Genomic DNA, 115,343 nt, shown 5'->3' on the forward strand with positions numbered 1-115,343 from the left:
TTAGACTAGGGAAAAATTAAGGTGATGAAGTTGCTATGGTATTAACAAAACCAATCATTGCACCACCAACTACATCTGAATACGATCAAATCACACTCCCCGACCATACACAACTACCAGATTCAGATGGGACTTTTGTGAAAAATTTTCAGGAGCTACCCCAAAGTATAATTCTGACAACTTCTATAGAACCAGTTTTACAAAAAATACATCCCGACGGACGTTATTGTATTGGACAAGATAGCGGCATTTATTGGCGAATTACAGAACCACCAACAAAAGGAGCAGAAGCACCAGATTGGTTTTATGTACCCAATGTAGAACCCCTGCTATCTGGAGAATATCGCCGTTCTTATGTAATGTGGAAAGAAATTGTCGCCCCATTAATTGCCATAGAATTTGTTTCTGGTGATGGTTCAGAAGAAAGAGATACAACATCATTACATGATATTGATGAAAAAACTGGAGAACCAAAGAAAGCAGGAAAATTCTGGGTATATGAACAAGCAATTCGTATTCCTTTTTATGCAATTTATGAAGTTAAAAAAGCCTCAGTTGAAGTTTATCATTTGGTAGATGGGAAGTACGAAAAATTGCCAGCAAATGAGAGGGGGCATTATCCAATTCCGCCAATGGGGGTAGAGTTAGGCATCCAACAAGATACGGAAGTACCCTGGTTACGTTGGTGGAGTGCCGATGGTGAGATGTTGTTGACTGGTAATGAACGGGCTGATCTGGAACGTGTGGCTAAAGAACAAGCTGAGGCGATCGCTCTTCAGGAACGTGTGGCTAAAGAACAAGCAGAGGCGATCGCTCTCCAAGAACGACAACGGGCAGATCAAGAACATCAACAAAAGGAAAAACTCGCAGCATACCTGAGAAAATTAGGTATTAATTTTGAAGACATCCCATAGATACCGTTGCACGGGTAAGGATTTCTAGATCGAAATTTATTTTTGGGAAATATCATCCCCCCCTGCTTGCAATTTTTGTACTAAATCATTAAAAGGTTGCCAATTATCTGCTTGAGCTATGGATTCCCAAACCGACTCAATCACAGGTCTTAATAACGCTGTTTCAGGATTATATTTAGCCAAAGTTGCGGCAATTTGACCAATTTGATCAGGATCAAAATTATTGAGGATTTTGTGATAGAGTAAACACCAATTATCAAAAATTGCAGATCCACCTAAAGCCGGGACAATATCTGAAGTATTCATCACCAAAGCCGGATCATCTCGCCATTTGATCGAAAACGTGCGAGCCATTTCTGCAAAGAATTGATGATAACCAATTTGACTATCATGGAGGAAGGCGATCGCTAACTCCAAAAGTTCATCAGCTTCCGCAAATCCAGAATCTTCAAATCCCAACTTTTTCAACATTAAATCCCGATATTCAGCTTGATAATACTCCCCAAATCGGCTTAATCCAACTTCCATATCAGTAGAATCAATTACTGCCTTTAACGGTTCTTGCAGCATTTGTAAATTCAAATGACAAATGCTTGGTTGCTGTCCGTAACAATACCGTCTATAATAATCGAAGTATGCAGCAGTAAAATAAGGATCGTAACTTGGAATAAAAGCATAAGGCCCATAATCAAAGCTTTCACCCGTAATTGACATATTATCAGTATTCAGGACTGCATGACAAAAACCAGCCGCCATCCACTGCGCTACCAATTCTGCTACTCTCTTGACTAATTCTCCGTAAAATAGAGGATATCTATCTTTTTCACCACGTAAGTGTGGATAATATTGTTCAATTACGTGATCTAACAACTTTTTAGTTAAATCAGGACGCTGTAAATAATGTAATCGTTCAAAGGTGCCAAAGCGGATGTGAGATCTACTCATCCTGATCATCACAGATGAGCGTGTAGGCGAAGGTTCATCACCCCGCCAAAGAGACAAACCTGTTTCCACCATACTCAAACACCGGGAAGTTCTCACACCTAAACGCTGTAATGCTTCTGCTGCAAGCACTTCTCGCACGCCGCCTTTGAGTGTGAGCATACCGTCACCACCACGGGAATAAGGGGTTCTACCAGAACCTTTCGTCCCAAAATCGTATAATTCGCCATCAGTGGCGCGTACCTGTCCATAGAGAAAACCCCTACCATCACCCAACTGTGAGTTATATTCACCAAATTGATAACCGTGATAACGCAGAGCCAAAAAAGGTTTGCGACCCTCAAATTTACCAAAAGCTGTGATAAAATCTTCGTTTTTAACAACTTGAGGATCTAGTCCTAAACGGGGTAGCAGTGCGTCATTACGCCAACGCAAAATATGTTGGGGAAACTCTTCGGCTGCAACTTCGTCAAAGTAGTCACTTCCTAGAGATTCCAACGCACTTTCGTAGTTGAGGTTCAGAAAAGGATTGTTAGAATTTGTGTAATTGGAAATTTTAGCCTGAGTCATTACAAGCAAAGCTTAATTTATTTTATCTTAATACTATATCTGGCATTAGCCAAAGGATAGACAAAAAAGTGGTTTTTATTGATTAATAGTCTGGGTAGCGGTAATTTTGGAGCAAATAATGAATAAACTTTTACAATTAAAACAGAAGTTAAAGCAATTAGCAATTTTAGATGCTACTTTTGAAGTTTTTGGTTCAGAGTCCCATGAGTATCAACTTAACTCCTGTTTAAAGGATGTAGATATTCAAGCCTTTGAAACTCAATATCAGATCACCTTACCTAATGAATATCGCTGCTTTTTATTAGAAGTTGGTAATGGTGGTGCTGGACCTGGATACGGACTATACAAAATTTTAGAACCAATTTGCAAAAATGAAATGGTTGCTACACCATCTCAAAAAAAATATGATATAATTTCTCAGACTTTTTCTCTAACCCAAGCATGGAATAATTTAGATTTACCTAAAGATGCTTATTTAGATGATAAGTTTATTCAAGGTGCTTTTGTTATTGCTAATTATGGTTGTGGGATTTATGCGTTGTTGGTAATTACTGGCGAGCAAAAGGGGAAAATTTGGATAGATGACCGGACTAATGATAGTGGGATATATCCTGCTTCTAAAAATTTCTGTCATTATTTCCATGACCTAGAACCGGATGATTTCATGTCAGATGATGATGATGGAGAGCCATTAAGTTTTTATGATTGGTATGAAGATTGGCTCAATCGTAGTTTAGAGCAAGTTAGTCAAGTTTAGAGGGGATTGTTTTATTTTTTTTCTCCTATGAAAAATCTGGGTCTAGCAATTGCTGTACTTGGGTGGGGGTCATTTTTTCAATTTGGTCTATTAATGCTGCCAACCCTGCTGTATCATCAGTAACAGATGATTGATTTTCGATGATAATTTTGGCTATTCCGGCAATGGTAGGTGATTCAAATAAGAATTGTCTCATGGGTAATTCCACTTGAAATTCTTCCCTAAGTTGGGAAACTGCTTGAATGGCTAATAGGGAATGTCCACCCAATTCAAAGAAGTTATCATGAATCCCTATAGGTGAAATTCCCAATAAATTTTCCATTACTTGGGTAACTCTGACTTCAATTTCATTGCTAGGAGGAATGTAAGTAGCTGTAATTTGAGGACGGACATAATTAGCTGTGGATTGTTCTGGTAACTGGGATTGTTGACGAGATGCTAAATCTACGGGGGAAACGGTGATTTGTGGGGCGATAGGTTGGGCTAAAATACGTTGTGTGACTTGCCAAACTTCTGGGGGAGTCATGGACAAATCTACCAAGGCTGCACCTGTGGGAGTGGTAATTTCTGCTAAACTGACGGCATCCCAGTTAATACTAATCCAAGGAGTGTGACTGTTTTGATTGCGTTGATGAGATATAGCATCCATAAAGCAGTTCGCCCCAGCGTAAGCCGCAAAGCCGATACCACCGACGACAGCCGAGAGGGATGATTGTAATAGAAAGAAGTCTAGGTGTTGATTTTGGAGTGCTGTTTCTAATGCCAATAGACCGTGAATTTTGGTATGGAATTGTTTTTCACACTGTGGTATGGTAAGATTACGAATAAGACAACTAGCGCGATCGCCCATGGCACCTGCATGAATCACACCGTTGATTGTACCAAATTGGGTTAAAGAATGAGCGATCGCCTCCTCAACTTGTTTCATGTCTGCTAAGTCAACAGTGGTAAATAAAAATTCACATCCTTGAGCTTGTAAACCTTGCAGTTGTTGTATACAATAACTTACAGCGTCTTGACGACCGTGGGTAGCCAGCCAATTATCCCATTCTGTTGGTTGTGGTAAATCTGCGCGTCCCAGAAACACTAATTTTGCATTGACTGTGGTTGAGAGGAACTTGGCATAAATTAACCCTAAACCTTCCACCAAATCCCCAGCAATTACATACACACCTCCTGTAATTAGAGGTAGTTGGGTTGGTTCGGGGAGAGAAATTGGTTGAAATTCTTGTATCCAGCGAGTTTTCCCCCGATAAGCAACGGCTTTTTCTAAGGGATTGGTGATGATTTCCCTAACTATTTGCTGGAAGTTAATGTGAGAAATTGCCACATCAATATGTTGACAAGTCAAATTTGGGTATTCTTGGGGAATTACTTTCATTAAACCCAAAATCGTAGCATTATTAAGATTGATAGTTTCATTCCCTAAAACATTTTGTACTTGTTGAGTCAATACATAAATTGATAGGGTTGAGGAAGATAAAGCCTGAGTTAGCCAAAGTAAACTATAAAAACCCAGATTTTGCTGTTGTTGAAAATCTGTAGACTCTTGGAGAGTCCAGGAATGGATAATTACATCAGGTAACTTGTCATCTGTTTGTAATTGCAACCAAAGTGTTTTGTAATCTTCGGGATTTTCAGGTGCAATTCTATAATTATCAACTTCTTTAATAAATCCTGTTCCCGGTTTGACAGTGACTACTTCCTGTCCACTTTGCTGAAGATGGTGTACTAATGTTTCCCCCACATTTCCAGCATGACAAAATACCAAATATCGTTGTTTATTTAGGGGTGCAGGAGAACGCAATAGAGGTTTTTGTCTCCAAGAGGGTAAATAAAACCAATTTGAGATTTCTTCCTGCTTCTGGAGCGTTTTAGAAGGATTAGAAGTAGTTTTTGGTAAGGTATCCCGTTCTACCCAATAGCGTTGACGTTCAAAGGGGTAAGTTGGGAGGGGTAATCTTCGGCGTTGCTGTTGGGTGTAAAATTCTAACCAGTTGATAGTCACACCCCGCAGCCAAAGTTGTCCCAAGGTTTTGCAAATCAAAGCTACATCAGATTGACTGTCTTGGGGATGTTTTCCAGATGATAGAGTTAGGGGTGCGTCGGGAAACTGTCTGATAATGGTACTTAAAGTTTGACCAAAACCAACCTCTACAAAAATCTGATTGGGTGTTTGTTGGAGTTGGGTAATTCCTTCAGCAAACAGCACTGGTTGACGTAAATGGGTAGCCCAGTAATTGGGGTTCGTGGCTTGTTCTGGAGTGATCCAAGTTCCCGTAACGTTGGAAATAAAGGGAATTTGTGGCGGCTGGAGGGTAATTTTTTGTAATATTTGCGTTAAGGGAGCGATCGCATCTACCATCAAAGGTGAATGGAAAGCATGGGAAGTGTGTAACCGCCGATGAGCAATATTTTGATGTATTAGAACTTCTTCTAATAAAGTAATTGCGGCTTCTGTTCCCGACACGACACATAACTGGGGTGCATTATGGACAGCAATAACTAAATCATCTGTCAAAAATTGTTGCAATTTTTCAGGCGCGAGGGAAACCGAAAGCATCACTCCCGATGGACATTGTTGCATGAGTTCTGCACGCTGCGCCACTATTGCCAAAGCATCAGCCAAAGTGAAAACACCCGCCAAAGTTGCAGCCACATATTCCCCTATACTATGACCAATCATTGCCTGTGGCTGAATACCATAAGATAACCAGAGTTTAGCCAAGGCATATTCTACAACAAATAGAGCAGGTTGGGCGTAAGTGGTTTGGGTTAGTAATTCGTAATTCGTAATTCGTAATTCGTAATTGGGGATTGGGGGACTGGGTAAATTTTCGTTGTCCTGTTTAAATAGGATGGAACGTAAATCTAAGCCTAAATGTGATTGTAATATTTCGCTGCAATGGTCAATTTCTTTACGAAAAACTGGTTCGGTGTTGTAGAGTTCTTGTCCCATATTCACATATTGGCTACCCTGTCCAGGAAACATAAATACTAGACTGAGTTCGCTGTTTTCTGGGGAATAACTCAACAATTGGGAAGCATCAATTCCTGAGAGTATTTCAATTGCTTGCGCTGGGGTTTGACAAACTAAGCAGCGACGATGGCTAAATCCTCTTCTACCAATTTGTAGAGTATAAGCCACATCTGCAATATTTACATCTGGGGAATTTTGGAAGTATTCAGCGAGATTTTTGGTTGCTGTTTCTAAAGCAGATGGGGTTTTTGCTGATAATGTCAGTAAATGCCAAGGACGAGAAGTATTTTGAGATAATGGGGTTGGTGCTTCTTCTAATATTACATGAGCATTAGTTCCACCCATACCAAAGGAACTAACTCCAGCCCTTCTAGGGTGTTGATGATTTATCCAAGGTGTCAACTGAGTATTAACAAAAAATGGACTGTTAGCAAAATCAATTTGAGGATTTGCTGTAGTAAAATTTAAACTTGGGGGAATTTGTTTATGTTTAATAGCTAGGGCAGTTTTAATTAAACCACTAATACCCGCAGCCGCATCTAAATGACCAATATTAGTTTTCACTGAACCAATAGCACAGAATTGTTTTTGATTAGTATGTGGTGAAAATGCCTTAGTCAAAGCCGCAATTTCAATAGGATCACCTAAAGCTGTTCCAGTTCCGTGAGTTTCAATATATTGAATCGTCTCTGGATTTATTTTTGCTTTTGCTAAAGCAGTAGTTATAGCTTTTGATTGTCCTGTGACACTCGGTGCAGTCAAACCTACCTTTTGTGAACCATCATTATTAATTGCAGTCCCTTTAATAATAGCATAAATATGGTCGCCTTCTTGAATAGCATCGCGCAGTCTTTTCAAAACAACAATTCCCACACCATTACCGAATACTGTACCTTTAGCGTTAACATCAAAAGCCCGACAATAACCATCTGGTGAAAGTACACCATCTTCTTGATAAAGATAACCAGTTTTTTCACCAGAACCGATAGAAACACCACCAGCTAATGCCATATCGCATTCTTTATTTAATAAACTTTGACAGGCAATATGTACACTTACTAAAGAAGTAGAACAACCAGTTTGAATACCACAACTCGCTCCTGTCAAATTCAATTTATAGGATACGCGAGTAGGCATTAAACCCATAACATTGCTGATGACGACTTGCACAGTATCAGCAGAATCTCGATAATGAGAATTACTAGATAAATTCACCAAATAACTATTAAGTGCAGCCCCACCATAGACAGCAATATTACCCGAATACTGCTCCGAATCATAGCCGGCATTTTCTAAAGCTTCCCAAGCACATTCTAAAAACAACCGATGCTGAGGATCAAGAATTTCCGCTTCTCTAGGAGAATAACCAAAAAACGCAGCATCAAATTCATCAATTCCCGATAAACTTGCATAAGCCCGGACATAATTCGGTTTTTTTAAATCTTCTAACTTTACCCCATTTTCCAATAACTCCTCATCACTTAAAAACTCAATTGAACTAATACCATTCTTCAAATTATGCCAAAACTCATCAACATTTCCAGCGCCAGGAAAACGTCCAGCCATACCAACAATAGCAACTTGCTCAGACTTCTCTAACTCAACCGCTTCCAACTTAATTCGAGCCTCTTTAAGTGCCGCCAAAATACGTTGGGATGCTGGATAATTGGTAATATCATCAACAGAATAATTCATAATTTCCTTACCCTTAAAATAAACAAACTTATAAATCTCACTCTGCGCCTCCCTTCGGGTTCACCAGTCGCCTGCGGAGGGAAACCCTTCTACAGCGCTGGTTCACTGCGTCTCTGCGTGAGACATTCCTCCAAACTTTCAGGATTAATAAACTGACAGCGACTACGAGCAAAAGCATCTAAAATATCAACAGCACAACTACGCTCAAATCGCAAACTACCAGCTTCCTCCCCACCAAATTTTTGACAAACTGCTCGATGAGAAGAAGCAAGATAAAGATAAGCATCAACAAACCCTTGATGTTGATCTTTTAATTCTATTGGTAAATTAGCAAAATGGGGTCTTAACTGCTTCCAAACTTTGATAAGAACTGAATGTTCCCAAGACATTAACCCACTAAAATCATGAGATTTAACATGAGGAGGCATCATCGAAGGACGAATTTCTGCTTCATATAATTCAGGACTCATGCTACCAGCTAATTGCATTGCTGCACCAGAAGCTAACATTAATTGTGTAGCTGTTTCTAACTCTGTTCGCGCTTGTTGTAAGTTGCCGTCTTTTAATTCTAACTCAAAGCGACGCAAACAAATAATTAATCCTTGAATGTTAATAAAAAATGACCAGTGAAAGCCTTGCCAAATTTCCTGGGCTGCAATTTTTAACATGATTCTAAATTAAGTTGAAATACTCGTCCTAAGAGATAGACATAATTTTTGAATCCTTGCCTTTGTAAATTGATTTGGTTGATATCTAAATTTAAATTGCTTTGATTTAGACACAAGAAGTTTTTACAAGCTGATAGCAAGCCTTTGACTAGACATATTTCTGGTTCATTGGTTTGGACGTGCTGTAGATGGAAGTAAGTATCAAAGTCTTCTATCTCCCAGTATTTTAACGTTGTTTGTGTAGAGCTTGTTTCTAAAGGAAATACATCATATATTTCTAATTCACCAATCGCATCTTCAATGATATTGATACCTTGTTGAGGATCAATTTCGGCTAATGCTATTAATAGTTCTGTCAGCAGTTTTTTGAGTTTAAGATGGTTTGTTTTGCTCAATTCCTGTTTGACAGGTAATTCCCAAGGAGTTAAGAGTTCTAGTACCATGAGTTTTTTACGTTTTGCAGTATGTTTCTGCTTTTGAAGATCAAAATACTTTTTTACGAACCACAGAGGCACAGAGGACACAGAGAGAAGAATTTATTTTTTTAATTATTCATCAATTCCTCTTTTTGTAATTCGTTAATACTGTCGAGAAAAGCTTTTTTGATCAGATTAATATCTTCGTCGGTGTGCGCTGTGGAAAGAAATCCGCCTTTATCTCCTTGGCGCAGATGTATTCCTTTTTTTATGAGATGATAGGAGAGTAAATTCATCGCCATTGGTTGAATTGCGCTTTGGGAGGCTGCGATAGCAAAAAATGAACCAAAGCTAGTAAACTTAATTGGTATGCCCTGTTGTCTCATCTGAGCGTTTAAATCACTGACGAGTTGGGTAGTCCGTTGATTTAACTCTTCGTGTAATGCAATACCTTCTGTCTTCAGGTGTTGTAAGGTGGCGCGGGCGGCGGCGAGGGCGAGAGGATGTTTACAAAATGTCCCAGCAAAAAAGGTTGTGGGAACTTGGGGCGCGGAATCATCACCAAATTGCCATTGTCCACCGTCTATGTAGTTCATGTAACTAGCTTTGCCAGCAATTACGGAAATTGGCAACCCACCACCAACTATTTTGCTATAGGTAGCAATGTCAGCTTTTACACCGAAATGGGCTTGCGCTCCTCCGGGGTGAATGCGAAAACCTGTCACCATTTCATCGAAAATCAGGGCTATTCCTAGTTCTTGGGTGATTTGTCGTAGTTGTTGCAGAAATTCGCGGGGTTGGAGTTCGGGAAAACGGCTTTGTACAGGTTCGACTAAGACGGCGGCGAGTTCTCGGTGATGTTTGCGAATCAGGTTTAAGGAATGTTCGTTACCGTATTCTAAAATCAGCACGTCTGCAGCCGCACTCTTGGGTATTCCTGGGGCTGCGGGTACGGCTTTGGGGTTGAGGTTGGCTGAGAAAACGGCTTGGGCTAGTCTACCGAGTAAATTACCAGATTTGGCCGCAATGACGCGACGGGCTGCTTTTTTAGCATATTCTGTCATTGTTGCCCGTACAAGTGCAGAGTCAAAGTGTCCGTGATAGGAGTTGGTGAAAATCGCTATTTTTGGGCGTTTTGTGGCGGCGCGGGCGATACGCACGGCTGTCATGACTGCTTCTGTACCTGTGTTGCTGAAGGTGACTCGTTCTGCACCTGTTAATTCGCTGATGAGTTGGGCTACTTCGCCAGCTATTGTATTTTGGACACCAATGTGCATTCCCTGTTGTAGTTGTTCGATAATGGCTGTTTGAATGAATGGGGGGTTATGTCCAAATAGGTTGATTCCTAGTCCCATGAGGATGTCTATGTATTCGTTTCCATCAATATCCCATAGTCGAGAACCTTTGGATTTTTCTATAACAATGGGGTAGCAGAGTTCTTTGATTTCTGGTGCAAAGTTGAAGCCTATTGAGGTTTTATCTGCTAATATTGGACGATTTTGTTGGGCTAGGTTTTTGGAGGTTTGGGTGCGTTGGTTGTAGTTTTGGATGAAGTTTTTTAGGGGGGTTTTTTGAGTAGTTGTCATAATTTTTTTCTCACGCAAAGGCGCGAAGATGCAAAGGTGGAAAGGTTAGATGTTTACTGGTTTACGACATAGGAAGTAGGCTGAGTGTCTATCATCTATTGTGGGGTTTCCTTCTAGGGTGAGGATGTGAATGTCGGTGAAGCCGGTTTGTTGTAATGCGGTTTTTATTTCTTCGGGGATATGTCCTCTGATATAATATTTTTCATCCATTTTTTGCCAGTTTCTTTCTTGGTTTTGAAATGCAGTTAAGAGTTTTATTCTGAGTTTGTATAAAAGTCTGTGGTTTAATATTGGGGAAAATAAATGCCAAATTGTTTTTAGTATTGGTGCGGATGATGGTTTGGTTTTTTGTTGAAACATGGTGATTTGGAAGTAGCCCTTACGTTCATCTGGGTTGTAGGTTGGTGTTAGTGTCCAAGCGTATTTATTTTCGATTTCTCCTTCGACGATTTTACCTCTCCACCAGCGTTGCATTTGTTGATGATGGTTGATGTCAAAGAGAAACCAGCCGTTATTTTTGAGGGCTGAATATACTTTTTCAAAGACTTGTTGAAGTTCGGAAATTGTCATGATGTGGTTGAGGGCTGCGCTTGTGGAAAATGCAGCGTCGAAGGATGGGGTGAGTTCAAAGTGACGCGCGTCTGCTAGGATAAATTTGCCGGTGGGGGCATTTTGACGGGCATAATTTAACATTTCTGTGGAGTTATCTATGCCTGTTATTTGATATCCCTGATTAATTAATATTTGTACTATTTGTCCTGTTCCACAGCATAAGTCTAGGATTTGTGCATTTTGATTTAGTCGGGGTAGGAGGAGTTTTTCTAGGGGTTTTAGTTGCTTTTGGCAATATTCTGGTCCCATTGTTTGGTTATATAGCCAAGCCCAGGTGTCGTATTCTGTATTCATGATTTTTTCACGCAGAGGCGCAGAGAGGAGTTTTGTTGGATTAGGTGGGAGAGGTAGGTTTGTATTAGGTTTTCGTTGATGGTTGGTGGGGTGATGAGTTGATTGAGGATATTTTGGGTTTTTTTGTTGTCAATTTGCAATTTATTATTGGGTTGTGATTCATCGCTGGTTCTCTGTCTAGGTAGTAGGGGAAGTAGGGGATATAAGATATGTTCTGGGGAGTTTTGGGCTATTTCTAAGATTTTGTTTCTCCATTGTTGATAGGAGGTTTTTTCAATTTCAAAGCCGATTTTTTTTAGTTGTTCAAAAACAATCTCTGAGGAGACTGGTTTGGGTTGGATGATATGGAAGATTTGATTGTTGGGGGCTATTTTTGATAGTTCGATAATGGCATTACAGACGTAATCTACTGGTAAGATTTCTAAGGGCATGGCTGTATCTGGTACGCTGCCTAATTGGATGTAGCCTAAAAGCAGTTTGTAGAGGAAATCGTCTTGATTAAATGCTCCTGTTTTACTATCTCCTGAAACTGCTCCTAAGCGGTATATTTTAACTGGTATTCCTCTGTTTATAGCTGCTATGGCTAATTTTTCTGCTGCCCATTTACTTTGGGTATAACCACCAATAGGTAGGGGATAATTATCTAAGTTGGCATCTTCTGTTACCTGTGGGTTACTATTACTATTACTTGCAAAAATACTGATTGAGGAAATTAAATGTACTGATTTTAATTTGCTGTGGCTTGCTAGTCTGAAAATTTCTTGTGTTCCTAACACATTAGCTGGTTTTAATCGGTTATAAGGTTCTGTGTGATTTACTCTCGCTCCATTGTGATAAATTATGTCTATCTGTTTGGCTAGGTTTGCAAATTCTAGTGCAGATAGTCCTAATTTTGGTTTGGCTAGATCTCCGACTATGGGAATAATTCTTTCTGAGTATGAGTTATCCCAAATTTGATATTTTTTTAAGGTTGTAATTATTCTCTGTTTTGCTGTTTCAATATTTTCGGCTCTGATTAAACAATAAATTAAGGCTGTAGTTTTGTTTAGTAGTTCTCGCAATAGAAATGCGCCTACAAATCCTGTTGCACCTGTTAATAATAATGAGGAAGCTAAGGGAGGTAAGGAAGATGGGGGTGGAGGAATAATGGTAGGATCTAGGGTGGTTTCTTGTTCCCAATTTATTTCTACTTTTGTTTTTTCGGCATTTTGTAGAAATTCGATAATTCCGTTTTTGCGTTCTTGTAATTGTGCTTTTAAGTTAGGGGTTAAAATTCCTTTGGGAGTGTTACATCTTAGTTTGGGTATGCTGTCGGTATCTTCTAGCCAAATCCGAATATCTAAACGCTGCAATTCGGAGAGGAAAGTTTGGATGGTATTTTCTGTTGGATTTATCGGTTGTAATTGAGGGGAAATGCTTCCTAAAATTGATGAGGTTTTAGGGTTAGGTGTTAAGAAGATTTCTTCACAACCAAATAAGCGTTTGCTGTGAATTTCTTGACTATGACAATATGCGATTAGTTGGTTAGATTCAATTATTGCTTTCGATTCAGCAGTATAAATAATTGAGGTGATAAAGGTTAACCACGGTTCTTGTCCCATTGCGTAGACGTAAACTTGCTGGGGGTGGAGTTGTTGCACAAGTGCGATCGCTCTGCTACTATCAGAACCATCTAATCTTCTTGTCTGGGCGATTTTTCTCGATACTTGATTAGGTAATAATGCTCCGTAAGCCCATGTATAAGGCGCACCTTGGCATTCCATTCCAATAAACAGGATATCTATATCTCCAAAGATTTGCTGTAGGTGGTTGTACAGTTGAGGTTCAATATTATTAGAATCGGCTGCACATAAAATTGAACGTCCTTTGAGATTAATTAAATAGGCAGCTTTTGCCGCAATATTTAAGTCTCCATGTTCTCCTAAAAATGGTAATCCAGTTATATAACCATCTGTAATATTAATTATTTCTAATTCGTCAATTTCCCGGACATTTTCAAAGCCAATTTGTTGCAACATCAATTTCAATGAAGGGTCAATTAATATGCCTTTATTGCTTTTAGGAACGACCACAGTTTTAATTTTGTGACGTAACTGCAACAGCGTTTCTAACATTACATGATCTTGATGATTATGGGTGAGGAGAACGTAATCAATCACCGCAGGGAGATGTTCATAAGTGTAGCGATTATCTCCAGAATTATGAGGATAACTAATAATTGGATCACAGAGAATACTAATAGATTCGGTTTGAATTAAAACGCACGCATGACCAAAATAGCGAACTCGGACAGCTTCCCCGGTGTAATCTGGTTCTTGGTTGGGGGGTGTGGTGGTGAAAAAGTCTGCAAATAGGGTTTCTTGGTGGGGTTGAATTTTCAGACTGTCTCGAATGTCATTGTAGGGGTGGGGAGTGTGACGCATTTGGAAAAGTTGGTCAAGAGTGCGATCGCTAAAGGGCATTTTTAGATGTATACTCTGATTATCTGGTAAGCGTGGTGTACTCAAAACAAAAGCCCTTTTATCTCCATCACCTAAATATAAATTCACTGATTGATTGCTGGGATTGTAATATGAACTGCGATATAATAGCCCTTCAATAAAGCGAATTGACGGATAACTATTACTGTCCTGTACAAGTTCTACATATCCTTTTAATGCTGCTGGAATTTGAGCATATAAAGGTTCTAATGAATAACCATGACTATGTTTAGCCAAGAGTTTTTCTAAGTCTTCAATTGCTTGCGCTAGTTCTAATAATTGTGCTTGTTGTTTTTGGGTTGTTTCTAGTAATATCTGAATATCCTTAACTCGATTAAAATCATGATTGATAAAAGGTCCGCCAATCATCGCCGGATTTTTTAAAGTATCTTGATGTACTTGTGGTGCAGCCAAAAAAGATTGCATAATTGGTATATGGGAATTAGCAATATACATGGCGGCTGTGGCGGGAGAAATTAGGTATGACCAGGCATACCATTGATTGAAAAGTGGTTCTACAATGACATTGGGTTTGAGATATAGCGGTTGGTTTGCTGAGTGGAAATATGAATTTTGATCACGCAGAGGCGCAGAGTCGCAGAGAGTAAGAGTTGAGAAGGGTTGATTTTTGCATTTCATATTCAGATAGTCCTAAATTTCAAATTCCTCTCGTTCATGATTGGTGGTATCAGATATTATTGGAATTTGTGCGGTGAGTTGTCGTTGTAAAATTCGTTCTGCTAAACCCGCTACTGTGGGTGCATCAAACAAATCCATCACAGTTAATTCAATTTGAAACACTTGTAAAGCTTGGGCAATTAATTGAGTTGCAATTAAAGAATGTCCTCCTAATTCAAAAAAATCATCGTCAATACTCACTTTTTCTAATTTGAGTATTTGGGCGTAAATATCAGCTAATTGCGTTTCAATTTCTGTACGAGGGGCAATAAATTCAGTAGTTGATAAAACTTGTTCTGGTGCAGGAAGAGAATGAATATCTACTTTCCCGTTAGGTGTTAGAGGTAAATCTGTTAGCACTACAAACGTAGCAGGTACTAAATACTCTGGTAATTTCTCTCGCATAAAGCGACGCATTTCGGAAGAAGTGGGAGAAGAAGGGATAATTTTATTAGCAACAATATAAGCAACTAAACGTTTTTCTCCTGGTTGATCTTCGCGGACAATTACAACTCCAGCACGCACCGCAGGATGTTGACATAATACTGTTTCCACTTCTTGGAGTTCAATGCGAAAACCACGAATTTTGACTTGATTATCAATTCTTCCTAACAGTCTAATTCGACCATCTGGTAAGTAATAAGCTAAGTCACCGGTTTTATATAAACGAGATTCTTTGCTTACGTCTAAAACCCCACCCCTAGCCCCTCCCCGCAAGCGAGGAGGGGGACTGGATTGATTATTAAAGTGAGAAAACGGGTTTGATATAAATCTTTCTGCTGTTAAATCTGGACGATTTAAATAACCTCTTGCTAAACCTATTCCACCAATATGAAGTTCACCAATTACACCAATGGGAACTGGTTGTAAATAATGATCTAATATATATAGTTGTTTGTTGGCGCTGGGACGAATTGTAGGAAGCAAAGGATGAACATTACCACAAAGTACCATGCTGGCGTTAACTGTAACTTCTGTAGGTCCATAAGCGTTAATAAAACGTCTTCCTTTTGACCATTTGGTAATTAATTCAGGAGATGGTGCTTCTCCTCCTACGAGTATCATTCGCAAATGTGGTAAGTCTGCTGAAGGAAGTAGAGATAGGGCTGAGGGGGTGATAGTAATATGAGTAACTGCGTTTTCTTGTAATAGTTTTAGTAAGGTTTCTCCTGGTAGTAAAGATTCTGATTTGGCTAGACAAAGTTTAGCACCATTCCCCAAAGCCATGATGATTTCGGGAATGGAAGCATCAAAGCTAATAGAGAAAAATTGCAGTACACAATCACCAGGATGAACATCACAAACTTGGATTTTATGTTGGGTGAGATTTGTTAAACCGATGTGGGGAATTAACACTCCTTTTGGTTTACCAGTAGAACCAGAAGTGTAGATTAAATAAGCTAAATTTTCTGGTGTAACTTCACTTTCTGGGGTTTCTATACTGCATTGAGAAATTTTTTCCCAGTCCGCATCTAAATTGATTATTTCATAATTTTGAGAAGTAGGAAGTTTCAGATTTGCTTGTGTCAGTAAAATCGGAACTTGAGAATCAGCCAACATATATCCCAACCGTTCTGGGGGATAATTAGGGTCAAGAGGAAGATACGCACCACCAGCTTTGAGGATACCTAATAAAGCGATAATCATTAAAGGGGAACGATCTACACATAATCCCACAATTACTTCTGGTTTGACTCCTTTTTTTTGCAAATAATGGGCAATTTGATTACTTTTTTGATTGAGTTCTGTATAAGTAAGGGACTGATTTTCAAATATTACCGCTACTGCATCCGGTGTCTTTTCTACCTGCGCTGTAAATAAGTCCTGAAAGGTTAAATGGCTGAGAAATTCTACCTCAGTTTGATTCCAATCAATAAGAATAGTTTGCTTTTCACTTTCTGTCAGTAATGGTAATTCGGAAATCTGTTTTTCTGGATTCTCAACAATCGCCGTTAATAGCGTCTGAAAATGTCCTATCATGCGGTTAATTGTCTCTGGTGCAAACAAATCTCGGTTATACTCAAATGCACCAACAAAACCCTTTGATGTCTCATACATATCCAAACTTAAATCTAGTTTAGCACTGGCTTCTGTGCGATTTAGAGGTGTGAGAGTTAATCCCGGTAATTCTAATTTTTCTGTAGGGGCATTTTCTAACCGAAATTTCACCTGAAATAACGGATTAAAACTTAAATCTCTTTCTGGTTGTAGAACTTCTACTAATTTTTCAAAAGGTATATCTTGATGATCGTAAGCTTGCCAAGTTGTATTTTTTAACTGTTGCAATAAATCCTGAAAACTGGGATTATCTGCTAAACTTGTCCGCAATACTAATGTGTTGACAAAAAAGCCAATTAAACCTTCTATTTCCCGACGATGACGATTAGCTACGGGAGTCCCAACAATTATATCTGTTTGTCCAGTATAGCGGTGTAGGAGAATTTTATAAGCTGTTAGAAGGGTAACAAAGGGGGTGACACCTGCATTTTTTGCCAGTTTAATGATGTCTTGACTTAACTTTGAAGAAAGGGAAAAAGACTCAATTGCACCCCGAAATGTTTGCACTCTTCCACGGGGATAGTCGGCGGGTAATTGTAATACTGGCAGGATACCACCTAATTGTTGTCGCCAATAATCTAGTTGGGTTTCTAAAACTTCTCCTTGTAACCATTTTCTTTGCCAAATTGCAAAATCAACATACTGAATTTCTAACTCTGGTAAAGGGGATGGTTGATTAGCAATAAAGGCAGTATAAAGAATTTTCAATTCCTTAATTAATATTTCCATTGACCACCCATCAGCAACGATGTGGTGCATGGTAAATAACACTACGTTTTCATCTTCAGCTAGTTGGATAATTTTCACCCGCAATAATACATCCGTGGCTAAATTAAAGGGTGTCTGTGCTTCTTTTAAAGCCAAGTTGTGGACTTCTTCATCTTGTTCAATAAGATTGAAATTTTGTAAATCAATTGCAGCAATGGGAAGCGTTACACTCGGCTGAATATGTACAACTGGATTACCATCTACAGTTTTGAAGTTTGTGCGTAGTAGCTCATGACGTTGGATAATGGTATTTAGCGATCGCTCTAACACAACTATATCCAAAATCCCCTTCAATCGGACTGCTGTAGGTAAATTATAAGTATAACTATCGGGTTGTAATTGTTCTAAAAACCACAATCTTTGTTGAGCAAATGAAAGAGGAAGATGGCTGTTACGTTCTGCTGGGGTAATTGCTTGTGTATAATTTGTAGATAACTTAGCTTGACGTAAAAAATTGATGATTTCCGATTTACGCGATCGCAATTCTACACTAAGTTCATCTGTCAGCACATCGTCAGGAATACTACACCGCAAATTAGTATCTTCTACCCACAATTTCACATCTAGATTGTAAAGATGTGCCAAAAACTTTTCTATTGTCTTCATAGCGAAATCTCCTTACGACCTAATTTATTAGATGGGGTACTTGCCATTTGTTGGATACTTTGTTGCAAAATTTCAATCAATTCTGCAAGTCCAGCAATTGTGGGTTTTTCAAATACACTATGTAGGGGTAAATCTAATTGAAAAGCTTCTCTGATTCTTGATGTCACTCGAATTGCTGAAAGGGAATTTCCCCCCAATTCAAAGAAGTTTTCATCTACTCCCATGCGTTCTAGTCGCAAAACGTCCGTTAAAATGTTGGCAACAATCGTTTCTGTAGAATTGCGCGGTGCAAGATATAATTGATTAGCATCGCGTATAGTTTCAGGTAAAGCTTGACGATTGATTTTTCCGTTGGGTAACAAAGGCAATTCTGACAACACCACAAACACAGACGGCAGCATATAATCTGGTAATTGAGATATCAGAAATTTCTGTAATTCATTGGTGAAATTTTCTGATTCTTCGCTCTTGTTTTTCCTGACTACATAACCAACTAAACGTTTATTTTCAGGATGTTTTGAATCCAAAATCACCACCGCTTGCTGCACATCAGAATGTTGATTTAGTACCGCTTCAATTTCACCTAATTCAATCCTCAACCCCCGAATTTTAACTTGATTATCCAACCGTCCCAAATATTCCAAACTACCATCAGGCAAATAGCGGGCAAGGTCGCCTGTTTTATATAAAGTGCTGAGTTGGAATTTGGGAGTAGAGTTAGTATTTCCCCTCTGTCCTTCTGCCTCCTGCCTTCTGCCTTCTGCCTTCTGAATAAATTTTTCCGCAGTTAAATCTGGACGTTTCCAATAACCCCTAGCAACCCCTACACCACCGATGTAAATTTCACCAGGAACACCTAAAGGAACTGGTTGTAAATAATCATTTAAAAGGTAAATTTGTGTATTAGCAATAGGACGACCGATAGGAACTGTATGTAAATCATTGTTAGGTTGACATTGCCAATATGTTACGTCAATTGCGGCTTCTGTGGGTCCATATAAATTATGTAATTCTGCATACTTCAAATGCTGAAAAAAACGATTTTGAATTTCTATTGATAAAGCTTCACCACTACAAATTACCCGCTTTACACTGCGACAACGTTCACTTAAATTTGGTTCTTCTAAAAATACTCCCAACATTGCTGGGACAAAGTGTAATGTCGTGATTTGCTGTTGTTCAATTACTTCTAATAAATAACTTGGATCTTGATGTCTTCCCGGTTTAGCCATCACCAAACAACCACCGTTAAGTAATGTCCAGAAAAATTCCCACACCGAAACATCAAAACTAAAAGGTGTTTTTTGTAAAACGGTTTCTCCTATTTTTAAATCATACTCTTGCTGCATCCAATATAACCGATTACTAATACCGCGATGAGTATTAATTACCCCCTTTGGTGTGCCAGTAGAACCAGAAGTATAGATGATATAAATTGCATTATCAACATTAACAGATGTGGTAGGATTATCTTGATCTTGCTCGATTATTTCGTGCCAATCTGTATCCAAACATAAGCACAAAGTTTTACTTAAACCTTTGCTATTTGAGGCTTGGGGAGAGGTAAACCCTAGCAATTTTGCTAACAACTTCTCCTGAGTTAACACTACAGGGACTTGGGTTTCATCAATAATATATGTTAATCTAGAAGCAGGATAAGCGGGATCAAGGGGAACATAAATACCCCCAGCTTTAAGGATACCTAATATCCCAATCACCATTTCTAAGGAACGTTCAATATAAATCCCCACAGGTGTTTCTGGTTGCACTCCCCAGGTTTGTAAATAATGGGCTAATTGATTAGCACGTTGATTTAATTCTTGATAAGTAAGTTGTTTTTCTCCAAACACCACAGCAATATTATCTGGTGTTCGTTCCACCTGGGTTTCAAATTGCTGATGAATACATTCTATGGGGTAATATGCTTCTGTTTGATTCCATTTGTGGATGGTTTCATACTCTTGCTGAGTTAAAAAGGGTATGCTTTCTAAAGTTTGTTCTGGTTGACTTATTCCTAATAACAAATTACAAAAATGCTCTAATAATTGAGTAATGGCATAATCTGTAAATCTGTTGCTGTCGTATTTCACCTTCAATGACAATTGATTCGCGATAGAAACCAACATCGTTAAGGGAAAACTTGTCCATTCTAAAGATTGAATATCAGTAATATGTAAATCTTGATTTTCTGAAATTACAGATGTATCAATTGGATAATTTTCAAAGACTAAAATACTATCAAATAATGAAGTTCCTGGTGCAAGTTCACTCCATTCTTGAATTTCCAAAAGGGATGTATATTCATAGTCTAAAGCTTCTGCTTGTTGTGCTTGTAATTTTTGCAGCCACTCAACTAAATTATCTGTCGGTGACACCTGCACCCGCACCGGCAAGGTGTTGATAAATAACCCCACCATTGATTCTACACCAGCTAAGTTTGCCGGTCGTCCTGATGAGGTTGCACCAAATACTACATCTGTGGTATTGCAATAACGACTTAATAATAAAGCAAATGCACCCTGTAAAACAGTATTCAAGGTTAATTGTTGCTGTTTTGCCCACTGTTGTAAAAAAGTGGTTTGACTGGGTGTGAGATTGCGAGTTTGTTCTTGGGGTGTGAATTTTTTATTTTCTTTTCTGGAGAATTGGTCTATTAATGTGGGTGTGATGAATCCTTGGAGTTGCTGTTGCCAGAATGTTTTAGCAGCGATTTTGTCTTGTTGTTGTAACCAGGCGATATAGTCACCATAAGGACGGGAATTAGGATAGTAAAATGGGGAATTATAATAGTTCTGAAATACTTCTCTAATTACTAATGCTGCTGACCAACCATCAAGAATTAAATGGTGTTGTGTCCAGACAAGAATATACTTAATTTTTGATAATTGAATGAGACTAAAACGCATTAAGGGCGGTTGTTTTAGATCGAAAATAAAAATGCGATCGCTCTCTAAAAACTTCTCTAATTCTACTTTCTGTTTTGCATCTGATATTGTCTGCCAATCTAACAATTTCCAAGGAATTTCCACTTGGCGAAATACAACTTGAAAGGGTTTATCTCGCTGTTCCCAATAGAAGGCTGTGCGTAAGGCTGCATGGTTTTTCACAACTTGAACCCAAGCAGTTTGTAAGGTATTGATATCTAGTTTTCCTTCTAAATACAAACAAATTTGTGGTACATACACACCTGCTTGTGGTGTCAACAAGGTATGAAACAACATTCCCTGCTGCATGGGAGATAAGGGGTAGATATTTTCTATATTTTGGCGTTTATCCATAGATTGTATGATTTTTGGTTTTGTGATATAAGTATTAATTAGGCTCACGCAGAGGCGCAGAGGCGCAGAGAGTAAGAGGACTTTGCTTTTTATAACTCTGCTAACAATTTATCTAATTCGTCTTGGGTGAAATCCATTTGCGGGAAGTCAGACGGGGTAAACCCGCTAATGTCAGGGGTGACACAATGTTGAATTAGGGATATTAGTATTTTTTGATAGTTGTCTGCTAAGGTGGTGATGGTTTGGAGTTGATGCAGTTTTTGGCTGTACGTCCAATCACATCGCAGTTTTCCTCCTGTGATGATGCTGTTAATTTCAATGAGGGTGTTCCGATTTCCTTTGGGACTACGGCTGTTTCCGATAGATTCACGGGCTGGGGTAAATAGGGATTTTTCCGAAAAAATTTGGTCAGATTGTCCTAAATAGTTAAATCTGACTTGTGGTGATGGTATCGCTTTGAGTGTGGCTTGAATTGTTGGAGATGCTAAATAACGCAACAATCCATAGCTAATTCCACGGTCTGGTATTTGCCGCAGTTGCTCTTTGATGGCTTTGAGGGAAATCTCTAGATCGGCAGACGGATTTATATTTAATAATACCAGAAATAGGCTTGTAAACCAACCCATTGTTCTAGATAAATTTACACTTGGAAACAAATCTTCTCGGCCATGTCCTTCAAGTTCCACTAACAGCCGATTTTCACCTGTCCAGGTTTGGAAGGTTAGTACCAATGCTGTCAAAAAAACATCATTGATTTGGGTGCGGTAAGCATTAGGAACTTGTTGCAGTAGGGCTTGGGTGTCTGCCACACTGAGAAATGTAGAGTAGGTATCTACATCTGCCATTGTGTTAGCACCTTGGGCATAATCTACGGGTAAAGGTGGTATTTGCTGCCAAAGGGGAGATGTCCAGTAGTTAAATGCTGGTTGTAAATCCCTACTCCAGGTGTAATCTTGAAGTTTATTTGCCCACTGTTGATAGGATGTGGTTTTGGTTGGGAGTTGGATTTCCTGTTTTTGACTAAGTTGTTGGTATGCTAGTTGCAAATCTTCGAGAAAAATTCGCCAAGATATACCATCAATAATTAAGTGGTGGAAGATGATTAGTAGGCGATGATTTTGGGTTTCACCAAGGTTAATGTAGGCTACACGCAGCAATGGCGGTGTTTCTAGGTTGAAACTTGTTTGTAAATCATTGGCAATATTGGCAATAGTATCTGATACTTTTTCAGGGGTGAGAATCTCCAAAGACATATCAATATAATAAAACCCCACCCCTAACCCCTCCCCGCAAGCGAGGAGGGGGACTGGATTTGTTGCTGCAAATTGTCGCCAACCGTCGGGGGTTTGTTGGAAGTATGAACGCAAACTATCATGGTGTGCTATTAGTTGATCTAATGCTTGCCGTAGATAATCAGGGTTGAGAGATTGTTGTACTTCTAAAAGTATGGCTTGATTCCAATGATGTGCATCTACTAGATTTTGCTCAAAAAACCAGTGCTGAATGGGAGTTAAAGGAATTTCTCCTGTGACTGGTGCTTGGTCACTAGATAATGTTATTTGGGTGTCCACAATGGCTGCTAGTTCTGCCACTGTTTGATATTGGAACATCTGCCGGGGACGCAATCCCAGTCCTTGCTGATTGGCTTTGGCTACTACTTGAATTGCGAGAATGGAATCACCACCCAAGCTAAAAAAGTTATCGTGAATACCGAGAAATTCTATCCCTAAAACCTGACTCCAAATATTAACTAATTTTTGTTCTATGGCTGTTCTGGGTGCAGTTGCGGTGGTATTTACAGGGGAGATATCAGGTATGGGCAAAGCATGACGGTCTATTTTACCATTAGCTGTTAAAGGTAAAGTTTCCAGGATAACGAATGCCGTTGGTAGCATATACGCAGGGAGTTTGTCTGCTAAAAATTGCCTTAATTCTGCTGTTTCAATGTGAGATTTAGGAACAATATACGCCACTAAGCGACTATGTTCTGGGGTGTCGTTACGAACTATTGCTAAAGCCTGTGTTACCTGTGGATGTTGGTTAAGTACCGCTTCGATTTCTCCTAATTCAATGCGAAAACCGCGTAGTTTGACTTGATGATCTAAACGTCCCAGATATTCTATATTACCATCTGAGAGATAACGAGCGCGATCGCCTGTTTTATAAAGTTGACTATTCCCCATTCCCCAATTAATAAATCTCTCTTCCGTCAACTCTGGACGCTTCCAGTAACCTCTGGCTAACCCTGCACCACTGAGGTAAATTTCCCCAGGTACACCAACGGGAACGGGTTGGAGGTTTTGGTCTAGGATATAAACTTGAGTGTTGGCAATGGGTTTGCCGATTGTCGGGGCTTGTTGACTATTGCGGGGAATCAGGGCAAAGGTAGAATAGGTGGTATCTTCCGAAGGCCCGTAAAGATTATATAATCGTTCAATTGTAGATTGTTGATAAAGTGCGTCTACCAGGGATTTTGGTAAAGGTTCACCGGCTAAATTTACCGTCTGCACTGCTGCGGGAATGCCATTTAAACGTAGTAATTCTCTGGCGGCTGATGGAACCGTATTGATTAACGTTACTTGTGCTGCGGCTGGTAATTCCGGTAATTGTAGGGCATTATCAGCCAGGATGACACAACCTCCCCAACTCAGGGGAACGAAGATTTCAAAGACTGAAAGATCAAAACAAATGGAAGTGGAAGCTAAAACACCTGTTAATTCTGCTGGTGAGTAAATTTCTCGCGCCCAATACATTAGTGTAACTGGACTTTGGTGGGTAATGGCGACTCCTTTGGGAATGCCTGTAGTACCGGAGGTGTAGATGATGTAGGCTAGGTTGGATGTTGATGGTTGACTGTTGACTGTTGACTGTTGAGTGTTGAGTGGGGAATCTAGGGAAATTATGGGGATTTGGAGTTGGGGGAGTTTGGTTAATTGTTTTTGCTGGGTAAGTAAAACCTGCATTTGGGCATCTTCAATAATAAATGCTAATCTGGCTTGGGGATAGGTGGGGTCAAGGGGAACGTAAGCACCACCAGCTTTGAGAATAGCCAATAAACCGATGATCATATCTAGGGAACGGTCAACGCAAATTCCCACAGGCGTTTCTGGCTGTACACCTAAACTTTGCAGATAGTAAGCTAATTGATTGGCTTTGGTATTTAATTCTTGGTATGTTAGCTGTTCTTCACCCCAAATCACCGCTATACTTTCCGGGGTTTGTCTCACCTGTGCCTCAAATAACTCATGTAAACACTGCTGAGGATATTGACGCTGGGTGGCGTTCCATTGTAGGAGTTGTTGCTGTTCAAAAGTAGTCAATAACGGCAAATCATTAATATGTTGCTGGGGATTGATAACTACTGCTGCTAATAACGTTTCTAGATGTCCAGCCAAACGCTCAATTGTTGTGGCTGCGAATAAATCAGTATTATATTCCAACTTACAACTTAAACCATGGGCAGTTTCGCTCACAAACCAAGTCAGGTCAAACTTAGCTGTACCACTATCAGTTTCAATTACTTGCCATTCTATGCCCCCCATATCCAAATCTTGCAACGGTAAATTCTGCAACACCAACATTACTTGAAAAATCGGCGAATGACTGAGCGATCGCACTGGTTGTAGTATATCTACCAATTGTTCAAAAGGCAAATCCTGATGGGCATACGCACCCAAAGCCGTCGCCCGAACCTGTGACAATAAACCAGCAAAACTAGGATTTCCACTCAAATCAGTGCGTAAAGCCAGAGTGTTGGCAAAACAACCAATCAATTCTTCCGTTTCTACATGATTACGATTAGCTACAGGACTACCAACCACAATATCATCAGCACCACTGTAACGATACAACAGCACATTCCAAACAGCCAACAAAGTCATAAACAAAGTGCTGTGATAACGGCGACTCAACCCCCTCAACCCCTGAGTCAACTCCGCCGACAACCCAAACCCATACACAGCCCCCCGAAAAGACTGTACAGCCGGACGCGGGTAATCAGTAGGCAATTCCAACATCACCGGCGCAGATTCCAACCGTCCCCGCCAATATTCCAAATGTTCCTCCCAAACCCTCCCTTTCAACCACTCCCTCTGCCAAAAAGCAAAATCCACATACTGAATCCTGTCCTCCTCTCTGCGTCTCTGCGCCTCTGCGTGAAAAACATCCCGAACCAACAACCCCACAGACCAAGCATCAGCAATAATATGATGTAAAGTCAACAACAAAACCTGATTCCCCTCCCCCAATTTTACCAACCGCACCCGCCACAACAAACCAGCCAAATCAAAAGCCTGCTGTGCCTCACTACGCGCCAACTCCTGCACCTGCTGTTCAGACTCCGGTAATCCCTGTAAATCAATCACAGGTATATTAACATCAACATCAGCAATCCTCAAAACAGGCTGTCCATCAATATTCAAGAAATGCGATCGCAAAATTTCCTGTCGTTGTACTATTTCTGTAAAACTGCGCTGCAAACTCTCCAAATCAAGCTCGCCCCGAATTTGCACCGCCAAAGGAATATTATAAAAAGGACTATCTGGTTCTAACTGTGCCAAAATCCAAAAGCGTTGCTGGGCAAAGGATAGAGGTAAATTACCACTACGAGAAATCGGCAATATGGGCTTAATTTCCCTGTGACTTTCTGCAATCACCTTTGCTAAATCAGCAATTTTTGGACTTTCAAACAGATGACGCAAAGGTAAGTCTACACCAAATACCTGCCGCACTTGAGAAATTAACCGCGTCGCCAGTAGGGAATGTCCCCCCAAATCAAAGAAATTATCCTCAATACCCACTGACTCGACACCCAACACTGTCGCCCAAATATTCGCCAAGACTTCCTCTGTTGGGGTGCGCGGCGTTTCATGTACCAGTGCTTGAGTATTCGGTGTAGGTAAGGCTTTACGGTCAACTTTCCCATTGGGTGTGAGGGGTAATGTTTCCAAAATCATAAATACCCCAGGAATCATATATTTGGGTAGTTTGCTGGCTAGGAATGGTTGTAAATCAACCGTATTCTGAGAGTTGAGGATTATATAGGCTACTAAGCGAGGTTCTTCTTCTCTGACTGTCACTACTGCTTGTGATATTTGGGGATGTTGTGTTATTACCGCTTCTATTTCTCCTAATTCAATGCGAAAACCGCGAATTTTGACTTGATAATCTAGTCTTCCTAAGTATTCTAGTTTACCATCTTCTCGGTAGCGGACGCGATCGCCTGTTTTGTAGAGGGTGTATTCACGCAGAGGCGCAGAGGCGCAAAGGGAAGGAGTTTTGAGGAGGAATCTTTCTGCTGTTAGGTCTGGGCGTTGCCAATATCCTCTGGCGACTCCTGCACCACTAATATATAATTCTCCGGGTACGCCTATGGGAACGGGTTGTAAATGTTCGTCGAGGATGTAAAATTGGGTGTTGGCTATGGGATGACCGATGGTGACTGGTTCATCTATACTGAGTTTCTGGGCGGCTGACCAAATGGTTGTTTCTGTTGGTCCATAAAGATTCCAGACTTCTTGGGTGCAGGATAATAGTTGTTGGGCTAAGGTGTTATCTAATGCTTCTCCACCACAGAGAATTTTTAAGTCTTGTTTACCTTCCCAACCACTGGCTAAAAGTAATCGCCAAGTTGCGGGGGTGGCTTGCATGATGGTGATTTGATGTTGGGCGATCGCTTGTGCTAATCTCTCTCCATCTAGGGTAACGTCCCGTTCTACTAGGACTAAACACGCGCCGACAATTAAGGGTAGGAAAATCTCTAAGGCTGCAATATCAAAGGCTAGGGTGGTGACGGCTAGGAGGTTGTCTGCTGCTGTTAGTCCTGGTGTTTTGGACATTGCGATTAAGAAGTTGCTTAAACTTCTGTGCAAAATTTGCACGCCTTTGGGTGTTCCGGTTGAACCGGAGGTGTAGATTAGGTAGGCGAGTTTGTGGGGGGGTGAGAAATCACTGGTTTTGTCGCTGATGAGGGGAATGATTTTTATTTCACGCAGAGGCGCAGAGGCGCAGAGAGGAGTTTTGAGAGGTGTATTTAACGCTATTTCTTTGTTATTTAATAAAGCTGTTTGAGTTATTAAGATTGATATTTGTGAGTCTTCAATTATAAATTGTAACCGCTCTTGGGGATAGCTGGGATCGAGGGGAACGTAAGCACCGCCGACTTTGTGGACTGCTAATAGGGAGATTACCATTTCTGGGGAGCGATCGCAACAAATTCCTACTCTGGTTTCTGCTTGTACTCCTATGTTTTGTAAATAGGCGGCTAGTTCACAAGCTGCTTGTTCTAGTTGTTGGTAAGTTAGGGATTTATTACCAAAAATAATAGCAATTTTATCTGGAGTTTTTGCTACTTGTTGACTGAATAATTCATAAACTGTTAATTCGGGAATTTCTGTAAGTGTATCGTTCCATTTTGTGATTAATTTTTGCTCTTTTGCTGTTAGTAATGGTAACTCATTAATAAATTGATTTGGATTATTAACAATATTTGATAATAAAAGCTGAAAATGTTCACTAAACCTTTCAATAGTTGCTTTTTCAAATAGTTCTGTACTGTATTCCCATGTTCCCCTAAAACCATTTGGTGTTTCGTACATATCTAAGCTGAGATCAAACCTAGATGTAGAATGTTCTGTTTCTAAAGGTTCAATTTTTAAGCCTGGTAAATTTGTAGTTTGATTGGGTGTGTTATGCAAAATAAACATTACCTGAAATAAAGGATTTTGACTTAAATTTCGTTCTGGTTGTAGTTGTTCTACCAAATCTTCAAAGGGTAAATCTTGATGAGATAACGCGCCTAAAACTGTTTCTTTGACTTGGTTAAGGAGTGAGAGAAAACTGGGCTTTCCAGATAAATTGGTGCGAAATATGAGATTATTAACAAATAGCCCGATGAGGTTGACAATTTCTGAGCGATCGCGGCTAGTAACTGTAGACCCAACTAATATATCATCCTGTCCACTGTAGCGATATAATAAAATATTAAATGCTGTCAGCAGCGTCATAAATATTGTAGCGCCATTTTGTTGGCTCAATTGTCGCAATTCCTCAGATAATTCTGATGATAAATTGAAAAATAGTCTCGCTCCTTTAAAAGTTTGTATTGCTTTGCGTGAATGATCTGTAGGTAAAGACAATTCACAAAGACAATTTTTAAGTTGCTCTTGCCAATATGATAATTGAATTTTCCTAGTTTCACTTTGTAACCATTTTTGTTGCCAAGTTGCAAAATCTCCAAATTGGATTGGCAATTCTGCTAATATTTCTCCTTGATAAAGTGAGATTAATTCTCGCACCAAAACACGAAATGACCAGTAATCTGTAATAATGTGGTGCATCACCAAAACCAACACAAATTCAATATCACTTAATTGCAGTAATGCAACACGCAATAAAGGCAGTTCTGTAAGTTGAAACGGCTGTTCTGTGAGTAATCTAGCTTGCTTTATGACTTGTGATGCTTGGTTTTCTTGTGATAATTCTCGCAAATCAATTAAAGGTAGATTTAGTTTGATATTTGCTGCAATATTCTGTACAGGTTGATCATTAACTACAATAAAACTGGTGCGTAAAATCTCATGACGCAACACAATTGACTGTAAACTTTTCTCTAAACGAGTGACATCAAGATTACCAGTCAACCGCAAAGCCGCAGGTAAATTATAAACTGATAATCCTGGCTGTAATTTATCGAGAAACCACAATCTCTTTTGAGCAAATGAAAGGGGGAAATGTTGTTTAGCGGCTTTTTTTTGTAGTAGTTTCGCTAATAGTTCGCGTTTTTGTGATGGGGAAATATTCATAAGTTACTCAAGTAAAATAATATTTTTTGGCTCACGCAGAGGCGCAGAGACGCGGAGAATGAGAGTTTAGGAGATTAATTTTCATCCTCATGTCAAACTATCTCTCCTCTTTCCTCTCTGCGCCTCTGCGTCTCTGCGTGCAATAAATCAACCTCTTCTAACTGTATTTTTTGAAGTAATCTTTCTACTTCCTCATCTGAAAGTTTATCCAAATTCGCAAGTAATTTTTCAGGATTATTGCGTTCAATACGTTCAATTGTAATTTCTTGTTTTGCTTCCCACTGATGTTTGAGTAATTCAACTTGTGCAGTTAAGGTAGGGTTGAGAAAAAATTCACGTATGGATAAATTAAGTTGGAAAGTTTGCCGCATCTGAGTAATTATCTGAGTTGCTGATAATGAATTACCTCCCAATTCAAAGAAATTATTGTGAATACTTGAAATTTCTACATTTAAAATAGATTCCCATAGTTGAGCCAGTGCTATTTCTAATTCTGTGGAAGGAGGTATAATAGGAAATTCTGACTGGTTAAATTGATATTCTGGCTGAGGTAAAGCACGTCGGTCAATTTTGCCATTTGGTGTTAATGGCAGGGTTTCTAGGGGAATATAGAGGCTGGGTATCATATATTCTGGTAATGTTTGTTGGAGAAATTGTCGTAATTTTTGGGTAATTAATTCGGCTTTTGTTATCTTGGTTTGAGGAGTTTCTGGTGATAACCAACGGGTTGTCCAAAGGGGATCTATAATACCTCCTACAAACCCATGTAAGAATATTTGCTGTTCATTTAAAATAAAATGTTCACGGATAGCATCAAATTCTAAATCACCTATGGGACACAACCCTAAATTTTGATTGGGTGCGGTTTCCATTAATAGTTGACCAATATAACCTGCTTCTAGTAAACAGAAATCCCTGGATTTATCACCGTAAATGGGTGAAATTGCTTGTAAGTTACCAATTAAAAATATAGAAAATGCTGCTTGTGCAAAAATCTCTTGATTTATGCCGTAAATACTACTATCAATGTTCGCTATTTCGCTTAAATAGATAAATTGATGTTGTTGGGGATGATAGTAATAAAAACCAGCCGCTAAATTTTCCACTCGATGGGGTTTGATATAGATATATGTTTGAACTGGATATAAACTACCAGCCGAAGCATAGCGATATTTTGGTAGTGGAGAATTTTGTAATTGCTGCATTTGCAAACACTCAAAAAATTCACCCAAGGCAGTTAAGGGGACAATTTCTTCTAAAAACTGGCGATAACTTTGTCGTCTCAAGTTAACGTGATCAGTCTCAATTCTAGGTAAAGCCACAGAACGCACTCCAACATCAAACTTTCTTATTCCCTTTTGTTGCAATTTGAAATCAAGTTGCGAGAAAGAATTAAATGTGTTTTGACTGAAATTCACCCCTGATTTTAACACTAGATAAGCAACTAATTGTTTTTGAGATGGTGTAGTTCCCACGGTCGTCACAATGGCTTGAGTTATGGCTGGATGTTGTTGTAAAGCTGCTTCAATTTCCCCTAATTCAATTCGATAGCCGTTAACTTTAACTTGAAAATCTTCCCGTCCTAAAAATTCTATTTTCCCATCAGGTAAGTAGCGTCCTAAATCACCAGTTTTATAAAGAGGGTTATTTCTTTCCCCCATACCCAGTTCCCAGTTTTTAATAAACCTTTCCTTCGTCAATTCTGGATTTTGCCAATATCCTTTAGCGACTCCTAAACCACCAATGTAAATTTCACCTATAGCCCAGGTGGGACAGATTTCTAGGGTATGATTAAGGACGTAAACTTGTTGATTGCTAAGGGAATAACCGTAGGGAATACTTTTCCAATTGGGATCGATTTCGCTTATGGGGTAGAAAATAGACCAGATAGAAGCCTCTGTAGCACCGCCTAAGCTAATAATTTGAGGATGATTAAAGTGGCTACGAATGCGTTCGGGTAATGTCAAAGGAATCCAGTCACCACTGAGTAAAATTAGCCGCAGTGTTTGGTTTTTACTGGGGGATGAGTCGAGTAAAAGCTGAATCAGGGCGGGAACTGAGTTCCAAATAGTCACCTGGTATTGGTTGATTAACTGCATCCAATGGGCGGGATTGTTACCGCTATCAGGGATGACGATTGTTCCCCCAGCCGCTAAAATGCCAAAGATGTCGTACACCGATAAATCAAAACTCAGGGATGATACCGCTAAAACTCGGTCATTTGCTGTTACGCCAAAGCGTTGATTAATATCTAATATTGTGTTGACTGCACCTTGATGATCAATCATTACACCTTTGGGCGTTCCCGTTGAGCCGGATGTGTAAATTACATAAGCTAAATCTGTGGGTTGCTGTCTTACTCCCTCTCCTTTGCAAGGGGAGGGCTGGGGTTGGGTATCAACACATATCCGAGTCAAACCATCAGTCCATTCTAAAGTTGCATCTAACCAGGATTGGGTGAGGATAATTTGTACTTGGGTTTCTTGTAACAGGTGCAAACGACGCTGGGCTGGTAATTGCGGGTCAATAGGCACATAGGCAGCACCAGTAGTTAGAATTGCTAAGGCTGCAACTACTTGTTCCCAACCTTTATCCATGACAATTGCTACTAATTGGTTAGGAATTACACCTGATTTTTGTAAATGTTCGGCGAGATCACAGACGCGATCGCTCACCTGTTGGTAAGTTAAAGTATTTTCTGTAGTTACGATTGCTGACTGGTTTGGTTGTTTTACTACCTGCTGGAAAAATAGGGTATGGAGGCAGGGAGAAGGAGGCAGGAGGCAGGGGGCAGGGGGCAGGGGGATGTTATTGGTATCTGGTTCTACTAACTGTTCTAGGAAATTACAGTAGGTGTGGAACATCTCATCTAACATTCCTGGGGGGAAAAGTTCATCAATGGTGTCCCAATTAAATACTAATGCGCCGGCTACTTCTCCTATTTGATGGTCAAAATACACTTGAGAGGTTTGGCTAAGGCTGTATATTAAGTCACCTTGCCAATGGCGTTTATCTTCTGTTTGTTGATGATCTTGGGTGAGGGTGCTGGTAAAAACTACAGGCATTAATGCTTCTGTCACCCGTTGTTGCTGACGCGCTAATTGACGCAGTACCTCTACACCACTGTAATAACGATTGTCTAAATCATCCCACAGTTGGGTTTGGATGCGGTGAGCTAGTTCGAGGAAATTGTTACACCCTGCACTGGCAATTTCTAAAAGCAGGGAGGCGGTAAAATCCCCGACAATTTGATTGACTTGAGGATGTAGGGGTAGACGGTTAAATAAGGTCAGATTTAGGGTAAAACTGGGAGTTTTACACCACCGAGAGAGAATTTTGGCAAAAGCAGCCAACAAGATGCCCGATGGTGTAATTCCCACTTCGCTGGCTTGCTGTTTGAGTTTTTGCCATTGGCTTGGGGATAAAGTTCCACTGCGACGGGTGAAATGTGGTTCTGTAATTTTACTGAGTCGTTTTGTTAAAGGTAATTCTGGCGCTGGGGATAGAGTCGTGAGGCGATTTTGCCAATAGGCTTGAGAACGGTGATAAATTGCTGATTCTCGTAATGTTTTTTCTGTGAGGACGTAATCTCGAAAAGTTAAGTTTATGGGTGGTAACTCGACATCTGGATTTTCCAGAATTTGGACTAATTCTCTACCTAATAAGCGAAAACTCCAAGCGTCACCGATTAGAACATCAAAGCTAATGCAGAAGCGGATTTTGTTCTCATCTAATAAAATTGCTTGAATTTCAAATAAGGGGTAGGTGTCAGTGGGACGAATTTGATGGGAAAGGTGTTGGCGGATATCCTGGAGTGCAGAATCTACCCCCCGCAAATCTGTCACCGCAATTTTGAAATCGGGGACTTGTGATAAAACTTGTTGCTGTCCATCAGTTTGGACAATCACCCGCAGCATATCATGGCGTTTAATCAATCGCTGCATTGCCATTTCTACCTGTGCAACAGTTAACCCCACCGTTTCAATTTCTTGATAACCGTGTGTAGCAATGTTACCCAACTCAAAAGCGGCGTTACGTCCGATGAAGTAAGCTTGCTGAATATCTGTTAAAGGAAAAGGTTGATAACGTTCTTGGGGTTGGGGTTGAATTTTGGGTAATCCGAAACCTAACCCCCTAACCCCCTTCCCTGCAAGGGAATGGGGGAATGTCAAAGCCTCTCTCCTCGTAGGAGAGAGGTTTGGAGAGAGGTCAATTTGTGCGGCTAAACTGGCAATGGTGGGAAACTGAAATAGGTACTTTAGAGGTACTTCTACCTGTAAGGATTCATTAATTCTCGCTACTAATTGAATCCCCAGGAGTGAATGTCCTCCTAATGTAAAAAAGTTATCATAAATGCCGATTTGCTCAACTAAGAGAATTTCTTGCCAAATTGCTGCTAAGGTTTGCTCTGTAGGTGTACGAGGTGCTACATAAGCAATGGCTAATTCTAAAGATACTTGATCAATTGCGGGTAACGCCTTGCGGTCAATCTTACCGTTGGGATTACGTGGTAGTGCGTCTAAAGTTATGAAATGGGCAGGAATCATGTATAAAGGTAATTTTTCGCCCAAATATTGCCGTAAATCTGGAATATTTACATTTTTAGGAGCAATATAAGCAACTAAATTTTTATCCCTTGATGGATTTTCACTAGCAATCACCACAGATTCTTGAATTTCTGGATATTCACTCAGTAAAGATTCAATCTCGCCTAATTCAATGCGATAACCACGTATTTTTACTTGATTATCTAATCTGCCCAAGTATTCAATATTGCCATCTTGTAGATAACGAACGCGATCGCCTGTTTTGTAGAGGGTAGATTCACGCAGAGGCGCAGAGGCGCAGAGAGGAAGAGTTTTGAGGAGGAATCTTTCTGCTGTCAATTCTGGACGTTGCCAATATCCTCTGGCTACTCCTGCACCTGCAATGTATAATTCTCCTGGTACACCAATGGGTAATGGTTGTAAATGTTTGTCTAAAATATAAACTTGAGTATTTGCAATAGGACGACCAATAGGAGGAGTAGGACTATTTGGGGTAATATCTTTCAGTTCTATGTAAGTAGAATAAGTAGTATCTTCCGAAGGTCCATAAAGGTTAAAGATTTGCTCAACGTGCGGGAGTTGTTGAAGTTGCTGTACCAATTTCCATGTCAGAGGTTCACCGGCTAAATTAACTGTTTTAACAGAATTAGGAATAGCATTAAAGTTGAGAAGTTGAGTTACTGCACTGGGTACAGTATTAATTAACGTCACCTGATTTTTAGCAGGTAAATTCGGCAAATCCAGAGCATTTTCCGCCAAAATCACCTTACCCCCCCAACAGAGAGGGACAAAAATCTCAAACACCGATAAATCAAAACAAATAGAAGTAGCCGCCAACACCCCAGAAATCGCATCATCATTAAAAACCTCACGCGCCCAGTACAACAAACAAACTGGACTACAATGCTCAATCATCACCCCTTTAGGCTTCCCCGTAGAACCAGAAGTATAAATCAAATAAGCCAAATTCCCCGGACTAACATCCGTCACAGGATTAGTAATAGGATATTCCCCAAAACTCTCCCAATCAGCATCCAAACAAACAACCCTCCCAAACTCCTCTCTGCGCCTCTGCGTCTCTGCGTGAGCCAAAATAATCTCAACTTTCGCATCATCCAAAATATACCGTAATCTCTCATTTGGATAAGCCGGATCTAGCGGAACATAAAAACCCCCAGCTTTGAGAATAGCTAACATCCCAATCACCATTTCCGGGGAACGTTCCAGACAAATTCCCACAGGAGTTTCTGGCTTAACTCCCAAAGTTTGTAAATAATGAGCCAGTTGATTAGCCTTAATATTAATTTCTCGATAAGTAAAAACTTCCTCACCAAAAATCAAAGCAATTGCATCAGGAGTTCTTTGAACCTGCGCTGCAAATAATTCATGAATACACTCATGGGTTGGATATTCCCGTGATGTAGTATTCCAATTAATCAATAATTCTTCTTCCTGAGCAGTTAATAAAGATAAATCTGAAATTTTCGCATCAATATTTGTAACTATACTTTCTAAAAGAATCTGCCAATATTCCGCCATTTGAGCAATAGTAGCAGCATCAAATAATTCGTCACTATATTCAAATTGTCCCTTAATTCCCTGGGGAGTATCTTGTAAATTCAAACGTAATTCATATTTTGCCGTATCTTCCTGAACCTGTAACCTTTCTAAAGTCAGTCCTACTAATTGAGGTGATTGGACTGTTGCCAATTGTAAATCAAATTTCACCTGAAATAAAGGCATCATTTGATTGATATGACGTTCGGGATTTAGGACTTCTACCAACTTTTCAAAAGGTAAATGTTGATGAGCGAAAGCGCCAAGCGTCACCTCACGCACTCGTTTTAATAATTCTGCTATTGTGGGATTTTCGCCTAAATTTGTACGCAATACTACAGTGTTGACTAATAAACCAATAAGATTTTCTGTTTCCTGGCGATCGCGATTAACAATATCTGTACCAATTAATAAATCTTCTTCTCCTGTGTAGCGGTATAGTAATACTTGAAAACTCGCCAGCAGTAGCATAAATAAGGTGACTCCCTGCTTGGCTGCCAAGGTTTTTACTGCTTGGGATAGTGATGGGGAAAGAGAAACTGCATACTGTGAACCGGAGTATGTAGATACATCTTTACGCCAAGTAGGTAATTGTAGAACGGGTAATTCACCGCCCAGTTGTTGTTGCCAATAATTAATTTGTTCTTCTAAAAATGAGCCTTGTAATTGTTGTCTTTGCCACAATGCCCAATCAGCATATTGAATGGGTAATTTTAATAATGGTGAAGACTCTCCCCTTACATAAGCGGAATATAATAGAGAAAGTTCTTTGAGAAAGACACCTACTGACCAGCGATCGGAAATAATATGATGGGTTGTAATTAATAAAATATGTTCATTTTCCGCTAACCGGAAAAGGCTAGTTTTGAATAAAGGTTGAGTTAAATCAAAAGGTGTTTGTGCGGCTGTTAATGCTATTTTTTCGATTTTTTCATTTGTATCTATAATTTCTAAGGTGATGGGTTGCCAAGGTTCGATAATTTGAATTGGCTTGTTCTCGGAATTGATTGTGAAATATGTTCTTAAAGTTTCGTGTCTTTTTCTGAGTTCGTTGATAGCTGATTCTAATGCGGATAGTTGTAAATTTCCCTGCATTTTTAGGACACAAGGGACGTTATAAACATAGCTATCTGGTTCTAATTGTTGGATGAACCAGAGGCGTTGTTGGGCAAAAGATAGGGGGATGTTTTCTGTTTTATTTCGTGGGGGAATGGTGGAGGATTGAGGTAGAGTTAATCCTTTTTCTTTAAGCCGACGTTCAAATAAGGCTTTTTGTTCTGGGGTTAGGGTTGAGAGGATTTGTGAGTAGTTTGACATTTTATTAAGCTCACGCAAAGGCGCAAAGGAGAAAGAACGGAAAAAATAAAGTTTGAATTTTTTAAGAGGGGGTGTTGAGTTGTTGAAGGATTTGCTCTGGGGTGAGGTTTTGGATTTCTGTGAGTAGGGCTGTCATTTCTTCTAGGTTTTGGTTTTGGGTGGTGATGATTTTGGCTATTGCGGCGATGGTGGGTGCTTCGTAGAGGAGGTTTCGCATTGAGAGTTCGACACCAAAGCGATCGCGTAATCTAGAAATGGCTTGAATGGCTAGTAGGGAGTGTCCGCCTAAGTCGAAAAAGCTATCGTTAATTCCAATGGGGGAAATTCCTAAGAGGTCTTGCCAAATTTGCGCGATCGCTGTTTCAATTTCGTTACGGGGTTCAACATATTCATTTGTTAGTTGGGGACGGGTATAACTGTTATCGGTTTCTGTTTTGGTTTTGGTTGGGGTGTTTGTTACCCACTGTTCTAAACGTTTATATAAGTCGGCTTTGGTAACTACAACTGATTCTCGTAAACCCAATTTGATAATATGTTGGGTTGCTTGCCATACTTCTGCCGGGGTGAGTGCTAATACTGCTAAATTAGCGGCGAAACTATGATTAATTTCTGTTTCTAAATCACTCCGACAAGCATCCCAATTAATGCTAATCCAGGGGAATTTGCTATTTTGATTTTCTTGTAGAGCGAACATATCAATTACTGCATTTGCCGCAGCGTAAGCAGCTAAACCTAATCCACCTAAAACTGTAGAAAGGGAAGATTGCAATACACAGAAATCTAGCGATTTATTACGCAAAACTTCAGCTAAAACAGATAAAATTTGGATTTTTGTACGGTAGTTATATTCCCAGTGTTTTGTAGTTAATTGGGGTAATAATGCCATTGAATGCTCATTGCTCATCGGTGTGGAGTAAAATACGCCATGTATTTGTCCGAATTTTGTTTCGGCTTGAGCTATAGCACTTTCTAATTCTGTCTGCTGGGTAATATCTATATTCAGTGATAAGTAATCAATACCAGCATTATCTAAACTTTGTTTGAGAGTTCCGGAAATGATATCGCCCAGTAGCACTAACCGCACTGACATTTTCATCAAAAACTCAGCAAATACTGTTCCTAAACCTGTTGTTAAGTCTCCCACAATTACATAATTTCCTCCTGCTCGTACAGATATTTTTGATTGTAAACCATCTATTAATAAGGGTTTGAAAATCTGATGCCAGCGATAATTACCCCGATAGGCAACTACAGAATCAATCTGATTATTTAAACATTCTGTAATTAATTCTTGGGCGATTTTTTTATTTGTACTAGCTACAGTGGATAATGAAATATCAACACAGCAACAAGTTAATTGTGTTATTTCTTGAGAAATCACCTTACCCATACCCCAAACTGTCGCTTTCATTGGGTGGATATTTTCATTTCCTAACACCAATTGCCCATCATTTGTGACTAGGTTTAATTTTATTTCTTGCTCAAGTGATTGCGATGAAATCGCTTGTGCTAGATACAATAAACTGATGGGTTGCTGTTGTGAATTAGTTGAATCCCATAAATATAAAATATGGTGAGGAATGAGTTCTCGTAGTTCTAAATCTGACCACAATTCGACAAAATCCTGTGAGCATTGGGGATTAATGGTAAAAGTACGATATGCTGGTTGGTCGTATTTTTCACCTTGGCTCACAATAATTACATCATGCCCAGCTACTTGCAGCGTATTAATTATTTCCTGATAAATACCGTAATTATCTATAAATATCAACCAACACAAGCGTTTTTCAGCTATATCTACCTGGGGATGAGGTAAACTACGTTCCCAAGAAGATAAGTAAAATTGAGGAATTGATGATTGGGTATTCTCTGCTTTCAAATCAATCCAGTAACGCTGACGTTGGAAGGGATAGGTGGGTAATGGTAGACGTTGACGTTGTTCCTGTGTGTGGAAATTTTCCCAATCAATTGATACACCTGCTAACCACAATTGCCCCAAAGTTTGCAATAAAAATGCTACATCTGATTGTGTATCTTGGGCATGGCGTAGGGAAGATAAAATTGTATGGGTGTTAGTTTGTTGTTTGGCTAAAGTAGCTAGTGTCCGTCCTGCTCCTACTTCTAGTAAAATTTGCTGAGATTCTGTTAATAGTGTTTTGATTCCTGTGGCAAATTGTACAGGTTGACGCAAGTGATTTCCCCAATAGTGAGGATCAGTTGCTTGTTCTGGTGTAATCCAAGTACCTGTAACGTTAGAAATAAAGGGAATTTTTGGTGTTTTTAGTTGAATTTCCTGAAAAGCGGCGATAAATGGAGTAATTATAGACTCCATTAACGGTGAATGGAAAGCGTGAGATGTTTGTAATCTACGGTTGGAAATTCCCTGTTGATTTAAGTTTTGTTCTAGTTGAGAAATTTCTGCTTCAGTACCAGACACTATACATAATTCTGGTGCGTTGAATGCTGCTATCACCAGATTACCTGTCAACAGAGGTTGTAATTTAGCTGCTGACATTCCTACAGAAACCATTCCCCCGGTTGGACATTGCTGCATTAAACGACCACGCAATGCTACTAATTTTAAAGCATCGGGGAGAGAAAAGACACCAGCTAAAGTGGCTGCCACGTATTCACCTATACTATGTCCAATCATAGCTTGTGGTTGAATACCCCAAGATATCCATAATTTTGCTAAAGCATATTCGATTACAAATAATGCTGGTTGTGCTACGGTTGTCCGGTTGATTTCTTCAGACTCTTTTTGATAAATTTGTGAACGCAAATCTAACCCCAAATCATGCTCTAATAATTCACAGCAATGATCTATTTGTTCTCGAAATATGGCTTCTGTATCATATAATTCCTTACCCATATTCAGGTATTGGCTACCTTGTCCGGGAAACATGAAAGCGATACTTGAGCTTTTTTCAGAGTTTGCATGAGTGTATCTAGTTTCTTTCTCTAAAAGTTGCACTGATTCCTCTTTACTTTGACACAATACCATTCGGCGATATGCAAAATGTTGTCTTCCTATTTGTAGGGTATAAGCAATATCAGCCAGGTTTAATTGTGGATGCTGTTGTAAATGTGTAGCCAGATTAATTGTTGCTTGCTCAAGTGCTTTTTCACTTTTAGCTGATAAACATAACAGATGATAATTGCTTTTAACTTTTGACTTTTTACTTTTGAATTGTATTGGTGCTTCTTCTAAAATTACATGAGCATTTGTTCCACCAATTCCAAAGGAACTGACACCACCACGGCGGGGTGTTTTGTCTGTTTCCCAGTCAACTAAATTAGTATTTACATAAAAAGGTGTTTGAGAAAAATCTATTTGCGGATTTGGCTGTTGAAAATGTAAATTGGGGGGAATTTGTTGATGTTTGAGTGCTAATACAGTTTTAATTAAACTCGCAATTCCCGCAGCCGCATCTAAATGTCCAATATTGGTTTTTACTGATGATATGGCACAAAATCCGGTTTTTTCTGTTCCTACACGGAAGGCTTGAGTTAAGGCTGCAATTTCAATGGGATCACCTAATGCTGTCCCTGTTCCGTGGGTTTCAATATAACTAATCTCTGTTGGTTCTACTCCAGCTATTGCTTGCGCGGTGCGAATTACTGCTGCTTGAGTATCAATTCTTGGTGCTGTATAACTAACTTTTAAACCGCCATCATTATTAATTGCTGAACCTTTAATTACAGCATGAATATAATCTCTATCTTCAATAGCTTCTTGCAATCTTTTGAGGACAACAATACCTAAACCACTACCTGCAATTGTACCTTGAGCATTAGCATCAAAGGCGCGACAATGACCATCAGGTGAATAAATTCCGCCTTCTTGATACAAGTAACCTGTGGCTTTTGCTAAGGATACACCCCCGGCTAGGGCTATGTCACACTCACCACTTAATAAACTCTGACAAGCTATATGAACTGCTACTAAAGATGTGGAACAAGCTGTTTGAATATCTAAACTGGGTCCTCGTAAATTTAATTTATAAGAAACTCTGGTGGTGAGAAAGTCTTTGTCGTTGGAGAGAAATAGTTGATAGCGGCTAACTTGATTTTGAATTTGTGGGTTAGTGATTAAATTTAATAAATAGTTATTCATCGCTGCACCGGCATAAACTCCAATTGCTCCGGTGTAGTTTTCTGGATTATATCCTGCATCTTCCAAGGCTGTCCAAGCACATTCTAAAAATAGTCTGTGTTGGGGGTCGAGAATTTCTGCTTCTCTGGGATTAAAGCCAAAAAATTCTGCATCAAAGTATTCAATGTTGTTTATTATGGCTTGTCTTTTGACGTAATCGGGATGTTTTAATAATGTAGGTTCTACGCCGTTTTCTTTGATTTGTTCGTCGGTTAAGTTGGTTACTGATTCAACTCCATTACAGAGGTTCTGCCAATATTCTTCTAGGTTATTAGCACCGGGGAATTTGCCAGTCATGCCAATTATTGCTATTTCTAATCCTGTGGGGTTGTTCATATATTTTGTTTGAATAGGGTTAGTTTTTTAGTCTGGATTTTCTTTGTTGGAGAAGTCTTTGTTTTCCGGTTTGTTGTTGGGATATTCTGTGTTCTATTTCTTTATCTGGTGGTGGGGTGTTTTGTGTTAGGTATTTTGCTAGGGAATTGATAGTGGGATAACGAAATAGGTCTACTAGGGGAATGTTTTGATTTAGTTTTAGGTGTAGTTGTCCTTGCATTCTGACTATTAATAATGAATGTCCTCCTAAGTCGAAGAAGTTATCATGAATACTGATGTTTTCTATGGCTAGTATTTGTTGCCAAATATCAGCGATCGCTTGCTCAATTTTTGTTTGTGGTGGTAGGAAATTGTCGGTGATAGCTAAATGCAAATTGTTGGGTTTTGGTAATGCTTTGCGGTCTATTTTACCGTTGGGGGTGAGAGGGAATTTTTCTAATAAGATAAATGCCGATGGCATCATATATATAGGTAGTTTTTCTCCTAAAAATGCGCGTAGTTCTGTTTGAATAATCTCAGGGTGGGAGACTATATAAGCTACTAAACGCTGTTCTCCTGGTTCATCTTCTCGCAGGGTGACTACTGCTTGTTCTACTTGGGGATGTTGTGTAATTACAGCCTCTATTTCTCCTAGTTCAATGCGAAAACCACGAATTTTGATTTGATAATCTAATCTGCCTAAGTATTCTAGTTTACCTTCTAAGTAGCGGACGCGATCGCCTGTTTTGTAAAGGGTTTTCTCACGCAGAGGCGCAGAGACGCAGAGAGGAGTTTTGAGGAGAAATCTTTCTGCTGTTAAGTCTGGGCGTTTCCAATATCCTCTGGCTACACCGTATCCACCAATGTAGAGTTCTCCTGGGACGCCGATGGGGACTGGTTGTAAATGTTCGTCTAGGATGTAAAATTGGGTGTTGGCGATGGGATGACCGATGGTTACGGGTTCGTCTATACTGAGTTTTTTTGCTGCTGACCAAATGGTTGTTTCTGTTGGTCCATAAAGATTCCAGACTTCTTGGGTGCAGGATAATAGTTGTTGGGCTAAGGTATTATCTAATGCTTCCCCACCACAGAGAATTTTCAAGTCTTGTTTACCTTCCCAACCACTGGCTAGAAGTAACCGCCAAGTTGCAGGGGTGGCTTGCATGATGGTAATTTGATGTTGTTCTATGCAGGTTGCAAGTTGGCTGGGGTCGAGGGTTTGGGGAGGTAAAACTACCTGCGCGCCTGTAATTAAAGGTAAAAATAATTCTAAGGCGGCGATGTCAAAGGCGATGGTGGTGACTGCTAAAAGTTTGTCGTTAGGGGTGATTGATAATCTTTGTTTCAGATCGGTTAAAATGTTGACGAGCGATCGCCCTTCAATCATCACTCCTTTTGGTTGTCCTGTTGAACCCGATGTATAAATTAAATAAGTTAGTTGTTCCGGCGTTACTTTAATTTGTGGGTCAAAAATTGGCTGTTGATTAATCTTTTCCTCTAATTCATCGAGGTTAATCGTTGCTATTTTATCAGTAATAATATTTGCTAAAGATGCCTGTGCAAGTAATAATCTTAACTCTGCATCTGCCATCATAAAACGCAGACGTTCTGGGGGGAAGGTGGGGTCTAGGGGTATGTATGCTGCACCAGCTTTGAGGATACCCAATAAGGCTATAATCAATAATGGCGATGAACGCTCTAAACAAACCCCTATTCTGTCTTCTGCTTTGATTCCTAGTTGTAGTAAATAATGGGCGATTTGGTTGGATTTGGCGTTTAATTCGGCGTAAGTTAGGATTTTATCTGCAAATACAACTGCTGTCGCGTCTGGTGTTTGTTGTGCTTGCTGACTGATGATTTCATGGACGCATTGGTGAGAAATTTCCTGTGTAGTGGCGTTCCAGTCAATGAGTATTTGTTGTTGTGTGGGACTGAGAAATGGTAGTGCGGATAAAGTACAATTACCCTGTGTCATTCCTAACAACAGAGTTTCTAACTGTTCTAAGATTTGGGTGATGGTGGTATTGTGATAGCGATCGCGATCGTATAAAATCCTTAAAGAAAGCTGAGAATCCACCACTGCATACAGCGTCAGAGGATAATTCGTCTGTTCCGACCCTTGGATATTGCGAATTTCCAAAGATTCTAAAGACTGTTTCAGCGCGGGTTCAATGGGATAATTTTCAAATACCACCAAGGTTTCAAACAGTGGTATGGATGGTGAAACTTCACTCCAACGATGAATATCTACTAAAGAACTATATTCATATTGCCGTATTTCTACTTGCTGATTTTGTAGTTTTTGCAGCCATTGATATAGTGTCTCTTCAGAAGAAACTAACACCCGAAATGGTAAGGTATTAATAAACAATCCCACCATTGTATTAGCACCATTCAGGGAACTGGGACGACCAGCACTAACGATAGCAAATAAAACATCTTTTTCACCACTATAACGACTTAACAACAACGCCCAAGCACCTTGGATAAAGGTATTGATGGTTAATTGTTGTTGTTTGGCTAGGGTTTGCAGTTTGGTAGTTAATTCGACTGAAAGCTGAATATTTTCTTCACGATAATGGCTATGTAAATTATCAGGACGAACATCTATATTTTGATCAACATTTAACCGTGTTGGCGATACAAAACCCTGTAATTGCTGTTTCCAAAAAACCTCAGCTTCCGCCAAATTTTGTTGCTGTAACCAAGCAATATAATCACGATAGCGACGTGAGTTGAATAAAACAGGAGTTTGTTGTTGAATATATGCTTGATAAATAACAATAAATTCTTTTAAAAGCACCTGAACAGACCAACCATCTAATAATAAATGGTGATAACTCCAAACAAATTGATAAACTTCAGATTTCAACTGAATCAGTATCATCCGTATCAGGGGGGCTTGAGACAAATTAAACCCCTGTTCGCGCTGTTTTTGTAGGATAACTTTTAAAGATTCCTGTTGTTTATGAATAGTAAAATCACACCAATCAAGATGAGTAATTTGAAATTTTACTTGCTTACCAACTACTTGTAAAGGCTTTTCTAGCTTATCCCAAACAAAAGCCGTGCGTAAAACAGAATGACGATTGATTAAATATTGCCAAGCAGCCTCAAAAGCGGGAATATTTAAATTACCATGTAACTCATAACTTACCTGTACCACATAAGCACCAGAATCAGGTGCATACAGACTATGAAATAACATACCCTGTTGCAAAGGAGAGAGGGGATAAATATCTTCTATATTTTGGCGATTTAAATTAGTATTCATTCCATACCCTCCGTTTCAAAACTGATCATCTCCATTACTAAATCCAAAGTTTCTTGATTTAAACTTGCTAACTCAAAATCAGAAGGTGTGTAACCTCCAATATTTGGTAAACGACAATGATTGATAATTGCTTGTAATCCTTCCTGAAAATTATTTACCAATTGCAAAATCGTTGCTTGTTGATACTGCTTTTGACTATATATCCAATCAAACTGTAATTTATTTTCTCGCACAAAGCCAATAATTTCTATACTATAACGTCGAGTTTGTTGTTTATCTTGGTTTGTAGTTCCAGATAAAGGTAGCCATTTAAATTTTCCAGCTTCTAAACCTAAATCTAATTGTCCTAAATAATTAAAGCTGATTTCCGCTTGAGGTAAATCCCACAACTGTTGACTTACTTCACTATCATCAAGGTAGCGGAGTATTCCATAAGCGAACCCTTGATTAGGTACTGCGCGTAATTGTTCCTTAATCCCTTTCAGCATTTCTCCCCAATCATCACTTTCTTTTGATAATAAACAGGGATAAATTGTTGTAAACCAACCCACAGTCCGAGATATATCTATATCTTCACCCGGAAAATTACGACCATAACCTTCCAAATCAAGCAACACAAAATCATTATCTATCCATTTCGATATAGTAGCAGTTACAGCAGTTAATAAAACATCATTAATTTGTGTATTGTAAACCGCAGGAACTTCTGTTAATAAAGCCTGAGTATCTTCAACAGAAAGCATTACAGTCAAAGCTTTAACATCAGCTACCCGATTACTACCATCAGAATAATTTTTTGGGAATTGTGTAACTTCCTTATATTTCCTTGATAACCAATATGTTAATTCCTGTTTAAGATATTCCGACTGAGCATAATTATATAACTTTTCCGCCCAACTTAAAAAAGAAATAGTCTTAGCAGGTAAAGTAATTGCTTGTTTTGCTAAAACCTGCTGATAAGCCATTTGAAAATCCGCCAACAAAATCCGCCAAGAAACCCCATCAACAACCAAATGATGGATAATAATTAATAACCTAGACACCACACCCAAATCAAAATGAACCACCCTCAATAAAGGAGCATTACCAATATTTAAACTAGCCTGTATTTCACCAGAAACCTCTTGAATAACTCTATCCTGCTCACTCCCAGACAAACCGGACAAATCACAACAAACCAGAGGAACATCCCCCCCCATCTCAACAACCTCTCCCCTCTCTCTCTCTGCGCCTCTGCGCCTCTGCGTGAGAAAACTCTTAAATCCAAATTGACACCGCAACATATCATGATGTAACAACAAACCTCTAACCACCTCAGCTAAAATCTCAGATTCTAACTTCTCAGAACACCCCAAAAATACAGCCTGATTAAAATAATGCTGATTCACCAACTCCTGCTCAAAAAACCAACATTGAACCGGAGTCAAACGCACAGCACCAGTAATCATCCCCTGACTTGGAATCAACTTATTAGGACTAACAACTGATGCAAGTTCAGCAATAGTTTGATATTGAAAAAGCTGCTTAGGCGTTAACTGTAATCCCACTTGATTAACCTTAGATATCACCTGAATAGCTAAAATTGAATCCCCTCCAAGCGCGAAAAAATTATCATAAATACCCACTTGGGACAACTTCAAAACCGATGACCAAACTTCTACTAACTTAGCTTCTATATCATTACGCGGTTTAGTTCCATCTGGAAAACTTGTAATTTCCGGTGCTGGTAATTTCTGTCTATCGACCTTACCATTAACTGTCAGAGGTAGACTTTCTAAAGCAACAAAAAAGTGAGGAATTAAATAATCAGGAAGACGTTGTTGTAAAAATTCTCGCAGATTATCTGGTGTAGTATCTGAAGGGATAAAGTAGGCTATGAGTTGTTTTTCACGAACAATAACCACACATTCTTTTACTGCTGAATGGCCATTTAATACCGATTCTATCTCACCTAACTCAATGCGAAATCCTCGAATTTTTACTTGATTGTCTAATCTACCCAAGTATTCAATATTACCATCAAGACGGTAACGAGCGCGATCGCCTGTTTTATATAATGGACTAGACAAAGGATGCTGAATAAACCTTTCATTGGTTAAACCTGGTTGATTTAAGTAACCACGCGCAAGTCCGTCACCAGCAATATATAACTCACCAGGAACGCCTACAGGTACAAGGTTTAGGTGCTTATCAAGAATATAAACTTGAGTATTATTGATAGAACGACCAATGGGAACAGTGTTACCCTCACAGATATCGGTAACTGTATAACAACAGGTAAAGGTAGTATTTTCAGTCGGACCATAACCATTAATTACACGACATTCAGGATGATTTTGCAGCAATTTATTAATATGAACAGCAGATAAAACATCACCACCAGCTATTAATTGTTTAACTGGTTTTAAACTTTCAAGATGTTCATCTACCATCAGGTGAAATAAGCCGGCTGTTAACCACAAAGTAGTAATTTGATGTTGTGCGATCGCCTCGCCAATTTCTGCTAATGTGGGTTGTTGACTAGATAAAATCACCAACCGACTACCATTTAATAATGCTCCCCAAATTTCAAATGTAGAAGCATCAAAAGCTATGGGTGCGGCTTGAAGTAAGGTTTCATCAGCACTTAAATTTACATAATTGCAATTTTTGACAAGTCGCACGACACCACGATGGGGGATACATACACCCTTGGGAAGTCCTGTAGAACCAGAAGTGTACATGACGTAGGCGAGATTTTCGGGTGTGGTTTGGTTGACTGGGTTGGTTGTGAGATATGGCGCTAAATTTGTTGTATCAAAACAGAAGATAGGTAAATCGGGTAATTGGGGGATGTGTTGTTGTTGGGTGAGTATTACCTGTATTTGAGCATCTTCAATTAAAAATTCTAGACGTTCTTGGGGATAAGTTGGGTCTAAGGGAACGTAAAAACCACCAGCTTTGAGAATTGCTAAAATACCAATGATAAAATCTAGGGAACGGTGAACGCAAATTCCTACAGCTACTTCTGGCTGAACTCCCAAAGATTTGAGATAATATGCAAGTTGATTAGCTTTCGCGTTGAGTTCGCTGTAAGTAATAGAACTTACGCAAAAACTCTCCCAAACTCCTCTTCCTCCGTGACCTCTGTGTCCTCTGTGGTTCGTTTTTTCATCCCCCGTCCCAATAGTTTGATGATTACAAATAACTGCAATTTCATCACCAAATTTTGCGACTTGCTGCTCAAATAATTCTTGTATGCTATAAGATATAGGATTTGTAATTGAACCACCAAAATTGATAATTTGCTGAAGTTCTCCCTCACTCATCAAAGGTAAATCAGAGATTTTTTGACTTGCTTCAGAAGTCATTCCTAACAAAATATTCTGGAAATGTTCTGTAAAACGTTGAATCGTTGTTTCTGTAAACAAATCACAGTTATATTCCCATTTACCTTGTAAACCTGCGTCTGTTTCCGCAATCATCAAGGTGAGGTCAAATTTTGCAGTACCGCTATCAATTTCTAGGGGACTCCAACGCAAACCAGGAATTTCTATTGGCTGAGTTGGTGCATTCTCAACTATCAGCATAACTTGAAACAAGGGTGAATAACTCAAAGAGCGCGCCACATTCAAAGCTTCCACTACCTGGTCAAATGGTACATCTTGATGGCTATATGCAGTTAACACAATTTCCCTAACCCGTGGTAATAATTCCGCCACGTTGGGATTATCTTCTAGGGAAATCAAGAGCGCGAAAGTATTCACAAAAAAACCAATTAATCCCTCTGTACCAGGATAATGACGATTCGCTACAGGGCTACCAATGACGAGTTTTTCTTGTTGACTATAGCGATGTAACAAGATACTTAACGCCGAAAACATTACCATAAATAATGTAGTTTGCGTTTCTTGACCAAGCTGTTTAATTTTCTCTGTTAATTCCCCAGATATTGTAAAACTATGACGCTGACCTCGAAATGTTTGAATAGCTGGACGCGGATAATCTGTAGGTAATTCTAATAGTTCTGGCGCTGACTCTAATTGTTGTTCCCAATATTCAAGTTGATAATTAAATTTATCACTTTGTGACCTTTGCCAAGCTGCAAAATCAGCATATTGAATTTTTAATGGTGTAAGGGTAGAAGGTTGTTTTTGAGAAAATGCTTGATATATACTCGCTATTTCCTGGGCGAATACATTAATTGACCAACCATCGGTAATGATGTGGTGCATGGTCAATAATAAAATGTATTCGTGAGGATTCAAATATAGTAATTTTGCTCGTAAAAGTGGACTTTTTTCTAAATTAAAAGGTTGCTGACTTTCTTGTTTTGCAAGTTGCTGTTGTTGAGATGAAGGAAGAAAACTTAAATCTACAACTGGGATATTGATATCTATTTCCGGTTTAATTACTGCTACCCCTTGTCCATTAATATTCAGGAAACTGGTACGCAAAACTTCATGACGCTGGATAATTTCTTTAAAACTTTGCGTCAGGATATTAACATTTACATCACCAGTAAGTCGTAAAGCAGCAGCTACGTTGTAGGATGGGTTTTCAGGTTCAATCTGCGCCAACATCCACAAACGTTGTTGAGCAAAAGAAAGCAATATTTTATCTGTATTTTGCCTCACAGAAATTGAGCTATATAGAGATATTTTTGAAGAATTAATTAACGTTGCTAATTCAACAATTGTCGGTTTTTCAAATACTTGTCTTAACGAAATATCTACCCCAAATACCTGCTGAATTTGGGAAGCTAGACGAATAACTAATAGGGAATGACCACCCAAAGCAAAGAAATTATCTGTAATTCCCACTGCATTTAAATTCAATATATTTTGCCAAATATTCAGCAGTAATTCTTCTGTGGGTGTGCGTGGTACAATTATTTCTGATAATGTGTTGAATTGTGGTTTTGGTAATGCACGACGATCAACTTTACCGTTAGGAGTTAATGGCAGTGCATCTAAGGTGATAAATTGAGAAGGAATCATGTAATCTGGCAGATGTTTTGCCAAATATTGCCGCAGATTTGATATTTGTGAGACAATATAAGCAACTAATCGTTTATCCCCTGTTGTATCTTCTGTCATAATCACAACAGATGCTTTTACCTCTGGATGTTGGCTGAGTAACTCTTCTATCTCACCTAACTCAATCCGAAACCCTCGTATTTTTACTTGATTGTCAACCCTTCCTAAGTATTCAATTGTACCATCAGGTAGATAACGAGTGCGATCGCCTGTTTTGTATAGGGTTTTCTCACGCAGAGACGCAGAGGCGCGGAGAATGAGAAATTTTTCTGCTGTTAATTCGGGGCGATTTAAATAACCTCTGGCGACTCCTACACCGCCAATGTATAGTTCTCCGGGTACACCGATGGGGACTGGTTGTAAATGTTGATCAAGGATGTAAAATTGGGTGTTGGCGATGGGATGACCGATGGTAACGGGTTCATCTGGAATGAGTTTTTGTGCTGCTGACCAAATAGTTGTTTCCGTCGGACCGTAGAGATTCCACACCTCTTGACCAGATGATAACAATTGCTGCGCTAAAGACTGATCCAAAGCTTCCCCACCGCAGAGAATTTTTAAATCTGCTTTACCAGTCCAACCATGAGCGATAAGTAAACGCCAAGTAGCCGGGGTAGCTTGCATCACCGTCACTTGCTGCTGTTCCATGATAGCTGCTATCTGCGAGGGATCAGCCAAAGCTGTTTGCGGTGTTAAAATCACTCGCGCACCGACAATTAAAGGCAAAAACAACTCTAAAGCCGCAATATCAAAAGCAATAGTCGTAATAGCTAACCAATGGTCTGTAGAACATATTCCCAACTCCTGCTGCAAAGCCGTGATAGTATTAGTGAGCGATCGCTGTTCAATCATCACCCCCTTAGGCTTCCCCGTAGACCCAGAAGTATAAATCACATAAGCCAAACTTTCTGCTGTAACATCACTGATAGGATTCTCAATAGATTGTAGTGCGATCCTCCCTTCCTCCTCTGCGCCTCTGCGTCTCTGCGTGAGCATTACCCCCACTTTTGCATCATCCAAAATATACTGTAATCGTGCTTCAGGATAAGCCGGATCTAAAGGTACATAGAACCCCCCAGCCTTGAGAACCCCCAACATAGAAATGATCATTTCCGGGGAACGTTCCAGACAAATTCCCACAGGAGTTTCCGGTTTCACTCCCAAACCTTGTAAATAATGAGCCAGTTGATTAGCTTTAATATTAAGTTCTCGATAAGTAAAAGATTCCCCACCAAAAACCAACGCAATTCCATCAGGTATTCTTTCCACCTGCGCTTCAAATAGCTGATGAATGCACAGATTCGGATATATTTGTGTAGTTTTATTCCACTCTTCTAATATTAGTTGTTTTTCTTGCGGTGTTAAAATTGATATCTGTGAAAGCCTTTGGTCAGGATTTTTCACCATTGACAACAGCAAAGTTTCCAAATGTCCTAAAAGACGCGAAATCGTTGCTGCATCAAAATAAGAAATATCATAACTAACTTTAAATAACAACTCCTCTCCAGGAATTACTGTTAGTGTTAGAGGATAATTTGTTTTTTCAAATCCTTGGGTATCTTCAATTTGGAGAGTCTGATCAAAACTTTTGATGATTGATTCTATCGACACTGGATAATTTTCAAATACCAGCAAACTTTCAAATAAAGATATTCTGCGAGGAACGGAACTCCAACCTTGAATATCTACCAAAGAACTATAACTATATTGTTCTCTTTCTACCTGTTCCGCTTGCAATTTTTCCAGCCAAGGTATTAATTTTGCTTCACCATCTACATAAACCCGCACAGGTAAAGTATTGATAAATAGACCAACTATCCTTTCTACTTGCGGTAATTCTGGAGGACGACCGGAAACAGTAGTACCAAACAATACATCATTCTCACTGCTATAACGGCTTAATAATAACGCCCAAGCCCCTTGGACTAAAGTATTGACGGTAAGATGATGCTGACGGACAAAGTTTTGTAGTTGTTCAGTTTGTTGACTGTTGAGTGTTGACTGTTGACTGAGAATTGAGGATTGGTTATTTTCTCTATTCCCCAAAACTGTGGGCGCTGTAAAATTCTGAAGATGCTTACGCCAATAATTTTCCGCTTGTTCTGGGTTTTGTTGCTGTAGCCAAAGAATATAATTACTGTAAGGTGTAGGAGGTGGTAATGTTACATCTTGCCCTTGACAAAATGCTTTATATAGTCTGAAAACTTCTGTTAATAAAATCCCGTTACACCAACCATCCATGAGTAAATGATGGTGACTCCAGATAAACTGGTATTTATTAAACTTTAAGCGAATTACAGCACAACGCATGAGGGGAGGTTGGTTTAAATCAAAACCAGAATTATAATCCCTTTCTAAAAACTCAGTTAATTTAGTTTGTTGTACAGTATCTTCTAAACCACACCAATCTAAATTTTGCCAAGGTAATTCTACATTTTCATATACTACTTGTAATGGTTTTTCTAACTCTGAATAATGAAAAGCAGTCCGCAGCACTGAATGACGCTCAACTACACGCTGCCAAGCTTGACGAAAAGCTGCTAAATTCAAATTACCACGAATGAGACAATTACGCTGCTCAAAATATACGCCTGAATTGGGAGCATACAAGGTATGAAATAACATTCCCGCTTGCATGGGAGAAAGTTCGTAGATGTCAATAATGCTGCTTTCCACTTTCACTTCCTTTCTTTGGGTTGAAGTTTGTTTAATAATTTGTCGAGTTGTTGCTGATTCAACCGCGCACCGGCAAAGTCAGATGGTGTGTAACCACTATTCTCTAATGATTGGCAATGTTGAATGAGTGCTTGTAATGTTTTAATGTATTGCTGGGCTAAATTTTCAATTGTGGCTGTGTCATGTAAATTACGACTGTATCGCCACTGAATTTGTAACTGAGATTGGGCTATCCAAGCGTTGATATTGAATATATATCGGCGCGGATTTAGAGGGTTAGAAGATAATCCTGTTGATTCTTTTGCTAGTCCTAAAATCCAACTTTGGGAGGTAGATAAATCTATTTGTCCCATGTAATTAAAACTAATAGCAGATTGGGGTAGTTCTTGTAAAGTCTGGGACAGATTTTTATTTTTGCTTAAATATTTCAGAAGTCCATAACTCATACCTTTTTGGGGAATTTGTCGCAGTTGTTCCTTTACATATTTTAAATTTATTTCCAGTTCGTTGGTGTTTTTCAATTCCAAAAATACTGGAAAAATACTTGTAAACCAACCTACTGTCCGATTAATGTTTATGTTGGTAAATAAATCTTCTCGTCCATGAGCTTCTAGGTCAATCAGTAAGGAACGTTGTTTTGTCCATTGACTAAAACTTAGTGCTAAAGCTGTTAATAAGATATCATTTATTTGTGTGTTGTAAGCCTTGGGTACTGCTTCTAGTAAAGCGCGAGTTTGGTTGATATCTAAATTAATTTGAACTTCTGCTTGAGATGCAATATTGTTATCACCTTTGTCAATGTTATCTAAAGGTAATTGGGGTAATTGTTTAGGGAGAATTTCTAACCAAGTTTTGAATGTGGCGACATGATCGGATTCGGCGTAATTCACCAAGTTTCGCGCCCATTCTGGAAAAGATGTGGTTTTTGCTGGTAATTGTATTGGTGTTTGATTAGCTTTTAGCTGTTGATAGGCTGTGACTAAATCTTCTAGCAAAATTCGCCAAGAAACTCCATCAACTACTAAATGGTGAATGATAAATAATAGGCGATTATTTTCACCGATTTCCAATTGAAACAAGGCTACTTTAAATAATATTCCATTAGCTAAGTCTAAACTAGCTTGCAGTTGAGATGCTATTGATTCAATCTGCTGTGTTTGTTGGTTTTTTGCTAATTCTTGTAAATCAACAACTGTTAGCATCCCTTCGTTTTCTAAGCTGGGAATTATATTTTTTTCCCATGTACCATCTAAGGTAGTTGTAAAACAAGAACGCAATACATCATGATGTATTACTAATTCCTCAATTGCCTGTTGCAAATATTTTACATCTAAATCGGCTGCTACTTCCAAAATCACAGCTTGGTTAAAATGATCCCATTTGTGCAAATTTTGCTCAAACAGCCAATGCTGAATCGGCGTTAAGGGGACTATTCCCGTCACAATTCCTTGTTCTGCTTGGGTTGTGGGTGCAATTTCAATTACTGTAGCTAGTTCAGCGATGGTTTGATGTTGAAATAATTGCTTGGGTGTTAATTTCATCTCTGCGTGATTCGCTTTAGCTACCATTTGAATACTGAGGATGGAATCTCCCCCACGCTCAAAGAAGTTATCATGAATACAAACGCTAGAACCAAGAATTTCTGTCCAGATTTGTACGAGTGTTGTTTCTATGGAGTTACGTGGTGCGATTTGTTCTGACTTTGGTTTAACTGCGGGTTGTGGAAGTTGCTGTTTGTCAACTTTTCCGTTGGTTGTCAATGGTAATTTTTCTAACCATACAAAAGCTGAAGGTAGCATATAAGCTGGTAATTTTGTCGCTAGATATTGCCGAAAATCTACCGTTTGCTGGTTTCCGACAAGATAAGCTACTAATTGGGACTGCTGGGGATGATCTTTTCGTAGGATGACTACTGCTTCTTGCACTGAGGGATGAGTTTTGAGAATTGCCTCAATTTCCCCCAGTTCGACCCGAAACCCGCGAATTTTTACTTGATCATCCAATCTACCCAGGTACTCTATTGTACCATCTTTTAGGTAGCGGGTGCGATCGCCTGTTTTGTATAGGGTTTTCTCTCGCAGAGGCGCAGAGGCGCGGAGAAATTTTTCTGCGGTTAATTCGGGGCGATTTAAGTAACCTCTGGCGATTCCTGCACCACCTATGTAGAGTTCTCCTGGTACGCCAATGGGTACAGGTTGCAAATAACGATCTAAAATATAAAGTTGTGTATTGGCAATCGGACGACCAATAGGTACATTACCGTTGCTGGATTTTTCTGGTGTGGCATCATAAATGCAGCATCCCACAACGGTTTCTGTGGGTCCATATTCATTGATTAACTTTGTTTGGGGGAAGTAATTCCGCCAAAATTCTAAATGTTGTTCGGTTAGTGCTTCCCCACCAATGATGAATGCTTGGGGTTGTCCTGCTTGCACTTTTTGGGGTAGAAGTTGAGATAGTATGCTTAAATGGGCAGGTGTCAGCTTAACTAAACTAAAATTGCTTGCAGAACTGAGGGCGTTTTTTAGTGCTTCTATTTCTTCGGCTTCTGGTAGCAATATTACTGCTTTTCCAACGAGTAAAGGAGTATATAAACTGGTAATTGTGGCATCAAAACTAATGGCAGATTGTACAGGTACACCCACTCCTAAATCTACTGGATAGGTTTGAATTGCCCATTGTAGATAGTTTGCTAATCCTTTATGGGTCAACATTACACCTTTTGGTTTACCCGTTGAACCTGATGTATAAATGATGTAAGCGAGATTTTCGCCTGTAACTATGTTGTTTAAATTGTATTCTGGGTGTTGGGCGATCGCTTCCCAATCTTGATCTAAACAGAGTACAATCCCTTGATAGTCTGGTGTCACCGATGTAGCCATTGTGAGTAGAATTTCCGGTTTAGCATCCCCCAGCATATAGGCTAAACGTTCGGGAGGAAGTTTACTATCTAGGGGTATGTACGCGCCTCCAGCTTTGAGAACGGCTAGTAATGCTATAATTAATTCTGGTGAACTTTCCAGATAAATTCCCACTAAAGACTCACAACCTACGCCTAATGTGCGTAAATGATGGGCGAGTTGATTAGCTTTGCTGTTGAGTTCTTGATAGGTAAGGGTTTGTTCTTGATCACAAATAGCAATACTATCAGGTGTGTGCTTAACTTGCTCCTCAAATAGTTGATGTAAGCACTTTTGGGGATATTCTACCTCGGTTTGATTCCATTCTACCAAGATTTGATGTTGTTCTTGGGGGGTGAGAATGGGGATTTCAGCAATTTTCAGGACGGGATTTTCCACAATAGCTGTTAATATGACTCGCAAGTGCTGAATCATGCGAGTGATAGTTTGTTGGTGAAATAAATCTGTACAATATTCCATCACCACTAGCAAACCTTCCGAACGTTCCACCAAATGACAAGTTAAGTCAAATTTGGTTGCACCAGTTTCTACCCAAGTTTGCTGAATTTCTAAGTCTGGTATTTTTAAATCTAACTGGGAATCATTCTGCAACTGATAAGCTTCATTTTGTACCTGAAACATCACTTGCACTAAGGGATTATGGCTTAAATCCCGTTCTATTTGCAGTGCTTCTACAACTTTGGCAAAGGGGATTTCTTGATGCTCAAATGCTTCTGCGGCAGTGGTGCGTATACGTTCTAGGATGTTTGTAAAGCTGGGATTTCCAGCTAAATTTGTGCGTAATACTAAGGTGTTGACAAAAAAACCGATTAAACTTTGTATTTGTTGATGATTACGGTTCGCACTGGGTACTCCTAAAACAATTTCATCTTGCTGACAATAGCGATGTAATAAAATTTTAAAAGCTGCTAACAACAACATAAACAGCGTTACACCTTGCTGCTTACTCAAGTTTTTTAAAGATTCTAATAGGGATTTTGGTAATAAATAAGACTCTATTTTGCCGTTAAATTTTTGTAGTGCGGTGCGTGGGTAGTCTGTTGGTAGTTCTAGAGTTGGCAAATTAGCTAACTTATGTCGCCAATACGCTAATTGCGTTTTCATTTCCTCCCTTTCTAGCCATTCTCTCTGCCATAAGGAAAAATCCGCATACTGAATCGTTAATGCTGGTAAGGATGGTTTTTCTCCAACTGCCAAGGCGCGGTAACAAGTTGCTAACTCACGCAATAAAATTCCCCGTGACCACCCATCAGCAATAATATGGTGTAGGGTTAGTAGTAGGGTGGCTTGATCTGGTGCGAGGCGGATGATTTTCACCCGCATTAAAGGCGCTTGAGTCAAATCGAAGGATTGACTAGCTTCTACTTTGGCTAAATTTTCAACTGCTTGTGTTTGCTGGTGTTGGGGTAAGTCTTGTAAGTCAATAATTGGTAATTGTAAGTTAACGGTTGGGGTAATTTCTTGATAAGGTTTACCTGCTTGGGATGGAAAAGCAGTGCGTAGGCTTTCGTGGCGTTGGATTATTGTTTGTAAGCTGGCTAATAATATCGGAATTTGCAGGTTTCCTGTTAATTGCCAATTAATTGCAATATTATAAGCTGAATTATTAGGGTCGAGTTGATGGATAAACCACAGTCTTTCTTGTGCTAGGGAAAGCGGTAATTTGGTGTTTTGGCTGCGCGGTGGGATGGATTTGCTGAATTTGGCTTGTTTTATGAGTATTTTTGCTAATAAGACTCGTTTTTCAGGTGTTAGTGTGGCTATGCGGCTTTCTAGCTGGTGGGGGATGTTGGAGGATGTCATTTCTAATCTGGATTTTTTTCACGCAGAGGCGCGGAGAGTAAGTTTTTATTTATGTTTTGATTGTTGCATATTATTATTAATAAGTCTAGTGGGTAATATTCAAAAAAATAAATTAACGAACCACAGAGGCACAGAGAACACAGAGGAATGAGGGTTTGAGTGGTCAGTGTGGCGCAGTTTTAATTGGTTGTATGCAAGCATTGGTGTTTCTGAGTTCTAATATCCAGTGGTGGAAGGAACGCAGTGAGGAGCGATGTCCAACGCTAATATAGGTGATGTCTGTTTTCTGGAGTTGTTGATAGAGTAGGGTTTGATTGGTTTCGTCTAAGGCGCTGGTGGCTTCGTCGAGAATGGCGTATTGGGGAGACTGCAACAGTAAGCGGGCAAAGGCTAGTCTTTGTTGTTCCCCAATTGATAAGACTCTTCCCCATTCGGTGATGCTATCTAAGCCGTTAAAGCGTTCTACTAAGTCTGTTAAGTTGACTTGTTGTAAAATTTGCAAAAGTTCATTTTCTGATATAGTGGTGTTAGGTTGGGGATATATTAGTTGTTCTCTCAAGCTACCGAGAATCATGTAGGGACGTTGGGGTAAAAAGAGGATGTGAGATTTTGGATAAGTAATTGTTCCTGTTCCAGATTGCCACAGTCCTGCTAAGGCACGCAATAGGGAGGTTTTACCTACTCCACTTTTACCTGTTATTAATAGGGACTCTCCAAGGGGAACGGTAAAGGATAAGTCTTGAATGAGGATCTTCTGATAGTTGGGGGTGTGTAGGGTGACGTTCTGAAAACTGATGCAGGAATCTTCGACTCTGTTCAGTTCAGTTTGACTGGGGTTTTGTATTTTCTCAATGCTGTTTTGCAATTCATCTAACCGCGTTACGGCTGCGGCTAAGTTACTTAGTTGCTCAAATTGACTGACAATTAAACCTAAAGCAATTAAGATGCTGCGAAAAGCTACTCCTGCTTGTGCTGATACGCCTATTTCTAACTCACCCGCTAAAATTTGGGGAGCTAATATAAATGTTGGTAGTAAAAATGTGATATATTGATAACTGTTTTGAAATAAGTCTAAGCCTAATTGCCAACGAATTAGGTGGGTAAAGTTACTGAAAACCCGCAAAAAACGTTGCCAGATTTCTTGAGATTCTGCTGCTTGTCCTTGATAAAATGCGATCGCTTCTGCATGATCTCGCACCCGAATCAAACCATAACGAAAATCAGCTTCCCGTTTGAGTTGTTCAAAGTTAATCCCTACTAAGGTTCTACCAAAAACTATGGTTGTGAATACTGTGCCAATAACGGCGTAAATGATTAAAAAGATCATTAATGCAGGTGCAATGCGCCACAGGACTCCAGAGAAGCCAATCAGAAGCAAAATTGAGTCACATAATACTAGGGCAAAATAAAGCGATTGTTGGGTAAAATTTTGAATATCTTCGGCAATGCGCTGATCTGGGTTATCAATATCTGTGGTGGTGGTTAGGGCATAAAAATTTCGTTGATCTAAATATTTATTCAGAAAATATTCTGTTAACCACTGTCGCCAAGATAAACTTAATTGGGATTGTAAATATACTTTGAGCGCGAGAATCGGCACACCAATTAATAATATCCCAATAAAGATCACAACTGCTTGCAAAAATCGGTTGCTATCTACTGCTGCTAAGGAGGATTCTAATTCACTTAAAAATATACTTAATCCCACTGTTACTAAAGTCCCAAACAGTGAGAGACATAGTAGGAAAAAAAGAAGTAAGATGGCTGGACATTTTCGTGGTGAAAGCCAATAAAGTTGTCCAATTCGCCAAAACTGGCTGAGTAAACGATAATTAAATTGATTAGACATTGCTAAATTTTACATAATCTACTGTTGTTGAAAATTGCCACTTTTGTTTTTGTGTTAGTTCTAAAACAAATTGATGATAATTTAATAATTCGCTACGGTGTCCGACACTAATATAAGTGACTGATGTTCTCTGGAGTTTTTGATATAAACTGGCTTCTGTTTCTGCATCTAGCGCACTGGTAGCTTCATCAAGGATGGCGTATTTTGGTTGAATAATTAGCGATCGCGCAAAGGCCAGTCTCTGTTGTTCTCCTAACGATAACACTCGCGACCAATCAATTACAGCTTCTAAGCCCCCATAGCGTTCGGCTAAATCGGGTAATTCTACTTCTTCAAGAATTTTTAGTAATATTTGATTAGAAATATTAGTTGCTGTCTGTGGGTAAATTAATTGCTGTCGCAAACTTCCTAATGTCATATAAGGATGTTGAGGAAAAAACAAAAAATTATTATTTTCAGGTCGCTCAATTATCCCTTTACCATGTACCCACAGCCCAGCTATGGCACGTAATAAGGATGTTTTACCGACACCACTAGCCCCAACAATAATTAATGATTCACCAGGTTGTATACTTAAAGATAAATCTTCAATTAAGTTGCCTTGCTCAGGAATTTCTAATGTTAATTTTTTAATAGTTAAATGTGTAGCTTCTACAAGTTCAATTTTCCCTTCTCGCTTTGTTTCTATAACATTAATGAGTTCTGAGAGTCTTTCAAGTCCTGCGGATAAGGCACTGATTTGATTAAATTGGGTAATAATTAATCCTAGTGCTAATCCGACCCTTTCAAAGGCTGCTTGCGATTGGGTAATAGCCCCAATTTCTAGTTCGCGGGAAAATATGCGTGGTGCTAAAATTAGAAAGGGTAAAATAAAGGTGAGAAATTGATAAACATTTTGAAAGACATTTAGCTGAAATTGCCAACGAATTAATCTTTTAATATTGGTAAATACTTCTTGAAATTTCTGTTTGAGTTGTTGTGATTCCTGGTTTTGTCCGTTGTAAAAAGCTATTGCTTCGGCATTTTCCCGGACTCTAACTAAACCATAGCGAAAGTCGGCTTCTCGCTTTAGTTGCTCAAAATTAATTCCGATTAACACTTTCCCAAATACTAAGGTAGTCACCAATGAACCCACTACAGCGTAAGTTACCAAAGAGAACATTAAGATGGGAGAAATCAGCCACAATACGCCAATAAAACCAATTAACTGAACTAGGGAATCTAGAAAAATCACAAATAATGATACTAATCTTTGGGTGACATTTTTAATATCTTCTGCTAAACGCTGATCTGGATTATCTATCTGGGAGGTAACTTGTAATTGATAAAAAGATTGTTGGGAAAAATATTGTTGGAGGTATTCAGATGTCATCCATTTACGCCAATCTAGGCTGATTTTGCCTTGAATATAGTTTTTTAGGGAGATGAATAAAACATTAATGATCACAACTCCACTAAAAAACCAAAATGTCTGGTAAAAACGATTGACGTTCCGCGCTGCTAAGGAAGAAGTAAGTTCACCACGTTGCAGAATTTCAAAAATGATGAAATAACTACTTCCCAAGGATAAAATCACTAAAATGATTAACTGAGTAAGCGCACTTTTGCGCCAACTCGATAACCAGTATGGTTGTACAATTTGCCAAAATTTTCGCCAATACATGAGATTTTCAAGTTTAAAACTTTAACACTAGGGGAATATCTATTTTTCGAGCATCTATTATTCCTCTTTGAACACGGTTATCAAAGGTTAACTGAATACATGGTGAACCAGATTCAATTTGTACTACCCCATCTTGTGATAATAAGGCCAAAGGTTGGGTTAAATTATTTCCGCAAGCAGCACTAATTTCAATCCCTGTCATTTTTTTTAACCCTAAAGGATGAGACATCCATTGATCTTGTAAGTTGGGAAAATTTCTTTTTAGTCTGGGTAGAGCGATCGCATCAGGAATGACAAAACACAGGGGTTCTCTTTGGGTTACTAAATTATCACTGGAAAAACTTAGCAATAATTCCGATTCTCCTGGTAGGGAATACCTAAACTGGTACTCATCTAGAGATTGTCTGCTTCGAGACTGCTGACGTAAAGCAATTCCAAAAGGAGAATTTTTCGCATCATAACATCCTGTGCGGGCTAAAAAGTCTATACCTGTACGAACTGCATAAATTTCCGCAGCTAGTTCATCCTCAACCCAGATAAACTCTAGATAAAAGTTCTCAAAAAAAATAATATGGGAGGCTGTACCCCTTTCCGGTTGTTTGACGGGGGTTTTGGTGACAGTTAATCCTTTTTTTGCAAAGAATCCTAGTTCCGGTGCTGTCTCAACACAGATAAAAACATGGTCAACTTCTAACAAGGAACTATTTACCGAAGGTAGCAAGAGAGTTTTCATAAATTAGCTCAGATGGCGGGAGATAGTGAAAATATGGCGTAGCTATATTAGCGTATGATTTTTGGGTGTAGAGACGTTCCATGGAACGTCTCTACAGGGGTTTTGAATGTATGCAAAATTATTTTCGTAGTCAGTAACATACCTCCTAATTTGATACGAAATCCACATCAGCATTTTTACTAATTACTGGAATTTTTTAAGAATTATTCTCAATAAACCAATAAATGGGATACTTTGTCAAGTATTTTTGTTATCACTTCTGACTAATTTAAAAAAACCCTCTTTCCCCCTCCCACGCTCATAATTCCTCTCTGCGCCTCTGCGCCTCTGCGTGAGACAAAAAAAGTAGTTTATTTACCCATTTTCAAATAAAATTGCATATAGTAGTTTATCTACTAAGATTAGCGTTATTAAGTACAATTGAGTAAAATAACACCGTCATCCTTTGTTCTGTTACTTATCTTAAATCACTGAAATTTTTTCTTAATGGATTTAGAAATTGATAAATTATGATTAATTCAAAGCAGAAGAATCCGGCAGAGAATATTGTGATTAGTTTTGATTACGAAATTCTGACTCCAGAACAGCGATCGCTAGTTGAACAACGCACTAGCGAGATTAGAGAACAGTTACGACGGACGGCTCAAGATATTTGGGAAATTGGACAAAGTTTGGCGGAGGTACGGACTCAACTGAAACATGGTCAATTTGATAGCTGGTTAAAAGCTGAATTTGGTTGGAGTCGTCGCACGGCTTATAATTTTATTAATGTATACGAAACCTTTGGAAATCGTGCAAATCTTGCACAAATTGACATTGCGACTTCGGCTCTTTATCTTTTAGCTGCACCTTCAACACCTCAAAATCTCCGAGAACAGTATCTAGAGGAAGCTAAAACAGGTAAGCGGATCACCCATAAAGAATTAGTCCAAACTATTAAGCATCAACAGGAAAAAGTCGCAGAAAAACCAGAATTACCTCCAACTACAACATCAGAAATTATCGCTATCATCCCTAAAACCACAGATGTTAACACTGTAACTCCAGCACAACAAGTACAAGAAACTGCTCCTGTACCCAGTAAACGGTGGTTACGTCTAGGTAAACAGCATTTGATATTTTATGGTGATACGGCTTCACCGGAGTTTTTTACTAATATCCCTCCCATCGCTTTGGCTGTGGCTGTAACTGCGGATGATTGGGATCATGAATGGCTAATTGAGGAAGCAACAACAGTGATTGTTCTCCAACCTTCTGGTTTACAAGCTAATATTTTAGAGCAGTTAATTACAATGTTTTCTGTACCAGGAGATTTGGTAGTATTTCCCTGGTTGCCACAAGAAGATATGATTGCGATCGCTCATCGTTTACAGCGTCAGGTAATCGCCGGTGATCCTTCTCTAGATTTGTGTCAAAAAGCGGTTATTGCGTCGGGTTTGAGTGTGGAGCAAATTTAAGGAGTCAGCCCTTCGACTTCGCTCAGGGCAAGGAGTCAGGAGAAGAATTACCAATCCCCAATTTCCTAGTTTCGCAACTCTTCAACACCATACTGATTAACACTCACTAAGGGTACATTATCGCCGGATTTAAGTTTTGTTGTCACTGTTCCGGTTTGTTTGACAATGGCTGAATATGCTCCCCAATTTTTCTCATCATCACTTGTGTAGTGAATTTCCAATTTCACCCAGTTTGCTTGCTCATTCCAGCGTTCAACTAAAAGTTTTAATTTGGGGAAAGGAAGATATTTAAAGATGATTTTTAGGAACTTTTTCTTGATTCCTCCTTCATCTTGTGCCAAAATACGCCCAGTTTTACGATAGTTCAACCACTCCCAACCAGTTCGCATCCAAATTTCTCTTTCTGCTATTTGCTCAAATTTACTCAACCCCGTCCAACCACGATAAAAAGGGCGTAATTGGGAAACATCACCTTCTCGATAAATTAAACAATCTAAAACATCAAGTTCTAAATGTCCCCAAACTTGTCCGTTAGGAAAATCAATTAATGTGGGTGCAAATTGATGTCCACCAAAATGATTGGTTTGCCACACGCGCAAATTTTTTGTAGTATACTGTTTTTGTAGTTGTTGGTAGAGAGGATAACCAAATCTGCCACAGGCTCGATCATAGTTAGTATGGGTACAAATGAGAATTTCTCGAATGTGTTGTGTTGGTTGGTGGTAGGCTTGAAAATTGATCAGTTTTTGCTGTTTGAATAATAAAGCTTCTGCTAGGGGTGTAAGTTGGGAGAGGGGGAGTAAATATTCCTGTTTGGTGTATTGAGTAAATAATTTGGCTGGACGTTTGTAGTGAAAAACGCGGACGAGTTCTGGGTGGGTGTGGGTTTGATCGGGTGCGATCGCTAATAGTCGAGTTTTGGTGTATCGTATAGGTTGAGATGCTAACTTCTCGACAACTTCCAACAGTGGTTGAAACTGTGGTTTTTCTTCCCAAAGATGGGTTTTCCAAGGTTGGGGAACTTCCACTAGCAACCATTCATCTACTGTACCTGCTGTACCAATGGGGTCTTCTCGGTTAGCTTTAGAAACTACGGAGCAGTAACGACAATCATCATTTGATTTTCTCATGTCACAGGTTGATTTTTGAGCCAATATACAGAAATTCCGGCTGTGAGACTATATAAAGCAATTAAGATCAAGATAGCAAATTCATCAAAGGGAAATTCCACTCCCACACCTTCCCCTAACCAAAAAGTCCCCATTGCACTGAGCATGATTCCTGCACCAAGTTTGATTAACACTTCTGGTAATTTCACTAAATATGGATGTAATAAAATCACCATGACTAAAGATAATAGTAAAGCAAAACCTGTACCAGCGATCGCTTCATACCATGCACTTGTGGCTAAACCCAAGGTCATCACAATTACGACTATTTCCAAGGCTTCCAAGGCTACGCTTTTAGTCATAATCAAGAAATTGAGTTTGCTAAAACCCACGATTTCCTGTTCTAAAACAATACCTTCTTTTTCTAAGACATGATCATCAATCCAACCTGCTCGTCTTCCCGTTGCTAGTCTGCGTACCGACTTCTGCACCCATTTCCACCCAAACCACAATAACAGAGTCCCAATGAGGATTTGCAATGGTTGTAACGGTACAAATTGTAACCCAGTGCCAAGAGCGATCGCCCCAGCCAAAACCACCATTAACCCCACAAGAGAACCCCATAAAGCCTCTTGAACATAACCAGAACTACCAATAGCATAAGCGATCGCCACCACTTCCAAAAATTCTATACTGGTACTACCAAGTGCAGCCAAAAAAATAGTCCAATTCATCCTCTATCCTCACAGCATAAATTAAGATATGTTTACAAAAAATCAGCCATAGTTGTGGTAGAATAAGAAACATAAAATTGAAAAATCAATGATTTCAAACTCTTACTCTCTGCGCCTCTGCGCCTCTGCGTGAGAAAAATCATACAATTATTCCAACACTAAAAAATAGGTTAACTCATCATGGAACGGATTGATGCTATCTTCAGATTTGTCGATTATGTGCTGAAGGGATTTCTGATGTATGGGGTTTTTATGGTCATAGAAAGATTGCGTCCAGCCGAACCAAATCAACCGTTGCGTCATCTTATTTTCAACTTAAAATGGTATATTGTCTATACTTTGTTAGCATTCTTAATGAATGCGATCGGCATTGCCACATTAGTAGAATTAATTAGCAGTCGGTTAGGTGGAGCATATTTTGTTTTTCCCCAGCCCCGCAATTGGATAGAAACAGCTATTGGTATAATCATTTATTTTTTGATAGTTGATTTTTTCTATTATTGGATTCACCGATTCCAGCATACAAACTCCTTTTTATGGGAACAGCATAAATTTCATCACAGCGAAGTTTCCTTAAATGTCACCAGTACTAGAAGAGTCCATTGGTTAGAAGAACCATTAATCCTCTTTTTATTAGTTCTGCCTATGAATGTATTATTTCATATTGAACCGATAAAAGCTGGTTTCTTAACATTTATAGAAATTCTCTGGCTACAATTTATTCATGCAAATTTACGTTTAGGAGCAGGGAATTTATCTACTATCATCGTTAGTCCACAATACCACAGAATCCATCATTCATTTCAACCAGAACATATTGATAAAAATTATGCCTTGTTTTTCCCCATTTGGGACATTATATTTGGCTCTTATTATCATCCTCAAAAAGGTGAGTTTCCCCCCACTGGACTGACCACAGAAGAAACTCATAACAATCTATGGGTAGCTACAATTTTACCTTTTCAAGGCTGGTTTAAATTAATCAAATTACAAAGCAGAAAACCCAAAAAAATAAGATCATAGGAGTTACGCATTGACAAAATCTATTAAATAAGCATTATCAATGCTATCTCTTGTAGGGTGCGTCAGACCCGATAATTTATCAACCAACAGACTTTTGCTATCTGACGCACAAGGAAACTCAAGTCCTCTTGCTATAACTCAGGCTAGAGAATCTGCGGGTTTTGTAAGGCATTGCCCACCCTACAATACTTAGATTTATTTAGAAATCATTTAGGAGTGCTATAGCTACCAACTGCTTACATCAGTATTTTGTTCTAACCAAGTTTCTAAATCAGCCATACTAGAAAAATCAAATATACTTTCTCCTAATGTTTCTAACTGAGGACTTGATAACTGACGAATTTGTGATGGAATTTCTGGATCTAGATTACCACAACGCTTTGATAATAAACGAATAATTAAATTAGCTTCTCCTTCTTGTTTACCGCGCTGTTCACCTTGTTGTAACCCTTGTTGTAAACCTTGTTGTAAGCCTTCCTGCAAACCTTGTTTGAGGATTTCATTATACCAGGGTGATTCTCTTAATACTGTCATATCCCACCTCATTATTTGTTGAACTATTGGTATTTCTAGGACAAATGACGCAAAAAATGATAATAATGGTTCTAAATCGCCTAACTTTTCATTTTCTCGCAGTTTAATTACTGCTTCTCTAACAATTTCTTCTTCGCCACCTCCTTTGAGAATTGGGACAAAGGGTAATAAACTTGTTAAGTTTTGTTGAAATACTAAACTCGCTTCAATTTCCCAGAGATTAATTACCCGATAGTCTTGATAACTCTTCATCCCCATAAATTCTTGTTCATAGAAGTTGGAAATTTTTGGTGTTTTGACGTGGGGTAAAATATTGATTAGTACAGGATAAATGGGTAATTTATAACGTTCCCGTGCTAAAGCAATATAAGCAGTCATTCTCAGAGGCATTGTCTCTTTATAACGCAATTGTAGCTCATTGAGTATTAAAAATTCCTCTTGGGGATTTTCAACTTTAATTAGTACGTCGTTATCGCGGCTAATCCATTGAAATTCTGAGGAAATAAACTCTTTGACACGAATATCTTTTCTTTGTGTTACCCATTGTACCCAATTATCGGGGGCGAGACTTATTAAGCGTTTACTACCAATATCTACTTTTTTTGTCATGGATTGATGATTGAGAATTTAGATTTTGAAATATAGCATTTTTGGCTATTGCGCCATGCGATCGCCTATAAGATTGTTACAACAAATACTATCACTGATTAATGGGGGTTTTTGTTTGCCAAACTTGATCAAATTCGGCTTTGGAAATTTCAAACTCCTTGATATCCCCAGCATCTATGCGTTTATCACATAACATCCCATGATTGTCTGAAACATGATTGCTATCATAAAACAACACGTTGCCATTTTGGTAAACTTCTACTTGTCTAACTGCATATAAATCGTAGCCCAGTTCCATAAAATAGGTACTTGTACCCCACTCATCATAATCCCCACCAAGAGATACATCCCAATTCCATTTGTAATATTTCTTGTTAATTTGTAATGTAGGCATAATAACTTAGCTCCTATAAGGGATTCTTAGACTCAAGTTTATGTACAATAATCGAAATCTAAATACATAAAAATCATCTATCTAACTAATATCTTAACAGAAATTTCCAAATCTGTCTCAATCTCACCTCCAGCATGAAAATAAATTCGCACAACCGATCGCCCTCGATCTGCCGTCAAACTCCCAGGCAGTGAAACAATTGTCCCAAAATTAGACAGACAATCAGACAATTTGAGAGCGATCGCAAACGGTGAATAGGGAATAAAGAATAGAAGTAAAATAATAACTATCGTGAGCAAAAGGTAAAAATATGGTGCAAATTTTACCCAAACCAGTAACCTTTGACGAATTTTGTGAATGGTATCCAGAAACGGGGGTACGCTATGAACTGCATAACGGGGTAATTGTAGAGATGAATCAGCCCGCAGGAGACCATGAATTTATTATTGCGGTAATCAGTCGTTATCTAAGTAGACAAGTATTTCAGGCTAACCTACCCTATGGTATTGCTAAAAATCCGTTTGTTAAACCATCAACATCAAGTTCCGCCTACTGTCCCGATATTCTGCTATTAAACTTAGATAATTTAGTCAATGAGCCGCTATGGAAAAAACAGTCAACACTAACCCAAGCTGCATCAATTCCCCTTGTCGTTGAGGTAGTTAGTACCAATTGGCAAACCGATTACGCTATTAAATCCACCGATTATGAATCAATAGGGATTCCTGAATATTGGATAGTAGATTATTTGGGATTGGGTGGTAGAAGATTTATTGGTAATCCCAAATCACCCACATTATCAATTTATTCTCTAGTTGATGGAGAATATCAAGTTACCCAATTTAGAGGTGATGATTTGATAATTTCTCCAACCTTTCCAGAGTTACACTTAACTGCCAAAGAAGTTTTGATGACAGGTGATAGGTAGGGGAATGCCTATTAAAACTTTAATTTAACAGGGAGGTTAATCCGCTGATCGCTCTCCCTTTAACTTTGAAAATACTATTGATAACTCCGACAAAAATCCTTAATCTCAGCCGCGTTCATAGGGAAGCAATAAAGTGTCCGATCTGACAATTCAGCGATCGCTCTTTATATGTTGATTCTGAAACCAAACAAATGAAGCGGTTTTAGGGATAAAAAGGGGGAAGGCTGGAAGGCAGTGGGTGACGAGGGAATCGAACCCGCAACCAATTGATTAAGAGTCAACTGCTCTACCGTTGAGCTAGTCACCCGCACATAAAACCACGATAGCAAACTTTTTTGATTTGCGCTAGTGTTGCAGATAAAAAACTGGCTATAATGGGAATCTGATTGTTGCTGCTTTAAACCAGTTAACAACCTGATTGATACACATACAATAAACAATAAAGCCTGATAAATCAAAGGCTTGAAGCTCATAAAAAAGACGGTAGGTGCAAGTTTATAGCATATTGTGTCTGAAAAACCTTGCACTTTTCTGGGCAGCCAGAGATGAAAAAATGTTTTAACTGTCCTCCTGACTCCGGTCACTGAGCGTAGCCGTGGTTGGTGAGCGCAGCCGAACCGAAGTGCTGACTCCTGACTTCTAGCCCTAACGAAAGGACTTTTTCCGCAAACCCTATATATTATTCAATTTATCCTTATGATCTAAATCACTAATTTATAGCTATTGGGATCACACAAATAACAGATCACGTTCACAATAAATAGATTAGATTAATCACTTTCTTCACAGAGATTATCTGACATATTAAAAGAGTAGATTTCAACTTTACTCCTATGCCTGCCCTTAAACTTCTCCCTGGTGCTATTTCAGAAATTATCGCTGCTTCTGCCAACAGCCGAACCTTGACTTTAGCAGATCGATATGGTTTAATGGCGGCTATTTTAGATGAATCCTTAGAAGAAGAAGAAGAACAAGCAATTAACAGACTATTGCGGTTTGTAATCAAAGGTCGCATCAAGGTAGTAGACACTCTTTCTAGCGATCTTTAACATCCTGTTGCGGGTAATTTAGTAATTGCTAATGGCACTAAAGCTGTTAAGAACAAAAGCCAAAGTATGATTAAGTAATTAACAAAATTTGATATGATCTATTAAGACATAATTTTTGAGAATAATCTCCATTTAAATACCATAGTTGTCTTTTTTTTAAGATAAACTACGGGAACCAAATTAATAAATGATTCCCTGTAGTCTGGGATATTTGAAAAATTAAACTCCTACCGCAACTCCCTGTCTGATCTCCTCAACCAACTGGTGGATGTTACCCATATTCAGACGATAACTTAAAGGATGAGCAATTAATCGGGCCGTACTTTCATACAAAGTGGCAATTTCAGTCAAACCATTTTCACGCAAAGTCTTACCTGTAGAAACAATATCAACAATCGCTTCGGACATTCCCGTAATCGGACCCAATTCCACCGAACCATATAAAGGTACTATCTCGATTGGTAAATCCAGAGTTTGAAAATATTCTCGCGCACAGTTGACGTATTTGGACGCAACTCGACCATGAGTGGGTAAATCTAGAGGTAATTTGTAAGGTGCAGAAGCTTTGACCGCTACAGACATCCGACAGTAACCGAATTGTAAATCAACTAATTGCGCGACCTGTGGTTTTTTTTCCTTTAATACATCATAACCCACAATTCCCAGTTGAGCTTGACCATATTCTACATAAACAGGTACATCCTGCGCTCTTACTAGCAGCCCTTTTGCTTGTCCACTAACGTCATAAATTTGTAGTTGACGGTTTCCCGAATCTAAAAAAGCACTAAAATCTAATCCTACAGATTGTAACAATAGGATACTATTTTTCAGTAGTTCACCTTTTGGTAGTGCAACAGTCAGCATTATTTTGTTAATGTCCTTAAAGTTTTGGCAGTTTACTATCTATATTGATGATATCCACCTATTGCGGAGATTATTCATCAAAAGCACCATGAGAATTTTATTAGTTGATGATGAAGTTGAATTAACTGAACCCTTGAGTCGGGTGTTAACTCGTGAGGGTTATATAGTTGATTGTGCGTATCACGGAACAAATGGGAATGAACTAGCACAAATTAGGAGTTATGATTTACTAATTTTAGATTGGATGCTACCAGGAAAGACTGGGTTGGAAATTTGTCATGAATTACGCCATCAAGGTAAAACTACTCCAGTGTTGTTTCTCACGGCTAAAGATACCCTCGATGACCGTGTACAAGGTTTAGACGCTGGTGCAGATGATTATTTAATCAAACCCTTTGAATTGCGAGAATTATTAGCAAGAGTCCGGGCTTTGTTACGTCGTTCTGGTGCAGAGTCTTATAGTACCACCACAGGACGTTTAGTTGTAGCGGATTTAGAACTTGATGTAGAAAACCAAGTTGCTTATCGTCAAGGAAGAATTATTGAACTATCTCAAAAAGAAAGCCAGTTATTACAATACTTAATGGAAAACTCCAAACAATTACTAACTCATGTCCAGATTTTAGAACATCTGTGGACAGAAGAGGAACAACCTGGAAGTAATGTAATTGCTGCATTAATTCGTCTATTGCGTCGTAAAATAGAGGTCGGTAGTGAATCTCCACTTATCCATACAGTGTATGGTAAAGGATATCGCTTTGGTTCTGCTTAGGTGGAGTGATTAAAAGATTTTTCCAATAAGAGGAAAATAATATGCATTCTGTGGCTACTTTATTAAATTTATCGGGAGTATCACTCAAACACAAACAAAATTTGCTGTTGGTATTACTGATCATTGCTGGCTTTTTTGGTAACTACTTTAAGCTAACACTCTTTTTTGGCGTTGATTTTTTATTTGGTAGTATCAGTGTTTTGCTAGTGGTAGCTATTTATGGATGTTTTTGGGGAACAATTGCTGCTATTGTCAGTAGCAGTTGTACTTACCTAATGTGGGGACATCCTTATGCAATAGTAATTTTTACTTGTGAGGCACTATTTGTAGGCTTATATTCACGTAAAAAAAGCCAGAATCTACTTTTATTAGACGGAATTTACTGGGTATTATTAGGTATGCCCTTGGTGGCTATACTTTATGGTGGACTATTAAAAGTTAGTGTAATTGGTACGTGTTTAATCTTAGTTAAACAAGCTGTTAATGGTTTTTTTAATGCGCTAGTTTGTAGTTTAATCGTTAATTATTTCCCTGTAGATAAATGGTTGGGAAAACACAATAAACATACAATTTCTTGGCAACAATCTTTATTTAATTTATTGATTGCCTTTGTATTTTTTCCAGTGATGGCAATTAACATAAATAATTCTACACGTGCTGTGGAAAATATTGAAACAGAAATTATCCAAAGCATAAATTTTATATCATTGGAATTTAAAAATGATCTAGTAACATGGAAAGATAATAATATAAGAATTTTAAACCAAATTGCTAATTATTCAGCCTTGCAAAATAAAGATGGTAGAACTCAAGAAACCTTAGAAAATATTCAAACAATTTTTCCTCAATTTAATCAGATATATGTAGTAAATAGATTGGGGGAAATTGTTGCAGTATATCCACCCAATCTTAAAGCAGGTATAAACTTTAGTCAAAGGCATGATTTTCATCAGCTGAGAGAAAAATTATCTTTAGTAACTGCTGATATTTTCTTGACATCCTCAGAAGGTAAAAGTTATGAAGTTTTTAATTTAGGTCTGCCAATTATTAAAAATAATAAATTTGATGGGGCTGTTTTAGGTGAAATTAAAATAGAAGAATTAAATAAAATAATTAAAAAACAAAATATAACCCAAAATTTTAATGTTACTATAATAGATGAAAAGAATCGAGTTATTGCTACTAATATAGAAAATCAGAAAATACTACAGTCATTTAATCCTTACCAAAATAAAAGAATACAAACCTTAAATAATAATGTTACTCATTTGTTGCCCAACTTACCTAATATGCCTGCTATATGGAGGTGGGAAAAATCCTTGTATTCACAAATCAGCCCTTTAAATAATATTTTCAATCTCAAATTAGTGATCGAAATACCAACTAAACCGAAAATAGATTATATTCGTAAAGTTTACATCAAAAATCTAGGAATCATGTTAATCACTGCTTTCATGGCTTTGATAGCTGCGATTATTCTTAGTAATAAACTGGTGCGCCCTGTGTTGATATTGACTCAAATTACTACTGATTTACCACAAAAAATATTAGCCCAAGAGGAGATTATTTTAAACAATAGTAATATAGCCGAGATAGACTCCCTAACTCGTAATTTTCAATCTATGATTTTAGCATTACATCAAATGTTTCAAGATATTAAAAATGCTAACGATCAACTGGAAGAACGTGTAAGAATACGCACTCAAGAACTATTAATAATTAATGATGAACTAGCTGATGAAATTATCGGCCGTCAAAATGTAGAGACAATTTTGCGGGAACGGGAAGAACGCTATAAATTAGCAATTTCTGGGACAAATGATGGACTATGGGATTGGAATCTGAATACTGATGAAGTTTATTATTCACCTGCGTGGATGAGAATTATTGGTTATGATGACGAATCACTACCTCATGTTTTATCTACCTGGTTAGATCATGTTTATCCAGATGAATTAGAAAAAGTGATTGAGGTTGTAAAAGATCATTTAGAAGGGAAAACTGATTTTTATGAACATACCTATCGGATAAAACATCGCAATGGAAATTATATTTGGATATCTGCCAGGGGAAAGTGTATTCGTAATGAACAGAATAAAGCCTATCGTCTTGTAGGAACAATTACAGATATTACAGAGAAAAAAATAGCTGAAGAACAACTTGAATCTGCAAAAGAAGATGCAGAAATTGCTAATAAAACAAAAAGCGAATTTTTAGCAATGATGAGTCATGAAATTCGTACACCAATGAATGCAGTAATTGGCATGACTGGATTATTGTTGGATACAGAATTGACATCACAACAGCAGGAATTTGTAGAAATTATCCGCAATAGTGGTGATGCTATGCTGACATTAATTAATGATATCCTTGATTTTTCTAAAATTGAATCTGGTAAGTTGGAAATAGAAAAACAAACTTTTAATATTAGAACGTGTATTGAAGAATCCTTAGATTTGGTAGCCCCACAAGCTTGTAAAAAAGGGCTAGAATTAAATTATTTAATGCCTTCAGAAAGTTATGAGATAGTGCTGGGGGATGTTACCAGGGTTAGACAAATTTTAGTGAATCTATTAGGTAATGCTATTAAATTCACTAACGTGGGAGGTGTAATTGTCTCAGTTGATATCAAAACAATTAATAATATAAATCATCAATTATACGAAATTATATTTACTGTCACTGATACAGGAATCGGTATTCCTGAAGATAGAATGGAAAGACTATTCAAACCCTTTAGTCAAGTTGATGCTTCCACAACTCGTAATTATGGTGGTACAGGTTTAGGATTGGTGATTAGTCAACGACTAACTGAACTAATGGGTGGAAAAATGTGGGTGGAAAGCACGGTTGGTCAAGGTTCTAAATTTTACTTTACTATTATTACTTCATTTGTGGAAAGGACATTTTTTATAGATAAAAATAAATATCAAGGGTTAATTGATAGTAAACGATTGTTAATTATTGATGATAATGTAACAAATCTTCAAGCGTTGAAGTTACAAGTTGAATCTTTTGGTATGATAGCTGTATGTGTGGCATCAGGAAAAGAAGCGATCGCACTACTTGAACAACAACACTATGATCTTGCTATCATAGATATGCAAATGCCAGAAATGGATGGTTTAACTTTAGCAGCAGACATTCATAAGCTGCCGAATTACCATCAATTACCATTAGTGATGATGACATCAATTGGTGCTGATTACAACAATAAAAATTTAACAACAGGAAATGTAGAAGTTGCTGCTTATTTGACTAAACCAATTAAAAAGTCCCATTTTTGGAATACTTTAGTTAACATTTTTAGTAATGATGTCATGCCAAAGGAAAATCTTTCTAACTTCACATCATCTAAATTTGATCCCCTCATGGCAGAAAAGATTCCGTTGAAAATTCTTGTGGCTGAAGATAATGTGGTGAATCAAAAGGTAGCTATTAATATTTTACAGCGTTTGGGATACCGTGCTGATGTGGCAGCTAATGGGTTAGAAGTGTTAACATCCTTGCGAAGACAGCATTATGATGTGGTATTAATGGACGTGCAAATGCCAGAAATGGATGGTTTAATGGCAACTCAGCATATTTGTGAAGAGTGGCCATTGTCTTCTCGTCCTTGGATTATTGCTATGACTGCTAATGCTATGCAGGGAGATAGGGAAAAATGTCTAGCGCTGGGGATGAATGATTATACTACTAAGCCAATTCGGGTTGATGAATTAACTTCTGCTTTAAGGAATTGTCACAAGCATAATCTAAATAAAGATCAAAATCCTGTTTCAATATCTAATGATATCCTAGATGAGGGAGTTTTAACAGAATTAAGGGAGATTATTTGTTCTGGTATTCAAGAAGAATTTGTACAAATAATTGAATCTTATTTAGATGATACACCTCAGAGGTTGCGATCGCTAGATGATGCCATTAATCAGGGAAATGCCAAAACACTCCAATTAGAAGCTCATGCTCTCAAGTCTAGCAGTGCGATCCTCGGGGCGACAAGTCTATCACAACTTTTTTTACAATTAGAAACCTTGGGACGTGCTGAAAATACCACAGATGCCGATTTACTTTTATCTCAAGCTATGGGACAATTTGAACAAGTAAAGTCTGCTTTGCACGTCCTGATTAGTAATTAGAAAAATATAGATTGAATGAACCGCATTCGCGTAGCGTCCCGTAGGGATAGACGCAAAGGACGCGAAGAGAAGATAAGAGAGAATAAGAAAGATATTTTTATGCTGGCAATGTACTAATCAATTTGATAACTCTTGCTTTAATTTGATCACGTATTTCTCGAAAAGTTTCAATTGATTCACCTTTGGGATCATCAAGTTCCCAATCTGCAAAAACTTCTCTTAATACCCATGCTTCAGGTAAGTTTACTCCACAACCGCATAGAGAAATTACTATATCATAATCTTCGGCTTGGAACTCATTTAAAGGTTTAGAAGTTTGATCACTTATATCAATGCCGATTTCTGACATTACTTGTACAGTGATTGGATCTACTTCACTAATCGCTAACCCACAACTGTTAACAGCAATTTTACCCTCTCCTAAAATTTTAGCAAATCCTTCTGCCATTTGGGAACGACGGGAATTATGTTTGCAAATAAACATTACTCTTTTCATGATGGTAAATCTTGATTTTCTAATGCACTGTTGGCTAATTGAATGACTGCTTTTGCTGCTTTTTCTTGACGTTCACTATAACGATCTGTGAGATAATCAACTTGATCTCGGAGGAGGAGGGTAAATTTATACATTTCTTCCATCACATCAATAACGCGATCGCGATAAGGCGAGTCTTTCATTGTCCCATCTATGTTAAACTCATTGTAGGCTTTGGCTACTGAAGACTGATTGGGAATTGTAAACATTCGCATCCAACGTCCCAAAATTCGCATCGTATTTACAGCGTTGAAAGACTGAGAACCACCACTGACTTGCATGACTGCTAAAGTTCTACCTTGGGTTGGTCTAATTGCACCTAAACTGAGGGGAATCCAGTCAATTTGATTTTTGAGAATACCTGTAATATTACCGTGCATTTCCGGTGAAGACCAGACTTGACCTTCAGACCAAATACTCAATTCTCGTAATTCTTGTACTTTGGTATGGGTATCTGGTACACTTCCATAAATGGGTAATTCGGCCGGGTGGAAAAACCGCACTTCTGCACCAAATCCTTCAATGATTCTAGCAGCTTCTTCTGCTAACAATCGACTATAAGAACGTTCTCTCAAAGAACCATATAAAAATAGTATTCTCGGTGGATGATTAATCATGGGAAATTAAGGTATTGATACAGCGAGGATCTGCTAAAGTTGCTTTTTCTGGTTCTCGCGGAAACCAGGAAGCTGTACGTTTACAAAATTCAACTAACATTAACATAACTGGAACTTCGATTAAAACCCCTACAACTGTGGCTAATGCAGCACCAGAATTTAAACCAAATAACATTACAGATGTGGCAATAGCAACTTCAAAATGATTACTAGCACCAATTAATGAAGCTGGTGCAGCATCTTCATAGGAAATGTTTAGCTTTAATGCTGCTACATAACTAATTAAAAAAATGAAATTGGTTTGGATAAATAAAGGTACAGCAATTAATAAAATGTGTAAGGGATTATTTACAATTAATTCACCCTTAAAAGCGAAAAGTAAAACCAAAGTAATTAGTAAAGCACTAATAGAAATCGGGGTTAAATACTTGAGGAATTTTCTTTCAAACCATTCTCTACCTTTATATTTAAAAATCCAATAACGGCTATACATTCCGGCTGCTAATGGCAAACCCACATAAATTAATACTGATAAAACAATAGTTTGCCAAGGGACTATTAACTCATTTGCCGCTAGTAGCCATCTTCCTAAAGGTGCATACAAAAATAGCATAGCTAGAGAATTTACCGCTACCATGACTAAAGTGTGTCCTTGGTTGCCGTAAGAGAGGTATCCCCACATCAATACCATTGCTGTACAAGGTGCTATTCCTAATAAAATTGTGCCGGCAATGTAGGAATTAAATATTGTGACTTCCTGACCACGAATTAATTCTGTACCTGTAATTAAAGGTTTAAATAGCCAACCTAAAAAGAATTGAGCAAATATCACCATTGTGAATGGTTTAACTAACCAGTTCATCACTAAAGTCAAAATTACGGGTTTTGGGGTGCGGATAGCGTTTGCAGCTTGGGTAAAGTCGATTTTGACCATGATTGGGTACATCATGAAAAATAGACAAACAGCAATGGGAATTGATACTTGATAAATACTAATAGAATCGAGTGTTACTGCTATTTTAGGAAATAATCTTCCTAATAAAATTCCTACAAAAATACACAGAAAAACCCAAACTGTTAAGTATTTTTCAAAAAAGCTGAGATTGCTTTTAGCTTTGATTGGGGCTGTATTTTGCTGCTGATTTATATTCATAAAATACCTCTAAAAAATCAACAGGTGTAAGTTGACAGAGTTTGAAAAATTAACCCTGGCGACTAGAAGTCACGGCTACACAGGCAAAACCCACCTTCGTGGGTTGTAAACCCTTGATTTGCGTGAAGAACATTATCAGGATAATTAATCTCCGTCACCTGCTTTCCAAGCTATTGCTTGAGTGGGTTTAGGGTTGGGTAATTTGAGAGAAACTAGGGCTGCTGCTAATACAAATAATGCTGATGTCCACAGACAACCTACTAGACCCAACCATTGATAAACTAAACCTGATAATACTGTACCTGCAAGGCGACCGCCGGAGTTAGCCATGTAATAAAAACCTACATTTAGGGCTACTTTGTCATCATCGGTAAAGGCTAAGACTAAATAGGAATGGACGGCGGAATTAAAGGCAAATACTACACCAAATATTAAAAGTCCGCCAATGATTACCATATTAGCAGGTAAATTTAATTGGAGAGCGATCGCTATCATGCAAGGAACAGCCGTTAAGGTAAATGTCCAAAATTGAATTGTCTTTGATTGTGGTGGACGGCCAGAACCCAAACGTTGAATTAGTGTTGGGGCTAAAGACTGAATAATCCCATAACCAATTACCCAACAAGCTAAAAATCCCCCCACTTGATAAAAAGACCAGCCCAAAGTTTCGCGCAAAAAGACTGGTAAAGCCACTACAAACCAAACATCTCGTGAACCAAATAAAAAGAATCGCGCAGCAGAGAGAATATTAATTTCTTGACTTTTAGAAAATAACTGACTAAATTTGATTTTCTTCTTGATTTTACCCATGCCTTTGGGTAATAGCAGTCCCGTAAACATAATCAAGAATAAAACTGCACCCATTATCCACAGGGAATAGACAAAGCCAACTAGAGATAAAAGGGCGCTACCGACAAAAAAGCCCACTCCTTTTAAGGCGTTTTTAGAACCAGTCAGCACTGCTACCCACTTAAATAACGCAGAATGGGCATCTTGGGGAACTACTAAGCGAATGGCACTTTTGGTACTCATTTTGGTCAGGTCTTTAGCAATTCCAGAAAATGCTTGCGCTACCATCACATAGATAACCGCTAACCACTGCGCCCAAGCTGGGTTTAGATATGACAGCATCACTAAGGAGAAAATCTGCAATCCTATACCTGTGTAAAGGGTGATTTTTAGTCCAAATTGAGAACCAATCCAACCGCCTAAAAAGTTGGTGACGATGCCAAAAATTTCATAAAATAAGAATAATGAGGCAATTTGTAGGGGTGTATAGCCAATTTTGTTGAAATAAAGCAACACCAACATTCGCAAAGCACCATCAGTAATTGTAAATCCCCAGTAGGCGAGGGTTACTAAGCTATAGTGTTTGATGTTGGTGGTAGAAGCTGCATTAGAAGCCATGATTAATAGTTCTTTGTGGTTTGGTCAAGAAGGGGTTGATTTTTTTTACTCTTTTTTGGTTGGAAGGTTATTTAACGAACCACAGAGGCACAGAGTACACAGAGGTAATAGTTATATGGTTTTTAGTCGGGTGAAATGAACCCCACCCCCAACCCCCTCCCCGCAAGCGAGGAGGGGGCTATGATTTAGTTCATTCAACTGCATACTGCCGAGAGATTAGTCCACGGAGGTGGACTTTGTTCGTGTAGCCGTGATTTATAATCGCCAGGGCTTATTTAAAACATCTTTAAAGCCACTTTCCGCGCCAGTTCTACCATGCGGTTGGCGTAACCCCATTCGTTGTCATACCAAGCGAGGATTTTAACTTGGGTATCGTCTACAACCATTGTGGAAAGGGCATCAATAATGGAGGAACGAGGATCATCTTTGTAGTCAATGGAAACTAAAGGACGTTCTTCGTAACCTAAAATCCCTTTGAGTGGTTCTTGTTCGGAGGCTGTTTTTAGTAAGTTGTTAATCTCTTCAATGGTGGTGGGACGCACAACTTCAAATACACAGTCTGTTAAGGAAGCATTGAGGAGGGGAACTCGCACTGCTAAACCGTTTAATTTTCCGTTCAGTTCGGGATAAATTAACCCGATAGCTGTGGCTGAACCGGTGCTGGTGGGAATTAAGGACATACTTGTAGCCCTAGCCCTCCGCAAATCTTTATGAGGGGCATCGACTATGGTTTGGGTGTTGGTATTATCATGGATTGTGGTGATAATTCCGTGTTTAATCCCTAATCCCTCATGAATCACCTTGACTACTGGGGCTAAACAGTTGGTGGTACAAGAAGCAGCCGTGAGTAAATGGTGTTTTTCTGGTTGATAGAGGTGATCATTTACCCCCATGACAATGTTTAAGGCTTCTTGCTTGACGGGGGCAGCGACAATTACTTTTTTGACGTTACTTTGGAAGTAGGGGTTAAGGGTTTCTGGTGTTCTAAATTTACCGGAACATTCCAGGACTAAATCAATGCCGAACTCTTGCCAAGGAACTTCTCCGGGTGTAGAGCGATCGCTATAACTAACCATCTTATCATCAATGGCTATCTTCCCATCCAATGCTTCTACTTCCGGTGTCCATCTTCCATGCACGGAATCAAATTTCAGTAAATGTGCTGCTGCTGCTGTTCCTCCTTTGACTTCATTAATATGCACAAATTCTAACTCCGGCCAACCCCAAGCCGCCCGGAGTGCTAATCTACCTATCCGGCCAAATCCATTAATTCCTACACGAATTGTCATAATTTTAGTTAAATCAAAAAGCAAAATTAAACATGAAGAATCAGTAATTTAAAACTCTTTTTGTTTGCGTAATAATTCTCCCAAAGTTAGATCTATTTGCGAACTTCCAGCAAATACTGTTCCGACTTTGCCATTATTTAAATGCACAGAACCAATTAGATAAGCCTCTGCTGGTAAAGGCACATAACCAACATCAACAGATATTTTCGGCACTTTTTTAATGTAATATTCTATGAATTGATAAACTGTACCTTTATTTTCAGAAGACCAGAGATTGGCATAGATAAACAAAGGTCTGGAAAGTGGTTGATAAGTGGATTTTTCTACTGTTTCTCGTGATGGTAAAACTGCACCTTTGCCATTATCAACTGCCAATACTTTTAATTTGTCTTGGTTTTTTTCATAATAAGCATAGCCAAAATAACCAAGGGCATTTGGATCTTTATTAATATCTGCTACCAAAACATCATCATCTTCACTGCCTGTATAATCGTTACGGCTGGCTTTGGCTGTACCGACTATTGCCTCTGTAAAGTAATCAAATGTACCAGACTTCTTCCCTGCACCATACAAAGTCAGTGGACGGTCTGGCCAAGATGCCCGTACCTGATTCCAACGGGTAATTTTTCCTTCAGCCCCAGGTTCCCAAATCTTTTTTAATTCTGCTACTGTAATGTCCTTTGCCCAGTTGTTTTCAGGATGAACGGCAATTGTCAAAGCATCAAAAGCAATAGGTAATTCTAGATATCTAATGCTATTTTTGCTACAATTTGCCATCTCTGCCTTAGTAATTGGTCGAGAAGCATTGTTAATATCTGTTTCTCCATTACAGAATTTTTCAAATCCTCCCCCAGTACCGGAAATGCTGACTTGTACCTGGGTTTTATTTTTGGCGTTGGCGGAAAACTCTTTAGCGATCGCTTCTGTGATAGGATGAACTGTACTCGAACCATCTACTTTAATCACCTCTACGCTTGAGGAATTACTAACCTCTTGTCCTTGAGAAGATTCTTGAGCCTGTTCTGGTGGGGTGCTGCAACTAGATACTATGACTAACATCCCTAATGCAAGTGCCAGTTTTTTAACCATTGACTTAACCTATACTATCGGTATATGTATTCATCATTTCAAAAAAAGTTGATATGTCAAGCGAAATTATAACACAATACACAAAAGTTCATCAAAAAAATTGATTGGTTAATCAAACACCAGCTTATTAACAGTATGTCCTATCCATGAATTACTTGTACTTTCGTGATATTGTGCATAAGCCCGGAACGGAATAAGGGACTTCCAAATAAAAAATATTCAAACCCCATTCCTCTGCGGTTAGTTAATCGGGATAATTTATTGGAAGCCCCTAAACTTACTCAATCATCACAAGAACGGCGGGCAGAAACTAGATGATTTTGGCGAAAATCCGTCAAATACGCTTCTAAAATCTCGAATTGACGAATATTCAGGCTGTAATAAATCCAGCGTCCTTCCTGTCGAGAATTGACTAAGCAAACTTCTTTGAGAGTTTTGAGGTGAAAAGACAATTTTGACTGATTAACGCCTAAATAATCGGATAAATCACATACACAGAGTTCTTTTTGTCGCAGCAGTTCAATTACACTAATTCTGATGGGGTCAGAAAGAGCATGAAAGCCTTGAGCAATTAATGTAGGACTTGTAATATGATTTGTGAGCATTAATTTCTTGAACATCAAATAGGATTGTCAAATTCAGAATATTTTAGCAATTAGTTCTGATTATTAATCTTACACTGCTGATTCAGAACCTGCAATGATGATTTCTGGTGGATAAAGCTATCCGTGAGCGATCGCATTTCCTAGAATATAACCTTCTCCTCCCATTACCAAGGGTATGTCTGAAGAAATTGATACAGAGGTGTTACCCAGTTGTGCGCGTTCTTGGGTGTGTTGTTGGTATTCTGCTAACATGATTTAGCTTTTCTCCTCTCAATGTCTTGCTTTCTTTATTTTATTGTAAGGGAATTGTTACAGGAGTTACTAATGTACGGAATTGATTATCAAGAACAGTTTATGGTTTATAATCTGAATAGGAAATGTTACTAAATCAATTTTTATGTCTGCCAGGGATACTTACCATGAAGCAATTAAAAATGCCTTAATTAAAGATGGTTGGATGATCATTCGTGATCCTTATACTATTAAATACGAGGAGATACAATTATTTGCAGATTTATTAGCTGATAGAACCTTAGAGATTGAACGCAACGGACAACAAATTATTGTAGAAGTCAAAAGTTTTATTGGTCGTTCACCCATGCGTGAATTTGAAACAGCTTTAGGGCAATATATTATTTATCGTACCTTCTTAAAAGTTATTCTTCCTAAAGTAACAATTTATTTAGGGGTGAGTCGTAGTATTTATCAATCTTTTTTTCTGCAAAAAGCGATTTCGTTCATCATGGCAGAAAATGATTTAAAATTAATAGTTGTTGATTTGAATAAGGAGGAGATAGTGCAATGGATAAATTAAATCAATATCGCAATGTAATCAAGAAAATTTTAAATAAATATGAGCAATTAGCGTCACAAACTCCTAATCCTGATGGTGTTGATAGTATTTTAGCTTTTGATGAACAAAGAGATCAATATCTTTGGTTTCAAACAGGTTGGCATAATGATCGTAAAGTTAGAGGGATTACTGTTTATGTGAGAATTAAAAATGAGAAGATTTATATTGAGGAAGATTGGACAGAAGAAGGTATTGCAACTGAGTTATTAAGGGAAGGTATAGCAAAAGAGGATATTGTTTTGGCATTTCATGATCCTGAAACTCGGAAGTTGACAGAGTTTGCAGTAGCTTAGATTCAAAAGTGATGTTATTATAGTAATGTTGATTAGGAGTTAATTATGTCATACAAAAATATTATTACCATAGAACCTGGAAAAAGAAGCGGAAAACCTTGTATTAGAGGTATGAGAATTACGGTTTATGATGTTCTTTCCTATTTAGCATTAGGTATGACTTTTGAAGAAATATTAGCCGATTTTCCTTATTTAACTAAAGAAGATATTTTAGCCTGTTTAAGTTATGCAGCAGATCGTGAACGTCAAACTATTTTAGTTAATTGATGAAACTACTTTTTGATCATAATTTATCACCAAATTTAGTTAATTATTGGGCTGACCTTTATCCTAATTCTAATCATCTTTATTTAATGCAATTAGATCAAGAGTCAGATTATACAGTGTGGGAGATTGCCAAAATCCAAGGCTATGCTATGATTACAAAACAAATTATTCAGGAAAAATTAGAAAGTTTAACACCAGAAGAACTGAATCAAGTTTATGAATTAATTCAAAATTTAAGTAGTGCAGAAAGGCCAGTAAAAGAGCCTAGTTTAATGTCTAAATGAAAAAGAATATCTATTGATGCTTCTGAAGATTTTTCTGTACAAGCTGCGATTAGTTTAGGGAGAGATGTAAGTGAAGGCTAGAATTTACTTTGCAACTAATAAAAACCGTATTTATTTGAATTTTTGTACAACACTAAATTGAGGTAGTTTAATTATGAAAGCTATTTGGAATTGTTTTTTGAAACTTTTTATTATCGTTTTTATGCTTGTTACATCATTGTTTATAATTTCATTGGATTTTTATTATTATATAATTGGATTACCGATTATGTTAATAATATTCTTTTTGCGTTTATGTGTTACTTATGATTATAAAACTGCATGGGAAAATGCTAAAGATATATTCACATCTTATGTCAGTTTTGGTATAGTGATTGTACGTAAAAATTGGGAGTTTTGGACTAGCCTGTTAACATCTGAATTAATATAAAAATCATAAAAAGGTAGATGTATCTTTATCTACTCTTTTTTTAAACTAATATAAGAAATATTAAATTTTTATAATACGTGCCAATTAATTTGTGTTAATCGAGGTATAATTTTTATTGTTATCATCAACTTCTCAAACTCTAAATCTAATGAGTAATGGATTAATACAGTTAACATATGCGGAAATTAAAAACAGAATAAATCATCAGAAACTTTTTGGAGTAGATGATTTGTTTGAATATCTTTTAAATTTCTGCACAATATGTTTAACGGCAGATAAAAAGCAAATTGAGAATTTTAGCCACTATGATTTAACACCATCAGTCTTACTTTATGGTGTTCCTAATACTGGTAAGACAACGTTATGTTATTCGTTGTTTGATCAGTTAAGAGAAAAAGTTACAAATGAAATTAACTTTTATTATGTTGATGTAGGGAGGATGCTTGATCCAGCTTTAGGCCAGTCTTCACGTAATATAGGGGATATTTTTGATGATCTAAAAAGTAAATGTAAAAATGGTTCTTCTGTATTTCTGTTATTAGATGAGTTAGATACTTTCTGTATGAGTAGAAGTAAAACTCAAGAACATGATGCTATCAGAAGAACTATGACAACTCTCATGCTTGAATTAGATAAACTTCATTTTAGCAAAGATAGTAAGCTTTTGATTTTTGGAATCACCAATGTTCCAGAACTAATTGACACCGCAGTTGTGAGGCGATTCTCTTTAAAAAAAGAAATGCAAACACAAATGGACGTAACTTCTTTTAACAATTATTTAGAAGTTTTGGGTGATACAATTAAATATTCTCCTGCTACAGAAATCAAAGACAAGCTATATGATCTTTATCAAAAAAGAAATTTAACTGCGGGAGATGTAAAGAATTTTTACAAGGAGATTTATATTGATGTTTTATGTAAAAATGAGGAACAAAGTCTAATTGAGAAGAAAATAATAGAACTCTTTTCAAAAGGTTTTTCAACTTCTGAACATCTTGCAACAACCAAAAAGGAGCTAATTAGTAATGACTGATCAAACAGACGAAGATAAAATGATGGAAAGACTACTCATTCATAAAAATATGATTGGCTGGTTAATTGAAAAACTTAAAGCAGAAGGAATTGAATGTCAAAGAACTACTGGTAATGATCCTAATGGAGATATATTGTTAATTAATCCTGAAGATGAACCAAGAGTTAAAAACATGATCCGTAAAATACAGCAGGAGTATAATCAGTAATTTTTTTTATGAAATATATTGAAATAAAAGCTAGAAAAACTACACTTTATCCAGCAGATATAGAAAAAATTATTTCCAAAGGTTGTGTAAGTGGAATTTTAACTACAGGTAAAATTTCAAATAATGCCAAAAAACTTTTAGATCAAGCTGGTATTGCTTGGGCTGAGAATATTGAAGAAAGACAATTTTTAGAATCTGAAGCGGAGGAATTAGAGTAATGTTAGACATTAAATTTTACAGCAAAAATTGTGAATCATCTGCTATGATTGAATTGTCTGATGAGTTGTATAAAAGATTAGCTAAATCAGATTTTTCAGAAATAGGCCAACTTCATAAAATAAAAATCAAAATTGATGGAGAAGAAGACGAAATTGAAGCTATTGATTTGAATAAAGGAAAAATAACTAATAGACAAAGATTAATTGATTTTTTCAAAGAAGAAATTGTTGAAGAAGGTAAAAATATGAAAACAAAATTAGGAGAATTACCCCCTTCAGAAGACGAATATAAACAACTCTCTCCTTTCTTCAAGTTGATTGAAATCTTGATATTTTTAGAAAATACACAATTTTATTATCTCCAAAAATCTACCTAAAAGTAATGGGAGATAGCGATCGCTGTTTTTGATGTTGTAATTTAAGAGAGCGTTAGCGGTAACTTACCATAGGTATCGCTAAACCTCTCATTCTCAAAAATAACCCCATCCTGTAAATCCTAAAATCCTGGATATCCTGATTCAGACAATCATTTAATTTCCCAATATTCTAATTTTAAACCTTCAAAAATGAAGCGATACAATATTTAAAATTACTGAAAAATAACAATGTGGAAAGTTGAATATATATCATATTTTTCAAAATTGCTCACTTAAATCCTGAAAATCCTAAAATCCTGGACATCCTGATTCAGACAATATACTAAAAATTTAAAGCAATTAGCATCTTTACCTAAAAAAATATGAATGAAAATATTTCTCTTTTACCTCATAAAATCATTGGTGTTGCGGTTATTTGGAACAACAACAAGCAAATTTTAATTGATCGTCGTCGTCCTACTGGTGCTATGGGTGGTTTATGGGAATTTCCTGGGGGAAAAATTGAACTTGGTGAAACTATTCCTGAGTGTATTGAACGGGAAATTTATGAAGAATTGGGAATACAAATTGCAGTGGGAGAACATCTGATCACGATTGATCACACTTACACTCAGTTACGTGTTACCCTCACAGTACATCACTGTCGTCATCTGACGGGGATTCCCCAACCAATAGAAAGTGATGAAATTCGCTGGGTAAATTTGACAGAGTTAGATCAATTTACTTTTCCTGAAGCTAACGTAGAAATTATTGCAGCTTTGCGAAAGTGGGAATTAAATGTACTTTTGTAATAACCCAATGATCACTGCTGGGGTTTCTAAATGTGGTAAGATGCCTGTGAGAGCGATCGCCCAAAAATCTCTGACTACACTGGGATTTAATTTGGCTAATTTTTGACCGAGTTTAATATCAGTAAATTGTGCATCTTCACCCCAAAACATCACAGTGGGGATTTGCAATTGTTGAATATATAAACTCAAGTCAAAATAAAGATTTCCTTTTAAAAAGGATAACGCTGCAAATTTAGCATTGGTTTGTTGTGCAGAAGTTAAATAAGCATTCACTATTTCTTGAGTTAACCGTTCTGGTTTGCTAAACAGAAAATTCTCTAAAAAGTTTCTGACTGCAATTTCATTTTCCGCACCCAAAGCATAAATTAAATTATCTAAAAAAGGTGTACTAATTAAGGATAATGGTAGTCTCCTTCCTGCACCTTGTCCAAAGTCGTCAAATCCAGAAGGACAGACTAAAAACAGTTCTTTGAATAATTCAGGTTGACTCACAGCAAGACGAATAATCAATCCAGCAGTTAAAGAAGAAGCTACGACTGTTACAGGTTGGGTACAGGTTTGAGTAATAAATTCAGCAATTGTTGTGAGATAATCTCTAATTTGGTAATCTTTTACAGGATGAGCAGATTTTCCCCAACCGATTAAATCCGGGGCTAAAATCCGATATTTAGTAGCATAAGCTGGATAAACTTTTGACCATTCATAAGCAGATGCACCACCGCCAAAATTATGTAAAAATAATAGAGTTGGTAATTCTTCAATATTAGCAATATCCCAAGGTGCGCTGGTTTGGGTATAGTAAACCATTGTTCCCAAGGAAGTATTAACTACTTTCTGTCCAAAGCCAACAGGTTGAAATTCAAGCATATTTTTTTAAAATTATAGCAGATTGCAGATCAATGAGGTACAGAATCAAAATTGAAACCTAGACAGCAAGCCAGTTTTACTCCTGACTCCTGACTCCTGACTCCTGCTGTATTTATCCTGTAATTTGCGTTAGTTGATTGAGTTGATTACCATTAATATGATATGCTGCACCAAAACCAATTACAAAACGTCCTTCTTTAGGAGTTAATTTAAAAATCCGAAAATCATTCAATGGTTTTAAAACTTCAATAATTTCTCCGAATTTATCTTGAAATTGTTGAACAATTTGCTCCCATTGTTCGGTTTTTCTGGTAATGAGAGTTGCTGTACAATCAAAACTTAAACGCCGACGGGCAAAAATTTGATTAGTCTTAGTCTCATCTTCAATAAATAAGACACTTAACTGGGGATGATCGTAAATATTTTTAGTGTGGGTAGAAAGACCACTAACGTAAATGTAGATATTTTTTAATTCATCCATTACGAAAGGTGCATAACTGGCGTTAGGTATTCCTTCTTTGCTGACGGTACTAATAACGATGCTGGCAAATTGTTCGGGAAATTTTTCATACTCAGCTTGAGCTTTTTCAATTTGGCTGATCATGGAAATTGTTGGTAGGTTTTACAATAGATTTGGCGACTAGAAGTCGCAGCTACACAAACAAAGTCCACCTTCGTGGACTAATTGAAAAATTAAGGTTGTTATTTATTCTAACTGAGAAAAGTTAGTGGGGGGACGATCGCTACTCCAAGCCCACCAAACATAACCACAATGACAATGATAAAATTCTTGCCACTTACGGCGATGATCTGGGGTGATGACTGGTGATCGACGATTTAACCACACTTCTATGGCTTCTCGGCTGCTGGAGTAGCATTGAGGACAACAAAATTGATAAGCGTGAGTAGCTTGATTTGTCCATTCTGGGGGTATTGGAGTAAAAGCATCCATATATTAAACTATAGTCTTAATAGTTATTGAATATACATTATGGCTGATAATGGAAACTATGGAGCCTAGTGTCGAAATTCGACGGTTGTTAGATGTAATGCCCGCTTCCGGGCGAATGTTGACGAAAATCGTCAGTAAACCGGAGCAAAAAAAGGTCATATACGCTGAATTTCCCTTACCCTGGAATCAGTTGCGACCAGTATATATTAATTTCGATTTATGGCGACGCTTAACGAAAGCACAACGAGATTTATTGTTGTTGCAAATGGTTTGTTGGTTGGAGGGGGTAAAGTGGTTAAAACCTGACGTTTATCAAGGTGTCGTTTTAGCGGGGCTGGTAGGTGGATTGGTGGAGGTTTCCCAGTCCGATGTGGTGGGTGTAGCGATCGCTCTCGGTTTAAGTGTAACAGCTGGTTTTCGGATTTGGCGGTTGAATAAAGCCCAAGAATCGGAGTTAAATGCTGATTTAGCCGCGATTCGCGTCGCCCAACGTCGTGGTTATTCAGAAACCGAAGCCGCCCAGCATTTGTTAGCTGCTATTGAGACGGTAGCAAAAATAGAGGGACGCACTGCCTTAAATTTTAATCAGTTAATTCGGTGCCAAAATTTGAGAGCGATCGCTAACTTATCATCTAATGGGTAATTGGTGATTGGTGATTGGTAATAGAATTATTCAAATCTTTTGTTTTCTCCCAACCCCCGTTTTATGAATTATAAATTAACCTCCCGAATGGAGGCTGTACAATCACCAATCATTCCTGTAGTGGGAGAATTAATTAAAAACTCTCCCGGTACAATTTCTTTGGGACAGGGTGTAGTTTCCTATAACCCACCATCATCGGCGATAGAAATGTTGTCAAAATTCCTAGCTGAACCAAGTAATAATCTCTATAAAGCCGTTGAAGGGATTCCCCAATTATTGGCTGTAATAGCAACAAAATTATCAACATTTAACGGTATTGAAATTAATCAAGAAAATTGCATTATTGTCACAGCCGGTAGCAATATGGGGTTTATGAATGCTGTTTTAGCAATTACAAATCCTGGGGATGAAATTATTTTAAATACTCCCTACTATTTCAACCATGAAATGGCCATTAGGATGGCTGGTTGTCTTCCGGTATTGGTGGAAACAGACGCAAATTATCAATTACAACCCGGTGCGATCGCTCTAGCAATTACCCTTAAAACTCGTGCCATTGTCACCATTTCACCTAACAATCCCACCGGCGTAGTTTATTCAGAACAAATATTACGTGAAGTTAATGATCTTTGTCGAGAACAGGGAATTTATCATATTAGTGATGAAGCTTATGAATATTTTACTTATGATGGAGTAAAACATATTTCCCCCGGTGGATTTTCTGGTAGTAGTGAATATACAATTTCACTTTATAGCCTTTCCAAAACTTACGGTTTTGCTAGTTGGAGAATTGGTTATATGGTGATTCCCCAACATCTGCTCAGTGCCGTTAAAAAAATTCAAGATACCATGTTAATTTGTCCACCTGTGATTTCGCAGTATGCAGCCTTGGGAGCATTACAGACAAAACAAGACTACCTACAAGACAATATTAGCGCGATCGCTCAAGTACGACAAATTGTTATTAATGCACTTAACCAAATCCCAGATTTATGTACCATCATTCCTACCAATGGTGCTTTTTACTTTTTCTTAAAAGTGCATACTCAAATAAATTCCTTCGAGTTAGTTAAAAAATTAATTCAAGAATATCAAGTAGCCGTCATACCCGGTACAACCTTTGGCATGGAAAATGGTTGTTATTTGCGTGTTGCCTATGCCGCATTACCAAAAGAAACAGCAACCGCAGGTATAGATAGATTAATTAAAGGTTTGCAAAAGATAATTCGTAAGTCTTAATTATACAGCAATTTTCATGTATTTAAACCACACTCTTAATTTCTCTTGCGCGCCAGTTGCTACAAGTCGGGGAACCCGCCCAACGCACTGGCTTGCCTCTGCGCCTCTGCGCCTCTGCGTGAGACAGAAAAATGTGGTTCATTTACCCAAAAATCGCTGTAAAATCAATTTCTATGGAGTGGACAAGATGTCCACCCTAATCGCAGTAATTACTAACCCAAACTAAATTCTACAAACTCCGGTAATCCAGGGTAAATCATATTACGATCTATTGCCGATAATACCTTATAATTAGCCTGACTAGAATTTAAACAACGACAAACTAATTGAGCCACATCTGCACGATGAATACTACCAACAATGCGCGGATCTTCAGTTAAAATTCCATTGTCGGTTGCTGGTTCTGACTTCAACCCACCAGGACGGATAATTGTATAGTTAAGTCCACTAGCAATCAAATATTGTTCGGCTTTTTCCTTTTCAATTAAAACAGGTTGGAGTGCCGCTAAAGCTTGGGGAGGCATCGCACCAGCACTATTCCCAGTACCAATAGAAGTTACCAAAATAAACTTTTGCACTCCTGCCTTAACTGCGGCATCAATCAGATTTTTATTACCTAAATAATCGGGTTTGACTTCATTTGTAGGTAAGCCACCAAGGGTACTAATAACGGTGTGAATAGGTTCATCTTTGAGGATAGAATTTTCCACATCTTCTACATTCAAAGCATCCCCAATTACCACATCAACACCCATTGTTTTTAATTCAGCAGCAGCAACTTCTGTTCTCAAAAGTGCTTTTACTTTTAGCTGTTGCGTTGTCAGATATTTAGCGATTTCAAGACCAACGCCGCGACTGGCTCCAACCAGAAAAATGTAAGATGTATTAGTCATTTGTGTTTATGAAATAAAACAGTTCAGTTAAAAAAAATGTAGGTTGGGTTAAGCAAAGCGCAACCCAACAAAATCTCGAAAAGCACTTAGATTTGTAAGGCTACGCCAAGCAAGCTATTAGAAATCATTTAGGAGTCCTCTATATACTTTAACCCGATCTTGCATTTTAGAAAAACTGTTAGACAGTAAACTCTTCCTAAGACTCCATTTCTGCTAATTCTAACCAGCGTTCTGTTGCCTGTTCAATGGTTTTTTTAAGTATCTCAACTTGTTCGTAAAGCTTTTGCACTTGAGTATAGTTACCAGCAGAAATCTTAGTTAATTCCGTCTCCAATTTTGATTTTTCTGTTTCCAAATTAGCAATTTTACCTTCTAACTGTTCAAATTCGCGTTTTTCCCAATTAGATAACCTCCGTCGCTTTTGAGTTTCTGTCTCTTTAGATGATGCAGGTTTTTCTTCAATCAGATTTTTGGGTTTTTCCTTACCACTAGCAGATTGCCGTTGCGCGACTTCCTCAGCTTTTTTATAATCTAGATATACTGAATAATTACCAGGATATTGACGTATATTTCCACCTTCTTCAAGAGCAAAAATTGTATCTACCGTCCTATCTAAAAAGTAGCGGTCATGGGAAACAACAATTACACAGCCAGAAAAATCTTCTAAATACTCCTCTAATATTGCTAATGTCTGCACATCTAAATCATTCGTTGGTTCATCTAAAATTAAAACATTAGGCGCACCCATCAGCACACGCAACAAAAATAAACGCCGTTTCTCTCCACCTGAAAGTTTATGAATGGGTGCATATTGCTGATTTCCCGGAAATAAAAACCTTTCTAACATTTGAGAAGCAGTAATTTGAGTTCCATCAGATATTTTGACAAATTCTCCTTCTTCTTTGATATAGTCAATCACTCGCTGACTTTCATTTAATGCTGTCAATAATTCTTCAGAATGCTGGTCAAAATAACCAATATGAATTGTAGTCCCAATTTGCACAGTACCAGAATCAGGCTTCACCCGTGCGGTGATAATATCCATTAAAGTAGATTTTCCAGCCCCATTACCACCAATAATCCCAATGCGGTCTTCTGGACTAAATTCATAGGTAAAATCTTGAATTAAAGTTCGTCCATTGTAGGCTTTACCAACATTATTTAATTCAATAACTTTTTTGCCAATTCGACGACCAACTGTAGAAATATCGACTTTTCCCTGGACTTCTTTAAATTCAGTATCTCGCAGCGCATGAGCGCGATCAATTCTGGCTTTTTGTTTCGTACTTCTGGCTTTTGGTCCCTTCTTTAACCATTCTAACTCCCGTCGTAAAACGCCTTGATGTTTGCGTTGACTACTAATGGCAGATTCTTCAGCTAAAGCTTTTTTTTCTAAATAATATGAATAATTACCTGTGTAGGTGTAAATATCCCCTCGGTCAATTTCTAAAATTCTATTAGTAACTTTATCTAGAAAATATCGGTCGTGGGTAATTAGTAAAAGTGCGCCACGATAGCGATTTAAATAACTTTGTAACCATTCTACAGAAAGAGCATCAAGGTGGTTTGTTGGCTCATCCATCAGCAATACATCTGGTTCTGATAGTAAGGCTGATGCTAGGGCAATACGCTTGCGATAGCCTCCAGATAAAGTCCCAATTTTCACATCAAAATCAGAAATTCCTAATTTTGTTAAAATGATTTTAGCATTGGTTTCTAATTCCCATGCGCCAGTTTCATCCATTCTTTGCATAACCACAGAAAGACGAGACATTAGCTGAGTATCTGTTGAGTTATGAGCCAATTTATCAGATAGTTGTTCATACTCCCGAACTAAAGCTGTGTGTTCGCTACTGTCAGCAAAAACTTGTTCTAAAATCGTGAGGTTATCGTCTAAATCTGGCTGTTGGGGTAAGTAGATAATTTTAGAACCCGAATTAACTAAAAGTTGACCCCCATCAACTGATTCTAACCCTGCTATCATTTTTAATAACGTCGATTTACCAGAACCATTAGTTCCAATTAAACCAACTTTATCGGTAATGTTCAAGCTAAAGCTGGCATCTTTTAAAATTTCTTTAATGCCAAAGTCTTTTTTAATGGATTGTAGCGTAATAATACTCATAAATTCCCGTCATTAATGATCACAATTTTGCTGATTTCTATACAAATAAATCTAGGGGTAAATGTCCATACATTTCATTAATTCCTGCTTCTTCGTAAGATTGACAAGATACCAATACTCCCCGATGGTGTCCATAATAGGAATCGAGATAACAAAGTCCATTTTTGCCGTTTAATTTGATATAAACTGGGCCTTCTGGGTGTGGTAAATTATCTGGTGCTGCATAACCACAAGCTTGAGAGTAGGTTTTCATAGCCAGAATACCTTCTTCGGCTGTATCGGCACAAATTCCTAAAATTTGGTAATCGGAAAGGCTGGTGATCAAATTTAATGCTTGCCGAATTGTAACTTTTTCTGACTGCTTGATAATTGGTGCAATATCTAGACAATTGAATTTGTGCAGAATTTTTTTGGCTTCTTCGAGGGTGAAGTTTTGATGATTGGGAGTAGACATATACATTTAGGGAACGGGGGAAACTGCAAAGTCTTTTGGTATCTGTAGCATGGCGTAAGCCATATTCTATGATAACTGTATGTACTGATGCAACTGATAACCGCTATGATGTTGTTTGGATTTTTGAGGTGAGACTAATACCGCAAGTTGCTTTTTTAGTGAAATAAGGTGTGTCAGAAACTTAAAATTAGTGATTTTAGCCTAAATTATTCTGTCTGACACACCCTACAAACTACAAAATATCTGAAAAATTAATAACTAGCAACTTGAGTTAGTACACAACGGCGTAAATAAAGCAAACATTTCAAAGTTCTGAAAATTTTACGCTGCATTAGTTTTGACTTTTGTATGGGCGTATTGCAATACGCCCTTTCTATCCTACTCAAGATTTATTTTGGTTTTTTTCTACGTTGAAAATGAAGGGAATGCTACCTTGAGAACCTTCACCAATAATTAGGAAATTTGGCATTTGCGCGCCTCCACTTCTCCAAGCTTCAATTGCTTCTTTTTGCAGAACTAATTGCCCTCCTTGAGCTTTCAGTGTTTCTGCTAAAAGCCTTTGAGCTTCTGCTTTACCTTTAGCGCGATTAATATCTGCTTGGGCTTCTTGTTCGGCTTCTCTGGCTACATAGACGGCTCTTTGGGCTTTCTGTTCCGCAATTTGTTTTTCTTCGACCGCTTTAGCAAATTCTGGAGAAAAGGTTAAGTCTACTACGCTAGTATCTAAAACAATTATTCCATATTTGTTTAAGCGGCTGCCTAAAGCATTATCAAAGTCTTCTTTTAACTCAGTTCTTTTAGTAATTGCTTCTTCGACTGTGCGTTTAGCTGCGGCTATTTTAAACGCTTCCTGGGTCTGGGGAGCGATAATTTTCGAGACAATATTTTCTAAACTTCCTTGTTTTCTTCTAACTTGAACCACCTCGACAGGATCAATCCGAAAGTTAATGGCAAATCTTGCCGTTAAGTTTTGTAAATCTTTAGTGGAACTTTCTGCTGGTACTTCAAATTTTTGTACCGTTAGATCATACACATCTATCACGGAGATAAATGGTGGTTTGAGGTGAATACCTTCTAGTAAAGCACCGTCTCTAGCTTTACCCAAGATGCTAATTACTCCGGCTTGTCCAGGAGTGAGAATCACAAAGGAATTTAGGCCTAAAAGTACCGATATTGCTACTACAAGTCCGAAAACGGTGGTTTGCCAGTTTGGTAGTTGCTGAGTTTTCAAATTTCTATCTCCTGTATGGTGCTTAGTGATAATTGCTAAGTCTTGAGTAAACTAACACAGATAAATGCGATCTTCGTCATTAATTAAATTTTTTATGACAATTTGGCTTTGATCCCTAAGTAATGGGACAGAATTAATTACACCTACAATCTGACCCACACTTTCTAAAGTAGCGATCGCGTGTAATGTGATTCCTACGGAGCAACTACCAGATTATTATTTAAATAATAGCATTTTGTTGGCAAAAGAAAAATTCATCTGTGTTCATCTGCGTTCATCTGCGTTCCTATTTCATCCCTGTAAAACCTCAGCCACAGTTAACTTCAAATCACTAAAGAAAGGGGAACAAATCACATCATCCCCTGTAAAAGCTCGTTCATCATAAAAACCCTCCACCCACTCCAAAATCGTTACCCTTTGCCCCATCGGATCAACAATCCAATACTCAGCAATTCCCCGCGCCGCATACTCAGAACGCTTGTAACGATAATCACGATTTTCCTGATTTGGACTCACCACCTCAACCACCAACAAAGGCGGCGGCATATCCATTAAAATCAGCGATCGCGTAGCATTTTGCATCACTTGAGCTAACTCCTCAGAAAACACCACCAAATCAGGAACACGTACCCCCACCTGCCGACTATTAACAGCAAGTTCTGTTTTCATACTCAAGCGGTAATAGGGAATACCTAATTTAGAAAAATAGATTAATAAAAACATAGCTATGCGTCGATTTATCTCACTTTCTAAAGGCATAGGAACTAATTCTCCATTCTCCAATTCATATAAATTATCCGTCCCATCGTCATAATTAAGAAATTCTTCCAAAGTCATCTTTTTAGCAGTTGCAACTGTCATAGCTATTTCTCCCATAAACGGCTTGTATTAACTATTTTAACTATGAAGCGGCTCATCTTGAAGCTGAAAGTCATGCTTATCGTCTTTCTACCATCCGCAATGCTGATTGTATTTATGTCATGAAATACGGACAATTAGCGGAATCGGGAACCCATGAACAACTATTTGGAGAAAAATGGCATTTACACAAGTCTTTGGCGTGTACAATCTGGGTTAAAATAGAATTTTAAATTACCAATAATTATAATTTATCATGTTTGGTATTACTCAACCGCAATCAGCAGAAAACAAATGGCGTGGCCAGTTAGATAGATTTGTCAAAGAAAATCAACCAGAATTAGCCGCCCTATTTTGGGGGTTGTGGTTAGAAAATGGTGACAGTCAAGGTACCATTGGTATTGATTTACAACCTACTGCCCATTTTGTCTATTGTCCTCAAACGGAGATAGAAAAGTTAAATGATAAGGTTGAAAATCGACTGCAAGAACTTCTGGGAATTATTGATAATAATAAACCAGAAATAGAAGTTGTGATGATTGGTATTGGTAAAGGTGAAATTAAGTTAATTCAATTTGCACCAGAACCAGTACCATCGGTTTGTTTTGAGCAATTTGCTAAATCTGTAGATGAGTTATTAGAATTGTTAGAACAGCGTATGAATGGAAAGTTTGAGGTTTAAATTGATTAGCTAGTTTGTTGGGATAAATCTAGCAAATTCGCTAATTTATAAACTATTCTTGCTCCCACATTACCATCCCATTCTGCATCACCGACTTCACAAAGATCAAAACCGATAATTTTTCTCCCACTATTTACCAATTCTCGAAACAGAAAGTAAGTCTGTTCTAATTCTAATCCTCCGGGAACAGGAGTACCTGTATTTGGGCAAAGTTTGGGATCTAAACCATCAACGTCAAAGCTGATATACACATTTTCTGGTAAATGATGAATTATGTCTTGACATAAATCTAGCCAAGTTTTACCAGAATATAATTGTTGTTTAATCGCTGGATCATAATAAGCAATAATTCTCCCATTTGATTCATTGATTATTTGTACTTCGTCTTCACAAATATCCCGTAACCCTACTTGGACTAATTTAGAAATTTGCGGTATTTTGATAGCGTTAAACATGATAGACGCATGGGAAAATTCAAACCCTTCATAGCCATTTCTCAAATCTGCGTGTGCGTCAATATGTAAGATTCCAAAGTCGTTATATTTATGTGATAATGCTTGAAAATAACCCAATGGTGAACTGTGATCACCTCCAATTACAGCGACTTTTTTACCCTGATTGATTGCTGTTTGACATTGGGTAAATAGCCATTGATTTACTTGTTCACCAGCTTGATTAATTGCAGTTAAGGTAGATGTTAAATCTGGTGTATCTGTTAATTGTTTACCTTCTGCTTGTCGTTGAATAATTTTAGCGGCTTCCTGGCGATAATAGTGATTTTTATCGAGAATATTTTGGGGAATTTCTACCATAAAAATTCCCTGTTTCCAACCATTAGGATGATCAAAATCAAATAAATCAATTTGTCGTGAAGCATCCAAAATTCGTTGTGGTGCGTTAGCTGTTCCTGCACCATAAGAAACGGTTACTTCCCAAGGTACAGCGAAGATAATTAAGTTTGCAGATTTGTAATCGAATGGTAAACCGAGTATGTTTCCATTCATTTCAGCGATACCGCTAGGATTGTAGTTTTCTAGTTGATTATTCATGGATTAAAGGTAAATTAGGTAGAAATATTCGGAGAAACTAACCACAGAGACACAGAGAACACAGAGAGGTAAGAGTTTTTAATTAATCCATTTTAGGCTATGTTAATTAGCTACAAAATATCAATTATTTGGTCAAAATTGCGAGAATATACTTGTTGACTATAATCTTGCCATTGTTGTTCTGAATAATGGGGAAAGCGTGTTAATGTTGCTTTTTGAATATATGACATAAAGGGGCGACGTAGATGTTGATATTTGGCAAAGGCTTCTGTTATTACTTGTAAGTTATCCCAATTATTATGTTTGGCAATGTTAGCAATAAGAGTTACTACTGTAATTGCATCTTCTAATCCTTGATTTGCACCCTGTGCCATAAATGGGGGCATTCCGTGGGCTGAATCACCTACTAATACTACTCTTCTTTTACTCCAAGTTGGTTCAATTTTATTAGAAGTGGTGTGGTGAATGTAGTAGGGACGCTGTTGTATATTTGCTGGGGAAGAGATACGCACTAATTGGGTTAAAATGGAGGGAAAGCCTGATTTTTCTAACTCTTGTACAGCTAAATTAACTAAAGAATCTCCTGTTTTGTCCTGCAAAGTTTCCATAGAAACACCCAAATGGATCACATATCCCAGTTGACCTTTTCGGTTACGAAATAACATCAATCTGGATTCTACTTCATCTGCGGAGGTTTTAGGGATGTCATCATTAGTAATTGTTAAAACTCCTGATCTATCTAGGAATTTTTCTTCTAATTCTGTTTGTAATGCTGTTGGGATTTCACCTACTTCCATGCAAAATATCCCTGCAAATCCAGAATATTCTGGTTTGGCAAAATCAATATCAGGACTAGATGTGTAAATCAATTGACGAACTGTAGAATTAATTCCATCTGCGCCAACAATAAGTTTAGCACGGAAAGATTTTGAGGTTAATTGGGGTGATAAAGAATCTGTATTTGGGGGTAAATTTTCCTGATTTTCTCCCCAATAAGCGTAGGGATTAGCTTCTACATTGATATCAGATACACAATCTATTTTTACATAATTGTTTTCAAGTTCATCAACAAGATTAACACAACGGTGATTAGGTTTTACCTGTTCTGGGGGAATGAGATTTCTGAGAGTAGTTTGCAATTCATACCAAGGTATAGATACTCTACCCTCGCCATAATTTTCTAGCCAATGATCAAACCCTAAAGGAATTAAACGAATTACTTCACCTTGCAAATTTTTATAAATCCATTCAGGTGAAGGTTTACCATTGTTAGATTGCTGAGAATTAGTTAAACAAATATTTTTTAATACTTCATAAGCCTGATGATCTAAACACTTCAGTGCTTTTAAACCATTAGGAAGAATATCTAATACTTGACCAACTGGACGGAAAGCGCGAGTTTGATCAATTACCAGAATATTTTCTATCCCTCGCTGACGTAAACCAATAGCCGTTGCTAAACCGATAGGTCCAGCACCAATAATTACCACATCGTAAATTTTATCTATTTCTGACATATCCTCTTACCTTTGCGTCTTTGCGGTTCAATAAAATTATTACATAATTATTTTTGCCACAGGTCTAATAATAATTAGAAACGTTAGAAGTGGCTAACCTCTCAAAGTCTCATAACTCTGTGTCCTCTGTGCCTCTGTGGTATGTCTCCGACACGCTTCGCGAACGTTTATTACCACTTCTTTCTTCACAATGACAAGTTAATTAATGCCCAAAATTTCCGTTATTGCTTGAATAATGTCGAGATAAAAATTACCTTTCACAGCCCGAAATAGCTCAAAATTAGCCCCTGGTGCGCCAAAAAATGGTCTGAAAAACCATCCTAATTGTATAGCGACAAAACCATAAAGAAACAACCAGGATTTTAAAATAGTTTTACGAGTCTTTTTACCTGTTTCATCTTGTTCTGAAAGTAACTGCATTCCTTCATAAAGAAACTTAACCCCAAAGATTCCAGTGATAGCAAAAACTAAGACATTTAAGAGTTTAAAAAATTGATAGGAATCGGGGGCTGTAATCATAAAAAATAGCGTTACTGGTGCTAGACTAAATAACAGCACGCTAATTACTGCAACTGATGTCAGCAAGATGACAAAATGCTGTTTAAAACTACTTTTAGAACCAAATAAAACATTAAAAAAGAACAAAGTTGGAAAACAGATAATTAGGGTTAATAAGTAAAATGTTGGTAATTTGATGGCGCTAGATAATGCTTGGGGGAAACTATGAGAAGCACCGATAATTCCACCATAGAGGGCGAAAAATATAGAACTGGTGACAAAAAGAGAACTAATTTTACTGTCTAATCGTACACCTTGACGAATTTCTTCTAAAAAAGTAGTGCGGTCGCGCAGTAAACTAATTAAGGTAATAAAGTATTTTGTGGCGTAAGCTTGCTTTTCTAACATAAATTAACGGAATCCCAGTAAATATCCTAGAGACTGTAATACACTCAAATAAAAGTTACCTTCTCTCTCGCGGAATAGTTGAAAAGCAGAATCGGGTGAACCGAAAAATGGTCTGAGTGTCCATCCCAATTGACTACCGACGAAAGCATAAAGAAATAACCAGAATTGGAGTATTTTTTTTCGGGTTTTACTACCTTCAATATCTTCTTCTAAAACTATGCTGGTGGCATTATATAAAGAAGATATACCAATGAATCCTGTTAAACTAAAGATGATGACATTTAACAAAACTAAAAAATGGTAATCGTTGGTAGAAACTAAGAAAAATAGGGCAATTGGTGCAAAGCTAAATAATAAAACACTGGTGAGAGCGATCGCTGTTAATACCAAAGCGAAATACTGGCTGAAAGTGCGCTTAGAACCGAAAATAATACTAGAGAAAAATAACGTCGGTAGACAAATTAGCAGGGTAATTAAATAAAGTGCGGGTAGTTTGATAGCAGAAGATAAAGCTTGCATCCAACTATGAGATGCACCAATAATTCCGCCGTAAATGGCAATAAATAGGGAACTACAAACTAACAAAGAAATGATTTTATTAGATAATCTCACACCTTGACGAATTTCTGCTAGAAAAATATGGCGATCGCGCAGTAAACTAATCAAGACTGCGAAATATTTTCCCCCTGCTGGTTTCCGTTCAATCATGTTTTTTTACCCCAATATTATTCCACATAATCACCCCCAGAACCATATTTCCAACTATCAACCAACCGATGCCAATAATACAGTTGTTCTTTTGGTAAACTCTTAACCAATGGTTCTAACATCGGACTTAATGAAAACAAGGCTGTATAAACACTTAGACTACTGTAATGTAACATCCATTCTACCAAATTGGCTAGACCAACTTGCGGAATTATTTTGGCGACTATACCCGGATGAAATAAACCTGTTTTTAATAATGTTTGGGTAAGTGGTAAAAATTGTACCACATCCTGTAAAAATGGTTTTAAAACTGGTGTTCCTAATTGTTGCATTTCTTCAAACACGACAGAAAGGAGTTGGTTAATCTGTGCTGGAGGAATTTTTTGATTGACACCCACACTCATGGCTTTTTGAAATAACCAAGTTACACTCAAATTTGGTTGATAAGGTTGTAGAATTGTTAATGAAGAGGCTGATAATTGCTGAGTTTGCAGTGCTTCATCTATACCATAAGTTAATCTGAGTAAGTGACGTACCATTGCACCAAAACCGCCAAAACTCACCGGTGATTGACTTCCACTACTGTCTCCCACTGGTAAAATCCGATTCCAAGGGGTTTTAATTGGACTTTGACGATAGCTAGGAAAAAAGCCAAATAATGCTCTTTGAAATTTTAGCTGATTAAGTTCCACACCTTGATATTCTGGTAATAAGCGCAGATATTCTTCAAAGAAAATTTCTAAATTCAACCGTTGAGGATCTGCATCCAAATAAGTAAATAAATAGGTGGTTCTTCCATCTTTAGCGGGGAAGGCTTCCCAAAAATATTGACATTGATTTTGCAAATTTGTAAAAGATAATAATAAGTCACCTGTGGAATTTGCTGGAAAACCTTGAGCGCAACTTCCCACAACTAAACAAAGTGCATCTGGTTTTTTCCCTTGACGTGCTTGTTGACTAATGGGTGAAAGATGTCCCATTGCATCAAGTAATAATTTAGCTGTGAATTGGTTGTTAATTATTACCCCGTTGGGATGAACTACTACGTTGTTAAAGGGTGTATTTTCAAATAACATTCCCCCCGCAGATAGAAACCGAGTTTTTAAAGTTTCCAACAAATAAATTGGATCTACACCAATGTTGAGGATATCTTCTACCCAAATTTCTGTACCACCTTGAAAGCTAACTCGCGCTGGGTTATATTGAGTAGCGATCGCTCTTTCTAATTCCTGTTCTGTCAACAAGTCCAATTCCCGAAATACCTCCAATTCTTTGCGAGAAATATTCCATTCTTGTACTCTCCCCCGCAAAATTCCCCGTTCTAGCAACGCTACCCGCACACCCCGCACAGCTAAAGCGCAACCAATTAAAATTCCCAAAGTTCCACCGCAGACAATTACATCCCATTCCACTAAGTCTAAAGGTTGGGGATTTTCTGTTACTACGTTGGGTATTGGTGCGTCGTTTGCTCTTAAAGATGCTAAAATTTCATCAGTGCGACGCAATCCTCCTAAAACATTACCGGGTAATTGAGAAAGAATTTCTTCGGTTAAAGACATAATAGTGAATATTTTTGATTTTAATAAATGGGTTTCTCGCAAAAATGCAAAGTTCTAGATCATGATAATTCTATTAATGGGTGTTTCTGGTTCTGGTAAAACAACTATTGGACAACTCTTAGCTAGATCATTAAACTGGGAATTTTATGATGGTGATAGTTTTCACTCACTAGAGAATATTGAAAAAATGAGAGTTGGTATACCTCTTAATGATGATGATAGAATACCTTGGTTACAAACTTTGCAAGCTGCTATTAAGAAATGGCTAAAGGAAAATAGAAATGTGGTTTTGGCTTGTTCTGCACTTAAAGACAGTTATCGTCAAATTCTATTAATTGATAGTCAGATTCAGTTAATTTACCTCCAAGGTTCTCTTGATTTAATTCAACAACGGTTACAAGAACGCCAGAATCACTTTATGAATGAAAAATTGTTAAAAAGTCAATTTGATGTTCTTGAAAAGCCGGATAATGCTATTTGTGTGGATGTTTTTACTCCACCAGAAATAATTGTAGAACATATACGAATGGTTTTAGAAATTTAGTTGAAATTAACCAAAACTTTCAACAGCGTATATATCATTTCCTATAAGTGAACTCGTTTCATCACTTTCTAAATTAATGTTACCAGAAATTCCACTTCGCAGAACCTTGATTAATCTTTGGGGTGTGAAAGATTCTAACTCTACAAATTTACCAGCATCTAACCAAGCTAATTCTTCAGTAGATAGATTTTGACGAACTTCTGGAGGTAATTGTTTAGCTAATTCTATAGATTCTTCAGAAAATTGAATAAACATTCCTCGTTTTGTAGCTATAATTTGTCGGGGTAATAATCCCACATCAACAATTACAACATTACTATTGAGAAACCAACTGGAACTGGTGCGGAGATGATTTATTAACATTATTCCCGTTGGACTACAATCATGTAATGCGTAAACTTGCAAATTGGGGTTACGACGTAGCATTTCCATTGTAGTTGCAAAAATACTTTGGGGATAACCAGTGATGCTGAGAATTGCACAGTTATTTTCAAAGTGGAAATTATTAGCGATTAGTAATTGAGCGATATTAGCATCACCGCAAACAACTAATCTATCAAAACTGTAAGCTGTGACATCAGGATTAATTTTAGCTGGTGTACTTTCTTCTAGTGGAGTTGGGAGAATTTTTGGTAGTGAACCGTTAATTTGTTCCCATCTAGTTAACCATTGTTGAAACTGCGATTGAGAAAATAAATACTCCTGAACTAATTTAACTTTCCCTATTTGTCGAGTTCCTAAATATATTGATATCATTCCTATAATAACAGCGATCGCAAATAGAATAAATGACTCAAATATAGTTATACTGACAATTATTCCACCAATAATAACAAAAACTCCGAGAATTTGTAAAGCCCTAGCACTTGATTGACGATTTTTATTGTTTATTTTTGGTGAATTGGTTTGTTTAAACAAGTGAACTATCATTACCAATTGAAAGATTATATTAGCTATGATAAACCCAGAGTTATCTGGAATATTTACTTTAAATACAGATTTAAATGCTGGTATTATGAAAGTAGAAATTCCACCAAAAAATAATGTAGTCCAGATGTTAAAGAAAAGATAAGTTCCGATAAAACCAGAAATTGACAATGAGGCTTTATTTTTTAGCCGATTATCTAAAAAATAAAATAGTTGTTTTGGGGTAAAAAACAAAGTGTTATTAGCAGAAATATCATTAATAAATTTAGCAAACATAGAATCGGTAATTTTGAAATCTCCCATTGTTGTCGGTTCAAAAGCAAAGGGATGATTACATTGTTTGCATCTTCCTTGATTTGCTGTTCTGTCTTTTAAATTATTGTCAGTTCCGCAATTAATACATTTCATAAATTTAGTAGATTTGATTAGTAAGTAAAACGCTGTAATCTTCCCGTTTACGAATTAAACGATGGGTATTATTTTCTAGTAAAACTTCCGCAGGTTTGGGACGATGTAAAAAATGAGAAGACATCGCATAACCATAAGCACCAACATCTAAAATAGCGATAATATCACCAACTTCCAAAGCGGGGAGTTGACAACTTTTACCTAAATAATCTCGTGAATAGGTCGTATTTCCACAAACATCTGTGGTGTAAACTTGGCAATTATCAACATTTTTCCAAGTCACAATTTCCCGATATCCACCATGTACAGAAGGAACAGAAAGATTAGCAACAGTGGTATCAACACCAACAATTTGTTTCTTTCCTTGCCATTTTATCGACACAACCTGAGCTAACATAGTTGCACAACCAGCGATCGCACTCCGTCCCGGTTCTATGATTAAATTAATCTTGTATCCTAAATTGCCAATCCTCTGACTTAACTCAGTCCCAAACATTTGCCAATCAAAAGCCACCCCACCGCGTTTATACGGAAAACCAAACCCTCCACCAAAGTCTAAATATTGCCAATCTGGTAACAACTTACCCACAGACAAAATCCGATCAATCACATCAGTAAAAGCCTTTGTAGCATTAGTTCCCGTACCACGATAGAAATGTAAACCCGTCAATTTCACCCCTACCGAATCAGTAACATTTATCGCCTCCTCAAACTCCTCACAACCCACACCAATCCGACCCTCTCCAGTAATTTCCGGCAAACTCAAACGCAAACCAACACTCAACTCCTCTCCGCGTCTCTGCGTCTCTGCGTGAGCCAAAAACACCTCCAACTGAGACAGACTATCAAGATTAAAAGTAGTTACCCCCCAACTTAAAACCTGTTCCATCTCCCCAGAACTCAAATTACTACCACTGTAAACAATATCACAAGCTTTAAAACCTGCATTCAAACCCAAATAAATATCCCCCGGTGTATTAGCATGGAGTCCCCAACCCGAATCTCGAAAGATTTTCAACAGTGAAACATTACCATTTGTCACCGTAGCGAAATGAAATTTAGTAGGTTTATAGGTAAAAACTTTACCAATGCCTTCAATAGTATCACGTAAGCGATCGCCCTCGTAAACATACAAAGGAGAACCGTAAATTTTCAATAAATCCTGAGCAAATTCCAGCGAAAACGGGGGAATTAACTCATTACTACTTTTCTGTACATTTTCCATAACCCACGAGGCAACCAAAATGGATGATTTAAAGATTTTTTACCGATTTTTGCCCCAAAAACGTGAGAAGACCAGAGTTGCCACATAATCAGCAACCAAAGAATCTCACCCACCCGTCGTCCTTGAAAAGCCCCTCCCAATTCGCCGGTAACAATTTGTGCAGCGATGTGAGGAGAAAAATAGCCTTCATCATTTAGTATACCCGGATTTAACCAATCACCTAGATCGTGCCAAAAATCATTTAAACACCAAGAAGTCAAAGGAACACCCATACCCCGCTTTTGTCGCCAAACAATTTCGGGAGGAAGCCAATTTTCCACAGCCCGCTTGAGGATATACTTTTCACAGGCTGCTTGGAGACAAAGTTCGCCAGATAGTTGAAAAGTCCACTCAGCCAGAGGTAAACTACAAAAGGGCGATCGCACTCCCAACCCATGAGCAAAACCCAAAGCAGTTGCACGGGGATGAATATTCTGCGCTCCCTTCAACATTAAACTGGCACGACGCAGCCGATTCATCAAAGAAGACAAAAAAGGATCAAAAGCATCCAACAGCCATTCCTCAGCATTTAAACCTTGAATCTGTGCATATATTTCCGGCTGATACACTTGCGCTTCATATCCCCAAAGTCGGTGGAAAGTACGGAGATATTGCTGAATAAAAGTTTCCTCACCACTTTGATAAACACCAGCAGCAATTAAAGGCTTATTAGTCCAGCCAGCAAATAACTGATCACCACCTTCCCCATTAAAAACCACCTGAGTTTCTTGACTAGCGGCTTGATTGAGGAGATACAAAGGAACAGTCACCCCATCACCAAAAGGCAAATCTAAAGCCTGGACAGTAGAAACCAACGCCTTTTTTATACTGCGAGGACTAGCATCCACCTTGACCAAAGGAATCTTCAAAAACGCCGCCACCTGTTCAGCATAGGGATATTCAGGAATCCCCTCTTCCCCGAAATCTAGTGTATAGGCGCGAACATTCACCCCGGCTTGCACCAGTAAAGCCGCCACCACCGAAGAATCCAAACCCCCAGATAAAAACACTCCAACAGGCTGATCATGCAAATCAACAATCTGTGATTCTACGGAAGCCTTTAATAAAACTTGTAATTGATTACTCGCCGTTACTTCATCATTTAACCGTTCCCCTGATTCAGACCAAGAGTAGATATTGCGAGATTGAGGTAAAGATACCTTACCCGATTCTTGTTTCCAAAGCATCTCAGTTCCCGCAGGTACAACAAACACCTGATTAACCGGAGTTAGAGGACTAGGAAGATATGAAAAACAACTATAACCATATAAACCAGAAATACTAATTTGTGGCTGTTCTAAAATTAATAAAAGTAATTGTAATTGAGAAGAAAACCAAATTATTTCTTCCACTTGAGTCCAAAATAAAGGAACACGTCCAAAAGGTTCTCTAGTCAAAATCAAACAATCATTCAAACTCACCCAAGCATCAGTAAAACCAGAAATTCCCGACGCAGAAATACCCGCATAACTTAAATTTTCAACCCCACCTTTAAAAATATTTCCCACCAACTCATTCTTAATTCCTCTCTCTGCGCCTCTGCGTCTCTGCGTGAGCCATTCCTCCAACTCTTCCCAACAACCAAAACCCCAATAACCAATAAAATTACTCAACCCTAAACCCTTCATCACTAATTTTCCGATTTTCTAAAAACATTTGTACCTGCCAATTACCCACCTTAGCGTCTGAATTAATAGTATGACGACAGCGTGTATCCCAAACAGAAGTAGTAATTGGGCGAGTTTGGTAATTATTTTGTTTAACAATTGTACCACTAGAATCAATCCAATTACAAGAGAGAGATAACTTGTTACCAATAGGTGCATTTTCCAAAGTTACACGATAGAAAATTTCACTTGGACGGGAAATAGTTTTCAAATTCTCCCCATTATCTGATGCTAGAGTAATACGGTCTTGCTGGGTAGAAACATTAGCCAGTTGAGAAGTTTTTTGTTGATTAAAAAAGATTGTGAAACCTAATGCTATTATAATAGTTCCAACTACCCCCAAAACAATCAAACGGTTTCGGCGTTTTTCTACCTCCAAAGCTTGACGACGACGTAATTGAATTAAAGCTTCATCTAATAATTCTGGTGATAAATTTAATTCTTGTAAAATTTCCTTAACCTGGTCTTGATCAAGTTCTGCTTCTTGACGTAGCTGTAAACGTTGTATTTCAGCGATTATTTGATTTAATTGCTCTTGATTGAGTCGCTGGTTCATAGTTGGTAACTCCTGGTAAGCAAGTGAATTTTAACTTAAATATTGCAGCGTTAAAAACAAAATAACTTTTAAAATTAATAACACTCATTCCTAAAATTTTTATTCCCCAGCTTCTTTTTTTAATATATTTACTATATTGTCTGATAACCATAAGCCAGCATCACGCAAAGCTTCAATTCTAGGAGATATACTAGAAATTAAGCCGCGCTTTTTAGCTAGTATTAATAAACCACCTGTCCCCATAGTGATAATACTCAATGATCTGCCACAACGTCGTGCTGCTCTATCATCTACAATAGCGGCATAACCTGAATTTTTCAAAGCTAGACTCAATACTTGCGATTCCCCCTGTCCTAAATCCCAAGCTGCTACTTCAGGTTCTATGCTATCAATTGCTACTCGTTGTATCCAAGAAACAGTAGATAATTGTCTTGACGCAATATCATTTTTTCTTCCCTGAGTAACTTCTTGAAACACTCCTTCAGGAACTAGGATTTCTCTAAACAATTGTGGCAATAATTCCGCTTGTTGACTTTTAAATAACACAATTAGAGGTGAAGAATTAATGATGATGTGATTAATCAACATTCGTCATATCCTCAGCTAATTCTTCCGCAGTATATTGCATAAAATCAACTTGATAACGAGACAAAGTATTGATAAAATCTCTACGACTCAATCCAGCTATTTCTGCTGCTTTATTTTGTGAAATATCACCTAGTTCATACCATTTGACGGCGGCTGCAATTCTCATTTCTTGGACAAATTCTTCAGGAGTTTTACGGAGTGCAGAAAACACAGTATCTGGTAATTGAATGGGTATGGTCTTCATAAATCGCTAATTCTGATTAATTATGCTCGAACTTTAGATAAGAGTTGATTTTTTGGAGTAGTTCATCATTATTAATTTAATTATTTTACATTTCCAAGAAACCAACCCAAGAAACCAACTAATTATTTCATTATATAAAATAATAGCAATTTTAATACCTGTTTTTTAATTGATCAGCACTTCAACCTAGAGTACTCGACCCAAAAAAGTGCTGTAAATATCTTATTAACTTGATCCTGTGTTTTCATTACAATATTTTACATATATAGTGATTAACTATTGCAGTTTGTAAATCTTTTGTATATTTGTCCAGAATATTCCTTTAGACTAATTGCGGTAGAGAAATAAAAATAGTTGGGATTAAGGCAAATGCACTCAGTAAATCTATTTTGTCATGAGTTTGTTGTTGCTGTTTCCTTTTTAGCTTGTATTTTGGGGCTATTATTGCTGTGGGATAAGCGGCAAAAACCAGATGATCCAGAAGAAACAGAGAAAATTTTATTGAGAATGAGCTTTTCTTACTGGCTGGTTTACTGCATTGCTTTTGGTCTTGAAAAAATGATATTACCTGACACTTGGGAATCTGTAACCATGTCTTTGAGAATTACTACTACCCTGTCATATTTTTTAACATTTTCCTGTATTCTCAGCTTGCCACTACATAAGTTTGCTGTGCATAGTGTTGAGGAATAATTAAAATTAGGCTGAAGTGCAGAATGGAAACATTGATCAAATTCTCATAGCGATCGCGATCGCGGTTTCCAATTCTTCCTGTGGTAAAGTAGTAAGTATAAACACTTCTTGCACAGTTTTACCCTGCCTAGCGATGACTTTAAAACCCCCGCGAATGGGTACAGAAACACGTAACTGCATTTTGGGAATATGGCCTCGCACCCGTCCAATAACTGCCGGTGTGACAGTGTGAATACCATCTAGCTGACACAGCCGTTCTAAAATGGGAATTAAGCCAGAAATGTGGGTAGAGTGATTCCAAACCAGTCTCCCATCCGTGGGTTTATTCATGACGATTAAGCTGCTTCTAAAGGTGCCATTGTCAAGCCAGCACGTCGCAGCTGTTGGTGATACAGTTCTGCTGTTTCTTGGGGTCCAACCCAAACGATTGCTTGCCCTTCATAGTGTACCTGATTAGTGAGTTCCCAAGCGCGATCGCTCGTCATTCCTGGAATATATTTTAACAAACACTCCGCTACGTGCTGAAAGGTGTTGAAATCGTCATTCAGTACAATCACCTTATAATTGGGATAAGTTTTGCGAATAACTTGAGTAGTTTTGTCAGGTGTGACAACAGCCGCAATTTTTTTAGCCATAGGAAAATTAGGTTAATAACGAGGTTTTACAAACCCACACTACAAATAACCAGTTTAGTCCATTAATGAAATTTAGGGGTGGTACTTACAATTTAAAAAAAATATCCAATTTGTAGGGTGCGTCAGACGTAGAATATTAAAAGCAAATAGTTATCTAAATTGCTGACGCACCATAGTCTATTTATTTTTCCAAACTCCCTAAATGATTTTGAAAACGATTCATCATAAATTGATATGCTTCTGCAACTTGCTGAGGAATTTTCACTTGATAAACCGACTCACCTCTAGGAAGATCATAACCACGATAAAAAAGCCAATCATAAGCACCACAAAGGTAAACTTTTTGATCAACTATAACTTCCTTAATATGGGAATCTCCCAAACAAAAAAGCTGTATACCAGATGCTTTTAATTTAGCTTCAATTTCTTCTTCAACAATTCCACAACCAATTAAAATTTCCACACCACGATTAACTAATTTTTCCAGTAACCTAAATAAATTATCATCAATCATACCCTGATTTATCAAGGGTAAATAAATGATAACTTGATGCTTTGCAGAATTTAAAGCTTCTAAAAAAGTTTCAGTAATTTGTGCATCACGCAATTGTATTACACTACCTTCTAATACCTGTTCACGAATCTTTTCTAACCTAGATTCTATTTCGGCATTTTTTTGATTAAGGACAGTTTCCCGTTCAGAATTGATTGCTTCATTAGATATTCTACACAATTCTAGCAAAGATATTTTATCCTCCCTGAGTAGTGATTCTAACCAACTCGAAGCCGTTTCTAGAATTTTTTTACCACTTCTAACTTGAATACTCAAATTATCCTTCACTGCATCAAAAATAAGAAAAACAGATATAGTTTTCCATATTATTTGACTTGCTGGTAAAACCTTAAAATAAGTGACAATTTTACCCTCTTCTGGTTGATGCAATTTTAAATCTGAAGCGTGAAGAATTTCCTGTATTTTCTCCAATGTTAAAGCAGAAATATTAAAAAATTTAGAGTCAACCTTAATAAATTTAGCTAAATCAGGTAAATTCACTATCACCTCATTTAAAGATTCAGATTGAATAGTAATATCTCCCCCTAAAAAATCAGTAATAGCATAGACTTGAACAGAGTATGGTGGCTGAGGAACAGTACCTTTTTCATAAAATAAACGTCCTTCCTCGGTAACTGTAATTGGTGATTTATTCGCTAAAGTTTGTAAAGATTGAAGAGTAGCAATTGTGCTTTGAACAAAAACAGCATCAAGACCAAGTATAGAGGCTAGTTCCTCGGCTATTGGTGCTGGGTCAAATTCAATCCCAGCGCGGATAATAAACTCTTCTAAAACATTAAATTGGCGCGGTTCTTTAATAGTTAATTCTAGCGTATTTTGACGTAAATTATAACGAAATTGACGCGCTACTAAAACCGATAAATTAGGACTTTGAGCTTCAATTTTTTCTACCGCATTCTTGAGAACATCATCAATTGGTTTAGCAGCCGAAGCGAGAAACATCAATAAACCCTCCATGTAAATGCACAATATTAGAAACGTTGGAATACATACTCCCAATTTGTCCACGCTGCTGGGTAAATAGAGAATGACAACCAACAATTACCAATAATTCTTGAGCGCGAGAAAAAGCTACATTCACCCGTTCCGGTTTTTTAGCAAATCCTACATCTCCTTGGTGATTATTACGAACCATACTCACAATTACCACAGGTCTTTCCATTCCTTGAAATCTATCAACTGTACCTGTTCTAATTTGCAATGAAGGGAAAAGTTCAGATTGTAAACGTTCATCAAGTTTTCTGAGTTGAGCGCCATAAAATGTAATTACAGCAATTTCTTTTTTAGGTTCACCATTAGCAACTCTACCAGACCAAACAGTTTCAAATTGCTGACAAAGACGTTCAATTACATCAACTTCTGGAATATTTAAAAAGGAAGTTCCTTGACGTTCTTCTTTAAATTCATTTTCTCCCGGCATTTTTACCCAAATTAAATGATGTTCTGGTTTAATTATTTCCCCTGCTAAATTATGAGCGCGTTTGCTGTCAGGTTCTAAAAGACCACATTCTAATTTACCATCATAAAATTGATTAATTGCTCCCATAATATTGGGGTGCATTCGATATTGGGTATTAAGCATTTGTTTAATACTTTTATCAGCCGTTTCAAATTGACTTTTAAATAATGATTCTTCTAAAAATTGCATTTCTTGTCTGGTATTACCAATAGATTGAGCAACTTCTTCAACTGTGCTAGTATCAAGCATAGGTGGTAATTGTCGATGATCTCCTACCATAACTAATTTTTTGCCTTTTAAAGCGGGAATTAGTAACTCTGGTGGAGTGCATTTACTGACTTCATCAATTATGACCACATCAAAAGATTGAAATTCTTCAGAGAAATTATAATTTGCAGCTTGAACGCAGGTAATACCAACGACGTTAGCATTATCTAAATAAATTCGTCTTAAATCATGACTATCTCGTTCTGAAGGTTGGCGTAATTTTTTAATCCAGTCTTGGACAAAGTTCTGGTATTTTTCCAGATAGGTTTCTTCATTTTCTAGTTGTTGTTTCCAAACCTCAAATTGATTTTGAATTTTGCGTAAATAGTCTAAATTAAATAACTCAGATTCAGTATTTTCCAATTTTACTATATCATGTACTGTCTCGAACCAATTACGTTCTATAATTAATTCTGGTGATAACTGTGATTCTAGTTTTTCCCTTAATTTCCGTAATTTAGTTTTAATCTTTTTGATTTGCTGGGTAAAAGTTGTAGTTTCCTCTTTGATTGTTAATGAATGCTGATTTAGGGAATTTTTAATTATCTCCAATACAGTAAAAGGTTTTAATGATGAGATTAAGATTTCTAGTTCATTTATCCGACTTTCCCAAAATTGAACTTGCTGTAAAAATTCTTGGGGTTGTTCCCAAATCTTTGATTGGGTGGTGAGATATTCTGCTGCTAGAGTGCGTAATTGAATAGGTATATTTAATTTCGGCTGAATTTCGACTAAAATATTAATAACTTGTGCAAGTTTGATATTAGCATTTTGTTTTGTTGTTTCTACCTCTAATTTAGCCGTAGATATTTCTGCTTGAGTAATGCTATTTTCAGGAAGATGTTTTAATTGTTCTTGGAGAATTTGTAACTGTTCTTCAGTTTCAGTTTTAACTTTAAAAATACATTGACGAGCATTTGCAAGGATAGTATCTAATAATTCTTCTGTAATTTTGGTAAGAGTAGAATCAATATTGTTCCATTCCCATAATTTACCGTAGGTTTTTTGAAGTCTAATCAGAAAAACTTGCGTATTTTCAACTAGCAATTTACGCTGTTTGGGGTTGAGTAGCTGATAATTTTGGAACTGTTGATGGGTTGATTGCCATTGAGAGCGTACGGGAACCGCGCCGTAGGCATCGCTCTTTGATAGTACAATCGGAATATGACTAAAATTTTGCTGCAAAAAGTAACTAAAATTGTGCTGTTTACCCCGTTTATCAGTAAAACATCCCTCTGTTTCATAAGCTATGGCTTTCTTTAATAATTCCCAGTCTGGTAAATTGACTTTATACCCAGATGGAACAATTGACATTTTTAACGTACTCGCAAACATCAATAAACCTAACGGTAAATTTACCATATTTTCTGTTAATGGTAAATTAGATTGTTGACAATCTTTTAAAACTTGGTACAAATTTGTAGAAGCCGTAGACTTCCATTCAATCATTGCTTCAATAATATAATCAATCTCTCGTTTACGATTTTCCCAACTTTGAATTGTTGGCTGAATATTATGCTGTTGAATAGATTTTTGATAATCTGTTTCTAATTTTTGCAAATTGGCAGAATTTCGTTGAAAAATACCGACTAATTCCCCAACTTCCACCATAGAAACAGCGACATCATGAATATAACTTAATCCGGTTTTAAACTCGGAAATTTCAATTTCACCCAACCAAACAGCTAAACCAAACACACCACGCGCAGGACGGATAAAACCCAGTTCATCAGTATACTTGATGGCTTGACGCACCTTTTCAGCAAAAATTTCTATTTCCTCATTTTCTTCCGAGTATGGTTGAAGAAGAGGTAGAAATTCTTTAACTTCCGCAGATTCCCAATTTATATTTTCTGGTGTATCTAGTAGGTCATTCAAACCGACCAAAAGAGATTCAATTTCAGTCTTTTTTGCTAATATCTCATTATAAGCTATTTCTTGATTTTCACAACTTGCTTCTAAATTACTTTTCTCTAACTTCAATTTATGTTGTTGCTGATTAAATTTTTCTTCTGCTTGTATATAGTCTGTAAAACGTGGTAATAATGCTAATATCTTCTGAAGATTCTGAATATTTTCACGTCGTTGAGTCAGATTAGTTTCGCAATCAGTAGCAGTATTTTTTAACCATCTATCAATTACTTGATCTTCCAAAAAAGGTTGTCCTTCTTCCCCAACTTTTTCCGCTCTCCCTTTGCGAACAGCACGAATTACAGGGTTATGAACTAATCTACTCAAAGCATTATCTACCGCTAAATTAGCTTGAGAAGTAATTAAGGTTCGTCCACCCCGCAAAGCTACTTGATAACAAATTTCTGCAATTACGGTAGTTTTACCTGTTCCTGGTGGCCCTTGAATTAAAACTAAATCTTCAGCAGCTAACACCATTTCTACTGATGCTTTTTGACCAGGGTTAGCGGAAGATAATAATAAATCTTTTGATTTAAGTTTAATAGTTTTTTTAATTGATCTAGCTTGAGAAGCGTCAAATAAAAAGTTGCCTAGATAGGGGTTCTGTGTACGTCCCTGTTTTAATTGTTCTAAAGCTTTTTCTTTGCGTTCAATTTGTTTAATATCACCTGCTGCGTCAAAAAATAAAAATCCATTATTTGGTAATTGATAATTTCCGGCTGCAATATATTCAACTATATCCCGTTCTAATCTAATATTAATGGTCTGATTTTTTGGGTCAACTTTGTCAATCGTTCCTAATTGTCGGCTAGTGCGGCGATTTCTTTCTGTAGGGACAGTTTCAGTAAATTTTACATCTTGATTTTTAGCCTGTTTTACTCGTTCCCAAAAATTATCAACCTCTAAATAGTTTTCATCAGAACCATCAAGGGTAGCTGAATTTAGATCAATTTTAAATGTGACTTGTCTGCTATTTGAACTATAGTTATGATTTAAAAACCTAACACAAAATTGACGTGCTTTTGCAATGCGTTCTTCAACCTTTAAAAAAGCTTTCCAGGCTTGTAATTGATCTTCTGTAGGTATATGATTACCACAAACTGGCATTTTTGCTATTTGTGCTAATGCCTTTGCTGGAATACCAAGATGATGGTGATGATTAGGGAGTAAACGCAAGCGAAAAGGTAAAGCATAACCATCAGCTTGTCCTCGTATTGGTTGTAATAAATAAGCCGATATAATTTTTAAACCACCATTTCCATTTTGTTGAATTGCTGCTCTAAATCCTAATGTTTTTTTTAATTCTTTTAATCTTTTGGGTAATTGAAAATCATCTACATCTGTAGCTATAATTAAATCCCAAATTTCCTCTCCTTGGTCTTTTCCAGCACCTTGACGACGAATATAAAATAGGCAAGGTTTCTGTCCCACACATTCAAACATTAATTCATCAGCACGTTCTCGTCGTTCTCGATATGATTCAACTGCTGTTTGTCCTTCTAAATTGCGGATTAAATTATCAATTGTCGAACCTACTAATGTGTAGCCCCAGTTATCTGAATCGTCGTTTTTTGGGAAGGTTGGCATGGATGTTATTGAAGAAGGAGTCAGGAGTCAGTAGCCAGGAGTCAGAATAAATTTAGTGGGGGATTCATACTCACCACTTTCTTATTGACCACCAAATCATAGATTTTGTCGGTTCTTAAACCCAATTATACATCCGCCAATCGTACATAATTCATTCTGATTTCTGACTCCTGTATTTTTTTTGATGAATTTAGGAGTTACGCATTGACAGAATCTATTAAATAGGGATTATGAATTTTATCTCTTGTAGGGTGTGGTTCGGCAAGCTCACCAACCACGTCAGACCCGATAATTGAGCATCTAACAGACTTCCTCTATCTGACGCACCGCACTAATTTGGGA

General features: G+C 37.8%; 78 protein-coding genes and 1 tRNA gene. 23 read left to right on the forward strand and 56 right to left on the reverse strand.

The genetic code is table 11. From position 1 onward, the window contains the following. Positions 1 to 35: 35 nt before the first annotated feature. Entirely contained in the window at positions 36 to 914 is an 879-nt protein-coding gene (locus tag VB711_RS06725; protein ID WP_323285042.1) for a Uma2 family endonuclease, read from the forward strand. A gap of 36 nt (positions 915 to 950) precedes the next feature. Here the strand turns inward: VB711_RS06725 and VB711_RS06730 are convergent, their stop codons facing one another. Further along, a complete protein-coding gene (locus VB711_RS06730) occupies positions 951 to 2,426 on the reverse strand; it encodes a protein adenylyltransferase SelO (RefSeq protein ID WP_323285043.1) in 1,476 nt (491 codons plus the stop codon). A gap of 118 nt (positions 2,427 to 2,544) precedes the next feature. Between VB711_RS06730 and VB711_RS06735 the strand changes: the two genes are divergently transcribed. Beyond that, the gene (locus VB711_RS06735; protein WP_323285044.1) at positions 2,545 to 3,183 is read left to right on the forward strand and encodes an SMI1/KNR4 family protein; all 639 of its coding nucleotides are present in this window, start codon (positions 2,545 to 2,547) and stop codon (positions 3,181 to 3,183) included. Between the two features lie 25 nt (positions 3,184 to 3,208). Here VB711_RS06735 and VB711_RS06740 read toward each other — a convergent pair whose 3' ends face one another. The 17 genes from VB711_RS06740 to VB711_RS06820 all read right to left on the reverse strand — a co-directional run bounded on the left by VB711_RS06740 (position 3,209) and on the right by VB711_RS06820 (position 60,933). Then, positions 3,209 to 7,858 carry a polyketide synthase gene (locus tag VB711_RS06740; protein WP_323285046.1) on the reverse strand — a complete coding sequence of 1,550 codons (4,650 nt, stop codon included), beginning with the start codon at positions 7,856 to 7,858 and terminating at the stop codon, positions 3,209 to 3,211. 89 nt (positions 7,859 to 7,947) lie between these two features. Then, a complete protein-coding gene (locus VB711_RS06745; RefSeq protein WP_323285047.1) occupies positions 7,948 to 8,526 on the reverse strand; it encodes a siderophore biosynthesis protein in 579 nt (192 codons plus the stop codon). Next, positions 8,520 to 8,969, reverse strand: a complete 450-nt coding sequence (locus VB711_RS06750) for a hypothetical protein (RefSeq protein ID WP_323285048.1) — start codon at positions 8,967 to 8,969, stop codon at positions 8,520 to 8,522. The genes VB711_RS06745 and VB711_RS06750 overlap by 7 nt, the downstream gene beginning before the upstream one ends. 101 nt (positions 8,970 to 9,070) lie before the next feature. Continuing rightward, positions 9,071 to 10,528: an aspartate aminotransferase family protein gene (locus tag VB711_RS06755; RefSeq protein ID WP_323285049.1), complete on the reverse strand. Its 1,458-nt coding sequence runs from the start codon at positions 10,526 to 10,528 to the stop codon at positions 9,071 to 9,073. A gap of 45 nt (positions 10,529 to 10,573) precedes the next feature. Further along, positions 10,574 to 11,434, reverse strand: a complete 861-nt coding sequence (locus tag VB711_RS06760; RefSeq protein WP_323285050.1) for a class I SAM-dependent methyltransferase — start codon at positions 11,432 to 11,434, stop codon at positions 10,574 to 10,576. Continuing rightward, positions 11,431 to 14,553 (reverse strand): thioester reductase domain-containing protein, encoded by a 3,123-nt coding sequence (locus VB711_RS06765; protein WP_323285051.1) that lies wholly within the window; start codon positions 14,551 to 14,553, stop codon positions 11,431 to 11,433. Before VB711_RS06765 ends, VB711_RS06760 begins: the two co-directional genes overlap by 4 nt. 12 nt (positions 14,554 to 14,565) lie before the next feature. Next, positions 14,566 to 18,024 (reverse strand): amino acid adenylation domain-containing protein, encoded by a 3,459-nt coding sequence (locus tag VB711_RS06770; RefSeq protein ID WP_323285052.1) that lies wholly within the window; start codon positions 18,022 to 18,024, stop codon positions 14,566 to 14,568. Continuing rightward, positions 18,021 to 21,302 carry an amino acid adenylation domain-containing protein gene (locus VB711_RS06775; RefSeq protein WP_323285053.1) on the reverse strand — a complete coding sequence of 1,094 codons (3,282 nt, stop codon included), beginning with the start codon at positions 21,300 to 21,302 and terminating at the stop codon, positions 18,021 to 18,023. Before VB711_RS06775 ends, VB711_RS06770 begins: the two co-directional genes overlap by 4 nt. An 89-nt stretch (positions 21,303 to 21,391) precedes the next feature. Continuing rightward, positions 21,392 to 29,104 carry a non-ribosomal peptide synthetase gene (locus VB711_RS06780; RefSeq protein WP_323285054.1) on the reverse strand — a complete coding sequence of 2,571 codons (7,713 nt, stop codon included), beginning with the start codon at positions 29,102 to 29,104 and terminating at the stop codon, positions 21,392 to 21,394. A 92-nt stretch (positions 29,105 to 29,196) separates the two neighbouring features. Continuing rightward, positions 29,197 to 36,525, reverse strand: coding sequence for a non-ribosomal peptide synthetase (locus VB711_RS06785; protein WP_323285055.1), 7,329 nt, complete (start codon positions 36,523 to 36,525; stop codon positions 29,197 to 29,199). Positions 36,526 to 36,586: 61 nt separating this feature from the next. Next, complete coding sequence (locus tag VB711_RS06790) at positions 36,587 to 41,017, reverse strand: type I polyketide synthase (protein ID WP_323285056.1); 4,431 nt, start codon at positions 41,015 to 41,017, stop codon at positions 36,587 to 36,589. A gap of 19 nt (positions 41,018 to 41,036) precedes the next feature. Continuing rightward, positions 41,037 to 44,270 (reverse strand): amino acid adenylation domain-containing protein, encoded by a 3,234-nt coding sequence (locus VB711_RS06795; RefSeq protein ID WP_323285057.1) that lies wholly within the window; start codon positions 44,268 to 44,270, stop codon positions 41,037 to 41,039. Then, positions 44,267 to 51,925: an amino acid adenylation domain-containing protein gene (locus VB711_RS06800; RefSeq protein ID WP_416233567.1), complete on the reverse strand. Its 7,659-nt coding sequence runs from the start codon at positions 51,923 to 51,925 to the stop codon at positions 44,267 to 44,269. The genes VB711_RS06795 and VB711_RS06800 overlap by 4 nt, the downstream gene beginning before the upstream one ends. 41 nt (positions 51,926 to 51,966) lie before the next feature. Further along, positions 51,967 to 56,688 carry a non-ribosomal peptide synthetase gene (locus tag VB711_RS06805; RefSeq protein ID WP_323285059.1) on the reverse strand — a complete coding sequence of 1,574 codons (4,722 nt, stop codon included), beginning with the start codon at positions 56,686 to 56,688 and terminating at the stop codon, positions 51,967 to 51,969. 163 nt (positions 56,689 to 56,851) lie between these two features. Then, positions 56,852 to 58,537, reverse strand: coding sequence for an ABC transporter ATP-binding protein/permease (locus VB711_RS06810; RefSeq protein WP_323285060.1), 1,686 nt, complete (start codon positions 58,535 to 58,537; stop codon positions 56,852 to 56,854). Beyond that, complete coding sequence (locus tag VB711_RS06815) at positions 58,530 to 60,200, reverse strand: ABC transporter ATP-binding protein/permease (protein ID WP_323285061.1); 1,671 nt, start codon at positions 60,198 to 60,200, stop codon at positions 58,530 to 58,532. The genes VB711_RS06810 and VB711_RS06815 overlap by 8 nt, the downstream gene beginning before the upstream one ends. 13 nt (positions 60,201 to 60,213) lie before the next feature. After that, positions 60,214 to 60,933, reverse strand: a complete 720-nt coding sequence (locus VB711_RS06820; protein ID WP_323285062.1) for a VOC family protein — start codon at positions 60,931 to 60,933, stop codon at positions 60,214 to 60,216. A 509-nt stretch (positions 60,934 to 61,442) separates the two neighbouring features. Here VB711_RS06820 and VB711_RS06825 point away from each other — a divergent pair. Beyond that, positions 61,443 to 62,390 (forward strand): DUF3102 domain-containing protein, encoded by a 948-nt coding sequence (locus VB711_RS06825; RefSeq protein ID WP_323285063.1) that lies wholly within the window; start codon positions 61,443 to 61,445, stop codon positions 62,388 to 62,390. 65 nt (positions 62,391 to 62,455) lie between these two features. Here the strand turns inward: VB711_RS06825 and VB711_RS06830 are convergent, their stop codons facing one another. Next, on the reverse strand, positions 62,456 to 63,520 hold the full coding sequence (locus VB711_RS06830) for a sucrase ferredoxin (protein WP_323285064.1): 1,065 nt from the start codon (positions 63,518 to 63,520) through the stop codon (positions 62,456 to 62,458). Then, positions 63,517 to 64,233 carry a COG4280 domain-containing protein gene (locus VB711_RS06835; RefSeq protein WP_323285065.1) on the reverse strand — a complete coding sequence of 239 codons (717 nt, stop codon included), beginning with the start codon at positions 64,231 to 64,233 and terminating at the stop codon, positions 63,517 to 63,519. Before VB711_RS06835 ends, VB711_RS06830 begins: the two co-directional genes overlap by 4 nt. A gap of 180 nt (positions 64,234 to 64,413) precedes the next feature. Here VB711_RS06835 and VB711_RS06840 point away from each other — a divergent pair, with 180 nt between their 5' ends. Then, on the forward strand, positions 64,414 to 65,256 hold the full coding sequence (locus VB711_RS06840; RefSeq protein ID WP_323285066.1) for a sterol desaturase family protein: 843 nt from the start codon (positions 64,414 to 64,416) through the stop codon (positions 65,254 to 65,256). A 225-nt stretch (positions 65,257 to 65,481) separates the two neighbouring features. Here VB711_RS06840 and VB711_RS06845 read toward each other — a convergent pair whose 3' ends face one another. From VB711_RS06845 to VB711_RS06855, 3 genes are all read right to left on the reverse strand, one after another. After that, complete coding sequence (locus VB711_RS06845; RefSeq protein ID WP_323285067.1) at positions 65,482 to 66,399, reverse strand: DUF4351 domain-containing protein; 918 nt, start codon at positions 66,397 to 66,399, stop codon at positions 65,482 to 65,484. A 91-nt stretch (positions 66,400 to 66,490) separates the two neighbouring features. Then, positions 66,491 to 66,793, reverse strand: a complete 303-nt coding sequence (locus VB711_RS06850; RefSeq protein ID WP_323285068.1) for a hypothetical protein — start codon at positions 66,791 to 66,793, stop codon at positions 66,491 to 66,493. 77 nt (positions 66,794 to 66,870) lie between these two features. Beyond that, positions 66,871 to 67,092, reverse strand: coding sequence for a hypothetical protein (locus VB711_RS06855; protein ID WP_323285069.1), 222 nt, complete (start codon positions 67,090 to 67,092; stop codon positions 66,871 to 66,873). 11 nt (positions 67,093 to 67,103) lie between these two features. Here VB711_RS06855 and VB711_RS06860 point away from each other — a divergent pair, with 11 nt between their 5' ends. Next, entirely contained in the window at positions 67,104 to 67,721 is a 618-nt protein-coding gene (locus tag VB711_RS06860; RefSeq protein WP_323285070.1) for a Uma2 family endonuclease, read from the forward strand. Between the two features lie 235 nt (positions 67,722 to 67,956). Here VB711_RS06860 and VB711_RS06865 read toward each other — a convergent pair. Next, positions 67,957 to 68,028 (reverse strand) — tRNA-Lys (locus VB711_RS06865). Between the two features lie 526 nt (positions 68,029 to 68,554). Between VB711_RS06865 and VB711_RS06870 the strand changes: the two genes are divergently transcribed. Beyond that, positions 68,555 to 68,770 carry a hypothetical protein gene (locus tag VB711_RS06870; RefSeq protein WP_323285071.1) on the forward strand — a complete coding sequence of 72 codons (216 nt, stop codon included), beginning with the start codon at positions 68,555 to 68,557 and terminating at the stop codon, positions 68,768 to 68,770. A 219-nt stretch (positions 68,771 to 68,989) separates the two neighbouring features. Here the strand turns inward: VB711_RS06870 and hisG are convergent, their stop codons facing one another. Next, positions 68,990 to 69,634: an ATP phosphoribosyltransferase gene (gene hisG, locus VB711_RS06875; protein WP_323285073.1), complete on the reverse strand. Its 645-nt coding sequence runs from the start codon at positions 69,632 to 69,634 to the stop codon at positions 68,990 to 68,992. Between the two features lie 88 nt (positions 69,635 to 69,722). Here hisG and rppA point away from each other — a divergent pair, with 88 nt between their 5' ends. Both rppA and VB711_RS06885 read left to right on the forward strand, forming a co-directional pair. After that, entirely contained in the window at positions 69,723 to 70,406 is a 684-nt protein-coding gene (gene rppA, locus VB711_RS06880; RefSeq protein WP_323285136.1) for a two-component system response regulator RppA, read from the forward strand. 50 nt (positions 70,407 to 70,456) lie between these two features. Further along, positions 70,457 to 74,545, forward strand: a complete 4,089-nt coding sequence (locus tag VB711_RS06885; RefSeq protein ID WP_323285074.1) for a response regulator — start codon at positions 70,457 to 70,459, stop codon at positions 74,543 to 74,545. 97 nt (positions 74,546 to 74,642) lie between these two features. Here VB711_RS06885 and arsC read toward each other — a convergent pair whose 3' ends face one another. The 8 genes from arsC to VB711_RS06925 form a co-directional block, all read right to left on the reverse strand. Further along, positions 74,643 to 75,041 (reverse strand): arsenate reductase, glutathione/glutaredoxin type, encoded by a 399-nt coding sequence (gene arsC, locus VB711_RS06890; protein ID WP_323285075.1) that lies wholly within the window; start codon positions 75,039 to 75,041, stop codon positions 74,643 to 74,645. Continuing rightward, positions 75,038 to 75,697, reverse strand: coding sequence for an arsenical resistance protein ArsH (arsH, locus tag VB711_RS06895; protein ID WP_323285077.1), 660 nt, complete (start codon positions 75,695 to 75,697; stop codon positions 75,038 to 75,040). Before arsH ends, arsC begins: the two co-directional genes overlap by 4 nt. Beyond that, complete coding sequence (arsB, locus tag VB711_RS06900) at positions 75,690 to 76,850, reverse strand: ACR3 family arsenite efflux transporter (protein WP_323285078.1); 1,161 nt, start codon at positions 76,848 to 76,850, stop codon at positions 75,690 to 75,692. Before arsB ends, arsH begins: the two co-directional genes overlap by 8 nt. A gap of 144 nt (positions 76,851 to 76,994) precedes the next feature. After that, complete coding sequence (gene arsJ / locus VB711_RS06905) at positions 76,995 to 78,257, reverse strand: organoarsenical effux MFS transporter ArsJ (protein ID WP_323285079.1); 1,263 nt, start codon at positions 78,255 to 78,257, stop codon at positions 76,995 to 76,997. A gap of 275 nt (positions 78,258 to 78,532) precedes the next feature. Continuing rightward, positions 78,533 to 79,546: an ArsJ-associated glyceraldehyde-3-phosphate dehydrogenase gene (locus VB711_RS06910; RefSeq protein ID WP_323285080.1), complete on the reverse strand. Its 1,014-nt coding sequence runs from the start codon at positions 79,544 to 79,546 to the stop codon at positions 78,533 to 78,535. 48 nt (positions 79,547 to 79,594) lie between these two features. Then, positions 79,595 to 80,635, reverse strand: coding sequence for a PstS family phosphate ABC transporter substrate-binding protein (locus VB711_RS06915; protein WP_323285081.1), 1,041 nt, complete (start codon positions 80,633 to 80,635; stop codon positions 79,595 to 79,597). A 281-nt stretch (positions 80,636 to 80,916) separates the two neighbouring features. Beyond that, entirely contained in the window at positions 80,917 to 81,240 is a 324-nt protein-coding gene (locus VB711_RS06920; RefSeq protein WP_323285082.1) for a metalloregulator ArsR/SmtB family transcription factor, read from the reverse strand. A 117-nt stretch (positions 81,241 to 81,357) separates the two neighbouring features. Continuing rightward, complete coding sequence (locus VB711_RS06925; protein ID WP_323285083.1) at positions 81,358 to 81,492, reverse strand: hypothetical protein; 135 nt, start codon at positions 81,490 to 81,492, stop codon at positions 81,358 to 81,360. Between the two features lie 145 nt (positions 81,493 to 81,637). Between VB711_RS06925 and VB711_RS06930 the strand changes: the two genes are divergently transcribed. From VB711_RS06930 to mutT, 10 genes are all read left to right on the forward strand, one after another. Next, positions 81,638 to 82,054 carry an element excision factor XisH family protein gene (locus tag VB711_RS06930; protein ID WP_323285084.1) on the forward strand — a complete coding sequence of 139 codons (417 nt, stop codon included), beginning with the start codon at positions 81,638 to 81,640 and terminating at the stop codon, positions 82,052 to 82,054. Further along, entirely contained in the window at positions 82,042 to 82,386 is a 345-nt protein-coding gene (locus tag VB711_RS06935) for a XisI protein (protein WP_323285085.1), read from the forward strand. The genes VB711_RS06930 and VB711_RS06935 overlap by 13 nt, the downstream gene beginning before the upstream one ends. Before the next feature lie 45 nt (positions 82,387 to 82,431). Continuing rightward, positions 82,432 to 82,653 carry a DUF433 domain-containing protein gene (locus VB711_RS06940; protein WP_323285086.1) on the forward strand — a complete coding sequence of 74 codons (222 nt, stop codon included), beginning with the start codon at positions 82,432 to 82,434 and terminating at the stop codon, positions 82,651 to 82,653. After that, on the forward strand, positions 82,653 to 82,937 hold the full coding sequence (locus tag VB711_RS06945; protein ID WP_323285087.1) for a DUF5615 family PIN-like protein: 285 nt from the start codon (positions 82,653 to 82,655) through the stop codon (positions 82,935 to 82,937). The genes VB711_RS06940 and VB711_RS06945 overlap by 1 nt, the downstream gene beginning before the upstream one ends. Positions 82,938 to 83,091: 154 nt before the next feature. Further along, positions 83,092 to 83,367 (forward strand): hypothetical protein, encoded by a 276-nt coding sequence (locus VB711_RS06950; RefSeq protein ID WP_323285088.1) that lies wholly within the window; start codon positions 83,092 to 83,094, stop codon positions 83,365 to 83,367. A 148-nt stretch (positions 83,368 to 83,515) separates the two neighbouring features. Beyond that, positions 83,516 to 84,400 carry an ATP-binding protein gene (locus tag VB711_RS06955; protein ID WP_323285090.1) on the forward strand — a complete coding sequence of 295 codons (885 nt, stop codon included), beginning with the start codon at positions 83,516 to 83,518 and terminating at the stop codon, positions 84,398 to 84,400. Continuing rightward, positions 84,393 to 84,608, forward strand: a complete 216-nt coding sequence (locus VB711_RS06960; protein ID WP_323285091.1) for a hypothetical protein — start codon at positions 84,393 to 84,395, stop codon at positions 84,606 to 84,608. The genes VB711_RS06955 and VB711_RS06960 overlap by 8 nt, the downstream gene beginning before the upstream one ends. An 8-nt stretch (positions 84,609 to 84,616) precedes the next feature. Continuing rightward, a complete protein-coding gene (locus tag VB711_RS06965; protein ID WP_323285092.1) occupies positions 84,617 to 84,826 on the forward strand; it encodes a hypothetical protein in 210 nt (69 codons plus the stop codon). Beyond that, positions 84,826 to 85,203 carry a hypothetical protein gene (locus VB711_RS06970; protein WP_323285093.1) on the forward strand — a complete coding sequence of 126 codons (378 nt, stop codon included), beginning with the start codon at positions 84,826 to 84,828 and terminating at the stop codon, positions 85,201 to 85,203. Before VB711_RS06965 ends, VB711_RS06970 begins: the two co-directional genes overlap by 1 nt. Positions 85,204 to 85,565: 362 nt before the next feature. Continuing rightward, positions 85,566 to 85,994, forward strand: coding sequence for an 8-oxo-dGTP diphosphatase MutT (gene mutT, locus VB711_RS06975; RefSeq protein ID WP_323285094.1), 429 nt, complete (start codon positions 85,566 to 85,568; stop codon positions 85,992 to 85,994). Here mutT and VB711_RS06980 read toward each other — a convergent pair. The 3 genes from VB711_RS06980 to VB711_RS06990 form a co-directional block, all read right to left on the reverse strand. After that, positions 85,977 to 86,861, reverse strand: coding sequence for an alpha/beta hydrolase (locus VB711_RS06980; protein ID WP_323285095.1), 885 nt, complete (start codon positions 86,859 to 86,861; stop codon positions 85,977 to 85,979). The two genes, mutT and VB711_RS06980, sit on opposite strands and share 18 nt — an antisense overlap. Positions 86,862 to 86,973: 112 nt before the next feature. Beyond that, complete coding sequence (locus tag VB711_RS06985) at positions 86,974 to 87,462, reverse strand: HugZ family protein (RefSeq protein WP_323285137.1); 489 nt, start codon at positions 87,460 to 87,462, stop codon at positions 86,974 to 86,976. A 105-nt stretch (positions 87,463 to 87,567) separates the two neighbouring features. Then, complete coding sequence (locus VB711_RS06990) at positions 87,568 to 87,813, reverse strand: hypothetical protein (RefSeq protein WP_323285096.1); 246 nt, start codon at positions 87,811 to 87,813, stop codon at positions 87,568 to 87,570. Between the two features lie 58 nt (positions 87,814 to 87,871). Here VB711_RS06990 and VB711_RS06995 point away from each other — a divergent pair, with 58 nt between their 5' ends. Then, positions 87,872 to 88,456, forward strand: coding sequence for a DUF3318 domain-containing protein (locus tag VB711_RS06995; RefSeq protein ID WP_323285138.1), 585 nt, complete (start codon positions 87,872 to 87,874; stop codon positions 88,454 to 88,456). Between the two features lie 63 nt (positions 88,457 to 88,519). Further along, the gene (locus VB711_RS07000; protein WP_323285097.1) at positions 88,520 to 89,695 is read left to right on the forward strand and encodes a pyridoxal phosphate-dependent aminotransferase; all 1,176 of its coding nucleotides are present in this window, start codon (positions 88,520 to 88,522) and stop codon (positions 89,693 to 89,695) included. A gap of 212 nt (positions 89,696 to 89,907) precedes the next feature. Here the strand turns inward: VB711_RS07000 and VB711_RS07005 are convergent, their stop codons facing one another. The 5 genes from VB711_RS07005 to VB711_RS07025 all read right to left on the reverse strand — a co-directional run bounded on the left by VB711_RS07005 (position 89,908) and on the right by VB711_RS07025 (position 95,259). Continuing rightward, positions 89,908 to 90,588, reverse strand: coding sequence for an SDR family oxidoreductase (locus tag VB711_RS07005; protein WP_323285098.1), 681 nt, complete (start codon positions 90,586 to 90,588; stop codon positions 89,908 to 89,910). 196 nt (positions 90,589 to 90,784) lie between these two features. After that, positions 90,785 to 92,713: an ABC-F family ATP-binding cassette domain-containing protein gene (locus VB711_RS07010; protein WP_323285099.1), complete on the reverse strand. Its 1,929-nt coding sequence runs from the start codon at positions 92,711 to 92,713 to the stop codon at positions 90,785 to 90,787. Between the two features lie 37 nt (positions 92,714 to 92,750). Further along, the gene (locus VB711_RS07015; protein ID WP_323285100.1) at positions 92,751 to 93,167 is read right to left on the reverse strand and encodes a DUF1824 family protein; all 417 of its coding nucleotides are present in this window, start codon (positions 93,165 to 93,167) and stop codon (positions 92,751 to 92,753) included. Positions 93,168 to 93,549: 382 nt separating this feature from the next. After that, complete coding sequence (locus VB711_RS07020; RefSeq protein WP_323285102.1) at positions 93,550 to 94,398, reverse strand: prohibitin family protein; 849 nt, start codon at positions 94,396 to 94,398, stop codon at positions 93,550 to 93,552. A gap of 291 nt (positions 94,399 to 94,689) precedes the next feature. After that, entirely contained in the window at positions 94,690 to 95,259 is a 570-nt protein-coding gene (locus VB711_RS07025; RefSeq protein WP_323285103.1) for a Uma2 family endonuclease, read from the reverse strand. A 250-nt stretch (positions 95,260 to 95,509) separates the two neighbouring features. Between VB711_RS07025 and VB711_RS07030 the strand changes: the two genes are divergently transcribed. Beyond that, positions 95,510 to 95,938 carry a hypothetical protein gene (locus VB711_RS07030; RefSeq protein ID WP_323285140.1) on the forward strand — a complete coding sequence of 143 codons (429 nt, stop codon included), beginning with the start codon at positions 95,510 to 95,512 and terminating at the stop codon, positions 95,936 to 95,938. A gap of 5 nt (positions 95,939 to 95,943) precedes the next feature. Here VB711_RS07030 and VB711_RS07035 read toward each other — a convergent pair whose 3' ends face one another. From VB711_RS07035 to VB711_RS07055, 5 genes are all read right to left on the reverse strand, one after another. Next, positions 95,944 to 96,987 carry an agmatinase family protein gene (locus VB711_RS07035; protein WP_323285104.1) on the reverse strand — a complete coding sequence of 348 codons (1,044 nt, stop codon included), beginning with the start codon at positions 96,985 to 96,987 and terminating at the stop codon, positions 95,944 to 95,946. 110 nt (positions 96,988 to 97,097) lie between these two features. Continuing rightward, complete coding sequence (locus tag VB711_RS07040) at positions 97,098 to 98,504, reverse strand: NAD(P)/FAD-dependent oxidoreductase (RefSeq protein WP_323285105.1); 1,407 nt, start codon at positions 98,502 to 98,504, stop codon at positions 97,098 to 97,100. Positions 98,505 to 98,702: 198 nt separating this feature from the next. Then, positions 98,703 to 99,410, reverse strand: coding sequence for an actin-binding WH2 domain-containing protein (locus VB711_RS07045; RefSeq protein WP_323285106.1), 708 nt, complete (start codon positions 99,408 to 99,410; stop codon positions 98,703 to 98,705). Between the two features lie 3 nt (positions 99,411 to 99,413). Continuing rightward, positions 99,414 to 100,118 (reverse strand): actin-binding WH2 domain-containing protein, encoded by a 705-nt coding sequence (locus tag VB711_RS07050; RefSeq protein ID WP_323285108.1) that lies wholly within the window; start codon positions 100,116 to 100,118, stop codon positions 99,414 to 99,416. Positions 100,119 to 100,135: 17 nt separating this feature from the next. Further along, positions 100,136 to 101,677, reverse strand: coding sequence for an FAD-binding oxidoreductase (locus tag VB711_RS07055; protein ID WP_323285109.1), 1,542 nt, complete (start codon positions 101,675 to 101,677; stop codon positions 100,136 to 100,138). Between the two features lie 61 nt (positions 101,678 to 101,738). On the opposite strand from VB711_RS07055, the gene VB711_RS07060 reads away from it, so the two are divergent. Further along, positions 101,739 to 102,221: a gluconokinase gene (locus VB711_RS07060; protein ID WP_323285111.1), complete on the forward strand. Its 483-nt coding sequence runs from the start codon at positions 101,739 to 101,741 to the stop codon at positions 102,219 to 102,221. Positions 102,222 to 102,227: 6 nt separating this feature from the next. On the opposite strand, the gene VB711_RS07065 is transcribed toward VB711_RS07060, so the two are convergent. The 6 genes from VB711_RS07065 to VB711_RS07090 all read right to left on the reverse strand — a co-directional run bounded on the left by VB711_RS07065 (position 102,228) and on the right by VB711_RS07090 (position 107,875). Beyond that, on the reverse strand, positions 102,228 to 103,556 hold the full coding sequence (locus tag VB711_RS07065) for a hypothetical protein (protein ID WP_323285112.1): 1,329 nt from the start codon (positions 103,554 to 103,556) through the stop codon (positions 102,228 to 102,230). Positions 103,557 to 103,560: 4 nt separating this feature from the next. Continuing rightward, on the reverse strand, positions 103,561 to 104,781 hold the full coding sequence (locus tag VB711_RS07070; RefSeq protein ID WP_323285114.1) for a decarboxylase: 1,221 nt from the start codon (positions 104,779 to 104,781) through the stop codon (positions 103,561 to 103,563). Continuing rightward, positions 104,748 to 106,448 (reverse strand): asparagine synthetase B family protein, encoded by a 1,701-nt coding sequence (locus tag VB711_RS07075; protein ID WP_323285142.1) that lies wholly within the window; start codon positions 106,446 to 106,448, stop codon positions 104,748 to 104,750. The genes VB711_RS07070 and VB711_RS07075 overlap by 34 nt, the downstream gene beginning before the upstream one ends. Continuing rightward, positions 106,426 to 107,043, reverse strand: coding sequence for a DUF3859 domain-containing protein (locus tag VB711_RS07080; RefSeq protein ID WP_323285115.1), 618 nt, complete (start codon positions 107,041 to 107,043; stop codon positions 106,426 to 106,428). The genes VB711_RS07075 and VB711_RS07080 overlap by 23 nt, the downstream gene beginning before the upstream one ends. A gap of 99 nt (positions 107,044 to 107,142) precedes the next feature. Next, positions 107,143 to 107,631: a DUF3368 domain-containing protein gene (locus VB711_RS07085; protein WP_323285116.1), complete on the reverse strand. Its 489-nt coding sequence runs from the start codon at positions 107,629 to 107,631 to the stop codon at positions 107,143 to 107,145. Beyond that, complete coding sequence (locus VB711_RS07090; RefSeq protein ID WP_323285117.1) at positions 107,621 to 107,875, reverse strand: UPF0175 family protein; 255 nt, start codon at positions 107,873 to 107,875, stop codon at positions 107,621 to 107,623. The genes VB711_RS07085 and VB711_RS07090 overlap by 11 nt, the downstream gene beginning before the upstream one ends. 369 nt (positions 107,876 to 108,244) lie before the next feature. Here VB711_RS07090 and VB711_RS07095 point away from each other — a divergent pair, with 369 nt between their 5' ends. After that, complete coding sequence (locus VB711_RS07095; protein ID WP_323285118.1) at positions 108,245 to 108,568, forward strand: hypothetical protein; 324 nt, start codon at positions 108,245 to 108,247, stop codon at positions 108,566 to 108,568. Between the two features lie 36 nt (positions 108,569 to 108,604). On the opposite strand, the gene VB711_RS07100 is transcribed toward VB711_RS07095, so the two are convergent. The 4 genes from VB711_RS07100 to VB711_RS07115 form a co-directional block, all read right to left on the reverse strand. Continuing rightward, a complete protein-coding gene (locus VB711_RS07100) occupies positions 108,605 to 108,898 on the reverse strand; it encodes a DUF2103 domain-containing protein (protein ID WP_323285119.1) in 294 nt (97 codons plus the stop codon). 5 nt (positions 108,899 to 108,903) lie between these two features. Beyond that, positions 108,904 to 109,203 carry an ATP-dependent Clp protease adapter ClpS gene (gene clpS / locus VB711_RS07105; protein WP_323285120.1) on the reverse strand — a complete coding sequence of 100 codons (300 nt, stop codon included), beginning with the start codon at positions 109,201 to 109,203 and terminating at the stop codon, positions 108,904 to 108,906. Positions 109,204 to 109,384: 181 nt separating this feature from the next. Next, positions 109,385 to 110,719 carry a hypothetical protein gene (locus VB711_RS07110; protein WP_323285121.1) on the reverse strand — a complete coding sequence of 445 codons (1,335 nt, stop codon included), beginning with the start codon at positions 110,717 to 110,719 and terminating at the stop codon, positions 109,385 to 109,387. Next, a complete protein-coding gene (locus tag VB711_RS07115; protein ID WP_323285122.1) occupies positions 110,697 to 115,001 on the reverse strand; it encodes an AAA domain-containing protein in 4,305 nt (1,434 codons plus the stop codon). Before VB711_RS07115 ends, VB711_RS07110 begins: the two co-directional genes overlap by 23 nt. Between the last annotated feature and the right edge of the window lie 342 nt (positions 115,002 to 115,343).

Origin of the sequence: Cronbergia sp. UHCC 0137, assembly GCF_034932285.1 — a bacterium.
Classification (GTDB): Bacteria; Cyanobacteriota; Cyanobacteriia; order Cyanobacteriales; family Nostocaceae; genus Cronbergia.

What these genes read in the sequence shown, in the direction of transcription:
- VB711_RS07080 (WP_323285115.1), bottom strand. Translation starts at nt 107,043, where the DNA reads ATGAACCAGCGACTCAATCAAGAGCAATTAAATCAAATAATCGCTGAA.
- VB711_RS07060 (WP_323285111.1), top strand. Translation starts at nt 101,739, where the DNA reads ATGATAATTCTATTAATGGGTGTTTCTGGTTCTGGTAAAACAACTATT.
- arsJ (WP_323285079.1), bottom strand. Translation starts at nt 78,257, where the DNA reads ATGGCTTCTAATGCAGCTTCTACCACCAACATCAAACACTATAGCTTA.
- VB711_RS06790 (WP_323285056.1), bottom strand. Translation starts at nt 41,017, where the DNA reads ATGAACAACCCCACAGGATTAGAAATAGCAATAATTGGCATGACTGGC.
- VB711_RS06960 (WP_323285091.1), top strand. Translation starts at nt 84,393, where the DNA reads ATGACTGATCAAACAGACGAAGATAAAATGATGGAAAGACTACTCATT.
- VB711_RS06870 (WP_323285071.1), top strand. Translation starts at nt 68,555, where the DNA reads ATGCCTGCCCTTAAACTTCTCCCTGGTGCTATTTCAGAAATTATCGCT.
- VB711_RS06980 (WP_323285095.1), bottom strand. Translation starts at nt 86,861, where the DNA reads ATGCTTGAATTTCAACCTGTTGGCTTTGGACAGAAAGTAGTTAATACT.
- VB711_RS06925 (WP_323285083.1), bottom strand. Translation starts at nt 81,492, where the DNA reads ATGTTAGCAGAATACCAACAACACACCCAAGAACGCGCACAACTGGGT.
- VB711_RS06735 (WP_323285044.1), top strand. Translation starts at nt 2,545, where the DNA reads ATGAATAAACTTTTACAATTAAAACAGAAGTTAAAGCAATTAGCAATT.
- VB711_RS06850 (WP_323285068.1), bottom strand. Translation starts at nt 66,793, where the DNA reads ATGCCTACATTACAAATTAACAAGAAATATTACAAATGGAATTGGGAT.
- VB711_RS06755 (WP_323285049.1), bottom strand. Translation starts at nt 10,528, where the DNA reads ATGACAACTACTCAAAAAACCCCCCTAAAAAACTTCATCCAAAACTAC.
- VB711_RS06860 (WP_323285070.1), top strand. Translation starts at nt 67,104, where the DNA reads ATGGTGCAAATTTTACCCAAACCAGTAACCTTTGACGAATTTTGTGAA.
- VB711_RS06945 (WP_323285087.1), top strand. Translation starts at nt 82,653, where the DNA reads ATGAAACTACTTTTTGATCATAATTTATCACCAAATTTAGTTAATTAT.
- VB711_RS06950 (WP_323285088.1), top strand. Translation starts at nt 83,092, where the DNA reads ATGAAAGCTATTTGGAATTGTTTTTTGAAACTTTTTATTATCGTTTTT.
- VB711_RS07045 (WP_323285106.1), bottom strand. Translation starts at nt 99,410, where the DNA reads ATGTTAGAAAAGCAAGCTTACGCCACAAAATACTTTATTACCTTAATT.
- VB711_RS06810 (WP_323285060.1), bottom strand. Translation starts at nt 58,537, where the DNA reads ATGTCTAATCAATTTAATTATCGTTTACTCAGCCAGTTTTGGCGAATT.
- VB711_RS06915 (WP_323285081.1), bottom strand. Translation starts at nt 80,635, where the DNA reads ATGGTTAAAAAACTGGCACTTGCATTAGGGATGTTAGTCATAGTATCT.
- VB711_RS06785 (WP_323285055.1), bottom strand. Translation starts at nt 36,525, where the DNA reads ATGTCAAACTACTCACAAATCCTCTCAACCCTAACCCCAGAACAAAAA.
- VB711_RS07015 (WP_323285100.1), bottom strand. Translation starts at nt 93,167, where the DNA reads ATGTCTACTCCCAATCATCAAAACTTCACCCTCGAAGAAGCCAAAAAA.
- VB711_RS06725 (WP_323285042.1), top strand. Translation starts at nt 36, where the DNA reads ATGGTATTAACAAAACCAATCATTGCACCACCAACTACATCTGAATAC.
- VB711_RS06930 (WP_323285084.1), top strand. Translation starts at nt 81,638, where the DNA reads ATGTCTGCCAGGGATACTTACCATGAAGCAATTAAAAATGCCTTAATT.
- VB711_RS06965 (WP_323285092.1), top strand. Translation starts at nt 84,617, where the DNA reads ATGAAATATATTGAAATAAAAGCTAGAAAAACTACACTTTATCCAGCA.
- VB711_RS06910 (WP_323285080.1), bottom strand. Translation starts at nt 79,546, where the DNA reads ATGACAATTCGTGTAGGAATTAATGGATTTGGCCGGATAGGTAGATTA.
- VB711_RS07000 (WP_323285097.1), top strand. Translation starts at nt 88,520, where the DNA reads ATGAATTATAAATTAACCTCCCGAATGGAGGCTGTACAATCACCAATC.
- arsB (WP_323285078.1), bottom strand. Translation starts at nt 76,850, where the DNA reads ATGAATATAAATCAGCAGCAAAATACAGCCCCAATCAAAGCTAAAAGC.
- VB711_RS07090 (WP_323285117.1), bottom strand. Translation starts at nt 107,875, where the DNA reads ATGAAGACCATACCCATTCAATTACCAGATACTGTGTTTTCTGCACTC.
- VB711_RS06940 (WP_323285086.1), top strand. Translation starts at nt 82,432, where the DNA reads ATGTCATACAAAAATATTATTACCATAGAACCTGGAAAAAGAAGCGGA.
- VB711_RS06815 (WP_323285061.1), bottom strand. Translation starts at nt 60,200, where the DNA reads ATGTATTGGCGAAAATTTTGGCAAATTGTACAACCATACTGGTTATCG.
- clpS (WP_323285120.1), bottom strand. Translation starts at nt 109,203, where the DNA reads ATGGCTAAAAAAATTGCGGCTGTTGTCACACCTGACAAAACTACTCAA.
- VB711_RS07100 (WP_323285119.1), bottom strand. Translation starts at nt 108,898, where the DNA reads ATGAATAAACCCACGGATGGGAGACTGGTTTGGAATCACTCTACCCAC.
- VB711_RS06770 (WP_323285052.1), bottom strand. Translation starts at nt 18,024, where the DNA reads ATGAAGACAATAGAAAAGTTTTTGGCACATCTTTACAATCTAGATGTG.
- VB711_RS07115 (WP_323285122.1), bottom strand. Translation starts at nt 115,001, where the DNA reads ATGCCAACCTTCCCAAAAAACGACGATTCAGATAACTGGGGCTACACA.
- arsH (WP_323285077.1), bottom strand. Translation starts at nt 75,697, where the DNA reads ATGATTAATCATCCACCGAGAATACTATTTTTATATGGTTCTTTGAGA.
- VB711_RS06800 (WP_416233567.1), bottom strand. Translation starts at nt 51,925, where the DNA reads ATGCAAGCGGGAATGTTATTTCATACCTTGTATGCTCCCAATTCAGGC.
- VB711_RS07065 (WP_323285112.1), bottom strand. Translation starts at nt 103,556, where the DNA reads ATGAAATGTATTAATTGCGGAACTGACAATAATTTAAAAGACAGAACA.
- hisG (WP_323285073.1), bottom strand. Translation starts at nt 69,634, where the DNA reads ATGCTGACTGTTGCACTACCAAAAGGTGAACTACTGAAAAATAGTATC.
- VB711_RS06835 (WP_323285065.1), bottom strand. Translation starts at nt 64,233, where the DNA reads ATGAATTGGACTATTTTTTTGGCTGCACTTGGTAGTACCAGTATAGAA.
- VB711_RS06830 (WP_323285064.1), bottom strand. Translation starts at nt 63,520, where the DNA reads ATGAGAAAATCAAATGATGATTGTCGTTACTGCTCCGTAGTTTCTAAA.
- VB711_RS06745 (WP_323285047.1), bottom strand. Translation starts at nt 8,526, where the DNA reads ATGTTAAAAATTGCAGCCCAGGAAATTTGGCAAGGCTTTCACTGGTCA.
- rppA (WP_323285136.1), top strand. Translation starts at nt 69,723, where the DNA reads ATGAGAATTTTATTAGTTGATGATGAAGTTGAATTAACTGAACCCTTG.
- VB711_RS06775 (WP_323285053.1), bottom strand. Translation starts at nt 21,302, where the DNA reads ATGGATAAACGCCAAAATATAGAAAATATCTACCCCTTATCTCCCATG.
- VB711_RS07005 (WP_323285098.1), bottom strand. Translation starts at nt 90,588, where the DNA reads ATGACTAATACATCTTACATTTTTCTGGTTGGAGCCAGTCGCGGCGTT.
- VB711_RS07055 (WP_323285109.1), bottom strand. Translation starts at nt 101,677, where the DNA reads ATGTCTTTAACCGAAGAAATTCTTTCTCAATTACCCGGTAATGTTTTA.
- VB711_RS06955 (WP_323285090.1), top strand. Translation starts at nt 83,516, where the DNA reads ATGAGTAATGGATTAATACAGTTAACATATGCGGAAATTAAAAACAGA.
- VB711_RS06825 (WP_323285063.1), top strand. Translation starts at nt 61,443, where the DNA reads ATGATTAATTCAAAGCAGAAGAATCCGGCAGAGAATATTGTGATTAGT.
- VB711_RS06920 (WP_323285082.1), bottom strand. Translation starts at nt 81,240, where the DNA reads ATGCTCACAAATCATATTACAAGTCCTACATTAATTGCTCAAGGCTTT.
- VB711_RS06760 (WP_323285050.1), bottom strand. Translation starts at nt 11,434, where the DNA reads ATGAATACAGAATACGACACCTGGGCTTGGCTATATAACCAAACAATG.
- VB711_RS06840 (WP_323285066.1), top strand. Translation starts at nt 64,414, where the DNA reads ATGGAACGGATTGATGCTATCTTCAGATTTGTCGATTATGTGCTGAAG.
- VB711_RS07095 (WP_323285118.1), top strand. Translation starts at nt 108,245, where the DNA reads ATGCACTCAGTAAATCTATTTTGTCATGAGTTTGTTGTTGCTGTTTCC.
- VB711_RS06970 (WP_323285093.1), top strand. Translation starts at nt 84,826, where the DNA reads ATGTTAGACATTAAATTTTACAGCAAAAATTGTGAATCATCTGCTATG.
- VB711_RS06935 (WP_323285085.1), top strand. Translation starts at nt 82,042, where the DNA reads ATGGATAAATTAAATCAATATCGCAATGTAATCAAGAAAATTTTAAAT.
- VB711_RS06805 (WP_323285059.1), bottom strand. Translation starts at nt 56,688, where the DNA reads ATGACATCCTCCAACATCCCCCACCAGCTAGAAAGCCGCATAGCCACA.
- VB711_RS06820 (WP_323285062.1), bottom strand. Translation starts at nt 60,933, where the DNA reads ATGAAAACTCTCTTGCTACCTTCGGTAAATAGTTCCTTGTTAGAAGTT.
- VB711_RS07040 (WP_323285105.1), bottom strand. Translation starts at nt 98,504, where the DNA reads ATGTCAGAAATAGATAAAATTTACGATGTGGTAATTATTGGTGCTGGA.
- VB711_RS06845 (WP_323285067.1), bottom strand. Translation starts at nt 66,399, where the DNA reads ATGACAAAAAAAGTAGATATTGGTAGTAAACGCTTAATAAGTCTCGCC.
- VB711_RS07010 (WP_323285099.1), bottom strand. Translation starts at nt 92,713, where the DNA reads ATGAGTATTATTACGCTACAATCCATTAAAAAAGACTTTGGCATTAAA.
- VB711_RS06995 (WP_323285138.1), top strand. Translation starts at nt 87,872, where the DNA reads ATGGAGCCTAGTGTCGAAATTCGACGGTTGTTAGATGTAATGCCCGCT.
- VB711_RS06990 (WP_323285096.1), bottom strand. Translation starts at nt 87,813, where the DNA reads ATGGATGCTTTTACTCCAATACCCCCAGAATGGACAAATCAAGCTACT.
- VB711_RS07070 (WP_323285114.1), bottom strand. Translation starts at nt 104,781, where the DNA reads ATGGAAAATGTACAGAAAAGTAGTAATGAGTTAATTCCCCCGTTTTCG.
- VB711_RS06750 (WP_323285048.1), bottom strand. Translation starts at nt 8,969, where the DNA reads ATGGTACTAGAACTCTTAACTCCTTGGGAATTACCTGTCAAACAGGAA.
- VB711_RS06780 (WP_323285054.1), bottom strand. Translation starts at nt 29,104, where the DNA reads ATGAATATTTCCCCATCACAAAAACGCGAACTATTAGCGAAACTACTA.
- VB711_RS06795 (WP_323285057.1), bottom strand. Translation starts at nt 44,270, where the DNA reads ATGAATACTAATTTAAATCGCCAAAATATAGAAGATATTTATCCCCTC.
- VB711_RS06765 (WP_323285051.1), bottom strand. Translation starts at nt 14,553, where the DNA reads ATGAAATGCAAAAATCAACCCTTCTCAACTCTTACTCTCTGCGACTCT.
- VB711_RS07110 (WP_323285121.1), bottom strand. Translation starts at nt 110,719, where the DNA reads ATGTTTCTCGCTTCGGCTGCTAAACCAATTGATGATGTTCTCAAGAAT.
- VB711_RS06740 (WP_323285046.1), bottom strand. Translation starts at nt 7,858, where the DNA reads ATGAATTATTCTGTTGATGATATTACCAATTATCCAGCATCCCAACGT.
- mutT (WP_323285094.1), top strand. Translation starts at nt 85,566, where the DNA reads ATGAATGAAAATATTTCTCTTTTACCTCATAAAATCATTGGTGTTGCG.
- VB711_RS07085 (WP_323285116.1), bottom strand. Translation starts at nt 107,631, where the DNA reads ATGTTGATTAATCACATCATCATTAATTCTTCACCTCTAATTGTGTTA.
- VB711_RS07075 (WP_323285142.1), bottom strand. Translation starts at nt 106,448, where the DNA reads ATGAAGGGTTTAGGGTTGAGTAATTTTATTGGTTATTGGGGTTTTGGT.
- arsC (WP_323285075.1), bottom strand. Translation starts at nt 75,041, where the DNA reads ATGAAAAGAGTAATGTTTATTTGCAAACATAATTCCCGTCGTTCCCAA.
- VB711_RS07025 (WP_323285103.1), bottom strand. Translation starts at nt 95,259, where the DNA reads ATGACAGTTGCAACTGCTAAAAAGATGACTTTGGAAGAATTTCTTAAT.
- VB711_RS07050 (WP_323285108.1), bottom strand. Translation starts at nt 100,118, where the DNA reads ATGATTGAACGGAAACCAGCAGGGGGAAAATATTTCGCAGTCTTGATT.
- VB711_RS06730 (WP_323285043.1), bottom strand. Translation starts at nt 2,426, where the DNA reads ATGACTCAGGCTAAAATTTCCAATTACACAAATTCTAACAATCCTTTT.
- VB711_RS07035 (WP_323285104.1), bottom strand. Translation starts at nt 96,987, where the DNA reads ATGAATAATCAACTAGAAAACTACAATCCTAGCGGTATCGCTGAAATG.